Raw genomic sequence first — 86,360 nt, 5'->3', positions numbered from 1 at the left:
TTGGCAAACTTGGGTAGAGACAAAAGGACTGGCTAAAGAAAAGCAGCTAGAGAATTTATTTTACTCATCAGACAGTCATTGTGTTAGAACGAATGCCGATGAGTAGGTAGTATCTGTCAGATTAAGTTGGAGCTAGTACATTTAATCAGCTAATTTGCTATTTATGATAACCGGCTTATCAGGCTGTTCTATCATTAGATTTAAATATTAATTTGTTTTCTTGCAGGTATACTGTGCTTTGGGTTTATGAGCACGGATTTGCTATGGTGTGTATTGATTGTACGACGGTCTCTTAGCTGATGATATGATTTGGGTTGCAATGATATATTCAATATTATATTGTTTATCTCACTGAAATAAGTATTGGTTAATTGATATGGCATCCAATCAATTTGTAATTTAAATTTACTTTTATTTCAGTGTGTTAATATTATTACATTGACGTAAACTAGAAAAATAGCTATAATTTAAATCAGTTAATAGGTATGCTTCACCTTAAACAGCTGATTAAAAAAGTTCCCTAAACGGGAGCTTTTTTGCGTTCTGGGGTGGGTGGAATTGTTTATGATGTTTTTATTGCTGTGTCTATGCAGATAAAAAGGCGGAATACAGTAGTTAATGAATTTAGATATCGCGTCTAAAACAGACAGGATAAGTGGTGGAGGCGGGGGGAATCGAACCCCCGTCCGAAAGTCCTCTACAGAGCGATCTACATACTTAGTCTTGCCAACTTGGAATCTTATTCACAAACCGCCGACAGACAGGCTGTTTGTAAACCAGTTGCCATAAATCTTGTTCAATGCCAGACAACACGACATTGAACCAGCCAATGTAAATGTCGTTGCGGTGAGTTACCTCACACGGCCCATTGGCCAACCGTTGCAACGTTTAGCCTTAAGCGGCTAAAGCGTAAGATTCGTCGTTTGCGACTATATAAATTCAGTGTTTTACGGGAATCTGAGACCCCGGTATGCACGCATCTGCTTTGCAACCCCCGTCGAAACCAAGGTCGCCCCCAGATGGTTTACCAATTATACTTTATTTTTGGTGTATATGCCTAGGTATGTAGTAATGGCTTCATACTATGTTGTTTTTGCTGTTAATCTGTTATTGCATGAGTTGTCCTTATGGCTGGGCTAGCTTTGTGCTGATTGATAGATTGGCTGGAAATTATCGGTATTGGCGGCATTGATTTATAATTTACATTATTTTGTTTGAAATGAATGCTGTTATGTATGATGTCAATACCAATGATGTGCGCCTTTTTTTTGCAGATGTATGGCGTAAGCGTCAGCAGCCACAGTTGCTGGATGCGTTGCAGCAGAAAGCTTTGCGGATTATTGCTGCGCATACTGAATATGCGCCTTATCTGGAGAATGTAGAACAGTTTCTCACCCGAACATGGCGGCCAGAAGAGGGAGAAACGAATCCTTTTTTGCATTTGTCGCTGCATTTATCAGTACAGGAACAGGTAGCGATTGATCAGCCGTTTGGGATTGCAGCTATTCATCAGCGCTTGTGTGAGCGGTATGCGGGTGACTGGGTGAAAGCGGAACACGATATGATTGAGGCTCTGGCAGAAACGCTCTGGCAAGTGCAACGCTATGGACGGGGGCTGGATGTGAATGCTTATATGACGCGTTTGCGCAGTCTGGTGGGTTTGGGGCAGGAAGATGAGGCGCGTTTAAATCCTCATGAAGTGGGACAGGCTTCAAGCAAAGAGGTTTGAGTTTGCTCATGCTTTGATTATGGTTTATTGTTTGACACCTTTGTGTCGGTCAGTTGCGATGTTGGCTGGATACGCATGTGAAAACTGTTTTCAATAATCTTTAAGCAGGGGATAGATATGTCTTTCTGGGCAAGTAATGCAAATGCTTTGTTGCTGTTGCTGTTTGTGGCTTTGGGTATTGTGGGAAATAATCCTTCAGTAACCATTTCGGCGTTGATTATTTTGCTGGTACAGCAAACGCCGTTACTTAAATATGCGCCGGTACTGGAAAAGTATGGGCTGCAACTGGGTATTATGCTGCTGATGATAGGTGTGCTGGCGCCGTTGATTACGGGTAAGGTGCAGCCGGCACAGATTGCTGCGCTGGTAACTAGCTGGAAAACTATTGCTGCTGTGGTGGTGGGTACAGTTGTTGCCTGGCTTGGCGGGCGAGGTGTGCAATTGATGCAGATTAATCCGACAATTGTGACTGGTTTGATGATTGGTACCATTATCGGGGTGGCTTTTTTACGCGGTGTACCTGTGGGGCCACTGATTGCGGCAGGATTGCTATCGCTGATTTTATAAGCGCTGTGTTGCTGAAGTTCTTGCCAGAAAGTTAAGGTCTCGCTATAATGCGCGCAATTCCATTCTCACGGAGAGGTGGATGAGTGGTTGAAGTCGCACGCCTGGAAAGCGTGTATACGTGAATAGCGTATCGAGGGTTCGAATCCCTTCCTCTCCGCCAGATTGATTATTTAAAGTAAAGCTGCCTGAGCAGCTTTTTTTGTGAATGTTATATTTAATGCTATTGGCATTAAATTTTTGTATTTACTCCGGCCTATTTTTTATTGATATTTTGGCATTTAGGTTGACTGTATTGGTTTTATGTTCGGTTTGTCTGAGTTGATATTCTGATTTGTTTGATTATTTTATTTACTTTTGCTGGCAGGCTTGAGTTGTAGTTGATTTTAGCCGCTAAAAATTATGCCCTCACAATTTTGGTTGTGAGGGTTTTTTTGTGCCTAGCGGTATTGCATGAGGAGTAGAGGATGAATTTAACCCGTTCAGTTCTGGACAGTGTACTGACGCATATTCAGCAGGTTCTGCCGGATTATTCGGTACAACTGATGCCGAATAATTTAAAGAATTATCAGTTTGTTCATCCGTTGGGTGCCGTGCTGATTGGTTATCAGCGCAGTAAATTCAGTAAGCCATGTACTACTGACCTGATTACGCAGGAGCGGCGTTTGCAGTTGCGTTTTACTGTTTTTGCACGTTCTCTGGGCGGTGAACGGGGGGCGCTGGATTTACTTGATTTTTTACGCTTGGCTCTGGTGGGGTTTCAGCCTAACCATTGCCAGCAAATCCGGTTGTTGAGTGAGCGCTTTCTGGGGGAGGCCGATGGAGTTTGGTGTTATCGGTTAAGCGTTCGCACTGAGACGCTTCAGGTGGAACGGCGTCCGGTGGTTAATCAGCAAAATCTGGTCAAATCGATACCAACTCGTGGTGAGATTAAGGCCAAAGCTATTTCACAATCTGTAACTTCGAAGGAGTAAAAATCATCATGGCAGCAGCTTATTTGCATGGTGTTGAAACAATCCGTATTGATGGCGGCAGTAGTCCGGTCTATACCGTAGACGGGGCGATTACGGCGATTGTCGGTACGGGTATGTCTGGTGCAGTAAATGAATTGACGGTGTGTCAGACAGTTAAGGATTTTAGTCAGTTTGGTTTGGTAACGGGAGCCGGTTTTACTCTGCCCGATGCGGCCAGTATCTGGACGCGTTATCAGTCTGGTGTGGCCTATGTGGTCAATGTGCTGGATCCGGCCAAACATAAAACGGTTGTTGATTCGGAAGTACTGCTTATCGACAGTGATACGCTGATGGCAAAAACAGCGCATCCGGCTGTACAGGCTGGTTATACGGTGCAGGCAGGTAATCAGACTTTGTCTGAAGGCGCTGATTACACGCTGAATCAGGAAACAGGTGAGCTGACTTTTGTTCAGCCACATTCGGATGTGTCGATTGCTTATACTTATCTTGACCCGAGTAAGGTAACGGTAGCGGATATTATCGGTGGCTATGAAGCGGCAACTGGTAAGCGCAAGGGCATGGAACTGCTTACTGAAGGTTTTACCCGCCTGGGTGCGGATGCGAAGATTGTGATCGTGCCGCAATATGATGCAGATGCGGCTGTGGCTGCAGCGATGGTAACGCTGGCAGACAAACTGGAAGCAATTGCCTACATTGCTGCGCCGAAAGGTACTACGCTGGCGCAGGCGATTCAGGGACGCGGTTCGCTTGGAAATATTAATTTCCAGACTTCTTCAGACCGCGCGCAGTTATTTTATCCGTATGTTACCGGTTCCAGCGGCGAGCTGGAAAGTCTGGCCACACATGCTGCCGGTTTGCGTATGAAAACTGATGTTAATCAGGGCTACTGGTTCAGTATTTCCAATCGTGAGCTTTTGGGCGTAACTGGTATGGAAGTGTCGCTGACTGCACGGATTGACGACCCGCAGGCGGAAACCAATCGCCTGAATGAAAAGGGGATTACTACGGTATTTAACAGCTATGGTACTGGTTTCCGCTTATGGGGTAACCGTCTGGCCTGTTTCCCGACAGTAACGCATATCAAGAATTTTGAAACCGCTCAGCGTACTGGTGATTTGATTGATGAGTCGATTCGTCGTGCGCAGTTACAGTACATTGATTTGCCTATTGATGATGCGCTGATTGACAGCCTGCTGGGTACGGTACGTACTTATCTGGGTACACTCAAGAGTATTGTTGGTTTTAGTGTAAGCCTGGATTATGACTATGATCTGGCTGATGCTTTCAGTAAAGGGCAGGTACCAATCAAGTATGACTATACCCCTAAACTGCCAGCAGAACGTATCACCAATACCAGTGTGATGACCCGTACTTATCTGGCTAATTTGATTAGTAATCAGTCTGCCGCTTAGGAATTAGTTATGACAGAATTTAATGCAATTTATAATGCCAATGTTTATGTTAATGGTAATAGTCAGTTAGGCCGTGCCAGTCAGTTTAAATTACCGGATATTTCTGTTGGACAAACAGAAACCAAGGGATTAGGGCTGGTAGGTTCGGTGAAACTGCCCAGTGGTATTGAAGCGCTGGAAGGGGAAATTACCTGGAACAGCTTTTATCCGGATGTGTTCACTAAGGTTTATAACCCGTTTAAGGCGTGCCAGTTGATGGTACGTGCCAATGTGCAGGCATTTAATGCTTCCGGTCTGGCAGCAGAAGTACCGATGGTGGTTATGGTGATGGCTACGTTCAGCAAGAATCCGTTAGGTACTTATAAACCAAAAGAAAAGGCAGAGTTTGCCAGTACTTTTCAGGCTACGGAAATTCATCAGACGATTTCCGGCCGTGAGGTTTTGTATTACAACGCGTTTACCAATCAGTATCGGGTAAATGGTGTGGACATGCTGGCGCAGATGCGCGCAAATATCGGTATGTAGTTATTTTCAATTGGTAATGATGTTATTAAATGCTCACTCTGCTTATCAGGGTGAGCGTTTTTTATAATTGAAATGCTTTTTTACGCTGGATGAATTTCGGCGCTTATTGATGATTCAAGGAATAGATATGGCACAAACTGAAGCGCAACAGCTGCAAGAACAATTGGGTACGGGTAAGGTTATTAAGCTGGCGGAACCGCTGCAAACGCCGAATGGTGTGGTAACGGAACTAACGCTGCGCCGGGTACGGGTTAAGGATTTTAAACGTGCCGCTGAGCAGTATCCGGATAATGCGGTATTGCAGGAAGCACAGTGTCTGGCTATGGCTTCAGGCCTGCAAAGTGAAGATTTTGATGAACTGTCGTGGGAGGACTACACGCTGGTGCGTCAGTTTTGTCTGGGTACTCACTGATTGGGATGGTTTTTATCAGGCTGCTGCGGATTTAGCGTGGTGGTTTGGTTTTTCTCCGGCAGATATTGATGAGATGTCTCTGGATGAAATTTTACAATGGCAGCAACAGGCTAACCGACAGATTAAGGCTAAATACAGCAAGCTGTAAGTGGTTGTTGCCCGTTGTGACAGTACCGTTAATTCAGCGCTGGTTTGTAGCAGGAGCTGTGAACTGGGGATGGGTTAACGGTAATGATTTATATGAATAATAAATAATAAGTTGGTGAATTCCAGTATCTCTTGAGTTATTGGATGAAATACATTGGTGCCGATATGGATAGTGGATTTGTTTCTGATTTTGGTGAGGTACAACGTTCTGTTAAAGCCTTTGGTTCTGCTATTGGTATGGCAACCAGAAAAATAGAGGAGATGGGGCGGTCTGTACAGAGTTTGCAGGTGAAAATCCAGTCTATGGATAATTTGTCTGCAGCAACTGCGAAAGCAATCAGTGCTCAGAATAGGCTAACTGAGGCAGTAGACAGACATAACAAAATTCTGGGGCAGCGCAAGAAAATTGGTGAGGAATTAGCTAAAACCAAAAGTACCATTACCACCTGGATGAAGCCGGTTGAGAAGTCGGTGAAAATTCACATGGAACGGGAAACAGCGGAAACCGGGTTGAAACAGGCTATGATGCAGAAAGATGGCAGCATGGGTAGGTTTAATCAGATTAATGCCCACGCTACGCAGCTAAGTCTTGAGCAACAGGGTAACAAAAATGATTATACCCACCTTGCTACCAGTATGAAGCAGGCCAATATGTCTGATGATGCGGTACTGCAAGGAGGGATGAAGGCAATTGCCAGTTTTAATGTGTTATTTGGCAAGAAGATTGAGGATATTTCGGTAGCCAAGGGGTTGATGCAGACTTATAAGCTGAAAGATACGGAATTGTCTGCTGGTCTGGACGCTGTGCAGAAAGTTGCGCATTCTGTGGGTATGAGTCTGGAGGATATTGAAAAATCCCAAGCTGCTATGGCTTCGCCCTTGCAAAGGCTGCATCTGACTGGTTTACAGAATCAGCAGAAAATATATGCCCTAGAGGGAATGGCAATACACGGTGGTGTCAGCAAGTCTGCGGCAGCAGATGGTATGGGGGAATTTCTGGACAGGCTGGCACAGGGGTCGCAAGCGATGCAGCAGGCTACTGCTGCGATGAGTGTGGAAATGCGCCAGATGATGCAAAAATCTGGTGTGACGTTTAGCCTGTTTAATAAAGACGGCTCACTTAAAGATATGCATGTGGTTGTTGGTGAGCTGGAAGCGAATTTTAATAAAGTTAAAGCCAAATATGGTGACCGTGCTGCGTTGAATATGATGGATGCGGTATTCGGGGAGCGTGGTGGACAGATTGCTTCAGCCGCAGCTCAGGAAGGTGGTGCAGGTTTTGCCACTATGCAAACCCGAATGGGTAATCAGCCTTCTCTGGATCAGCGTGCTCAGCTTCAGACTAATACGCTTGCTGTGAGTATGGGTAATTTACACGATGCAGTGATTGAGGTAGGCAATGCTTTTGGTGCCACGCTGGCACCTGATATTAATACTTTTGCTCAGGTAGCCAAAGATGTGCTGCTTAATACGGTATTGCCTTTTATTCAGAAGCATCCAGCGCTGATTAAATCTGTGGTGGCTTTTGGTGTAGGTTTGACTGGGCTGCGGATGACGCTGCTGTTGGTTCGTTATGCTATTACCATGGTTACTGGTCCGCTGGCGCTATTGCGTACTATTTTTGCCCGTTTTCAGCTTGCGCGTGACCTGAAGCAGGGTGGTTCGGTATTTCAGCGTTTACGTTCCGCTATTACCTCTGTGGGAAAATCTGCCAGCTCATTGCGTCAGAAGCTGTTGTCTTTTGGCCGCGGGCTGGCTGGTGTGGGCAAGAATTTTAAGGTGTTCAATAAGGGGCGCTCAGCAGTGGGTTTACTGCAAAAGGCATTTTCCACTATTGGGCGTACTGCCATTGCGCCAATTAAGAAAATTGTGCAGTCATTCGGTCTGATTACCAAAGTAGCAAAACCTTTGTTTACGGTTTTTTCCAGTCTGGGCAGGGGTTTCAGTGCATTGGGTAAAGGCCGTATTGTGCTGAATCTGCTACGTCAGGGAATTATAGCCGTAGGGCGGGCTTTTTTAATGACGCCTATAGGTTTAGTCGCACTGGCAATTGGTGGTGCTGCATTGCTGATTTATAAGTATTGGAAACCAATTAAGAGCTTTTTTATTGGTTTATGGGATACCGTTAAAACTAAATTTGAAGCAGGAATGAAATTTTTTAAGGATTTACCTGCAAAATTCAGTGAGTTTGGACGCAATATTATTGATAGTCTGGTTAAAAGTTTTACTGAGGGTATCAGTAAGGCTATTAATGCAGTAGGTGAGTTTGCTAGTAAGATTATTAATAAGGCTAAATCTGTATTAGGGATTAATTCACCTAGCCGTGTATTTAAAAGCATAGGCGGTTCGCTGATGGAAGGTATGCATCTGGGGCTTGATCTTGGCGCAGACAAACCAGTTACAGCGATCGGTCTGGTTGCTGAGCGCTTACAGCAGAAATTCAAAAGTCGTTCTGGTACGTTGACTGCTCAGCTTAATGAAAAAATGCAGCTTAATGCAGCAGAATTTGCCCAGAATCGCTATCCGGCAGGACATGATTCCGGTGCAGTAACCATTAATTTTAATCCGACTATTCAGGTTAACGGCAATGCTGACCGTTCGGTGATTCAGCAGGCTTTGGCGCTGAGTCAGCGCGAATTTGAACAGATGTACCGGCGCATGATGCAGGCAAAAGAGTTAAGGAGTTACTGATGTATGCAATGCTAGGAGATATTCGCTTTGAAGTGTTGGATAGTTTCAGCAGTTATGAAGAAACGCATGGTGCTGTTTTTGCCAAACATGATGTGTTAGCCGGTCGTCCGCGCCTACAGGCTACCGGCAATGATTTGACCACCATCCGTTTTGGTATGTTGCTGCACTGGAAGCTGAGTAATCCGGATAGTGCCTATACTGCATTGATTCAGGCCAAGGAAGCACAGCAGGCTCTGGCGCTGGTGTTTGGTTCGGGGCGTTTTGTTGGCTGGTTTGTGATTCAGCAGTTGAGTAGTACTACTCTGATTCAAGATGCACAAGGGCGTACCGCCGCACGTGAAATCAGTGTTGAGCTACTTGAGTTTGTTGGTGATCCGAACAATCCATTACCAACACCGGGCATCATGACGGGTCAGAATCCGTTGCTTTCTTTTATGCCGGATTCGATTAAAGGGGCAGTTAACAAGGTTTCAGCGGCGGTACAGACTGGGGTGCGTATTTATCATGCTGTTGAGCAGAATGTCACTGAAATTCAGAATCTGATTACGTGTGCGCGTACCGTGCAACATAATACTTCTGGCTGGCTGGGTATGATTGCCGATGCGCTGGCTGTTGGCGGCCAGACGCTAAGCAAGCTGAATACCTTGCCTGAGGTAGGTACATGGTTTGGTAATCTTTCCGGTGCGGCAGATTTTTTGTCATATACCGGCCAGGCTGCGCATCAGCTGAAAGAATGTGTGAATTTAATACAAAGTGGTTATGACAGTGGTGAGTGGGGAGATTGGCTGGATAACAGTGAAAAACTGTTATCCATGGTAGAGGACAGTATTAGCAATGCAACTACCGGCGCTCAGTCGTTAACGGCATGGCTGGCTGCCAGAAAGGATGAGGCCTGATTATGGTTGATTCAGTTTTGCAATACCAGACCTGTGAAGGGGATCGCTGGGATTTGATTGCACATAAATACTATGGTGACGCCACGATGCTTGACCGGCTGATTGCTGCTAATCCACATTTACCACTGGCTGAACAGTTTGCTGCCAATCTGACGGTACTGATCCCTGTCATACAGTCGGATACGCATACAGCGCAGGAGGATATGCCACCATGGATGCGTTGAGCCTGCTGACGGGAGTATCCGCTTTGGAACGAACCCATCCGGTTACGATGCCGGATTTCACTATAGGCTACGAAAAAAAAGACATTACTCTGGCAATCAAGCCTTATCTGCTCAGTATCAATTATACGGATTATCTGGGTGAGCAGTCGGATGAGCTGTCGGTATCGTTTGAGGATACGGATGGCAGATGGTTGCGTAGCTGGTATCCGAATCAGGGCGATATGCTGTCGTTCACGCTGGGAGACCAGTTTACCGGTATGGTGAATCTGGGCAATTTTGAGATTGCTGATATTGATTATGCGTTCAAGCCCAATGTGATTACCCTGAAGGCTTTATCCACGGGGATTAGCCGTGCCAGTCGCACTTTGCAGCCCAGAGCATATGAGAAAACGACTCTGGAAAAAATTGTGCAGCTGGTAGCTGCGCGATTACAGTTGGTGCTCAAAAATCCGATTGCCAATCTGGAGATTGAACGTATTACTCAGTATCAGGAAAGTGATGTGGAATTTCTGGCACGGTTGGCAAAGCAGTTTGGCTATACTTTTAAAATTGTCGACCAGACTTTAGCTTTTATTGCCAATACGGAATTAACGGCACAGGAACCGGTGTTGGTATTGCTGCCGGAAGATGTTGAGTCTGCAAGTTTTCGTGATCAGCTTAAAGGTGTTCCAGACGAGGTGGTGGCTTGTGGTTATGATACCAAAGCCAAACAGGTGCGTACGGTCAAGCGAAAGGGGCAGCCGTTGCGACCGCAAAGTAAGCTGGGCGCAAGTGGTGATATGTTGAAAATTGTGGCCAACAAAGGGGAATCGCAACAACAGCTCACTGCACGTGCAGATGCTGCACTTACTGATGCGCGTCAGTGTCAGGTAACCAGTAGTCTGGAGCTGTTAGGCAATGTGAAGCTGGTGGCCGGCCAGATTATCCGCTTGAGCGGTTATGGCAAAATGTCGGGAAATTATCAGATTAAGCAGGCAAGCCACAATTTAAGCCGCAGTGCTGGTTATACCACGTCTCTGGAAATTAACATGATTGAATACATTGCTGATGATGCAGATACGGGGGAAAAACATGCAGAAACTGTATGAATTTGGGGCAACCTTGCAGTTTGGCCTTGTGGAAGCCCTTGATGCCGGCAAGCATATGCTTAAAGTGAATATTCCGGCACTGGAGAATATGCATACAGACTGGCTGCCCATGCTTACTGCTGCCGCTGGTGGAAACTGTTTTTATTCTTTGCCCGATGTGGGTGAACTGGTGGCGTGTATTCTGGATGCCCGGGGTGAGAGTGGGGTGGTACTGGGTGCTTTGTATAATCAGAGTGATACCGCACCGGCACAGAGCAATGATATGTGGATGAAACAGTTTAGCAATGGTACGGTAATCAGCCATGATCGTAAAAGTGGCGAGGTTTGTGTTCAGACCAGCGGTACAGTGGTGGTGCAAGCAGATACGGTATTGGTTAAAGCCAGTGATATTACGCTTGATGCACCATCCACTACAGCCACTGGTAGCTTACTGGTGCAGGGAAAGTTAACCTATCAGGGTGGTATGGCTGGTTCTGGCGGCGGTATTGCTGCCGCATCGATTGCTGGCACGATTAAGGTTAAAGACGGTGATGTGGTGGCAGATGGTAAAAGTCTTAAGAGTCATACTCATCCTGACCTGACTTCGGGTGGTAATACTGGTACACCAAACTGATGTTCTGCTAACAGCTTATTCAAACCCAATTTTCGTCCCTGTCATTGATGGCAGGGATTTTTTATTACTGGAAAAGCACTATGACAATTACACCGCGCACTCGCCACTGGCAGTTAGCACCACTGGAATGTGGCTGCGATATTGTCACGGGCATTGATGATATTAATCAATGTATTTTGAATATTTTGATGACGCGCAAGGGTACCGACGTGACCCGCCCGACTTTTGGTTCCAGCCATCTGGATTATCTGGATACGCCCGAGGATGTATTTATTCCCGGTGTGACGCGAGAGGTGATTCTGGCTATCCAGACTTGGGAAAAGCGCGTGGAGGTAGAGCGTGTTAGCTTTGCTGGTCAGACACCTGAGTTAACCATAACAGTTCACTGGCGTATAGCCGAGGAAGTGGCAGGTGAAATTTATCAAACAAATATTGGATTGGTACGTAAATGACAGATTTAACTAAGCTCGCGCGGGCGGATATAAAGATAGTTGAAGATGATCTGGCAACCATTCTGGCCGATACGATAACTGATTACCAGAATCGTACTGGCAAGGTATTACAGCCGGCACATATTGAGCGCTTACTGATTAATACCTATGCCTATCGCGAGGCACTAACTCGGCAACAGGTCAATGAAGCTTACCGGCAGCAGCATGTGCGCTTCGCTACTGGCATGATGCTGGATTTGTGCGGAGATGATGTTCATACCCCGCGCTTGCAGGCACAGCCGGCACAAACAACGCTGCGTTTTCAGGCCAAACTGGCCGGTAACGAACAGGTGGTGATTCCAAAAGGAACCAGAGTCACTGTCGATGCGCTGATATTTGCCACTATTGAAGCAGGCTTGCTTACAGCTACCAATAGCAACATTGAGCTGGTTGCTGTCTGTCAGTCAACCGGAGTGGTGGGTAATGGCTGGTCAGCCGGGCAGATTAATACTTTAACAGACCATTTGTCTGATATTGCAGAGGTTAAAGTTAGCAATATTACCACTTCAAGTGGTGGTGTGGATATTGAAAGTGATGATGCCTATCGGGTACGCATTCTGCTGGCACCAGAATCATTTTCAGTGGCCGGTCCGGTTGGCGCCTATGAGTATTTTACCCGTCAAGTCAGTCAGGACATTATTGATGTTTATGTGACTAACGATACTGATAAAGAGGGTATGCCCTTAGGTGGCGTGGTGGCAGTAACCATACTCACTAAAACCGGTCTGCCATCAATGGAGCTGATTCATCAAGTACAGACAGCCCTGTCTGATGAGCGTGTACGCCCGTTATGTGATCAGGTAGTGGTGCGTGCACCGAAAATTTTCAATTATCAGGTTGCAGCAACATTAACTCTGTTTGTTGGTGCTGATGCTCAGGCAGTGTTGGCTGCGGCCAAAGCTGCATGGCAGCAATATCAAAGCAGTCAGGAACAGCGGCTGGGGGTGGATGTGGTACCGCTGGTGATTCAGTCTTTATTAAAGGTTGACGGTGTCTATAACGTGGCCACGCCAGAGCTTAAACTGACTACAGTTGCAGCCGATACTTGGGCGCATTGCAACAATTTAATCCTCACCATTGCTGAGGAGGCTGTGGATGGCTAAGCTGACTTATGCCGCAGTAATTGAGCGCGATCAGCGCCTGCGGGCACTGGCTACGCTGGGCTTGCGTCTGGAGCTGATCAGCACACCACAGCTTATGCCACGGCTGGTAAATTTAGTACTGGCTGATCATCTTGAGCTACTGGCTGAAAGCCATTGTATTCTCGGCGTAAATGGTTACTGGCTGGCAGAAAGCGATCAGGCCAAGCGCCAACTGATAAAAGGAGCATACGAACTTCACCGCAGTAAGGGCACACCGTGGTCGTTAAGAGAAATCGTTCGCCGTCTTGGTTTTGGTGAAATCACCATTATTGAAGGGCTCAATCATCAACAGCACAACGGCAATATTCAGCGCTCCGGTTTATATGTGCATGGACATAATACTTACTGGGCACATTACCGTATTTTGCTGAATAGACCGATTACCAATCAACAGGCCGCTTTATTACGGCATACGCTGGCTGCTTTTGCGCCGGCGCGTTGCGTGCTGGCCAGTCTGGACTATACCGCAGTACCGCTGCAACACAATGGACAGGCACAGCGCGATGGCTCGTTTAATAAAGGAACTGCTTAATGGCAAGTTTAAAAGAAACTTTGTTCTGGGACAAAGGCGTTTATCAATGGGAAAGCAGTACAGCCATGATCGGCGTTCATGCTGTTTTTGAGATTTTTTATAGTAAAAACTATAGTTCATGGGCTGAGCTTATAAAAGTCGCATTAGATACGGCTGGTGCACATGCCTCAGACTAGATTAGTGTTTTGCGTGGCAACGGCAGTACCGTGTTGTGGTTAACAGTGCAGCCTTAGGTTATAAGTCTCCTGTACAAAATGCGCTTTATGAAGCAGCAGGATTTATGATGTAACAAATTTAAGCACTCAATACAGATTGTATTGAGTGCTTTTAAATTTATTCATATTTACGGTTATACATTATTTCCATTTTTTTAATATGCTCGTTAAGACCATCAGGACCCGAAGCTAATGCCTGCAATTTTTCATCAACAGCACGTCGGGCAAACTCGCAAATTCCTGCTTGTTTTTGGGTTTCAATTTTTCGAGCTAACTTCAGCATACGTGAGCGTTCATCTTTTTCCTGCTGCACATAGTGAAGAGGGAATATTACTGTTAGCTTCAAGCTTAACAGTTAATTCATCCCAGCGTTTAAATGCATCCTAACAGTTTTGTGGAAGACCACTTATACTGGTTCCACAAGCAGATAAAGACATACAGCAACATAAAATAAATAAGGCTTGTTTCATATTTTACTATTCTTCTTTGTTGATAGTGAAAGCATATGTACTGTACTGTGGTTAACAGTGTAGCCGCAGGTTATAACTTCCAGTACAAATTGCGTTTTATAAAGAGGCAGGATTGATGTAATTAATTTTAGTACTCTGTGTAGATTACGATTTATTCTTTTTAATTTATTGATATTTATGGTTATTTCGTATTTCCACTTGTTTGATGTGCTCATTAAGGCCATCAGGTCCTGACGCTAATGCCTGCAATTTTTCATCAACAGCACGTCTGGCAAACTCGCAAATTCCTGCTTGTTTTTGAGACTCAGCTTTTCGAGCCGCATTCAGTATAAGCGAGCGATCATATTTTTCATCCTGCACATAGGAAGAGGGGATATTACTGTTAGCTTCAAGCTTAACAATTAATTCATCCCAGCGCTTAAAAACATCCTGACAGTTTTGTGGAAGACCGCTTGTACTGGTTCCACAAGCAGAGAAAGATATACAGCAACATAAAATAAATAAGATTTGTTTCATATTTTACTACCCTTCTTTGTTGATAGTGAAAGCATATCATCAAATCCAGCTAGGCACTACTGTATCACAATGGACAGGTGCAGCGTGATGGCTCGTTTAACAAAGGAATTGCTTAATTAGCAAATTTAAAAGAAACTTCATTTAACAAAGGAACTGCTTAATGGCAAATTTAAAAGAAACTTCGTTCTGGGAAGAAGGCATTTATCAATGGGAAACATCCGATCCGGTATTGGGCGGAGAGAATGGTATTGATAATGTGCCCACTCGCCAGCTGGCCAACCGGACTAAATGGTTAAAAGACAATAAACTGGACAAATCGGCTACGGCAGCAAATGCGGAACTGGCCAAAAAAGCACGTACTGCTGACAGGCTAACCGATGCCAGAAAAGTGGGCGGTGTAGCATTTGATGGTTCAGCAGATATTGATTTACCCGGAGTGAACAAGCCCGGTAATCAGAATACATCAGGCAATGCAGGATCAGCTTTTAAATTATATAACCCTCGGAAAATTAATGGTGTGCCATTTGATGGGACGCAAGATATTAATGCAACGCCCGCAGGTGCAGTCATGTATTTTGCCATGGATGCAGCACCCGTTGGCTGGTTAAAAGCCAATGGTGCAGCCGTATCCCGTACACTATACGCCAATCTGTTTGCAGCCATTGGCATTAGATTTGGTGCAGGGGACGGGAAAACCACATTTAATTTGCCGGATTTGCGTGGAGAATTTTTACGCGGTTGGGATGATGGGCGTGGATTAGATGCAAAACGAATTTTCTCAAGCCCTCAGTCCGATGCAGTCCAAGACTGGACAGCAGGATTCACATACCAACGTGCAGAACTAAGGCGTAAATATGAACTAATAGAAGGGGGATTCAAAATAAAGGCGATGAATGAGATTGGCTTGGGAAATCCTTTAGATCATGCAGAAGGATGGTCCGTGGGCTTTGGTGTGCTAGGCCCTGGAATTAATAATGTTGCACGAACTGCCAATGAAACACGCCCTCACAATATTGCCTTTTTAGCCTGTATCAAAATTTAAGGAATAAAAAATGAAAATATATGCTCCCACAATTCCTGTATGCCAGCTTGACGAAAACAATTACTTTGTTGGCATGACCACAGCAGACTTGGATCCTCTGGAAAATAATGGCCATTATCTGATTCCCAGACTGTGTATTCAGGCTGAAGAACCGACTATTAAAAAAGGCTTTATTGCACAATGGACAGGCGATAACTGGCAGTATATCGAAGACCATCGAGGTGAAACGGTATACAGCAAGGAAACCGGAGAAGTCGTAGCAATAGATGAACCGGGGATATTACCTGCCACTGTTACCACCATGCCGTGCCCTGATATTTACCATCAATGGTCAGAGAAAGCCCATAGCTGGGTAGAAAAAGCTGATGCAGCACAGTTACGCTTACAGAATAAACGCAGTACTGCCGGTACTTTGTCTCGCATGCAAATGCTTTCCCAGTTGGAAATTAGCTTGGGTAAAAATAAGCAAGCTCTGGTTGAAGCTGCTGAAAATGCAATGTCAGGTATAGAATTAATCAAGATTCGCAATTATATTCTTGAAACGCAAAGCTTTGCATTGACAAACGAGTTATGGTGGGATTTTCTGACCAACATTTTACAAATTCAGCAGGACAATGTATTTGTAATGTGGGAAAAAGCCAGAACAATTTAAAATCTAAAAATGATAAACATATATCATCGTTTGCGGGCAAGTATCTGTTGCTTGCCTAGATTTGTCTGAGCATCAGGATAATAGGGACACCCTGTTTTATAACTGTTGCAGCATTATATGCTACAGCCAGATTTAATTATTTGTATGAAATTTCTGGGGAAGCAGGGGAAAATTATTATTTTATAAAGATAAATTTGTATAAATACGTAATTATTATAAGCCATTATCTTGATTAATCTGTTTTAAACAGTATGAATCAGAGTAAGAAACAGATAAGCCATATTTAGATATTTTATGATAATTGAATATATTGAATTTATAGAAAGGAGTAAATTAATTAGCTGTGCTAAACAAAATCCAAAGTGAAATCATCACACGCCTGAAACAAGGGCTGGGGTCGATGGTTAATGAGGTTAGTTTGTATTTCGGCGGGCTGGAAAATAAAGAGGTCTTAACCAAAATAAGAGAAAAACCGGCTATTTTATTAACCTTTAATCAGGCACAGGTAAAAGCAAAAGGTTCAGAACGGCTACGTTTTGAACTGAGTGCCGGGTTTTATGTGGTGTGTATATGTAATCGTATTACAGATGCACTGCCTCATCCAAGTGCAAATATAAATGATCTGGTTTATGCGATTTTACGCCTGCTTGCGGGGCAGAGATTAAATGAAGAATTAAACAGCCTTGGTTTACAACCAAAAACGGTTCATCCACTATTTATCTCTCCACTTGATAGCAATACAGAAAATCTGGACATAGTCGCGATTGAATTTGAAGCGGTGTGTGATATGTATGGGATTGAAAGTGATCATTATCCAGAATATACCACTGATATAAATAATCCGGATTATGTATTTAGTCTGTTTACCGGCAAGCATTCTGAAGCGCCAGCACAATTTGGTTCTTTAGTATTGAGTATAGAAAATAAAAGTATACAGAACTGATTTATAACCAGCGTATATGAAAGAGAAGATGATCGTTCAAGCAGCAGATGGTTTGCGCGTGCCAAAGAAAAATCGCGTTAATACTTATATAACAACTAACCCAGTTAAGGTTCCAGCGAGTCTGTATTACCGTCGATTGGTAGCGGATGGTGACCTGATAATGATAACGGAAAATTTAAAAAATGAAACGGGAGTAAAGGAATGATTGATAATATTCAGTTTGATACTGTGCGCAGTGATATTCGTGTACCAGGCCGGTATATAGAATTTAATACGCGTACTGCAGTAAGAGGTTTGCCAGCCAATCCACAAAAAATGTTGCTGATTGCACCTAGATTGCCAGAAGGAAAACTGCCGGCACTAACACCAGTACAATTATTTAGTGATGCTGACGCTGCTAACCTGTTTGGTCAGGGTTCCTGGGCACATTATTGTGTAAAACAGGCGTTTATTAATAACCCCTATCTGGATTTAACGGTAATTGGTGTTGATGATGCTGCACAAAGTACTCCTGCTGAGGCAAGTGTTACCATTGCAAATTTACCAAATAACTCTAGAGTCCTGACAGTAACCATTGGTGGAATTGATTGCCAGACTCGAGTAAGTAATGATGAGGCCATTGCTGATGTTGTGGAGAGAATGGTTAACATTATTAATGAAGCGAACACACTGGCAGCAGCAGAAGCTGATGACAATGCAATCAGACTAACAGCCAGAAATGCAGGTTCGATTGGTAATGAAATTGCCTTAATGGCATCTTTTAGTGAAAACAGTGCCAATGCGGATCAAGCTTTCCTGGAGATAGTACCATTTCAGGATGGTCATGGGAATCCAGATATCGGTTCTGCCCTTGAGCAGGTAGCCGGCAAACATTATCATATTATCTGTAGTGCTTTTTCTGATGATTTGAATGCCAGAAAATTATCCAATCATATTGATCTGGTATCCAATGCGATTGAAAAGCGTGGCTGTATCGGGGTGATGGGCTGGCGCGGTACACTTAGTACGGGTACCACTTTTGCCAATGATATCAATAGCGGCCGTATTACCATAGCCTGGTATAAAAATGCCATGGAAGGCAATGCCATTATTGCTGCAGGTTATGCAGCTGTAATTGCCGGTGAAAATGATCCGGCTCGCCCCCTTAATACACTTGAAATAAAAGGACTGAGGAAAACGGCTGATGCCAACTGGCCTCTGTTTGCTGAGTTTAATAGTGCTCTGTATAACGGGCTGACGCCTTTGCAGATCGTGAATAATCGGGTGCAGATTATGCGCGCCGTATCTACTTATGTGAAAAATGCCACTGGTACAGATGACCCTGCATTGCTGGATATCACCACGATTCGCACACTTGACTATGTACGTGATGCTGTTAACCAGCGTATCGCCTTACGTTTTCCGCGTGAGAAGCTTTCAGAACGTACTCCGTTGAGAGTGCGCTCAGAAATTCTGGATGTATTGTATCAGTGTGAAAATGCAGAAATTCTGGAGGCAGTTCTGGAAAATAAAGATAAGTTGATTGTACAGCGTAATCCAAATGATCCAAACCGCCTGGATGCAGTTATCCCTGCCGATGTAGTCAATGGCTTGCATGTACTGGCCGCACGTGTGGATCTGTACTTATAAATTAATCATGTAAAGTGTTAGTTTCAAGGTTAACACCTTGTCTATATAAAGGAAAAAATATGGCAAATAAAACAGGCGCTAAATATGCCGGTGCAGTAATTATGGAAGTAAATGGCCGTGAAGTGGAAATTATCAGCTTCAAGCCGGAAGTGACTACCGGACGTAAAGTAGTTAAGACCATGAACAAGTCCGGCAAAGTGCGTGGTTATGCAGATGGTGTAACAGAATACACAATGAGTGTCAGTGCAGCTATTCCGCTGGATGAAAGTGGTATTGACTGGGACAACATTACCAATGCAAAAATTACTATTTATCCCCGTAATGCAGATGAAGCACGTATCAGCTATATAGGTTGTACCAGCACTAAATGTTCGGAAGAATACAGTGTAGAAAATGAAGCGCGTCGTGATATTGAAATGTTTGCATTGGATAAAGTGGTAGAATAATGTTAAAAGAGACTGGAAAGCTGGTTTATGGTCTGGCGTACAATGGCCAGATGTATTTTGATTATACTGTTAAGCCGCTGACTTTGGCAGATGAACTCAAAGCACTGGAAATACTGGAAGAAACCGGTTTGATTGAAGATGTATCAGGGGCAAAAAAAGCCATTTTGACCACACTGGCTTATTGGGCTCAACAATTGGAAGTTTCTGGTATTGATGCAGAGAATCTGAGCGTTGAATTTCTATTGCACAATCTTGCCTCAGAAGATTATCAGTCAATTTTAACCAGTATGGAATCTTTACGTTCAAAATCGATGGCCGCTGGCCAGTCAGACCCAGCGGCATCAGAGGAAGCGGACAGCAACGTAGTTATGCAATAGCTCATAAAAATTATCGACAGGCATGTATTCTGCTGGCTAAATCAATGATTACGCCGGCTATGGTTAGCACGATGTGCCATGCTGAAGTATCTGTCTGGATTGAGACTGTTCTGGAGAGTATGGGCATAAAAAATGATGATGATAATGTTATTATTTCTTTACGCCAAAGAAAGCCAAAACCATTCCAGCCAGTTAAAGATAGTTTGTTAGCTAATCAGCCTGATTGATTAAAGCCCTGCTGTATGGCAGGGCTTTTTGCATGGGGGCTGCTCCGGCATATTCACTTCTTTCAATTATTTTTAATCAGTCAGAATAAATATAATCAACAATTAGGCGAGAGTATTGACATGTCTTCAAATCAGGAGTCGCTAGCAAAACAGGAGGCCTCCATTAGCAGAATGACTGAGGAGGTAAAAAAATTAGAACAGCAAATCAAGCGCACAGCTGCTGTTGCAGTCAGAGAAAGTGAGAAAGCCGGTAAATCACAAATCCGAATTATTCAGCAGGTTCAGCGAGAGCAACAACGTGCTGCGGATATGCGCTTACGGAAGGAAATACGGTCTGAACAGGAAATACAGCGGGAAATTGGCAAGAGCAAAAATGCATATAAGAATTTTACCGCTACTGCTACTGCGGCTCAAAAGCAGATTCAGCATGCAACCAGAGCTTCTCGTAACAGTATTCGCGAGTTAAATAAGGAATTAGAAAAAAGTTCTAAAATACAAAAAACTATTGCAGAACAACAAAAAAAATCATCTAAATGGGGAGCAGCCAAAACAGTCGGCAGCGAAATTATCAAGGGAGGAAAGGCTGTCTACGGCGCAGTTAAGCCAGCAATAGATGATGAGAAAAAATTACGTTCAGCTGTCATTCAGGCTGCTGTAAAAGCATATGGTACAGATAAAAGTAAATCAGCAGACTGGATTAAAACTCAGGGTGTAAAAGAAATTCAGGGTTTGGTTCAGGGGCTGGTTGCCAGAAATGGCGGTACATCACAGGCTGCGCTGAATCTGTTTACTGATATGTTACAGCAGGATATGACTCTGGATCAGGTTAAGGCAACTATTCCTTATGCCCATCGTACCATGGTCGGATCAGCTACCAACGCCGGTGAGTATGATCATGAGAATACAGCCAGATTGTACAAATCATTGGCAGTCTATGGTTTGCAGGCTAAGGATTATAACTCGGTTTCTGATCATATTATTGCATCAAGCAGTCAGGGTAAATTTACTATTGCCCAATTGCAGGGTGAATTACCAGATTTATTGTCTTCTGCTAAAAAGGCGGGGCTAACGGATACCGGAGGTATCGATTATTTAATTTCAACCTTACAGGCTACATCAAAAGAGTCAGAATCTAATGACGATGCAAGTAAAAGCGTTAAAGCTTTTCTGGAAGCATTGGCTAATCCGGACTTGGCCAGTACTCTGAGTAAAATTAAAGACCCTGATGCATCAGGCAAGCATCTTGACTGGAATAAAATCAGGGAACAGGGCAGTAAGCAGGGCTTAAATGATGCTCAATCCCTGATTAAAGTTTGCAGTGATATTCTTGCTAAAGACAGGAATTACCAGAATTTAAAGCAAAAAGCCGATACTGGCGATGTACATGCCCAGCAACAGATGCAAGCTCGTCAGGATAAGCTGTTATCTTTTATTCCTGTAGATGCCAAAGATGCTGTGAATGCCAATTTGAATAATAATCTGCTGCTGCCACAAATAAACGCGTTGCAGAAAGAAGCTGATGGTTTAGCTGCCAAACAGTTAGCCGTGTTATCTGCGGACCCTGAGCGGCTGCAGGAAAAAAATCATGCTCTGGCTACTTTGGGCAGAAGTGATGTAGTAGAACCATTAGTTAATTTTCAAACCAGGTTAACTGAGTTATCAGCTGAATTTCCTACTCTTACTTTTGCTGTAACCGCTTTGGCCGCTGCCGCCGGTAGTGCAGCAACTGCACTGAAAGTATTGGGTACTTTGTCCGGGCAAAGAGGCGATATCGATATTGATTCAGCGGGTGATTTTGACAGAGGAAGAAGAAAACCGAACAGAAACAAAGGTACCAAAACGCCAGCCGGCCGAAAGACAGGTGTGAAAGGCAGAAAGATTCCAGCTAGAGTTTCTGGCAAATTATTAGGCCGGGGTAATTCTGCAGTAGCTGTCCTTGGTGGCGCTTATAATGTATATGCGATTCAGAATGATGATAGTTTAAGCCATCAAGAAAAGAAGACGGCTCAGATAAAAAATGCAACCAGTACTGCTGGTGGTCTGGCTGGAGCCTGGGCTGGAGGTCAAGTTGGTGCAGCAATTGGAACACTAATATTACCTGGTGTAGGTACTGCGCTGGGAGGGTTGATTGGTGGTCTACTTGGCGGAATTGGCGGCAGCTTCATGGGAGATAAGGTAGGCGATGCTGTTACGCAAAATAAGGATACTGAAGAAATAAAAGCCACAACAGGTGTAGGGAGCAGCCAGCCATACACACCAGATTTTCGTCATGCCTATGGACTCAATCCTGCATTATATGGGCAATCAGTGTTTGCCTGTGAAAAGGATCAGCTGATAGCAAGTACTAATATGACGCCATCTGCGGCGATGATGCTATCGTACAGAAATATTCCGGCTAATCTACCCGCAATAGAAAGCCAGTCTGGTGCTGGGCAGCCTATGCTTGTGCAGCAAAGTGCTGAATTTCAAAATGCTTTTCAGGCTGTTGTACAGGAGTTGGGGATACGTTTAGACAAAATAGCTACTATTCTCTCGAACCAGCAACAGGTTATTCAGAATAATCTTACGGTGACGCTTGATGGCAGAGTGATTAGCAATCTGGTTTCACGCAATCAGATGGAAATGTATAACCGTGGAGGTGCACAATAATGACTATGTGGAAGAATAATCTGCAAAAGGCCAGTTACAAAAATGTTGCCTTTGATGTCATTTCTATCAGTGATAAAAATGAGAAAGCACTGGTACGGCATGGCCGTCCGTTTGCAAATGGAACCGATATTGAGGATTTGGGTACACAGGGACGACAATGTCAGGTTGCTGCTGTCTATTTTGGTGCAGGCTTTGATACACAGTTATCACAGTTACTGGCTGTGCTAGAGGAACCAGGTGCAGGCACATTAGTTCATCCGGTTTTAGGCCTGTTACAAAATATGATTGCCGCAAGCTGGTCATTTCGTACTGAAGCGGATTCAGTTAATTATGTTGCACTGGATATCACTTTTTTTGAAGCAAAAGAGTCTGCTCCGATATTTTTATTTGAGAATCAGTGGTTAGCCAAGTTAGAACAGATACAGAATACTCTGGAAAAGTATACACAGCAGTTACTGGGTTATTCTGAAACGCTGTTAAGCGTTCGGGAGGGAATTTCGTCTTTATGGGGCAGTACAAATGGTGTATTTGCCGCATTGTGTGGCGTAGCTGGCAGTGTTCGCCGCTTTTTCGATCTTGATCCTATAAAGTATTTGACCAGTAAAGCTTTTTCTTCTGCATCTTACAGTCAGGACGTCAGCAGACTGATTCATTCTGTAGCCACAATGGTGACAACAGGTCTAGCGAGTGATACACAGTTTGCTACTGGCAGTTTAACTACCAGACAGACTTTTGATTCTGTCAGTAACCGTGTAGATGGCCTGAATAAATTGCCTGATAATATTCTGTATAGTCAGGATAGACAGGAAACTGAGGAAGAGGCGATCAATCATGTACAAAAGATTGCTGATATTCAGATGCAACCGATTGCCCAGATTCTGCAATTCTTGAGTATTGGTGCTTTGATACAGAATACCGTCACGATGATTGAAGCGAATAGTGACATAGTGACAGCAAATGAGTTGCTGTATATAAATAATAATCTTCGTCTGCGTATTCAAAAATTAATAGATATTTTACGTGAAACTTATGATTATGCTGATAATGTCAAAAGCATTAATGCTGCCAATATTTATACGCAAACGAAGATAATGATTCAGTTGCTGGCCAATATGGCCGCACAATTTAATGACTATGCTTTGGCCGTCATTAATCAGAAACCGCCAATGCGTACCAGAAAAGCAGATATTAACGGCACCATTCATCAGTTGGCATATTTACTTTATCGGGATATTGAGCGGGCAAATGAATTAATGCGCCTTAATCCTCATTTGTGCCATCCATCATTTATTCAGCGTAATGAGTGGATTAATTATTATGTTAAATGAAACTGAAATGTTGCCTTATCCATATGGCAATGAAGTGGTAGTAAGAATAGGGGGGAAAGAACATAAAGACTGGCTTAGCTATGATATTGACAGTGATTTTCTGATTCCTGCTGATGCCTTCAGTTTTGAAACCAATGTTTCTCAAAATCAGGGTGTTCTGGCCGACTATAGCTCCTTGCAATGTGAAGTTTTAATTAATAACCAGTTGGTTATGACCGGAATTATTGGCCATCAGAGTGAAATGGTTGATAAAAACAACCATAGTATCGGTTTTAATGGCCGTGACCTTGCCGGTTTGCTGGTGGATTGCAGTGTTAAACAAATTAATGTTAAAGGAATGAATGTTTTAGCTGCAGCACAGAAGATAGTTGAACCCTGGCCACAAATCAAAAAAGTGATATTAAAAGCTGAAAAAAATCCAGTTCTGGACAAAGTAGATATCGAACCCGGGGAAACTGCATGGCAGGCATTGAGCAAAATTGCCTATAAAGCTGGCCTGCATGTGTGGCTGGAACCAGATGGTACGCTGGTTGTTGGTGGTGCTGATTATGCCAGCCCACCAGTGGCAACCCTGTGCCACAGTAAAAATGATCGCCGACGTAATATTCAAAATATTCATATTGAGTATAGTACTGAAAATCGTTACTCGGAAGTGACCTTTCTTGGCCAAAGTCACACCCGTTATGCCAATTCGTCAAAACATGATTTGAAATGGGTATACAAAGACGAAACAATGGTTTTATACAAGCCGAAAACAGTAGTAATCGGTGATGCAGAAAATCTGGAACAGTTGAAGGTGCAGGCAAAAAAAATGCTTTCTGACTGGCATCTGGAAGGTTTCACTTTAACCATTACGGTTGCAGATCATAAAACTCAGGATGGCCTGTTGTGGCAACCCGGACAACGTGTGCATGTGATTGATGAAGAACAGCAGATAGATGCCATTTTTTTTCTGATGGGACGCCGTTTTTTACTGAATCGAAGTGGCGGCACGCTGACTGAACTGCGCTTAAAAGAGGATGGAATATGGACGCCAGATGCTTATGTTAAAAAATCTGCAGCAGCACGATCACGTAAAGGGAAACGTAAAGGTGTGACTAACCGGCAGATAAAACAGGTCAAGATATAACAGCGTATATATTTAATTGGAATAAATTTTAATTGGAGAGTCAGATGAGTTATGTTGCGAAGCTGGTAAATAAAACCAGAACGACAATTAATAATACCACCAGCTCAGTCCGGCAGGCTTTTCGAGGCAGGCTGACACGGGTAAATGCCTCGCAGCCGATTCAATCTGCTCAGGTAGCAGCTCTGGCCGATGAGGTTTTACAGGATGTGGAGCAGATACAGCAATTTGGTTTTACCAGTAATCCGCCCGTGGGCTCGGAAGTTATTGTTTTGCCTTTAAGTGGTCAGACCAGTCATGGCATTATCATTGCCACTGAGCATGGTGAATACCGGATTAAAGCACTGGCTGCAGGAGAAGTAGCTGTTTATAACCAGTCTGGTGCCTCTATTACCTTAAAAAATGGCAAACTGATTGAGATTGATTGTGAAACTTTAAATATTAAAGCACCGGCAGGAGTAAAAATTGAGGCTGCGGCTGGCATTAATATCGATGCTCAGGCGGGAGTGAATATCAGTGCCCAAAATGTTAATTGCTCGCAGGAAATCACTGCCGCAGGCCAGATCAATGGTAATGGCGGAATGGATATCAAAGGAGGACAAGGGGCAACATTTTCAGGCAATATTGTACAAACTAATGGTAGCTATACCACTGTCGGCGATGTTAAAGCCAGTGGAATCAGTCTGGCAAGCCATGATCATGCAGTCAGAGTGGGCAAGCCTGTCTGATAGCAGCTGAAGCTCTTCAGATTCAGATAAAAATAGTTATTTTAGTAAACTATAAAAATAACATAACCGGAGTAGTTTATGGATAGAGAAATAGACACCAGAACAGGTGATTACACCGGACAGATTATAAACCACTTACAAAATGCAGTTTATCTGCGTCTGATGACACCGCTGGGTAGTTATTGGGCGGATAAAAAATTAGGCTCACTGTTGTATACGCTTGAACGGGAAAAAGATTTGCAATCAGTTAGCTTACTAGCCAAACAGTATGCGCAACAGGCTTTACAGCCAATTATTGATGATGGGCGTGCAGCAGATATTTCTGTCGCCACCATGCAACCACATAATGGCATGCTGAATTTGAGTATACAGATAACGCAATTAACTGGAGAAAAATTTATATTTGAGTGTCCGGTTAAAGTAATTTAAAAAAATAATTAAATGGATTTTGAAAATGCACAATATTCCAACATTTGAGGAAATACGCCACGCTATTTTGCGTGATATGGTTTCATTAAACCCTAAAGCTGATGTTTCTTCAGATAGTGATAATTATATTCGCGCCAGCAATCTGGCCAGTTGTGCCACGGGACAATATGCTCATCAGGCATGGATCTTAAGACAGTTTTTTCCGGATACTGCGGACACAGAATTTCTAGAGAGACATTGTAATCTGCGTGGTATACGCCGTAAACATGCTACTTCCGCCAGCGGAACCGCTATTGCTCATGGTATTGAAGGATCATTAATTGAAGCAAAATTACAAATTATATGTGGTGAACATTTATATACTGTGCAGCAACAGGCAGTGATTGGTAATGAGGGTACTGCTGTTTTATCCATACAGGCGCATGAGGCTGGTTCTGCATCAAATCAGCATAATAAAGCAGCACAATTTATGGCTGCACCGATAGGTATATCCAGCGATGTGGAAATCATACAAGCTACCGGTGGTACTGATGTTGAAAGCGATACTTCATTATTGAACCGTTTATTGGATTTGTTGCGTCGGCCACCTGCCGGAGGCAATAAATATGATTATCGGGCCTGGGCATTGAGCGTGGATGGCGTTACCAGTGCATATGTATACCCATTACGCCGCGGGCTTGGTACGGTAGATATTGTCATTACCAGCAATAATTATTTACCCAGTGATGAGATAGTCAGCAAAGTACAGGCTTATATTGATTCAGTGCGACCGGTAACGGCTAAAAACAGCTTTGTTATCAAGCCAGATGTCACCAGAGTTGATATTAAAGTTAAAGTGCGTTTGTCCGATGTAAACCTTGACAGGACGACAGCAGATATCCGACAGGCCTTGCAGGAGCATTTCAGCGCTTTAAAGCCTGGTGATAGCGTGATTGCATCCCAGCTGGAAGCGGTAATCAGTGATGTGTCTGGTGTGACCGATCGCAAGATGACTCAGCCAGCAGCCAATCTAATCGCAGAGACAAGCAAAAAGATTGAATGGTTTAGGCTGGGTAAGGTTGATGTGAGTTTACTATGAGTTACGTCAATACTTTATTGGGATTATTACCTCCGGTTGCATACAACCGTACTGCACCGGCAGTAAGAAATGCCGCCACAATTGATGGCAACTGTCTGGATGAAATACAAAATGCTGCTCGTCGTAAACTGGGCGTTATTGACCCACGCACATCGGAAAATTACATCATGCGCTGGGAGGAATTGCTCAATCTGGACAGCACCGGCATAAACGGCCAGCAAAGAATATTGGCAGTTATCACCAAAATCAATGAAATCGGTGGTTTGAGTATTCCCTATTTTATGCAGATGGCCGCTTCAATTGGCTACGACACCACCATAACCGAGCCGCAGCCATTCCGAGTGGGTATCAGTCGTGCCGGTGACAGACTGGCGCGTGAAGACATTATGTGGGTATGGTGGGTAAACGTTAAAAATGCTGATAGTCGCGCAACCCGCTTTCGTGCTGGGATGTCAACGGCTGGCGACAGATTGACAGCATATGGTGATGTAATAATTGAAACTGTATTAAAAGAGCTGAAACCAGCATTTACCGACATACGATTTACATATAAGGACAAATAAGAAATGTATCCAATTGATACGCAAGACGGACTGTTTCATGATGGTAACGGAATAAACGAACTGGGCACTGTATTGCCAGCAAGCTGGCTGAATCAGGTGCAGACTGAATTAATTGCCATTCTGGCCGCAGCTGGTATCAAGCCGGAAAAGGCCACACAGAATCAGGTAATAACAGCAATAAAAATGTTAATAGCATCAAATACGCCAGCAGCCGCAACTGCTGATATTGCCGGTGTAACCAAGATAATTGACACGCTGAATTCTAATGACAAACTTTCAGCATTATCTGCACGACAGGGTAAAGCACTGAATGACAGCAAGCTGGATAAGGATGGTACCGCTAAAACTGCTGATACCGCATCCAGATTGAAAACAGTACGAAAAATTAATGGTGTGCCGTTTGATGGTAGTATGGATATAAATGTTACACCTGTTGGTGCAGTTCATTATTTTGCCATTGACTGGGCACCTACAGGCTGGTTAAAGGCTAATGGTGCAGCCATATCACGTACAACATATGCAAATCTATTTGCAGCTCTCGGTACACGATTTGGTGCAGGAGATGGTAAAACTACATTTAATTTGCCGGATTTACGTGGAGAATTCCTGCGAGGTTGGGATGATGGTCGTGGAATTGATGCGGGTCGAATTTTTGGTACTTACCAAAAAGATATATTCGAGTCACACAGTCATATACTTCCACAGTTTAAGAATGTTAATGCTGGAATAGTAAAACCTATTACTACTGGCGCAGAACTGTCAACAGTTGGAATTGGCAGAGATATTTGGGTTAGTAGTAGTGGCGGATCGGAAACTCGACCAAAAAATATGGCGTTACTAGCTTGTATCAAAATTTAAGGAATAAAAAATGAAAATCTATGCATAAATTATTCCTGTTTGTCAACTAGATGAGGGAAATTATTTTGTTGATATGACTGTTGTGGACTTGGATCCTCTGGGAAATAATGGCCATTATCTGACTCCTAGACTATATATGCAGATTGAAGAACCAAAGCCTAAAAAAGGGCATGTTGCACAATGGGCAGGCGATTACTGGCAATATATCGAAGATCATCGTGGAGAAACGGTATACAGCAAGGAAATCGGAGAAATAATATCGACTGAAGAAGCCGGTGTATTACCACCCACTGTTACCATAATTACATCGAATACTGGCGGTTATCACTAAGATTCAAGAATACCGATAGTCGCGCAACCCACTTTCGTGCTGGGATGTCAACGGCTGGCGACAGATTGACAGCATATGGTGATGTAATAATTGAAACTGTATTAAAAGAGCTGAAACCAGCATTTACCGACATACGATTTACATATAAGGACAAATAAGAAATGTATCCAATTGATACGCAAGACGGACTGTTTCATGATGGTAACGGAATAAACGAACTGGGCACTGTATTGCCAGCAAGCTGGCTGAATCAGGTGCAGACTGAATTAATTGCCATTCTGGCCGCAGCTGGTATCAAGCCGGAAAAGGCCACACAGAATCAGGTAATAACAGCAATAAAAATGTTAATAGCATCAAATACGCCAGCAGCCGCAACTGCTGATATTGCCGGTGTAACCAAGATAATTGACACGCTGAATTCTAATGACAAACTTTCAGCATTATCTGCACGACAGGGTAAAGCCCTGAATGACAGCAAGTTGGATAAGGATGGTAATGCGGTTACTGCATCTAAGTTATACAAACCATGCAAGATTAATGGTTTGCCATTCGACGGTTCTCAGGATATTAATGCCACCCCATCAGGTACAGTACAGTATTTTGCCATGGATTCTGTGCCAGTAGGCTGGTTAAAAGCCAACGGCGCGACAATATCCCGTACACTATATACTAATTTGTTTGCAGCTATTGGCACTAGATTTGGTGCGGGAGATGGTAAAACTACATTTAATTTACCGGATTTGCGTGGAGAGTTTTTACGTGGCTGGGATGATGGGCGTGGGGTTGATACAGGTCGGATATTTGGTGACACGCAGGTAGATGCAATACGTAATATTACAGGAGAATCTGAGCCTTTACATGTTCAGACATTAGGTAACATTTATAATAGAAATAAAGGCGCATTTAAATCTATTGAGTGTTATTTGCAACGAGGAGCAGTTAATGTAGGTTCTTCAAATTATCTGACAGTTATCGGTTTTGATGCATCTTTATGTGTGCCTACTGCAAATGAAAACCGACCGCGCAACGTGTCACTTTTAGCTTGTATCAAAATTTAAGGAATAAAAAATGGAAATCTATGCACAAACTATTCCTGTATGCCAATTAGACGAAAACAACTACTTTGTTGGCATGACTACAGCAGATTTGGATCCTCTGGAAAATAATGGCCATTATCTGATTCCCAGACTGTGTATTCAGGCTGAAGAACCGGTGTCTAAAAAAGGCTTTATTGCACAATGGACAGGCGATAACTGGCAATATATCGAAGACCATCGAGGTGAAACGGTGTACAGCAAGGAAACCGGAGAAGTCGTAGCAATAGATGAACCGGGCGTATTACCGGCTACTGTTACCACCATGCCTTGCCCTGATATTTATCATCAGTGGTCAGAGAAAGCGAATAGCTGGGTAGAAAAAGCTGATGCTGCACAGTTACGTTTACAGAATAAACGCAGCACTGCCGGTACTTTGTCTCGCATGCAAATGCTTTCTCAGTTGGAAATTAGCTTAGGTAAAAATAAGCAAGCTCTGGTTGAAGCTGCAGAAAATGCAATGTCAGGTATAGAATTAATTAAGATTCGCAATTACATTGTGGAAACGCAAAGTTTTTCGTTGGATAATCATAATTGGTGGAAATTTTTAACTGATGTTCTGCTTCTGAATGAAAAGCAAATATTTGATTTATGGAATGATGCTATTCATATTTGATGGTTGCGAAGTAATATTTAAGTAATTTTATGCAATATTTTGCTGCTAAATAATAATCGATTTGTCTCGCAGCTTTTTCGTTAGCCTTTATTTCTGAGCAACAATTAATCATTATATTTTTATCTGCGAATTACCGATTGCAGGCTGAAATACATTCTGCAATCGGTATTCGATATTCTTGTCTTGAGTTCAATGTTAGATTATTTTCAATCTAATTCAATCATTAAGCTGTAATTTTTGTTGCAGCTTAAATCAATAATATTTAATTTCTCCAAGCACCCAGCGCGATAAATTAAATTGTCATTTAATAAAAACGCTATTTTGTACTGTAATAAAAATACTAACAGACTGTCAGTCAAGCCAGTAATTAAACGTCGAAAAGAGAAGTTTAATTGCTGTCGCAAAACAGATATTCAGGCTGTAAAAGTGTCATTTCATTGGCCATTTATACCAGAATTGCAGTATTGATTAATATATAAGAAGTAAATGATTCATTGCTATCAACGACGTGCCAAGACTGCTGTAGATAAGTAATCTTTAATACCGCTGGCAATGGAATTGGCCATTTTCTGACGGAAATTGCTGCTTGATAGTAATCGTTCTTCAATCGGATTGGAAATAAAAGCGGTTTCAACCAGTATAGATGGGACATCTGGCGCTTTCAGAACGGCAAAATTAGCCTGATCGACACTGCCCTTATGCAGGTTATTGATTTTGCCAAGCTGATTTAAAACATCCTTGCCCAGTTTCAGGCTGTCGTTGATGGTTGCTGTTTGGGTAAGGTCAAACAGGGTGTTGTTGACATTTTTATCGGTGGAGTAACTTACGCCACCAATTGAATCGGCTGCATTCTGGGTTTGTGCCAGATATTTGGCTGCTGCACTGGTGGCACCTTTGGGATTAAGGGCGTATACACCGGTACCTTTGGCGGATGGATTGGTAAATGCATCGGCATGGATGGAAACAAATACATCGGCTCTGAGTTTACGCGCTTTGGCTACGCGCACACCTAGCGGAATGAATATGTCTTCGTTTCGGGTCATGTAGGTTTTGTAGCCATTGGAGTCCAGTATTTTTTTTACTTCGCGTCCAATAGCCAGTACCACATCTTTTTCATGCAAGCCGGATGGGCCTGTGGCACCGGGGTCTTCACCACCATGTCCCGGATCAATCATGATAACCGGCTGGCGGTTGAATTTATTCGGCTTGCCTGATGTTGGGGGTTGGTTGATAACTGGCGGCTTGCTTTCACGCGGTTTTTGTACAGGAGGCGTAGAAGCGGTGGCCTGTGGGCGTGTGGTGCCGTCACTGTTGACCTTGCCGTGGCTATAGTCCTGTAAAAGTGCCATTAATGGATCGTTTTTTTCCTGTTCCATGGCTACTGTGGCGGTGGGGTATAAGTCCACTACCAGCCGGTTTTTGAAATTGGCTACTGGCGTCAACGAAAATATCTGTGGATTAACGGTCGTTTTCAAGTCCATTACGATACGTATGGTTTCGGGATTGAATTGCCCGATGCGAACACTGGCAATATACGGATCCATGGGAATGACTTTGTTGCTCAGTTCACGCAAGACCTGATTGGTGGCTGAGCCCTGAATATCGATAACCAGTCTGTCAGGGTTTTTGAGTTGAAAGTATTTAAATTGGATAGGTGTTGTGGATTCCAGCGTCATTCTGGTATAGGCTGTGGCTGGCCAGATACGCGAAGCCACGATGTCTGCGCCAGCTTTGGCGGCACGCGCAAACGGGGTAAGGCTGATTAATAGCGTGCCGGTAGAAGCAAGTAACAATTTTCGGCGGCTGATATGGTTAGGCATGGTTTATTCTGTAATCTTGTCTAGGATGTGTGTGCCATTGGCTGTGGCAGCACTCATCTGCACTGTGCGGCCACTGCTATTAGCAGTAATGTTCAGGATGATATCAGCCGACGGAGCCAGATCGCCACCGAGTTGCGGCCATTCAATCAGAACAATGCTATCTGCGGTGATGAGTTCATCCAGTCCTGCATCCAGCCATTCTTCCGGGCTTTGAAAACGGTATAGATCAAAATGATGCAGGTGAAATCCGCTAAATGGATAGGTTTCAACTATATTGTATGTGGGGCTTTTAACTGCGCCATGATGACCCAGTGCGTTGAGCAGACCGCGGGTAAAGGTGGTTTTGCCCGCACCTAAGTCTCCTACTAGCCAGATGATTAAAGGCGGGCTGATATGCTGGGCAAAACGGGCGCCCAGATTCAGGGTATCGTTTTCGCCGGCCAGAACGATTTCACGGATTTGAGATGCAGACATGGTATGTTTAATTAACAAAACGGGTTTATTATGCGATAAAGTTTGTAAGAGTGAAAGTAGTAAAGTTCTGCCGATTTGTCAGGTTGCAGGCTAAAAGCCGGTTTTAAGCCTATTTGGCTGGATTTGTACTATGAGTATATTTTCGGGTCAATGCTATAATCGCAATGATAACTGGCTTGTGACGGATTCAGTACGTGGTGTATTGAGTGTCATGGCTACAGATAAAGAGACAAATGATTGCACTACAACAACGCCCGATAGGTGTATTTGATTCCGGAGTAGGCGGCCTGACTGTGGTTCGGGCTTTGATGGAACGGCTGCCTAATGAAAATATTATTTATTTTGGTGATACGGCACGGGTTCCGTATGGGGTGAAATCCAGACACACAATTGAAGTTTATACCGAACAGATTGTGTCGTTTCTGCTGGAACATGATGTTAAGGCTCTGGTTGTGGCCTGTAATACCATAGCTGCTGTGGCACGGGAAAAGATAAGACAACTGGCCGGTGGTATGCCAGTACTGGATGTGATTGATGCCGGTGCCAAGGCTGCACTGGAAACAACACGGAATAATCACATCGGTGTGATTGCTACCAGTACCACTGTCAATAGTAATGCTTATGCCCGGGCGATTCATAAGCAGAATGCACAAACACGTGTATTTTCACAGGCATGTCCTTTATTGGTGCCACTGGTGGAAGAAGGCTGGCTGGATCATGAAGTAACACGCTTGACTGCCAGAGAATATTTAAAGCCGATTTTGGCGGAAGATGTGGATACGCTGGTTTTGGGTTGTACTCATTATCCATTACTTAAATCATTAATCCGGCAGGAAGCACCTGAACTGAAACTGGTTGATTCAGCAATTACGACGGCAGAGGCAACGGCACAGGCACTGCAACAGCAGCAGTTGCTTAATCCGGATCACACGGGGGCGCAATACCGTTTCTATGTAAGTGATATTCCTCTGCGATTCCAGACAATCGGGGAACGGTTTCTTGGGCGTAGCCTCGAACAGTTGGAAATGGTATCTTTGGGCTAGGTTTTCTGTTGGCAGGAGAAAAATAAGCGGTATGAAAAGAATTGTGATTCTGATTTCTGGGCGTGGCAGTAATATGCAGGCTGTGGTGGAGGCGGATATTGCGCAGGCAGAAGTGGTGGCAGTAATCAGTAATCGAGCTGATGCAGCTGGTTTGCAGTGGGCTGCACAGCGCGGTCTGGCCACTGAGGCAGTCTGCCATCAGGATTATGCCGGCCGTGAAGCGTTTGATACCGCTCTTATGGCGCGAATTGATGCTTATCAGCCGGATCTGGTGGTGCTGGCTGGCTTTATGCGTATTTTGACGCCTGAATTCTGTGAACATTATGCCGGCAGGCTGATTAATATTCACCCATCTTTATTGCCTGCTTTCCCCGGACTGCATACGCATCAGCGGGCGCTGGACAGTGGCTGCCGGGTGGCGGGATGTACCATTCATTTTGTCACTGCACAACTGGATTGTGGCCCGATTATTGTTCAGGGCGTTGTACCTGTTCTAGGTGGCGATACTGCTGATACTCTAGCGCAGCGGGTATTGCGGGTTGAGCATGAGTTATTACCACAGGCAGTGGCTGATTTTGTTGCTGGCAAGCTGGTTGTAGAGGGTAATCGAGTTAGTAATTTGTCTATGGTTGATATAGATGATTCGATTTTCCTGAAAAATTAGTATGCTATGAGAGAAGTATGAAAGTAAAATTCTGGCTGGGTATATTGCTTGCTTGGGTAAGTTTACTATTGCTACCAGTAGTGCGGGCTGCCGATTTGCCGCAACGGGCACAATTGCAGTTTGTAGACAGTTATGGTTTGCCGGTAAGTATGGACTTTGTACAGCAAGGTGAGCAGTACTGGATTAATACCCAAATTAATCTGATTTTTTACCAAATGCAATTTGTTTCTACTGGTACGGTAAATGGTTCTACCCTGAATCCGCTTTCCTATACGGATAGTCGCTTTGGTAAACCTTATGCACAGGCGCGCTTTACTGAACAGGGTATTGATTATGGTAAGGTTTCTGAAGCCAGTAAGCATATGGCGGTAAACGGACCGGTATACGATATGTTTGCACTTGGCTGGCAACTGGGCTTTAATCACGGTAAATTGCCCGCAAATACCTATCTGACTAATGGCAAAAAAGTTTACCTGTTGGATGCAGTTCGTAGTCGTGGCAATGCACAACTGCTGGTTAATGGCCGGCAAATTGATATTAGCCAGTACAGTATCAGTCGTGGTGATGATGTGGTGGAATATGCTTTTGCGCCACAGTTTGAGAATATTCCGGTACAGATTAGCTATATGGATAATGGTAAGGTTTATACCTTGCAACTGAAAGGTGGCCAAATTGACGGGAAGGCTATTTAAGAAATTATGATAAATGCGCAACAACTTGATTTGACAGCTGCTGCTCTGGCTCAGGTGTTAACGTTCAGACAGCCGGCAGATGTTGTGTTGTCGACCTTTTTCCGGCGCCAGCGCAAGCTGGGTGTACGTGACCGGCATGAAATAGCCGAAACTGTATTTGCTACTATTCGTCACTTGCAGAAAATCCAGAAAATGCTGCCCAGACCTCATAACAAGCCACGCCGTGCTGCTCTGGCGGCACTGGTTTTAGGGCGCGGTTTAAGTATTCATGCAGTGGAAAGCTTATGTGATGCTGAAGAAAAGCAGTGGCTGGTTGAATTAAAGCAGCACAAGTCTGATTTTGCTGCTACGCTGACAACTGCTGCCGAACTGCCTCAATGGCTGATTGACTGTTTGCAGCAGCAGGACTGGAATGAGAATCAGATTATTGCTTATGGCCGCAGTGTGATGCAGGCAGCGCCGCTGGATGTGCGGGTTAATACCCTGAAAGGTAAACGTGATAAGGTTTTGGTTGCGCTACAGGCAGAAGGCTTACGCGCAGAAGCTACTCCTTATTCACCTTGGGGAATCCGATTGTATGATAAACCAGCATTAAACCGTCACCCGTTGTTTCTGGATGGTGTGCTGGAAGTACAGGATGAAGGCAGCCAGTTACTGGCTCTGTTAACTGGCGTAAAACGTGGGCAGATTGCAGTAGATTTTTGTGCTGGTGCTGGCGGTAAAACTCTGGCAATGGGCGCGATGATGGCAGGCAGCGGACGCTTATATGCGCTGGATGTGGCAGAAAAACGTTTGGCTAATCTAAAACCACGTATGGTGCGTGCCGGTTTGACCAATATTCATCCGCAACGCATTGATAATGAACATGATGCGCGTATTGCCCGCTTGAAAGGTAAGGCGGATTGTGTTTTGGTGGATGCTCCCTGTTCCGGGCTGGGTACTTTGCGGCGCAATCCTGATTTAAAATATCGTCAGAGTGGTGACAATGTACAGGCATTGCAGCAACAGCAACGGTCGATTTTGCAGGCTGCTTCTGCTCTGGTACGCTCAGGTGGCAGACTGGTATATGCTACTTGCAGTATTCTGGAGGCTGAAAATCAGCAGCCGTTAAATGATTTTCTGGCCGCTAATACAGGCTGGCATATTGAACCGGTACATACATTGCTCAAGGGTATTGCTTTGCCATCCATGCAGAGTGATTATTTGCAGTTGAATACCAGTGAACATCATACAGACGGCTTTTTTGCCGCTGTACTAACACGCATTAAGTAAATGAAATAAGGAATGTACATGAGTACTCAGGAAAAAATTAAAACACTTGTTACCGAACATCCGGTTGTGTTGTTCATGAAAGGGACAAAACAGTTTCCACAGTGTGGTTTTTCATCCCGTGCTGTGCAGATTTTGCAGGCAGCTGGTTTGAAGGATTTCTATACTGTTAATGTGCTCGAAGATGATGATATCCGTCAGGGTATCAAGGAATATGCTGACTGGCCAACGATTCCGCAATTGTATGTAAAAGGTGAATTTGTTGGTGGTTCTGACATTATGCTGGAAATGTATGAAGCAGGTGAATTGCAGACTTTACTGGCTTCTGTCTGACTGAATTCTGTTCGGGGAATTTCCCGGTAACTATTTTGATTTAAGTGTTAAAGGAATTATTTTTGGAACAGGCTATGAATATCAATGTGATTGACCATCCGCTGGTGAAGCACAAACTGTCATTGATGCGTGAAGAGGATTGCAGTACCTATCGTTTTCGCACGCTGACAAAAGAGCTGGCACGGTTAATGGCTTATGAGGCCAGTCGCGATTTTGATGTAGAGATTGTCAAAATGCAGGGCTGGTGTGGTGAGATTGATGCTTACCAGATTAAAGGCAAGACTGTTACTGTGGTGCCTATTCTGCGCGCTGGACTGGGTATGCTGGATGGGGTACTGGATTTAATTCCTACGGCTAAAATCAGCGTAGTCGGTTTGCAGCGTGATGAAGAGACGCTGGAACCGGTACCTTATTTTGAAAAATTTGTTAGCCAGATGGATAAACGTCCGGCACTGATTATTGACCCCATGCTGGCTACTGGTGGTTCAATGAATGCAACCATTGACTTGCTCAAGAAAAAGGGGTGCAAGGATATTAAGGCACTGGTATTGGTAGCAGCGCCGGAAGGCGTTAAAGCGGTTAATGAGGCACATCCGGATGTGACAATCTATACCGCCGCTCTGGATGACCATCTGGACGATAATGGCTATATTATCCCCGGGCTGGGCGATGCTGGTGACAAAATTTTTGGTACCAAACACTGGTAAGCTACTGGCCGGTTTTTAAATCAGTCTGTTGGTGGACAGGGAAAAATTTGCCAATTTTAAAAGACAGAATGCTCAATGTGGGCATTCTGTCTTTTTAATTTATGTTCAATGAAATCAGGTTTGGCGCACGGTATGATGTGCAGTAATCTAATCAGCCATCTGATTGCAATTAGCCTTGCAGATAAATATTTTGAGTATTGTTTGGGTCAATGAGCATTTAAGTTTTTGTTCTGTATTCGTTTAGGGGAAAGCAAAGGTTGTTATTGATGCTATCTGGTTTTAATGAACATTAACTGGTGTAAATAGCAGGGTTTTGTCTGAATTTATTGATTGTAGATGTTAAATATCAGTCCAACAGCCAGCCCCGGCTTATGTTGGCTATTTGTCAGGTTTGAGTCTGCCAGCTGAATGGTTATATGCCATTGGTCACACAGGGTTTTGACGATGGCCAGTCCTAAGCCGCTGCCGTTTTCATTATTGCCCAGAATGCGGTAAAACGGTTCGAATATCAGCTTTCGTTCAGTTTCAGAAATACCATAGCCACTGTCTTCTATCCATAAAGCCAGCCGGTTGTCTGTGGTTGGTTTGGTTTGAATACATATCTGGCCGTGAGCAGGTGTGTATTTGATGGCATTAACCAGAATATTCTTCAGAATGGTTTGTAAATCATTGCTGCTGATGGGCAGGTTGATGTCTTCGCCAATGTCGACACTCAGGTTCTGCTGCTTCTGTTCAGCCAGGGGAAGTAATTCTGCAATCAGGTCGCGCAGTAAGGGCATCAAGGCAGTGTAAGCATTATTCGGCATAAGGTGCTGTTGTTGCTGATGTTGTGCTCTGGCCATGGATAATAGCTGGGTAAGCAGTTGTTCGGTGCGTGCTATACCGGCTTTGATTTGACCAATCAGTTTGTGCTGTTCCTGAATGGTTAAATTTGGTTCGTCAAAACGGGCTATCTGTATGGTAAGTGCAGTGATGGGGGTACGCAACTCATGTGCTGCATGACTGATAAATTTTTTATCAAGTTCAATTGCAGCCTGTAGCTGGCTGAAAAGGCGGTTTAGTGCGGTGATGAAAGGACGAATTTCAGTGGGTACGTGCTTGGTATCCAGTGGTGATAAATCATTGGCGTTGCGTGCAGTTAATTCGGTACTCATTTCTTGTGTTGCCCGGAACAGGCGGCGAATCCAGATGGCGGTAAACAGCCATAAGAGGGGCATAAGAATAAGAAATGGCCACACTACACTCAGGGCGCTGTCTTTGGCAATATGATTACGGTATGCTGTGCGCTGGGCAACAATAATGCGTTCGTGTTCGCGACTAAGGATGTAGACCCGCCAGTGCCGGGCTACGGTGGTAAAGTTGTGAAAGCCATCTTGTAGTTGCTGTAAGTTCTGTACAGCATTGTCATCACCCATCAGGATATTGAGATAGGGTGAATCGAGGGTCTGTGCCAGAATACGGGGTTTGGGCAGTGTTCTGGTGCTTTCGGGAAAGTTGAGATCTTCCGGTGTATCTCTGCGCAATATGGCACTGCGCGGGTCAAGTAAGTGCGCAATCTGTTCCAGTTGTGCATCCTGCAAATCCTGAGTTTCCCGAAATGCAGTCTGATAGGCAAGAATGTCGCCAATAATGGCGATAAAGGTGACCACGATGGTTAAAACCAGTAATAAACGCCATTGCAGTGATGATACTATCCGCGTCGATCCACTAGCCATCCCAGTCCCCGCACATTTTTAATGACATTGCTGCCGAGCTTTTTGCGAATTCCATGAATGACCACTTCCACAGCATTGCTCTCCACTTCTTCATTCCAGCCATAAATTTTTTCTTCCAGTTCTTGCCGAGACAGTATGGTACCCGGCTGCAGCAATAAACTGTAAAGCAGGGCGTATTCGCGTGCTGACAGGCGGGTAACCAGACCATTGGCGCTAACTTCTCTGGTGGCTGGGTTTAATGTGATGATGCCATTGCTGAGTACGGGGTTGACATGTCCACTGCGCCGGCGCAATAAAGCCCGGATACGAGCCAGTAATTCAGCAGGCGCAAATGGTTTGATTACATAGTCATCGGCACCACTGTCCAGACCATTAATGCGTTCTTCTACGCTATCACGGGCAGTAATCAGGATGACGGGTAAATCGCTGTTTTTGGCGCGCAGGTGGCGCAATACACTTAAGCCGTCCTGTTTGGGTACACCGATATCCAATAAGGCGATATCGTAGATATCTGGTTGTAATGCACTTTCTGCTGCTAGGCCGTCTGTAACACAATCGACAGCAAAACCGGCAACATGAAGCATGTCGCTTAGCGCTTCTGCAATCATTTTATCGTCTTCAAGAAGTAGAATTCGCATGGGTTAACATTTTTCCACATAGACTGATAAGCAGCCTGTATGAAATCAGGCTTATAGAAGATGTCTATGATAACAAAAACCGCTTCAGTGTTCCTGAAACGGTTTTTATTCAAACGTTAACCAGCTAGCTGATTAATTGGTTTCAGTAGTGGTAGTGGTTTGCTTGGTAGTAGTCATGCTGGCATCTGCTTTTCTGGTATGGGCTTTTTTAGCATGTATTTTTCTTACATGAGTTTTTTTTGCAGCTGGTTTAACAGCTTTAGGGGCAGGTTTAACAGAAGTAGTAGCTGGTTTAACGGATGTGGTAGCAGCAGAGGTGTTAGTGGTGGTAGTGGTAGTTGCAGCAACAGGAGCGGCAAAAGATGCAGCAGCAGTTAAACCGAAAATAGCACTTACAACAGCAGCAGTAATTTTTTTCATGACAGATCTCCATTAAAAAGTAATTTGGGACAATAACCATCTCGGTTCTTGTTAACGCACAGTATGGCTCTAAATACTTAGGCGAGACTTAGTTAATTGTTTTTTGTTGTTATTTTTTTGTAATTGTTAGTTAATTTATGCTGTATATTTTAGATTTTGCTAATTTTGTTTTTTAAATTTAAATCATTACCAGTCACTGGTTATACACAAAATATGTCAGAAAAATCATGGATATCAGTTGGGCTGGAACAAATGTAAGGGTGGTAAAAAAGCAAATATGCTGTGAATCATTTTTTATGAGGCTGGCAAGGCAATACGGCAATAAATTTAATATGATATGGTTGTTAAGTGTGGTGTAAGTTTTATTTGTTGTACTGTGGCCAACAATTGATTACCTGAGCACGGATGAACAAAAATTTCTGTAGGTTGCTGATACGTTTTTTATAGAGGCTAGAAAAATAGATAATTTATAGTTATGGCAACTAACTGTAAGTAAAATGGGCTTATGGTTTGCAGCAAATAACGAGAGCGTCGATAGCTAACAATGACACAGGTTTTATGTGTACGCACTTGATCAAGCAGCTAGCTCAGGTGATATTTTAATCAGGAACTCTATCTGTGTGATTGACCGATAAAGTTCTGTGTTTAATAACCAGTGAGCTATTGATTCAATAGTATGGAAAAGCGGGTGTGTTATGCTTGAACGGAAAAGTGATACTGGAGATGCATGGCTATCAGCTAAGGCTGGTTTGCTTAGCTGGTAAAAAATACCGGCGCATGCCCCCATATGGGATATGCGCCGATAATATTTTTTATGTTAGACAGTGCGTGCAATTTCGGTAAATGCTTCTGTGGCCAGACCGAGGGTGTCGGCAACGATTTCACTGCTATGAGCAGCGGATACAAAACAGGCTTCATATGCGGATGGCGCAAATGCCACACCGTGTGAGAGCATGGTATGGAAAAACGCTTTAAACAATACTTGATTGCAGTGCTGCATGTCTGCAAAACAATTTGGCAGTTTGGCGGTAAAGTAAAAACCAAACATACCACCGATACTGCGAGTACTGAATGGAATATTGGCTTCATGGGCTATTGCAGCCAGTCCATTACTGAGTTCTTGAGTGCGTGCGCTTAGCGTGGTGTAAAAATCGGGGCGCTGTATGATTTCCAGTGTTTTCAGCCCGGCAGCCACGCATACCGGATTGCCGGATAATGTACCTGCCTGATAAACCGCACCTAACGGTGAAACACAGGCCATGATGTCTGCGCGACCGCCAAAAGCAGCAACGGGCATACCACCGCCAATGATTTTGCCAATTGTGGTTAAATCGGGTTTGATGCCATGAATTGACTGTGCACCGCCCAGAGCAACACGAAAACCGGTCATCACTTCATCGTAAATCAGTACGCTACCATGTTGTTCAGTAAGGGTGCGCAGCGCCTGAACAAACTCTGGTGAGGCCGGAATCATGTTCATATTGCCAGCAATCGGTTCAACAATCACACAGGCTATACTGTCGCCCTGACTGGCAAATATCTGTTGCAGTGCCTCTACATCATTATAAGGCAGAACCAGAGTGTGACGGCTAAAGTCTTCAGGTACACCGGCTGAGCTGGGATGGCCGAAAGTTAGCAGACCGGAACCGGCTTTAACCAGCAGGCTGTCGGAATGACCATGATAACAGCCTTCGAATTTGATGATGTTGTCGCGTCCGGTAAAGCCTCTGGCCACACGAATGGCACTCATGGTGGCTTCCGTACCAGAGCTGACCAGACGGATTTGCTCCATACTGGGCATAATATGGCGAATTTCTTCGGCCATCCGGATTTCATTTTCAGTGGGCGCTCCGAAAGACAGGCCTTTTTCGGCAGCTTGACATACTGCTGCAACTACTTCTGGATGCGCATGTCCGACAATAGCCGGCCCCCATGAACCAACGTAATCGATATAACGGTTCTGGTTTTCATCCCATACATATGCTCCCTGTGCTTTATTAATAAAGCGTGGAATGCCGCCTACGCTGCCAAAAGCGCGTACCGGAGAATTCACTCCGCCCGGAATAATGGCTTTTGCCTGTTCGAAGAGTTGCTGGTTTCGATCCATGATTTGAGCCTTTGCTAATAGTAAATATGTCGAATGATTCGCTGTCAGGGATTAATCATACTATCGATTGCCCGACAGGGTTAATGGCCTTTGGCGGTTTTTTAGCCAGTATTGTCGGGTATGGAAAAAATGACTGTCTATGCTTACCGGTAGTTCTATGATATACAGGGAGAAATAGTTGTGAAGTTATTCAGTCTTGCGAAAGTTGCTGTAACAGATTTTAGTTTATAAATACCCGTTATGAAAGGGTGGAGTGCTGATTCTGTGAAAGTTCTGATTTCTGAATAAGTCTATACAAGAGGAATTGTAATTCGAAATAGTTACAAAAATCTGGTGTGTAATTGATGGATAAACTGCGGGAAATGCGCCAGAAGTTTTACCCATTGATACATCATAAGGGTATAGCTTTCCTGTGCCAGAAAGCGCAATTTAGACTGGGTAGCGGTATAACGGGTAGTCGGGGTAGGCGAAACCTGAACATTTAAACCCAAATCACGTGCCATAAAATCGGCACGTGCCAGATGATAGGGGTCGCTGACGATGATAAAACTGTCTAAGTCATTATCTTCGGCAATAGCTTGGGCATTAACCAGATTCTGCCAGGTATCACGCGAATGGTTTTCGTAGATAATATCACTGGCATCTACGCCGTTGCGGATTGCGTAGCGTCGGCCAACTGCGGCTTCAGTCATAAAACCGCTCTTGGGGCTGCCACCAGTGAATAAAATTTTTTTTACTTTGCCGGTACGATACAGATAGATAGCATGGTTAATGCGTTCGCGAAAAACCGGAGACGGGCGTTTATCCCATGCTGCTGCACCAAGTACGATTGCTGCATCGGCCTCACTAAGTACTTGCGGATGGCTGAATTGGTAAACTGTAGCAACACTGATGGCAAAATTGGTTCCGACAAACAGGCTGCCGGCAACAATAACACTACGCAAACAGTACCAGAAACCAAAATTAGTGCTGGCGTTCATTTACTGTTCAAGTAAAGCTTCGATATTGGTTAACGGGCGACCTATGGCGGCATGTTCACCAATTACTGCTATTGGCCGCTCTATCAATATCGGATGTGCTGCCATGGCTGCTATCAGTGTATCTTCATCGGCTTCGCGCAAATTCAGTTGCTTAAAGAGATCGTCTTTGCTGCGCATCATTTCCCGTGCTGAGTTAATCGCGAGTTTCCGTTTCAGTACGCGAATTTGTGCTTCGGTTAATGGTTCGGTCAGGTAGGGGATAACTTTGGTGTCGACATTGCGTACCTGAAGTAAGGACAAAGCCGCGCGTGATTTGGAACAATTCGGGTTGTGGTACAGTATGACGGTATTTGTCATGATTATCCCTGAACTTCTAAAGAAATGAAAAATCTAAATTGGAAGTGTGGACGAAACTTTCAATTTTGACAAGTATTATTAATTATTCTAATGGTTAAGCTGATTTTTGTGATTGATGTAAATGGATCATCAGATTTTAGTTACATATTTTAGTAGATTGCGGCAGGATAGAAGAATAGAAATGAAAGCCAACTGCTTCTCTGTAATTTATGCTGCTTAATTGTAGATGATGTATTCTATAATTAATGCTATTAAAATGTAATATTGAGGTAAGGATATGTCTCAGTCAGCCGTGCTTTTAAAAAAAATATTTTTATTTAGTGTGTTGTTTTTAGGTTGTATTCGTTTACAGGCGGCAGAATTGCAAAGCTGGCCACAGGGTAAGGCTGCAGTTTTACCAATGGATAAGCCGATACTTGTGGTCAATATCTGGGCAACTTGGTGTACGCCCTGCCGGAAAGAAATGCCCATGTTGTCACGCTGGTACCAGCAGCAACAGCGTTCTGGTAAAGGCACGGTTGCTGTGGCAGGGGTGGCTCTGGATACTGATGCTAATTTACAACGTTTTACTCAGCGGGTGTCCGTACGATATCCATTGTATCGCTATACGGGTACAGATAGCCGTGCCTGGATGAAACAATTAGGCAATGAGATTGGTGGTGTACCATTTACACTGGTACGGGCTCCCAAATGCGGGTTTCAGCAGCCACTGCTGGGCACGCTTACTGAAGCCAGACTCAATCAAGCAGTTGCAGCAGCCAGAAAACAATGTGCGCAACGCAAAGTTCGCTTATAAATTCTTTGCCGGTCAAGAAAAAAATGCATCCCCCAGTTTATTTGCTGATTAAGGTCAGCTTGCTCCAGTAGTAAGGCCGGGTTTCCAGTGCTAGTTTATCCTGATGATTGCTGATGTGCAGATTCCATTGTTGTAATTGGCTATACAAACTGTGTATTTCTCCGTTATGCCGGCAAATGCTAACGTGTTGGGTTCTAATCTGTTACAGCGTGGTGAGATTGAATGCTGTACTGTATGGATTCAAATCGGTGTATATGGGTGGCGCGGGCTTCAGTTTTTGGAAACCGCTTAATTCCTGAATTTCGCCGCCACGTGCGGGGTTAGTGTTGTGATGCTGCCTTAGCAGCAGCCACCTGTTCGGTTACCACACATTCAAGCGGGGAATTACTGGCCAGATGATTGGCGCCATGCAATCTGCGACTGGTGACTGTTTTACTGATGTATGCAGTTTGAAGTACTTCGATGTGGCCAGTCATATCAGTGGTGATGTTGGCGTATACCTAATGTGCTGCCGGTACTGCTGAGATTAACTCATGGGTAATATCCTGATACCCGCAATGATGGCCGGATTTGACTATGTCACTGGCCATGATGTTACGTGGTATGGTGAACAGTAGTTTGACGTTTACTACGTATCCATGTGATGGCGAAGTGATTGTTGCCGGAATTGAGCAGGCATAGGCTTGCGGTAACGTGCGCTATGCTAATGGCGGAAGGTTCTGTATTGAACTTCCTTACCCAACTTTAGTGAAATTGCTGCCATGATTCACGGGCGTCAGACATTGATAGCATGCCCATAGGGGCAAAGCTAGTCTGTACCTGTAAAATCTATCCAATCTGCGCGCAATTGAAAGTTATACTGTAAGAAATAGGCAGCGGCTGAAATAACTGCATGGGTATGAATGCTGTTATTTTAATTAAAGATAATTATATTGCTTAGGCACGGAGGTGCGATTGTGGCCACTGTGCGTCAAGCCCAAGTTGATACAGGCCATCTGATAGTTGTGGAGGTGGATATAAGTATCGACTTGGTGTTGCTAGGTAATATGCCGATAGAAAAACCACACACGGCAGTAAGCAGGTGCAAAGGACTGTGTCAGACTGCGACCTCAGATAATCGCGCGCGGATACAGTATAGGCTATAGCAAAAGCTGGTGTAGATTTTCTGGCGTAGGGTTATCTGACTCACCGTGCCTGTTATGGGGATATTAGTCTGGATTATGTGGATACTCAGATTATTAAGTCAAAGCGCAAGTAATCAAATTTTTTAGAATTAGATAAAATATTTGATTTTTGTTAAATATAGACAATTTGTATCTTTTATTTATTTGTTTGGCACAGATAAAATTGCTAATCGGCTTTGGCTATATCGAATGTATATCACTTAATAATGAAAAAATTAAATTTGTTGTACTGCTGTCTTTGCCTGTTACTGTCGTTTAAAACACATGCCGTGGTTGTAAATGATGTTACTGGGATGACACCCATGCAAGTAGCTGCTGTCGTGCAGCCAGAATCTACCCAACAGGTCGCTGAGCTGGTTAAAAGCACTTCAGGCTCAATCAGCATCGCCGGAGGCAAGTACAGCATGGGCGGACAAACGGCGATGCCAGGTGCGCTCCAGATAGATACACGCAAGCTAAATCATGTGATTGCTTTTAATCCTGAACAGAAGCTATTAACCATTGAGGCCGGTGCAAGCTGGCGTCAGGTACAGGAATTAATTGATCCTTATGGATTATCGGTAAAAATCATGCAAAGCTATGCCAATTTCAGCATTGGCGGTTCATTGGGTGTGAATGTGCATGGTCGTTATATTGGTGAAGGGCCTATTATCCTGTCTGTTGAGCAGTTCAAAATTGTACTGGCTGATGGTTCGGTAGTAATGGCCAGTCCGCAAGAAAATCAGGACATATTTTATGGCGCTATTGGTGGTTATGGTGGCTTGGGCGTTATCACGGAAGTAACTTTACGGCTTGCTGATAATGTTAAAGTAAAACGGATTAGTAGGGTGATGCCAATTGCACAGTATTCCCAGTATTTCTCTCAACATGTTCGTACTGATAAGGCCGCAATATTTCACAATGCTATAATGTACCCACCTGATTTCAAAAAAGTTCGTGCGGTCACTTTTGAACAAACGCAAGAACCACTAACTATTTTCAGCAGGTTAAGACCGCCCTTTAAGCGTTCACGCCAGCAGGAACAAAAACTAAAAATTGTGGCTGCATCTGATTTGGGCAAAGAATTGCGCAAATTACGTGATGAGGTGCATTATGTAAAGCAACCGGTGATGTGGCGTAATTATGAGGCCAGTTATGATGTAGCCAGTTTGCAACCTATTGCTGAAAAAAATAAAAGTTTTGCTCTGGAGGAATATTTTATACCAGTAGAGCGGTTTGACGATTTTTATCCTGAGCTAGTTGCTATCCTGAAAAAACATCGGGCTAATGTTGTCAATATTTCTATTCGTCATGCAAATCCCGATAGTGGTTCGCTGCTGGCATGGGCCAGAACTGAGGTGTTTGCTTTTGTTGTTTATTATCAGCAGGCTACTGATGAAAGCAGTAAAGAGCAGGTAGGTATTTGGACTCGAGGGTTAATAGATGCTGTACTGGCAAACGGTGGTAGTTATTTTTTACCTTATCAGTTGCATGCAACTCCTGAGCAGTTTCAGCGTGCATATCCACAAGCAGAGCAGTTTTTTAAACTTAAAGCGCAACTAGACCCAGAAAATAAATTCAATAATATGCTGTTGGAGCGATACCGTCCTAAAACTATTCAGTAGGGTAAAGCGGAAGCTGCATCTTTTAAGCAAAAGTTAAGTCCAAATTAATGATTTATGGTGCAAAATAATAATTTATTTGGGATAAAATTAAAAACCGGTGTAGCACATTGCTGCTACACCGGTTGAAGAAAAAATCAAAGAAATTAGCCGTATCGGCGCTGAAATTCCTGCATAAAACTTACCAAAGCTTCTACGCCCTGAATGGGCATAGCGTTATAAATGCTGGCGCGCATGCCACCAATTGATTTATAGCCGTGTAGCGCACATAAACCATGGGCATTAGCTTGCTGAACAAATATTTTGTCCAGTTCTTTTTCCGGAGTATGGAAAATGACATTCATATGTGAACGGGCATGTTGTTGCACATTGTTGGTATAAAAGCCATTACTATTATCAATAGCAGAATACAGGGTTTCAGCTTTCATGGTATTGATTGCCTGCATTTGTTCCACTCCACCCTGAGCCTGTAGCCAGCGGAATACCAGACCAGAAATATAAATCGGATAGGTAGCAGGGGTGTTGTACATCCCCTGACGGCTGATATGGCTTTGATAATTCCATACGTCGGGGATTCGTTCGGAACAGCGTTCAAGCAAATCTTCGCGAATAATAACGATGGTGGCTCCTGACGGACCAATATTTTTCTGGGCACCGGCATAAATAACACCAAAATCGGCAACATTAATCGGCCGTGAAAGTATTTCACTCGACATATCACACACAATTGGCGGCAACCCGTCTGGCTTGGGAATATCACGGTATTGCAGACCATGTACGGTTTCATTAATGCAATAGTGGACAAAGGCTGAGTTTGGGTCAACGTCCCAGCTTGTGGGGGCAGGTACGTCAGTATAGTTATACAAATCACCGCCATGTGCTGCCAAGTGTATTTCGGCATTGGAAAGTTTGCCCATTTGGCTGTGGGCAATCCGGCTCCAGTTGCCGGAAACGACTGAATCAACCCGTTTAAAGCCATTGGCCAGATTCATGACTACCATATTGAATTGAGCACTGGCTCCGCCCTGCATAAACAGTATTTTATAGTTGTCTGGAATATGCAGTAGTTGACGCAAGTCTTGCTCGGCATGATACAGAATACTGATAAATGCATCTGAGCGGTGGCTCATGGTCATGACTGAGCTACCGATACCGTTATAATCCAGCATTTCAGCCTGTGCTGTTTGTAATACGGCCTCTGGCAGTATTGCAGGACCGGCAGAAAAATTGTATTTGTTCAGTGTTGTCATGAATAAATTAATACCTGTTGCTAAGGTGTACGGTTGATAGGTTTAGTACACTATCGACTGGTTCTATATGTATCGGTATCCGGATAACCACTAAACCAGATACTGCTGTAAGTTGCTGGAATTCTAGTTGCTTGCCAATTGAAACGCAAATACAAAACCATTTTGCATGTAAAGTGGTAAAAGTATGGTTTTTTCAGCCTGTCAGCACGATGGATATAGTTTTAAACCCTTTTTTTTAGCATTTAGACAGGTAATTTTTCTATAAATTACAGAATTTATCCTGATATTAATCCACTATATCGGATGCAGATTCAGCCTTCACTGCTTTTATCCAGTGGGGTGATCTGGGTGGCACCAAGCTGTTTCAGTTTCTGTACAGCCTCTTCCCAGACTTCTGGCAGAGTGGAGCAGTCTTTACCCCAGGCTTTCAAGCCAAATTCGAGCCGGTATTGATGTATTTGTTCTTTAGCTGGTAAATCATCACGGATGGTGGGCAGGCTGAAAGTTTTCATACCCGGCCAGTTTTGTTCAATCTGCTCCATCAGTGGCGCAATCCGCGATTCGGGTATGCCGTCAACCACTGCGGCTTTAATGGCCAGTTTATGCTGGAAAAAGTTCTGCCGGTAATATTGGTCTAATACCCATTGAGCCATTGGGTGTGCCATTTTGGGGAAGCCGGGTAAAAAGTAATGTTCTTGGATTGAGAAGCCGGCGATGTTGTTGAACGGATTTGGAATCAGTGCCGCTCCCTGAGGAAAAGCGGCCATTTTTGCCCGTTGTAAATGAGCTGGGCTGTTTAATGTGTCGCCATATTGGACTGAAATGGCTTCAATCGCTTTCAGAGCTTCGGGATGAGCGGTTAATGGCAGGTTTAAAGCATTGGCACAGGCCTGACGAGTATGGTCATCTGGTGTGGCTCCTATGCCTCCGGTGACAAAAACAGGTATTTTCTCTTTAAATGACTGCTCTAACTGCCGGCTGATTATTGCCCGATCATCAGGTAAATATTGCGCCCAGGCCATATATAGACCGTGTTGTTGGAATAGCTGTCTGAAAAAAATAAAATGGCTGTCCTGACGTGAACCATTCAGAATTTCATCGCCGATAATGATGATGCCAATTTGCATGCTGACTCTCCTGAATTTGTTGCCGCTGTTGCATAATAGCTAATCTTGCAGTTATATAAAACATGATAGTTGTTTTATGCGTAGATTTATTTTAATGTGCAGGTGTTGTGTTGTTTAAGCAAGGATATACTTATGACTATCAAAAAAATGGTAGTAACTGCCCTGATTGTCGGCAGTCTGACTGCCTGTGCACATACATCTGACCATAAAGTTAATATGCGTGCTGCTAGTGTGCAGCAGTTAGGCGCTTATGATTGGCAGCTAGTAGAAGCAACTGATCGACATGGCCGGCCATTGGCTAATTTCAAGACGAATTCGGCCTTGAAACTGAATTTTGCTGGCCAGCGGCTAAATGTTTCGGGTGGATGTAACTCTATTGGTTCTGCTTACCAGCTAAGCGGACAGGATATGCAAATTCAGGCACCAATGAGTACTATGATGGCCTGTGCCCCTGATGTGATGGCACAGGATGCAGCGATTATTGCTTTTATGAATGGGCAGAAACTGCATGCAGGATTGCTTAACACTGAAAATGCCCAGAATGCTCAGCCGCAGTTATGGATTGAAAATCGGCGTGGCGAACATTTGCTCTGGCGTGGTGTGCCCACAGCCACTGCCCAGTATGGCCAGCCTACAGTGGTGTTCTGGGAAATAAGTCCGCAGACACAAACCTGTCAGACGGACAATGGCGCAGCTCAATGCCTGAAAGTGCGTGAAATTTTCTATAACGATCAGGGGGTGAAAGTCAAAACTGGTGTATGGCGTAATTTTGCCGGCACGATTGACGGCTGGCAGTTTAATCCGGCAGAAAATCAGGTACTACGGTTGAATGTCTATGAGGTAAAACCGGCTGGTGCTGCGGATGATACTACTGCCAGCCAGTATGTTTATAAATTGGATCAAATAATTGAACGCTCTGTAGTGAATTCATCCAAATCCAAGCATAAATAAAATTTACCTGATAAGTAGTTAAATAAAAAGGCAATGATTTATTCATTGCCTTTTTATGTAATCTGCAGCTTTCTAGATAAATGTCATTCTGAAGTTCTGGGAATTTACTGATGCAGATACATATCTGGCTGGCCATCTGCATTATTCAGTATCAGTGTCTGTTTGCTCTTCCGATGGTCAAATTTGCCACTACGGCTAACAGATTTGGTCAGACCATCTCTGCTAACCTGATTCTGATATGTAAAATTTTGATTCGGGTCAAGGCTGAAAGATGAAGTTTCACTGTATTGATGACATTCTGGCTGTTTACAGTTTTTAAATAGCTTAACCTGATTATCATCCTGAAAAAACGAAGCAGATAATTTGTCGATTTCTTTCTCAATCTGTTGTTGCTGGTTGTACATCTGCACGATGATTTTTTCAGCATCATCTAGCCCATCATTAACAGCATCATTTCGATGGCTGGCTGCCAGTGCGGAATTGGCCAGTGTTAAAGTGGTTGATAGGAGTAGGATTGATTTCAGCATTTCCATATATCTGATCTTCTATTTTTGTCAAAAATTTAATCACTTGCTTGAAACTACAAGGTTAAATATTGAATCTTTTCGCGATTTTTCAACTATTATTATACTTGAAAGGTAAAACCAAAGTTATCAAAGTAAATATATTGTTGAAAAATACGGTTTTCAATAGTATGTGTTGTAACATGAAATGCATGAATGAGAGTTTAATAAGGATTACATTCTTGTGGTTGAGTGTTCTCGCACAATAATATACCCTCTAAACTGTCATAGACAACCTCTCTGGTAGCACCGCTATTGGCTGCTGTAGGCGTAGCCACCAGACGATAGCTATTGGGTTGATAGTCGCCTGCAAAAGTAAAAAATGTTGCGCTTTTACCTTGTTCGAGCGTATCCCCATAACCACTGAAAGTATTATTTTTAGCGTAATACCGTTCCAGTTTGTTGGCATTTCGCACTAAATCAGCGCGGGCATTTTGTTCGCGAGCTTTAATCACATAGTTATTATAGGATGGGTAGGCTATAACGGCTAATATGGCGATAATGATGATGGTAATCATCATATCAATGAGTGTAAAGCCCTGATTGTGACGTTGCATAATGTTCTCTTTCTATTATGAATGCTTGTGTTAAGTACTTATGGCTTATTTGCTTCCGACAATAGTATTGTCTAGCTGGATCAGCACATATGGCCTTACCACAACGGCCCACATTGGCTGATTACAATCAAAATACTGCTGTGCCATTATATCGCTGATTTTACTAATTTTACCTTTATGTATCAAAAGTGCAATGGTAGCGCTGTCATCTGCGGCTATCATACGGGCAATATCAACTAAATCCAGCTCCGGTGCAACATAAATACAGCTGCCACGGGCAAAATGAGGTTGGAGCTCATGCCAGCAGATACGTGCAGTTTCTAGATTAATTTTCTGTTCTAATGGTAGTTTATCACCGGCGATAAAATTGTTCGTCTTCATGCTTATCTAAATCTTAGTGGTAAAAGCATTTCGTTATCGACGTTTGTAACGAAATGCTTGGTCAAGGCTACTGCGGGTAATTATTGTGCTGGTGCAGATGTGGGTTGAGTGCCCTGTATGCCCCAGGATTCAGGATACTTGTAACCAGCAAAACGCTTGAACGCATACTGTTTGAATGCAGCAGAATTGTATGCAGCTTTTATGTCTTTTACCCACTGACTATCTTTGTCGGCAGCTCGGATTGCAGCCCAGTTAACATAAGTGAAGCCGGGTTCGAGGAACAATGCCGATGTAAATTTCAGGCCTGAGCTGGTGGCAAAATTGCCATTAATCACTGCAAAATCCACATCGTGGCGGGAGCGGGGTAATTGAGCAGCTTCCAGTGGTACCAGTTTGATGTTTTTGTTATTGCTGGCAATATCGGCTAATGAGGCCTTAAGAGGGTTAATGTTGGCTTTTAGGGTAATCCAGCCCAGTTTGTCCAACATAACCAGTGCACGTGCCAGATTGGATGGATCATTGGGTACAGAGACGCTGGAACCACTTTTTACGGCACTCAGTTCGTGCAGCTTGCCGGTATATATGCCCAGAGGGCCGGTAGGAACCTGAAAAGCCGGTATGATTGCCAAGTGGCGCGACTGGGCAAAATCATCCAGATATGGCTTGTGCTGGAAAATGTTGATGTCAATAGATTTATCTGCCAGCGCCAGATTGGGGCGAACATAATCGGTAAATTCCAATAGTTGTACCTTATAGCCCTGTTTTTCCAGTTCGGGCTTCACCTGATCACGCACCATATCGGCAAAGTCGCCTACGGTAGTACCGACAATAATTTCTTTTTTCGTCTGCTCAGATGAAGCAGCAGATTGTGTGGTTTTTTCACCACCACAGGCCGCCAGAGTGAGCAGGCACAGACTAAAAAACAAAGTTTTCAGGTATATTTTCACTTAACTTCTTCCATTTAATCATTGGTAATTGATGTTGGCGACATTTGTATTTAACTATCTGTATTGCCGTAATTTCAGATATAGGCGTAAACACAGATAAATTGTGCCAGACTGCCCAGCATCACAAATAAGTGCCAGATGCCATGACCATGGCGGATTTTTTCATCATTGATAAACCAGTAAATGCCGATACTGTATGCCAGCCCACCGCTAGTCAGCCAGAATAGACCCGGTGAAGACATACGCTGTGTCAGCGGATAGATGGCAATGATAATCAGCCAGCCCATCAACAGATAAAGAATCAGTGACAAGATGCGGGTTTCACTTTTGCGTCCAATAGTCACTTCCTGAATGATACCAAATATTGCCAGTCCCCACGATACACCGAGTAACGACCAGCCCCAGCCACCGTTTAATGTTGTGAGAGTAAAAGGGGTATAGCTACCGGCAATCAGCAGATAAATGGCACAGTGATCAAATTTTTGTAACACTGCCTTGGCGCGGTGTGAAGGAATGGAATGGTACAGAGTTGATATACCATACAGAAGGATCAGGCTGGCGCCATAAATAATTGAACTGACAATACGGTAAGCATCTCCGTAATGTGCAGATTTGATTAGGAGAAATCCTGTGCCTACGATGGCAAGGATAAAGCCGACAAGGTGAGAATATGCGTTAAAGCGTTCGCCACGATACATTTTGAGAGATGGAGTCAATAAATGAAAAGGCTATCGTTTCACCGCCAGCCAGAAGGTGCAAGTGTTTTTTGAGTTTATTATTTACACGGGTGGTTATTCTGGAACGTGATGATGGCTGTTCAACTGCTGGCAAGCACAGTAAAATAGACAATTTTGCAGACTATCAGAAATTTCCCGTCATGCTGACTTTCCAAGAAATTATTTTTACTTTACAGAATTACTGGGCACGCCATGGCTGTGTGGTGTTGCAGCCTCTGGATATGGAGGTGGGCGCGGGTACCAGCCATCCGGCCACCTGTCTGCGCGCTCTGGGGCCTGAACCTTGGTTTGCAGCCTATGTACAACCGTCGCGCCGTCCCAAGGATGGCCGCTATGGTGAAAATCCGAATCGCCTGCAACATTATTACCAGTTTCAAGTGGCGCTAAAGCCGGCACCGGATAATATTCAGGAGTTATATCTGGCCTCTTTGCAGGAGCTGGGTATTGATCCGCGTCAGCATGATATCCGCTTTGTTGAGGACGATTGGGAAAATCCTACCTTAGGTGCCTGGGGGTTGGGCTGGGAGGTATGGCTCAATGGCATGGAGGTGACACAGTTTACCTATTTTCAGCAGGTAGGCGGTATGGACTGTTCACCGGTTTTGGGGGAAATTACTTATGGTATTGAGCGGCTGGCCATGTATTTGCAAGGCGTTGAAAATGTCTACGATCTGGTTTGGGCCAAAACTCAGGACGGGCAGATTGTGACTTATGGCGATGTATACCATCAGAATGAGGTAGAGCAGTCTACTTATAATTTTGAGTTCAGTAATGCAGAATGGTTACTGGCACAGTTTAACCATTATGAAGCGGAAGCCAAGCGTCTGCTGGCTATAGAGAATGTCAGTCTGGCGCTGCCTGCATATGAGCTGGTACTCAAGGCCGGACATACATTTAATCTGCTGGATGCACGTGGTGCCATTTCTGTGACTGAACGCGCCACTTATATTGGCCGTGTACGTGCTTTAAGCCGTGCAGTTGCGCATAAATATGTGGAAAGCCGCGAAAAACTTGGTTTCCCGTTACTGAAAAAAAATACTAACGGCCAGACAGCCTGAACCGAATGAAAGTAATACTTGCATGAATGCTCCCTTATTAATTGAACTGCGTACCGAAGAATTACCACCAAAAGCCCTGAATAATCTGGGCGAAAGTCTGGCTGCTGGTGTTGTTGATGGATTGGAGAAAGCACAACTCATCAGTGGTGTGGCTGATTATCAGGTATTTGCTGCGCCCAGACGTTTAGGTGTTCTGGTACAGAATGTTAAACCGGTGCAGGCAGACCAACGCATGGTGAAAAAAGGCCCGAGTGTAGCTGCTGGCATGAAAGATGGTGAACCTACCAAAGCCTTGCAGGGATTTGCCCGCAGTAATCAGGTAGAAATTGACCAGCTCAGCCAGATTGATGATGGCAAACAGATGGTGTTTGCTTATGAGTATACTCAGGCCGGCCAGCCATTAAGTGCATTGTTAAGTGATATTCTGAATCTGGCCATTAAGAAATTGCCTATTCCCAAGGTAATGCACTGGGGTAGCAGTACTTATACCTTTGTTCGGCCGGTACATGGGCTGGTTATGCTGCACGGTACTGAAACAGTTGCCGGCAGTGTGCTGGGATTAAGCAGCCAGAACTGGACATTAGGCCACCGTTTCCTGAGTGAGGGCAGGATTACATTTAACCATGCAGCAGATTATGCGCAACAACTACTGGAACAAGGTAAGGTTGTGGCCAGCTTTGCTGAGCGTCGTGCCCGCATTGAACAGGGTTTAAGTGAGGCTGAGAAAGCGATGCATGCACGGGTGGCCTATGCTGAAGGTTTGCTGGATGAGGTAACGGCACTGGTTGAGTGGCCGGTAGTATTGCAGGCAGGTTTTGATGAGCGCTTTTTACAGGTGCCACAGGAATGCCTGATTTTAACTATGCAGCAGAATCAGAAATATTTCCCACTGTTAAACAGTGAAGGCAAACTGATTAACCGCTTTTTACTGGTATCCAATTTACAGACTGAAAATCCGTTTCATATCATTCATGGCAATGAACGCGTACTGCGTGCCCGTCTGGCTGATGCTGAGTTCTTTTACCTTCAGGATCAGAAAACCTCTCTGGCTAGCCGCGTATCTCGACTGCAAAATGTCGTTTACCACAATAAATTGGGCAGTCAGGCAGAAAGAGTGCAGCGCATTAGTCAGCTGGCTACAGCAATTGCACCGCTGTTAGGTGTTGATATTAATAAAGCAGCTCGAACGGCCGAACTGGCTAAGGCGGATTTACTTACCGATATGGTTGGTGAATTTCCTGAATTGCAGGGTACGATGGGTAAATACTATGCACGGCATGATGGTGAAGATGCCGATGTGGCTGTGGCAATTGAGCAACATTACTGGCCGCGTTTTGCTAATGATGCATTGCCGGATAATTTACTCGGTACAGTAGTGGCACTGGCAGATAAGTTGGAAACTTTGCTGGGGATCTGGGGTATTGGGCTGATTCCAACCGGAGACAAAGACCCGTACGCATTGCGCCGCAGTGCGCTGGGTATTCTGCGGATGCTGATGCAGCATAATCTGGCGCTAACACCGCTATTACAGGCTGCATTTGATACTTTTCCTGCTGGCAAACTGGCTGCTAATACTGTGAGCGAGGTAGCCGAATTCATGCAGGCGCGTCTGGCTATTCTGTTGCAAAATACTTATGCGCAGGATGTGGTAGCCGCCGTGCTGGCTGGTAATGTGGAGAATCTGGGTGAATTGGAAGCGAGACTGGCCGCTGTGACTCAGTTTAAACGGCTGGATGAAGCTACTGCATTAATAGCCGCGAACAAGCGTGTGCACAATTTGTTGAAAAGAGTCGATATTTCTGCTTTACCTGCTATGGAAACTACGCTTTTACAGCTACAGGATGAGCAGAACCTGCATCAGGCAACTGAACAGGTAGCCGTAAAAATTCAGGCTGCCCTGAAGCAACAGAATTTTGTTCAGGCACTGGCGGAGTTGACTGGTATCAAGGAAAAGGTGGATACATTCTTTACTAATGTAATGGTAATGGATGAAAATGAAGCGATTAGAAATAATCGCTTGGCTTTGTTACTGTCTTTGTCACACCAGATGAATGCAGTGGCCGACATTGCTTTACTGAATGAGTAATATCTGTTTGTACAGTCCGTTCTGATAGTGGATGAGAGTCAAATCATGATATTTGATAATGTAGTATTTCATACAGAAGAAGATTATCCGCCAGCGCTGGCCATGGCCAATGCTGCCACGCATATGGGTTATTACTGGTCATGGATTGTGCGCCGTGGATTATATAACCCGCAATGGGATGAGGCGGCAGAAGAAGACATAGCTGCGCTAAAAGCACAAGTGATGAGCGGAGCTGAATTTGTTCTGAATAATATGGCTGGTTGTCTGGAAGACAGTGATTTCAATGATGAAGGACGCCGTTTTTCCCTTTATTATTATGAGGATGAAGAGGAAGGCTATGGCCGTTTTATGGAAGACTACGTGCAAACTCTAAATACACCGGCTCTGGAAAGTTTTTATCATGTAGAAATAAATGATAAAAATCAGGTTTTGCTTGACGGTGTATTTGATAGTGCCCTGATTCAGTGGCGTCAAAGTTTGAAGCCAACCCAATAAGGATCATTATGGCATTGAGTGGAAAAGGTAAATTAATTATTCTTGATCGTGATGGTGTGCTGAATGCAATGCGGCCACAGCCAATCAGCGACCCTGATCAATGGCTTCCTTTACCCGGTAGCATGGATGCTGTTGCCTTTTTAACTCAAAGTGGGTACACCGTAGTTGTGGCTGAGAATATGTCTGGAATCGGACGCGATCAGGTGAGTATGCAGCAGCTTAATGAAGTACATGGCAAAATGCATACCCATATTCAGAAAGCCGGTGGTCGCTTGAGCGGAGTCTGGTTTTGCCCGCATACCAATAGTGCCAAATGTAACTGCCGCAAGCCTCAGCCGGGTTTGTTGCTGGACATTCTCGACCGTTTGCATATGAAAGCTGAAAATACCTGGCTGGTAGGGGATGGCATTCGTGATATGCAGGCAATCGCAGCAATTGGCGGACATCCGGTGCTTGTGTTAACAGGGAAAGGCAAGGAAACGCTGAAAATGGAGACTTTGCCGGATGATACACAGGTGTATGACGATTTGCTGGATTTTGCCAAATTTTGTCGCGCACAGGCTGAAAAGGCAGCCGAGGAATAATATAACATGTTGTTGTTACGTAATTTGATTTACTGGTTTTGTTTATGTGTGTTTTCGCTGATATGGCTGGTGGTGGTTATTATTTCCATGCTCATTCCCAAAGGTATTACATGGACAACTACCGCTTGGGCAAAAGTGCTGTTCTGGATGCTGGAGCACGTTATTGGCTTGAAATATGAAGTAATTGGCCGGGAGAATATTCCGCATGAGCCGAGTATCGTGTGCTGTAAACATCAATCTGGCTGGGAAACACTGGCCATGCTTTGCTTTTTTCCTGATTTGGCCTTTGTTGCCAAACGTGAGCTTTTCCGTATTCCAATATTTGGCTGGGCACTGAAATGGCGCGGCACAATAGGTATTGACCGCAATAATCCTAAAGCTGCGAATGCTCAGATTATCAGTCAGGGTAAAATATGTCGTCAAAAAGGTATGTGGATTTGTATTTTTCCGGAAGGTACGCGGATTAAGCCCGGATACCGGGGACATTATAAAAAAGGGGCAGCGCGTATGGCTCAGATGCTGCATATGAATCTGGTGCCAGTGGCCTTAAATAGCGGCGAATTCTGGCCTAAGGATTCTTTTTTTAAATATCCGGGCAAAGTAACCGTAGTGATTGGTGCACCGATTTCTTATGAAATTGCACACACGCCAGAAGAGTTAATCAAACTGTGTGAACAGTGGATAGAAAATCAGCAGATTAAAATTCAGGGTGCTGGCCCATTTGCACCGCAAAACCCGCAAACGCCCACTCCGGTATTACACCATTAATGGCTGGTCTGATTGCCTGCCACCATCTACACATCGAAGCAGCCAGTCTGGATATCGATATTATTGATGTCAGCAGTGAAATCATTAAGTTTACCTTTGGCAAGCATCTCCGTATCAGTCTGGTTACGATTGTAGCTACTATGCAAAGTGGTAAAAACTACCATCGCATCGGTGCTGATAAATTCAGGTTAATATTGCTATTCTTGTAGATGATTATGAATTTATTGGTAATGGCAGTAATGTATAACTGTTAAGCTTGAATCCCTATAATCGAATTACCAAAAATAATATGCATTTAATCTTAAAAAATTAGTCTGATGGCCTAAGATTAAATTACTGTTAGTAATTGATGCAGTTGTACCCAAAACAGAATCAACGGGTTTGGGTATTGGTATGCAAAAATAATAGTCTGTATTGTGGTTATTTTTTATGGGGTTTTGATAGATTAGTTGTTATGTCGGTGTTTATTTATACAACTGCGGATGGCTGTGCCATCAGACTGAAACTGCGGCGCACTGCGCGGAAAAATATTATTGTACGTACAGCTTCACGCGATTTGCTGGATATCAATGTACCACCATTTGTATCGATGAAGTCTTTGTATCAATGGTTAAGTGCTCATGAACCTTCTATTAAGAAGTTGTGGCAACAGGCGGTACAAATCTCAACGGCTTTACCCGCATATATCTGGTTTCGTGGCCAGACTTATTCTTATACGCTGGTGGCTGTGCTTACTCGTGTGCAATGGCATGCACAGCAGGGATTTTTGTTGCCACTGGCGGCTGCACAATTACCGCATGAGGCTTTGAGTGCATGGCTAAAGCAGTATGCTCAAATCGAATTATTATCGCGCTTGCAATACTGGGCACAGATAATGCAATTGCAGCCGGCAGCAATTGCTTTAAGTCAGGCGCGTACTTTTTGGGGGGTGTGCCGCAGACGTACTGGTATTCGTTTAAACTGGCGCTTGATTGGTGCACCTGCTTTTGTGGTGGATTATGTCTGTATTCATGAGCTGTGCCATTTGCGTCACGCCAATCATGGTAAGGCATTCTGGGCGATGGTGGCTGAATATACAGCCGATACAGTTAATGCGCGTTTATGGCTAAAACAGCATGGTACGGAGCTGTTTGCTCTGGATAAGGTGAGCTGAAATATATTTGTGGCTAATACTTGTTACACAGCCAGTCTGCTTAGACAATAGTAGTCAGCGGTAATACAGCTTAGGCGGTATTACCGCTAATTTTATGGTGAAATTATAGAAGGTTTTATAAATTAGTCTGATTTAGCCATATCAACAGCAAGCTGCTTCATGATGTTTTTAATTATCTGTACGCGTTGCATGACATCTTCAATGGCAATATTAACCCTGAGTTTGTCTGCACCAACGAGACGGTAGTTTTTGTCACTTTGCATAATAGCCACAATGGTGGCCGGATTGATACGGTGATGTTTGCCAAAGGTAAACGTAATGGCTTCACTGCTGGCATCAATGGTATCGATGCCCAGACTGGCTGCCTCAATACGCAGATGGTGGCTGGCAATCAGACTAGATACAGCCGGTTCGGGCAGGCCGAAGCGGTCGATGAGTTCCTCGTGTATCTGGTCTATCTCAGCTTCAGTTTCACAACTGGCCAGACGTTTATAAAGCACCAGACGGGCATGAATATCGGGGCAGTAACTTTCTGGTAGTAAAGCAGGACTATGCAGCTTGATGTCACTGGTGATGCCCAATGGCGTATCCAGATCAGGTTCGCGGCCTTTTTTCAGGTTACGTACAGCCTGTTTCAGCATTTCAGTATACAGCGTGAAGCCTACCTGAATCATTTCACCTGACTGTCCTTCACCTAGAATTTCACCTGCACCACGGATTTCCAGGTCCTGCATGGCAAGGGTAAAGCCTGCACCCAAATCATCGGCCATTTCAATGGCTTCCAGACGCTTCTGTGCATCTTTAGTCATCGCTTCCGGTACCAGTAAATAAGCATAGGCCTGATGGTGGGAGCGGCCTACGCGACCGCGTAGCTGGTGTAGCTGAGCAAGACCAAATTTATCTGCCCGTTCGATGATAATGGTATTGGCATTAGGAATATCAATTCCGGTTTCGATAATGGTTGAGCACAGTAAAATGTTATAACGCTGCTGGAGAAAATCGCGCATCACCTGTTCAAGTTCACGTTCACGTAACTGACCGTGAGCAATACCAATGCGTGCTTCGGGCAGTAGGGTGCTCAGTCTTTCATAGGTGTTGGCTATGGTATCTACTTCATTATGCAGAAAAAATACCTGACCACCACGTTTCAGTTCACGTATTACAGCCTCGCGTATCAAACCATCACTAAAAGGACGGACAAAAGTTTTCACCGCCAGACGGCGGCTGGGCGCTGTGGTAATGAGTGAAAAATCACGCAAACCTTCCAATGCCATGCTTAAGGTACGTGGAATCGGTGTGGCGGTGAGGGTAAGTACGTCGACATTAGCGCGCAAACGTTTCAACTGTTCTTTCTGACGTACTCCGAAACGGTGTTCTTCATCAATGATAACCAGCCCCAGATTTTTAAAATGTACATCTGGTTGTACCAGTTTGTGTGTACCAATTACGATGTCTACTGTGCCATCAGCCAAACCGGCCAGCGTAGCCTGTGTCTGCTTGCTTGTATTAAAACGGGATAGCTGTGCCACTTTGATGGGAAAATCGGCAAAGCGGTCAGCAAAATTCTGTGCATGTTGCTCTACCAGCAATGTTGTCGGCGCAAGAACCACTACCTGTTTACCAGCCATGGCGGCAACAAAGGCTGCACGTAAGGCTACTTCGGTTTTACCAAAGCCTACATCGCCGCAAATAAGCCGATCCATGGGTTTTTCAGCACATAAATCCTTAATGGTGGCAGCAATTGCAGCCGCCTGATCTTCTGTTTCTTCATAGCCAAAGCCATTGGCAAAGGCCTGATAATCCATTTCATTCAAACTGAAACGGTGCCCTTGCTGGGCTTCTCGCTGGGCATACAGATTTAGCAGCTCCGCGGCAGTATCGCGGGCTTTTTCAGCCGCTTTATGGCGCGCTTTATCCCAGGCGCCATGGCCGAGTTTGTGCAAGCTGACGTTTTCATGGGCACTGCCTGCATAACGTGAAATCAATTGTAGCTGGCCAACAGGCACGTATAGCTGTGAACCCTCCGCATACTCCAGTAGCATCATTTCACTGGCGCCTTCGCCCAAATCCAGTGTAACCAGTCCCTGATAGCGACCGATACCATGTTGTTCATGAACGACTGGATCGCCAATTTTGATTTCAGCTAAATCACGCAGCATACCGTCGGAAACAGCACTGTGTTTGCGTCGTGTACGGCGACCGCGCACAATATACTGATATAAATCAGCTTCAGTAATAATGGCCAGTTGTTGTTCTGGTAACAGACAGCCATAACTTAATGGCGCAATTGTCAGGCACAGGCTGGTGCTGCTATTGAAGAAATCCTGCCAGCCATTTACGACGTTAGGTTGTAAATTATACTCACGCATAAAATTCAACATGGTTTCACGTCGTCCGAGGCTTTCTGCGCAAATCAGCACCCGGTAAGAATGTTGTTGCAGGAAAATTTTCAGTGCATGCAATGGGTCATCTGCCTGACGGTCTACAGCGACATGGGGCAGGGTGTAAATATTGTTTTCGCTTAATTGAGGTATTAGGCGTGGGTAAGGTTTAATACGTGCGCCAAGCTGATCCTCACTCAAATACAGGTAACTGGGCGCCAGAGGCGGATAGGCCGGATCGCCCTGTGCCAAGGCATAACGCTGCTTGACGTCTTGCCAGATACGCGCGGCTTCATTATGTATATCACCCAGACAAACCAGAATAGCGTCTGCATTGATATAATCAAAAATGCTGACACATTCTTCTTCAAAGAATAAAGGCAGGTAGTATTCAACACCTGCTCCGAAATGGCCTTCTGATACCGCGGTATAAACAGTGGCTTTGCGGGCATCATCGCTGATTTCTTCACGAAAGCGGCTACGAAAGATTTTTTGTGCATCGCTGTCAGTAGGAAATTCGTGAGCAGGTAGCAGGCGGATTTCATCTACACTGGTTAATGTGCGCTGACTGTCAGCATCGAAAGTTTTAATAGTATCAATTTCGTTATCGAATAAATCCAGTCGAAACGGTATATCGCTACCCATAGGAAAAATATCCAGAATACCGCCACGAGTAGCAAATTCGCCTGTTGCCACAACATGTGTAACATGATTGTAGCCAGCTTCAATCAGGCTATGCTTGAGTACATCTATGTCCAATTGCTGACCAGCTTTCAGCCAGAAAGTGCGGCCAAGCAGAAATGAAGGCGGCGCAATTTTTTGCATTGCTGTGGCCAGAGGCAGGAGTAAGACATCAACCAGCCCATTTTTTAATTGCCATAAGGTACTAAGGCGCTCGGATACTAGTTCCTGATGAGGGGAGAAATGTTCATAGGGTAAGGTTTCCCAGTCGGGAAAGAATACTACCCGTGCTGCCGGGTCGAAAAACTGCCAGGCTGACTGAATGCGAATTGCCTGCTCAGCATCGGCAGTCAAAATGATTTTCAGTTTTTTTTCGGGTAAATGTTCGCTGAGCAGCAATGGCAAGCTACCAGCGTTTAAATCTGGCCAGGATACAGTCTGACTGGCTTGGGGCAATGCAAAATGGGCAACAGCGGGCATAATTTCAGTTTTACAGGTAATAATTAATTTGATTGTCAATACTTATGGGCAAGCTATGATAAGACAAGCCTGTATTGACAGGCAATTGCATCCAGATGGTTCTGAATAGGTACAGGAAAGCGGATAAATGGCTACAGTACTCATTCAGATACTGTAGCCACATTCTTTGCGGGAAAACTGACGGCATCAATATAATGAATACAAGTACATCACAGCGATGGTTATTAGCATGGCGAATGCGCAGCCGATTTTGGCTACTACGCCAAAAATCAGGCCGATAACTGTAGCTAACCCTACTTTGCCAGCGGCCACCAGATTACGTCTGGCTATAAATTCGCCAGCGGCTGCACCCAGCAAGGGGCCAAGTATCATGCCGGGCAGAGCAAAAAACATGCCAATAATGGCACCAATAAACGATCCCCAAATGGCTTTTCTGCTTGCGCCACTATGTTTGGCTCCCAGCATGCCAGCTATATAATCCAGGGCACAGCCAAGTATGGTTAAAATACCCAGACTAATCAATGTTCCTGCACCCATTATCTGGTAATTGCTGCTTAGTGCCAGTAACCAGACACCGCCGAACATTAAGGGTAATCCGGGCAAGGCGGGCATGAATGTGCCCAACAGGCCGATAAGCAATAAAACAATAGCCAGTATCACCAATACTGCGGTCATGGCAAATTAGTCCTCACGAAAAACGAAATAATGAATGTTGAGATGGGGGATGCTGTTTTCACAAACAAGAGAAAGTTTTGTTGTAAAAATAAAAAATATGTAATCTGAGAGTTAGCAATTGGTAATTTTAGCAGTTTGAAATGGTATTTGTATATTGGTGCTGGATTTATGCGCTAAGAGATTGTCTGAAATAATTAATAACACCAGCGACTATATTATTCTCTCATGCTGTATTGTTTGGCAAATGTGTATTGGCCAGAAAGCAAGATTTTGCCGGTTATAGAGTGATTTATTTTAAAGACAGAAGCTTTGTTTATCCGCATATTTACACTAATCCAAAAAACAGGCAGCCCGTAAAAGCTGCCTGTTTTTAGATCAATAATCAGAATTAATCCAGTTTTTTGAAGTGCTTGCGTCGTTCCTGCTCGCTCAGGTAACGTTTACGCAGGCGAATGGTTTGCGGGGTGATTTCTACCAGTTCATCATCATCAATGAACTCGACCGCAGCTTCCAGAGACATCAGTACCGGTGGCGTCAGGCGTACTGCTTCGTCTGTACCAGAGGCACGGACATTGGTCAGTTTTTTGCCTTTCAGCGGGTTGACTACCAGATCGTTGTCACGGCTGTGAATGCCGATAATCATGCCTTCGTAGATTTTTTCGCCCGGATTGATAAACATACGGCCACGGTCTTCCAGATTCCATAAGGCATAGGCCACGGCATCACCCTGTTCCTGCGATACCAGTACACCGTTGCGGCGGCCGGGTATTTCAGCTTTTACCGGTGCGTAATTGTCAAATACGTGGCTCATCAGGCCTTGGCCGCGGGTCATGGTCATAAATTCACCCTGAAAACCAATCAGACCACGTGCAGGAATGCGGTATTCCAGACGAGTGCGTCCTTTGCCATCACTTTCCATATTGGTTAGTTCACCACGACGGCGACCCAGTTCTTCCATTACCGCGCCCTGAGTGTTGTCTTCCACATCTACGGTGAGATTTTCGTATGGTTCGCATTTTACACCGTCAATTTCGCGGAAAACCACACGTGGCTTACCAACCGCCAGCTCATAGCCCTCGCGACGCATATTTTCAATCAGAATGGTCAGATGCAGTTCACCACGGCCAGAAACGCGGAAAACATCTGCATCAGCAGTGTCTTCAACTTTCAAAGCCACGTTGGTAAGTAATTCTTTTTGCAAACGCTCGCGAATCTGGCGGCTGGTGACAAATTTGCCTTCGGTGCCCGCCAGCGGGCTGGTGTTAACCATGAAATCCATGGTTAGTGTAGGCTCGTCCACGCTGAGCATGGGTAAACCCTGAGGCTGTTCACGGTCGGCAATGGTGACACCGATACCAATATCTTCCAAACCGGAAATGGTAACAATATCGCCCGCCTCAGCTTCCTGTAGGGGAATGCGCTCCAAACCCTTGAAACCAAGTAACTGGTTAATCCGTCCCTGACCAATCTGTTGGTCTTCATTCATGATGGCCACTACCTGGCCGGGTTTAATGCGCCCGTTCAGAATACGGCCAATACCCAAGCGGCCAGTGTAGTTATCATAATCAAGCTGGGAAATCTGCAATTGCAGTGGTTTATCCGCATCACCTGATGGTTCGGGAGTGTATTTCAGTATGGTATCAAACAGCGGGCGCATGTCGCTGGATTCGTCTTCTTCATTCAACTTGGCAAAGCCGGAAAGGCCGGAAGCGTATACAATGGGGAAGTCGAGCTGTTCGTCGGTAGCACCCAGTTTGTCAAACAATTCAAAAGTCTGATCGATAACCCAGCTTGGGCGGGCACTTGGTTTATCAATTTTGTTGATAACCACGATAGGTTTCAGCCCCAGTGCCAGTGCTTTTTTGGTTACAAAGCGGGTTTGTGGCATCGGGCCTTCCTGTGCGTCTACCAGCAGTAATACGCAGTCTACCATGCCCAGTACGCGTTCTACTTCACCACCGAAGTCAGCGTGTCCCGGGGTATCAACGATATTGATGTGAAAGCCTTCATATTCGATGGCGGTATTTTTGGCCAGAATGGTAATGCCACGTTCTTTTTCCAGATCGTTGCTATCCATCACCCGTTCGTCTACCTGCTGATTGGCACGGAAAGTACCGGACTGGCGCAATAACTGGTCTACCAGTGTGGTTTTGCCGTGGTCGACGTGTGCGATAATGGCAATATTACGAATTTTTTTACTCATGGGAGTGCGTAACCTAGTTGTATTTGCTATTTGGATGGTAAATTAACCTTGAATTATAACATTTACTCTGCTTTTCGTGGGATATTTAGCAAAATCAGACTGTCTGTCTGTGCTAAAGTGGCTGATTTATGCCGAAGTGTCCACTACAGTTATTGTTTGCCTTATCTACCTATAGCTGACAGGTGCAGGGATTGGTTACTATTGCTGCCCTGCCGTGGCTTACAGGAATCTGAGCGATGGAACAGTTGGAATTTTTTGTTATTCCAAGCCCTTGCCGTGGTGTGTGCGAAAGTAATCACAAGGGCTATTGCAAGGGCTGTCTGCGCAGCCGGAATGAGCGTCTACACTGGTTGCGTTTATCTGATACACAGAAGCAGCATGTGCTGCGTTTATGTGCCTTGCGCCGGCGCAAGCTGGAACAGCTAATGTGGCAGGCTCAGCAGACGGGAGAGGGCGGAGACAGGCTGATGGCGCAATTATGGATACAGGCGGATTTTGATTTTTAAATTCTTGAATAACTGGCTAAGCAGGCCTAAATCTGTTTAAGGGGGGGAAATGCACTTTCTGATTATTAGTATTTTGTGTAGTGTTTCGGTTTCAGTATTATTAAAACTGGCGCGCAGGAATGGGGTGAATATTGCACAGGCCGTAGCGGTTAATTATCCAGTAGCTGCATTGTGTAACTGGTTTTTTCTGCGCCCGGATTTTGCCAACTGGCATATGTACACCAGTCACTGGATTATTTTTCTGGCACTGGGGATTGGTTTGCCGCTAGGCTTTATTGTGCTGGGGCGGGCTATTGAGCAGGCAGGAATGGTTAAAACCGATGCAGCACAGCGCCTGTCGCTGTTTTTGCCCATTGTGGCTGCATTCGTGTTTTTTGGTGAAAGCCTGAGTAGCAACAAAATTATTGGTATTGCGCTGGCACTGATGGCTTTGCTAACACTACTGTATCGGCAGAATCCTGCTAAAGGTAAGGGGCAGGGTGGTTTTTTCAGTACTGCTGGCTGTTTGTTCGGCGTATGGTTATGTTACGGTACAACAGATATTCTATTTAAACAGATGGCCAAAAGTGGGACGGCCTTTGCACCAACTTTACAGGTGACATTTATTCTGGCAGCTATTCTGATTACAGGCTATCTGTGTTTGCGCAGAACGGTCTGGAATGCGGCTAGTATTCTGGCCGGTTTATTATTAGGCGGTCTGAATTTTGCCAATATTCTTTTTTATATCCGTGCCCATCAACAGTTTCAGCAAGACCCTTCGCTGGTATTTGCCGGCATGAATCTGGGGGTGATTACGCTGGCTACTATTATTGGTGCTTTTGTGTTTAAAGAAAAAATTAATGGTTTGAATGCTGCTGGGATTGTACTGGCTATTGCTGCAATCTGGTTTTTATTCTATGGCAGCAGCCTCAATTCATGGCTGCCGGGGATGTAAACTAAAAAGCTGTTCTGGATACCAGAACAGCTTTTTAGTAGCTACTTTAGCTGGCATTACTCAGTAGTGCCAGCTGTTGAGCCTGATGTTCGGCAATCAGTGCCTGTGTCAGTTCACTTAAATCGCCGTCCATAATAAAGTCCAGTTTGTGCAGGGTAAGGTTAATACGATGGTCGGTTACCCGGCCTTGCGGATAATTGTAGGTACGGATACGTTCACTGCGGTCGCCACTGCCAATCAGGCTTTTGCGTTCCGCCGCTTCTTTGGCGTGGGCTGCATGTTTCTGCTGCTCATACAAGCGGGAAGCAAGTACGCGCATCGCCTGTGCCTTATTGGCATGCTGTGAGCGGCCATCCTGACATTCCACTACCATTCCGGTAGGCAGATGAGTAATCCGTACTGCTGAGTCCGTTTTATTAATATGCTGGCCACCGGCACCGGAAGCACGGAAGGTATCAATACGTAAATCATTGGGATTTAATTGTACTTCGGCTACTTCATCAGCTTCGGGCATAATGGCAACCGTGCAGGCAGAAGTATGGATTCTGCCCTGACTTTCGGTGGTAGGTACGCGTTGAACCCGATGCCCGCCGGATTCAAACTTGAGCTGGCTGTAAACATTCATACCGGCAATACGTGCAATGACTTCCTTATAGCCACCCAGATCGCTTTCACTGGCAGAGACAATTTCTATCTGCCAGCCCATGCGTTCGGCAAAGCGGGTGTACATGCGCAGCAAATCGCCGGCAAACAGAGCTGCTTCATTGCCACCGGCGCCAGCACGGATTTCAATAAAAATATTTTTATCGTCATCTTCATCTTTTGGTAGCAGCAGTTTTTGCAGTTCACTATCCAGTTGTGCAATCTGGTTTCGTGCGTTGCTGATTTCCTCGGCCGCAAATTCTTTTAATTCAGGGTCTGCAAGCATTTCTTCTGCTGCGGCCAGATCGGTTTCTGCCTGCGTATACTGGCCGTAGGTTTCTACCACAGGAGTGAGTTCGGCATGTTCACGGGTCAGGCGACGATACTCGTCGATATTATTGGTGACGTCAGGAGAAGCCAGCAAAGCGGTTACTTCTTCCAGACGCTCAGTCAGGTGCTGTAACTTGTTTATCAATGAAGGTTTCATCTGGTGTTCCGTATTAAAATAAGTTATTAGTCAATTGAAGTTAAGTTGAACAGGTGTAATGGAGGCTGAATGTTGAATAACGTGCTAACGCTGCCGATTCTGGCCGTGCAAGTGATAAATCAGGCTGATGGCTTCAGCCAGTTCAGGGTGCTGCTGGCTATCTTTATTTAATGCTCTGGTTGGTGCATGCAAGAGACTGTTGGTCAGCTCGTGGCTTAAACGTTGCAACACCTCCTCAATGGATGTGCCTTTGCGTAACCGGCGCAGCGCTTTGGCTACAGCCTTGCACCGAAGTTCTTCTCCCTGAGTGCGCAATGCGCAGATTAAAGGCACACTGCTACGGGTTTGTTGCCAGGCAATAAATTCGGCTACCTTGCTGGCAACCATCTTTTCGGCAGAAGCCGCAGCCTGCTGCCGTGCAGCCTGACCGTGCTGTACAATATTGACCATATCGTCGACACTATACAAATAGGCATCGTTCAGATCACCAGCTTCGGCTTCAATATCGCGTGGTACGGCCAGATCGAGTAAAAACATGGGCATGCCGCGCCGCTGTTTGAGCGCACGTTCTACCAGTCCTTTGCCGATAACCGGAAATGGACTGGCCGTAGAAGAAACAATTACATCATATTCAGCCAAAATTTCAGGTAAAGCAGTTAAAATGCGAGCATCCGCTCCTGCATTCAGCTTGCTGCATAATTCCTGTGCTCGCGCCAGCGTACGGTTGAGTACCGTCAGGCGCTGCGGATGTTCAGCGGCAAAATAAGTGGCTACTAGCTCAATCATTTCACCGGCGCCCACCATCAAGACATTCAGTGCAGAAATATCAGGAAAAATCTGGGCGGCCATTTTTACTGCGGCAGCAGCCATGGACACTGAGTTTTCACCAACTGCACTTTCGTTGCGAATTTCTTTTGCAGCGGCAAAAGTTTTCTCAAATAACGCGTTCAGATGCTGGTGTAGCGTATGCTGGCTACGCGCTGTACGCACGGCTTCTTTCAATTGCCCCAGAATCTGCGGTTCACCCAGAACCATTGAATCCAGACCACATGCTACCCGAAAGGCGTGTTGCACAGCATCTTTGTCATGGAACTGGTATAAATAGGGCGCAAATTCAGCCAGTGGTAATTGATGGTAGCTGGAGAGCCAGTGTACTGCTGTGGCTGCGTCACCAATACAGTAGATTTCTGTACGGTTACAGGTAGACAAAATCATCGCCTCCGCAATTTCCGTCTCACTGCCAAGCGCAGTTAAGGCTTCTGCCAGCATGATAGCCGGAAAGGCCAAACGTTCACGTACAGAAACAGGGGCAGTTTGGTGATTGAGTCCGATAACGGTTAAAGACATGTTACCTGAAGTAATTTGCGTTTGCCCGCTACCGCGGGTAGGATGATTACTAACCAGACTTTACATTCTGATTAAATAAAAGCTGTTAAAGTGGTCAATTATACGCTATTGGTGTCGAAAAAGCAGCTAATCAGGTCTGGTGGCAGTATAAATATATTTTTCGCATGCATGAATAAATACTATGAATAATCTGGATTTGCACGATATTCGTCAAGACTACAGCAAACAGTCACTCAATGAGGCCGATTGCTGTGCCAACCCGCTAGAACAATTCCAAAAGTGGCTAACGGCAGCCATGCATGCCAAAGTAAATGAACCCACTGCCATGAATATCGCCACTATTGACCAGCATGGCCGCCCCAATGCGCGCATTGTGCTGTTAAAAGAAGTAACAGCACACGGTTTTGTCTTCTTTACCAATTACCATAGCCGCAAAGGCCGCGCTTTAAGCCAGCATCCTTATGCGGCACTCACATTTTTCTGGCCGGAATTGGAGCGGCAGGTACGAGTGGAGGGAGTGGTGCAGCCATTACCCGCCGCCGATTCCGATGCATATTTTCATTCTCGGCCATATAGCAGCCGGATTGGTGCATGGGCAAGTGAACAGAGTACCGTTATCAGTAGCAAAACCGAGCTGATGACACGAGCGGCGAAACTGAGCGCAAAATATTTGCTGAATGTGCCGAGGCCACCTCATTGGGGCGGTTATATCGTACAGCCTGAACTGATTGAATTCTGGCAGGGGCGACCAAGCCGCTTACACGACCGTATCCAGTATGAACTACAAAATAACTTATGGATTAAACAGCGTTTATCACCATAGGTAAGATAATTTATTTCTGAATTAAATATTAGTCTATTGTTATTGAGAGGATGCACTTTCTGCCGATGCAGTGGATGTTATCGGGCTGTCGCTGAGTACTTTGGCCTGAATAAAATCTTCGGCCTGAGTTTTCAGGCTGAAACGGTCAGCAATTTTATTATCAGCAGTGTTCAGTAAAGCAGCAAAATCAACTTTCACCATGATTTCCGGCAGTGAAACAATATTCCACAGACTACGCAGTAGGGTGGTTCTGCCGGCAAAAGCTACTTTGGGCGTGCGCTGTCCCTGAGAATCATAATAACGTATTGCTACAGCCATTACTGGCCTGTTGGCATCAATGGCTGCCTGAAACAAAGCAGCTTTAAACGGTAGCATAGTTAAACCTTCGGATGTATAGGCTTCTGGAAAAAACAGCACATTTTTTCCTTCTTGCAATGCCTGTACTATAGCTTTAATTACTGGATTAATGTCCTGCCGCGACAGCCTGTTAATGTAAACCGTGCCCCCATTGGTGACCAATTTACCCAATACCGGCCAGGACTTGATACTTTCTTTGGCAATAAAGCCACCGGGGATATAAGCCATCAATACGAAAATATCCAGCCACGTAACATGGTTGGCAACAGTTAGCCATGGCATGCTGGCTGTATCTGGCATAGCCTGTTCAGGTTTTACTTTTATGTGCAGTACGTGCAGTAAATTGTGCGCAATTGAAATTAATTCATTATTACACTCAGTGGCGCTTAAATTCTTGAAGCGCTTTACACGCTTGATGGTTTGTCTCAACCATAGAGCCAGTTTGAAAATACGCGCACAGCGGGTAAACAAAGAAGTATGTTCTGATTTTGTCATTGTTATTTATCATTATCGTTGGCATTGGGGACAGTAAAAACTGCTGCGTTGACCCAAAACCACTTTCTCAATCGGATGCCCACATTGCCGGCACGGCTCTCCTGCTCGCCCATATACATCGTGCTGTAGCTGAAAATAGCCACTATGACCAGCACTATTCACAAAATCGCGCAGTGTGCTGCCCCCCGCACCAATCGCCTCCTGCAATATCTGTTTGATTGCTTCAGTCAGCGCGCTAACCTGCATTTTGTCCAAATACATGGCGGTGGTGGTCGGATGAATGCCAGTGCGAAATAGTGCCTCATTGGCATAAATATTGCCTACTCCAACAACTGTTTTATTATCCATGATTGCTAACTTAATCGCACGTTTCTGTTTAGCCAGTTTTTGCTGTAGATAGTCAGCATCAAAATCCGTACTGAGTGGTTCCGGTCCCAGATTAACCAGCAATGGATGCTGCTCAATCAGGCCAGCAAACCATAACACTGCCCCAAAGCGCCTGGGGTCATGAAAACGCAGCAAAGTACCATTAGTAAAAACAATATCCACATGATCATGTTTTTGCACAGGCGGCGCGCTGAAATCAGTAAAAACCCGCAAACTGCCAGACATGCCCAGATGAATGATTAATGTGCCAGAAACCAGCTCGATTAACAGATATTTAGCCCGACGTTTAACTGATAAAACCTTTTCACCCTCAAGCTGTGAACCAAGATTATCCATCACCGGCCAGCGTAAACGTGGTTGACGCACTTCTACTTGTGAAATAGTCTGATCCACAATAAAAGGAGCAATTCCACGCCGAGTGGTTTCTACTTCAGGAAGTTCAGGCATGATTTAATGATAAAATCCAGAATAAAGTCGTTACAATAGCATCGTAAAAATAAATTTGAAAGCATAAGTTGTGCAGGCTATAACCAGATAAAATTGGCATAAGTCATGCGCAGTTAAAAATGTCTGTGTTAAAGTAGCAAACTATTTTACCCCAACAATATTGTCTTTAAATGGGTGGCAGACATTCCTAAGACAGTTGTTTGAATAGAATAACTGTCCGCTACCAAACAGATTTTGTAATAAACAGAAATTAGCAAAAAATTTGCCTGTACCGGTACAGAATTGTTATTTGTTTATATGAGTCAGTGTATACGACAACTGATCAGCATATATGGAGAAGTTTAATGCCTCGTTGGATTCATCGCATTACCCCGATTGTTTTGAGTTTAATGGCTGCAAGTATGGCCAATGCAAATAGTACGCAGGAACGGCAGACATCGGTACCTTTGATACAAACCAAAATTGAGCGCGTAAACCAGATTGCCGCTCCAGATGATGCCGCATCCCAGCAACAGCGTTTGGCCATTGCCGGACGTGCCAATGATATTTTTACTCTGTTTGCCAGTGAACTTACCTATTCGCAGGGTAAAACCGATAAGGCTCTGGCAGCAGACATGCGCATGCTCGAACATACACAGGAACCAGAGGTAGCTGAGCGGGCTATGGAAATGGCACTGGGTGCCAATAAAATTACAGAGGCGCAAACCATTGCTGAGCGCTGGCAGCAAATCGAACCAACAGAGACGCCAGCCAGACAGCGCCTGATGTGGGAGCTGGCCATAGCAAAAAAAGATGTGCCACAGGTACTGAAAAATACAGATGCAGTTCTGTCTCATGTCAATGATTATCAGTTGCGCCGGCTGTTTTTAAAACTAGCACAATTGCGCTTAAATAACCTGGATGCCACTGATGAACTGAATGCCCCAATTCACAAAAAGGCAGTCTTGCATCCCGAAATGGCGGAAGCATTGATTGCAGATGCCATTTATGGTGTAACTGGTGCTCATGAAGAGCAAACCATCAAAGCATTACAATCGCTGCTTCGTCTGGATACCGATATCTTTCCGGCCACCCAGCTCACCCTGAACCTGATTAATCTCAAACAGCCACAATACCTGCTGGATTTTTATCAGCAAACTGGCGTGGATACCATGCCAGCTAAATGGCAAAGCCTTTATATAGAACTGCTGATTAAAAATAACAAATTGCAGCAAGCATATCAAACCTTGCAGCCGTTACTGGCCAAAAGTAAAAGTGCAGACCTATATTTACAGGCCGCTTATCTGGCCGTCAGCCAGAAAGCAGATACCGCTACCATTGCTTCGTATGCAGAAAAAATTGCCGAACTGGGTAATCGCAATCAGCGCAGTAAAGCAGCTATGATGGTAGCCATGCGCTATTATGATGAACATAATTTATCCACTTCCCGTTCATGGGCAGCAAAAGCAGATGATCCGAAGTTTGCCTTTGATCAGGCGCTCATGATGTGCTCATTGGATGCCGAAGAAGAACACTGGGCAGCAGCGCAAAAATGGCTGAATAAAGCTCAGTCTACCAGCAAGCAGGGTACATTTTTCAATTCCAGAGATTTGCTGCGTCTGCAAACCTTTATAAATGGCTCCTCCCTTACGAACCGTCAGTATGAGCAATACCTGAACAGAATGCTGGCCAAAGCCGAGCAGGGCGATGCCAAAGCACAGGAACTGGATGTTCCGCCATTATTATTGCTGCGCGGGCTATTATATGCAGATAAACTTAATGAACCGGCAAAGGCCGTGGCAGACATGCGCCGCTTTGTCAGGATGCGGCCTAATCAAGTGGACGGCCTCAATGCGCTGGGTTATACCCTGCTGAGCATGCCTAAAGCCAACTGGCCAGAAGCTCAGAAATTACTGGAACAGGCTTATTCCCTAAGTAGCCAGTCTCCGGCTGTCAATGATAGTTTGGGTTGGGCCTATTTTCTCAATGGTGATGCAGAAAAAGCCCTGCCTCTACTTGAGTACGCCTATCAGCATCAGCCTGAAAGCGAAGTAGCAGCCCATCTGGGTGAAGTTTACTGGCAACTGGGACGTGAAAACGAGGCTCGCCAAATATGGGCTCAGGGCTGGCTTAACAAAAAAAGCGACCATAAAGTACTGAACCAGATTCTGAGCAAACATGGAATCAAGCCAACCAGCTTGCCCCTGACAGCAGCAAAAACAGAAATAGCTCAAGCGGATGCGGATTCTTATCTGCGACAGGCCAGTGCATTAGATGCCAATAAAGCAAATACACCAGCTATTATTGATAACATCAATAAGGCAATTCAAGTAGGTAATGTTAGCCAGCGCAGTGAAGCAGCACTTCAGGCCGCATCTTATTTTTACAAAAATAAAAATAATGCTGAAGCACGAGAATGGTTAAATAAAGTGACAGATAACAAATATGCCACCGATAAAGCCTATCTGATGGGCTTAATTGAAGTAGAACAAAACAACATATCAGCAGCGCAGCAATGGTTGCAGCGCATAAATCAGAGCAAACAAGCACCAGAATTTTTTGATAACATTGATGTACTTGTGCTTTCAATTAGCATCGACCGTAAAATACTTCAGCCAAAAGCTTATGTACGTAAACTGACACAGTATCTGAAAGAAGCGCAGCAACTTGTCGATACCACTCATGACAGCAAATCTGTGGAATTGATCACGTATATGCGTGGTGTAGCTTATGCTGAAAATCTGGATCAGCCGAAAAAGGCAGTAGAAGATTTTCGTGTCTTTACCAAATTGAAACCTGATAGTGCCTATGGCTGGAATAACCTGGGTTATGCCATGCTCAATATGCCAAAACGTTACTGGACTGAAGCGCTAACCATTCTGCAACATGCAAACCAGTTAGACGGAGAATCTGAGGTGATTCAGGATAGTCTGGGTTGGGCCTATTACCTTAATGGTGAGCCAAAAAAAGCCTTACCGCTCCTGCGCTCTGCTTATCAGACATCACCGGAAAGTACCGTCGCAGCACATCTGGGTGAAGTATTGTGGCAAATGGGTGAACAAGAGCAGGCACGGCAAATCTGGGCTCAAGGGCTGGCCAATAAAAATTCAGACCAGAAAATTTTACAACAGACTTTAAAAAAATTTGCTGTCGATCCGGCCAGCTTGTCTGCTCCCGCAGCCACAGACCAGTAAATAGCCTTGGGTAACCCTAATGGTTTAATTTAATCTGTCAGCCAGATTATCTGGTGATATCGCAAACAAGCTGCCGTACACATATCGTGTGAACGGCAGCTACTGATTTATATGCTGATTATAAGCAGAAATTTAATAGCTCAGAGTACATACAGTTGCTGTTAATACCGTTACAATAAACGCATCACAGTTACCACAACAGAAAATAATGTATTCATTTTTTCATAGGCAACGCCTCTATGTGTCCACAGCTATCCTTAGCTTAGCCTTAAGTGCCTGTAGCAGTCTGGTATCGAAAAAAACAACCGCAGCCACAGACTGGCAGGCAGGTCATGAACATACTGTTTCCGCTTTTGACAGCTCCGGCAGACTGGCTATCAAAGATCAAGGCAAAGGTACATATGCCAACTTTAGCTGGCAGAATTTAGGTACAGTACAAACCATTGAGGTCAAAACACCATTGGGTAACAGCGTAGGTGTTTTGTGTCGTGACAACATAGGGGTAATTGCGGAAGATAGCAAAGGGCATATTACCACTGCTACCAGCATAGAAGAATTAAGCCAGCGTATGCTTGGTTTTGCGCTGCCATTTGATCATCTGAACCAGTGGGTGCAGGGCTACTGGATTGCAGATGAACCTTATCAGTTACTGCCAGACGGCAAGCTCAAACAGTCTGGCTGGATTATCCAGCGCCAACCGCAAAATGGCAGCCGTAATCCACGTATCGTTCAGTTAAATAACGCACGCTTTGACATCAAACTGGTTTTTGATGAATACACAGATACGACCAGCCAGACATCATCGCAATGTGAATTGCGTCAAAGACATCCTGATTTGAGTAATTAGCAAAACATGAATAATTTATATCCAGCAGCCGATGCTCACCACTTTCTGGCACCTGCCAAGCTGAATCTTGATTTGCGCATCGTCGGCCGGCGTGCTGATGGCTATCATTTACTCGAAAGCATCTTTACCCTGATAGAACTGTATGACCAAATTTGGCTTAGAGCAAACAGTAATGGCGCTATAACATTGAATACACCAGTTGCCGGCATCATGGCGGAGCAGAATTTGTGTGTACGTGCAGCACAGTTACTACGTAGTCATACAGGGACACAGCAGGGTGTGGACATCTGGCTGGACAAACAGATTCCCATCGGTGGCGGATTAGGAGGGGGCAGTGCAGATGCCGCAGTAGTATTAATGGCACTCAATCGTTTGTGGCAGCTTAACCTAAATAAGACACAACTATTACAGCTCGGTGTTCAACTAGGCGCAGATGTGCCATTTTTTATTTTTGGCCAAAGTGCATTCGCTCGTGGTATTGGTGAGGATTTAAGTCCGATATCCCTGCCAAAACAATGGTATGTGATTATAAAGCCGCCCGTTCACGTTAGTACGCCGAAAATATTTGCACATAAAGACTTGACACGAGATTCCAAGCCACGCATAATGCCAGACTTTCAAGCAGGACAGCACTGGCGTAATGATATGCAGAGCGTTGTTTTTGCTGAGTATCCAGCGGTAAAAGTAGCATTTGATGTTTTGGCTGAATACGGTTCACCAATGATGAGCGGTTCTGGTGCATGCGTGTTCTTGTCATTTGATTCTGAGGGTGCTGCACAAGCTGTTTACAATAAAGTTTCTCACGCGCATCAGGCGTATTGTGTTGCTTCTTTATCGAGGCATCCGTTTTATCAATGATGTGTGTTGTTGGGGAGTCGTCAAGTGGTTAAGACACTGGGTTTTGATCCCAGTATGCGTAGGTTCGAATCCTACCTCCCCAGCCAATTGCTTAATACAGAAGCATTGGGGAGTCGTCAAGTGGTTAAGACACTGGGTTTTGATCCCAGTATGCGTAGGTTCGAATCCTACCTCCCCAGCCACATTTTAAGCATTTAAGCAGTAAACCCTTTTGGGGAGTCGTCAAGTGGTTAAGACCCCGGATTCTGATTCCGGTATGCGTAGGTTCGAATCCTACCTCCCCAGCCAAATCAGATAAGCGTGTAAGTTTACTTACACGCTTATTTAATGTTTAAATGACAAATTGTTACGTAAGAGCACGTGTAGATTGGTAGAAGTGATATAATTTACCAGTTCAGCCTGATGGGTTGAAAACCGGTATACCGGATTTCATACAGGCATAATGATGTTACAGTATGTATAAACAGCTTTCACTTTTGTGCTAAGCAAACCAGTTGAAGGGTTGAAAACACAATACAGATTCAATTGTAGTAATAAAATAGTGTTACTATTTTGCCATGCTGCTATCAAGTATCAGCAAAATCCATTGATTAAATTGGTTTCAGCCCTGATACTTGTAGCTAACCAGTGCACACTGGAAAATCTTTTTCAAAGAGGTGGTCATTGCTTTTGAATTTAAAAGCAGCGTAAATGAATAAAGACCGAGAGAAAGAAGAGTAAAACTACTTTGTCCGGTTAATATTCACCACTTGTTTAAATAACAGATACACCGGCGTCAGTGGTGATATGAAAGCCTTGGATTAAATGTTTAATCTACCTCATACAAACCAAACCAAACCTAAACAGGACTCAGGTATAACAGAAATGGCAGCATACGACAGTTTGATGGTGTTTACCGGCAATGCAAACCCAGAGCTGGCTAATAACGTAGCCAGACATTTAGATATTTCTCTGGGACGAGCCTCAGTAGGAAAATTCTCAGATGGCGAAATCGCAATTGAATTACTGGAAAATGTACGTGGTCGTGATGTATTTATCGTACAGCCAACCTGCGCACCAACCAATGATAATTTAATGGAAATCCTCACCATGGCTGACGCGCTCAAACGTGCTTCTGCCGGCCGGATTACCGCTGCCATACCTTATTTCGGCTATGCACGCCAAGATCGTCGTCCGCGCTCAGTTCGTGTACCGATTTCGGCTAAGCTGGTAGCCAATATGCTCTATTCTGCCGGTATCGACCGTGTGCTCACAGTTGACTTGCATGCCGACCAGATTCAGGGCTTTTTTGATATTCCGGTTGACAATATCTACGCCACTCCCATTCTGGTGCACGACATTGAAAAACAGCGCATTGACAACCTGACCGTAGTCAGCCCTGATATCGGCGGTGTAGTACGTGCCCGTGCCGTAGCCAAAACACTGGGTACTGATTTAGCCATTATTGATAAACGCCGGCCAAAAGCCAATGTAGCCGAAGTGATGAATATTATTGGCGAAATCCAGAATCGTACCTGTCTGATTATTGACGACATGATTGATACCGCCAATACCCTGTGTAAAGCTGCATCAGCACTAAAAGAGCGTGGTGCAGAACGCGTACTGGCCTATGCCACGCATCCAGTATTCTCCGGCGCAGCAATCGAGCGTATTGCCTCATCAGAAATCGATCAGGTAGTGGTAACTGATACCATTCCATTATCAGAAGCTGCACAGAAATGTGAACGTATCCGTCAAGTAAGCATTTCCGGCTTATTGGCAGAAACGGTACGTCGTATCAGCAACGAAGAATCTGTGTCATATCTCTTTAACGAGGATGTGGCCGTACCGGGAGCAATGTTTCTCCCTTAATACCCCCCCCAAGCCATCTTAAGCTGGTCGCGGCCGATGATGGCATTTAACCTTGGAGTAGTTATGTCTTACGAAATTAAAGCAGAAATCCGTGAAGCTCAGGGCACTGGTGCGAGCCGCCGCCTGCGTCGCGAAGGTAAAGTACCGGCTGTATTGTACGGCGAAGGTACCGAACCAGTAGCTATTACTGTAGATCACCGTACCTTATGGTATGCACTGGAAAAAGAATCTTTCCATACCGCTATCATCAAACTGGATGTTAATGGTAAAGCCTACGACGTTATCGTACGTGATTTCCAGATGCACCCGTTTAAACAGCAGGTACAGCATATTGATTTTCAGGCTGTTGATGCAAATAAAGCCATCAACATTCGTGTTCCATTGCACTTATTGAATGCAGCTATTTCTCCAGCAGAAAAATTGCAGAGTGGTCGAGTGTCCCTGTTGGCTACCAGCGTAGAAGTGAATGCATTGCCGAAAAACATTCCGGCTGTACTGGAGCTGGATGTTGCTACCATCCGTGCCGGTGAAATCCGTCACCTGTCTGATCTGGTATTCCCAGAAGGCGTTACCAGCGTTGCCTTGAATCGCAACGAAAATCTGGCTATCGCTTCTGCTACCGGTAAAAACAAATAAGCCGTAAAGCTTAAATATAGCCTATATTTGAAAAGTATTTAATCTATTACAGATAAATACCCAATCAAAGCTGAAGCCTATTATTACAGGCTTCAGCTTTTTCATTTCATGATATCCGTGGCAATAACAAATCAATAAAACCATGACGACTTAGTAAATATGGCACAGTATGAAAATAGAAAAATAAATAATTAAAACCAATACAAATATGCATTTTAAGATACAGTGTTAATACGAAATAATGTAATGCAAGAACACAATACACATACCTGCTTAAATTCTAAAAAAACATTCATAACTCAATAGAAACACAAACGACTCCCAATTCCTTTAACATTATTTTTCCAGAAAAATAAGCAAACCTGAATATTTATAAAAGCCTACCACACAATTGTTGTAACATTGAGCATGAATTGCAGAACAGGTTAAAGCTGTCACTGAGAAAGTAGCCAATAAAAGCCTTTATAGGCCAAATAATAAAGACACTATTATTTACTGCATACCAACTTGCTAGAAAGCAGACAAATATTTTGTCTTAAGCTAACCAACTTAATTAGTAGCAATCAGACAAAAAATCAGAATTTTTTTCGGCCTAACGGCTTACTGCGAGTACTGGCTGAGCGGGAATTCTGGCCTGTTGCTTTAGTTCGAGCATCTTTTTGCTTGGTATTAGCTACCTTGCGCGGTTTTCTGACAGTAGCCTTAAGCTGTTTCTGAATTTTCTGTGCATTGTTTTTCTGACGCCGCTTGCCACTGGTGGTGCTAATCAGTACCAAATCAATCCGGCTAGTATCCAGATCAGCACGGGCTACTTTCACCATTACCTTGTCACCAAGCATAAAGCGAATGCCACTACGTTCGCCAATAATTGCCATCAGTTCAGGATGGAAATTGAAATAATCTTCGCCCAGATCACTGATATGAATCATACCATCAATGTAAACATTATCTAAAGTAACAAACAGGCCGAAGTTTGCCATGCCCGAAATCGTACCTGAAAACACCTCACCAATTTTGTCTTGCATATAATAGGTTTTCAGCCAGTTTTCAACATCACGGCTGGCATTATCAGCTTTACGCTCCGCCAACGAGCAATGTACACCTAACTCAGTCCACGATTTTGGCTGATATTGCCCATGCTGTAAAATTGCCTTAATGGCACGATGTACCGTCAAGTCGGGATAACGCCGAATCGGAGAAGTAAAATGAGTATAGGCCGGATAGGCCAAACCAAAATGACCTATATTCTGTGGTTCGTATACAGCCTGCTGCATCGAGCGCAGCAACATCACACCAATTACATTGCTGTCTGGGCGGTCTTTAATTTTTTCGCTTAGCTCCGCATAATCCTTTGGCGTAGGATTATTACCACCATTCAATTGCAAGCCAAGCAAAGCTAGCTGCTCACGCAAAGTGCCTAAACGTTCACTGGTAGGGCCAGCATGATTGCGGTATAGAGCAGGGTGCTTGTGGTGCTTAAGAAACTCAGCAGCGCAAACATTGGCCGCCAGCATACATTCCTCAATCAGGCGATGAGCCTCATTCCGTTCAACTGGCACAATACGCTCAATTTTGCCCTGCTGATTAAATATCATCCGTGTTTCTATGCTTTCAAATTCTACAGCACCACGTTGCAGGCGTTTTTTCAGTAAAATCTGATACAGGCGGTACAGACTCAGCACATGCGTTTTCATCGGGTCATCAAACTGGTCATTACTAATCCAGTCCCATGCCTGCGTATAAGTAAGCCGTGCATGGGAACGCATCACAGCCGGATAAAACTCATAGCTTTTAATATTACCGGCATAAGTAATCACCATATCGCATACCAGACACAAGCGCTCTACATTTGGATTAAGCGAGCAGATCCCATTAGAAAGATTTTCTGGCAGCATCGGAATTACCCGACGCGGAAAATACACACTCGTAGCACGTTCCTGTGCATCCTTATCAATAGCATCATCGGGATAAACGTAATGGCTGACATCAGCAATGGCTACCACCAGACGATAATTACGGCCAATTTTTTCCGCATATACCGCATCATCAAAATCGCGTGCCGTTTCACCATCAATAGTAATCAGCGGTAGTTCACGCAAATCCACCCGGTTCTTGCGCTCAGCAGCCTTAACGTGATCAGGTATTTTAGCGGCCTGAGCCAAACAATCACGGCTAAACTGATAAGATAAATGATGCTTGCGTACAGCGATTTCAATTTCCATACCACTGTCAGCATAATCACCCAAAATTTCAGTAACACGCGCAACGGCTGCCTGTGTTGCATTCGGGTATGACTCAATTCTGGCTACCAGAACCTGTCCGGCTTTAGCTTTGCCAAGCGAATCCGGCTGTAGCACAATACTTGCACCCAGACGCTTGTCCTCAGGAACCAACATCGCCACACCATGTTCAATAGTCAGCCGACCAACCACATCCCGATTGGCGCGTTCAATCACATCCAGTACCTGACCTTCACGCCGGCCGCGCCGGTCAGTACCCGCTGGTCGTACTGTGACAATATCTCCGTTCATCAACCCGCGCATCTGACGGGTATAAAGCACAAAATCGCTGCCATCCGCCGCATTTAACGGTACGGCAAAGCCAAAATCATCCTTATGTACTTCAACACGGCACTTAACCAGTGCCAGCTTATTGGCTATGCAAACAGCACCACGGCGATTAATCAAAATCTGCCCGTCACGTGCCATAGCGTTTAAACGACGTTCAAAAAAAGCTGTTTCTTCAGTAGTAATATTGAGTTTATGTGCCAGCTCAGTCATTTTGACTGGAATACCAATTTTTTCCAAAATGGCAATAATCCATTCGCGGCTAGGTAGGGGATTAAGATAACGTTGTAATTCTCGTTCTAAATAAGGGTCTTGATGGCGTAAATCAGATTTTTTTTTCATAGGGTATTGACAATCTCTTTAGAGAATATATAATGCATTTCCTCAGTTAAAGACGTACTTTAACTGAAAGTTGCAATATATGCAAAAGCCCAGGTGGCGGAATTGGTAGACGCGCATGGTTCAGGTCCATGTGCCAGCAATGGTGTGGAAGTTCGAGTCTTCTCCTGGGCACCAGAATTCCGAAAAAAGATATCTAAGTGATTAGATATCTTTTTTTATTTCCGATATGAGTAAAATCCTTAAATCTGGAATTTTTCCAATAATTAATATTATATCAGCTACTTATGTAGTCCTACATTAAAAATGAAAATTACATTTTTATCCACTATATGCACGCTTTGTTAGCTAGAATAAACTAATTGAGCAATATTTAAATAGCAAGTCTTCATGGCCATCTAGAATAATAAAAATAAAACATCACATCATAAATATTGGTCTTCGAAAACAATCGTAAAACCATAATCAGGTACAAATCAAACAAACAAATAAGAATATCTATAAAAAGATTCATATATAGCGATTAAATTATTCCCATATAATTTGTACAGTATAAAATATACCAATACCTGATAAAACACGATCTGTATCGCCAGTTTAATTGATAGTATCAAAATCATCCTGATGAACCATCACAACTAAAATTGCGATAATTTTTTACTTACCCAGAAAAATATTTGATATATTCAATAACCAAATTGCATGCCGTACACAGTCAATTGAACAGCTTAGATACTGTACGCAGCATATTTTTGTAAAAACAAAAAATTCCCTTGTTAATCAATAGCTATTATTACTGATCCCAGCGTAGCTATTGACAATCTATACCAAGAATATATAATGCACAACTTCGCTGAACGCAGCAATATAATAGTTGCAGTAGCGAATAAGCCCAGGTGGCGGAATTGGTAGACGCGCATGGTTCAGGTCCATGTGCCAGCAATGGTGTGGAAGTTCGAGTCTTCTCCTGGGCACCAGAATTCCGAAAAAAAAGATATCTAAGTAATTAGATATCTTTTTTATTTCCAGATATATAAGCAACTTTCTATTAAACTTATCATTATTTATTTTTAACTATCTGCGTAAGTGATTAACTGCACAAGCACAAAGCAGCGAGAAAAAAACATATTACTTCTGTTCATCAGCAGGTAACTGGTTAAATGCCCATTCTTTATCAGTACATACTCGTGCCAGTACCAGACCTAATGGCAGAGCAAGAACAATAAGCATAGCCTGTGCTCCCCAGTTAATGGCACTAATAATATCGTTTTGCTGTACAAAATACATCGAGCGGAACATATAGATACCGGGGACCATAATACATACCGCAGGTACCGACAGAGCAATGCGCGGGCATTTATTATACCGACTAAAATAAAATGCACTGATGCCAACAATAAAAGCTGCGATCAGAGAAGCAGCCTGAATAGGAATATGGGTAAAGTCTATTAATTCCAGACGCAGAGTATTAGCATACATACCAATAAACGCGGTCGTAAATGCAGTTTTAATCGGGCTGTTAAAGAGCAGGGAAAAGCCGAGTACCCCAAAAAAGCTGGCAATCAGGCGGAAACATGCACTCCAGACAGGATAAAGATTAGGGGAGAGCATTGCCTCCGGTGCCATATGAATGCCGGCAGCAACCACCCAGGCGGCAAAAGTAGCACAAAAAATTACGGCCACCGCATAGGCTACCCGCTGAATACCCGAGGAAAAATCCAGTTTGGCCAAATCCAGTACACCGGTTATCAATGGAAAGCCGGGAATCAAAAACAGCATCGAAGCTATATAACCAGCAGTATGCTGAATATTTACTTTTAACAGTAAATAACTGGCACCAATAATCATAAAATACAGACTCGAAGCCACAGCTGCAGCCAACATAGTTACCACAAATTGATTCAAGTGTTTATGTAACAGTATGCGCCGCAATGCCTGGCCAAAACCAGAACCAATCAGCACGCCCAGCATTTCTATCAGGCCACCGCCAATTAGAAAAGTAAAAGAAGAACAAGCAATAGCAGCAAACAAAGCTGACTGGCGCGGACTATATAGAACTGGTTGATTTTCAATATTTGCCAAAGCACGGTCGAGATAGCGGATAAGTTCGCTTTCACTCATGTGCTGATAACGTGCTTGTATTTCTATTAACAGCGTTTCGAGTAATTGGATATTATAGATATTAATGCCCACCCCTTGAATATTAGAGACTTCAGTTTTGAACTGCTTGCCGCTGCGGCAGGTAGAATTGATTTCTGTCAACGTAATATGCGCCTGATTTTCTACCCCAAGCATATAAGCGACATGGCGCATTGACTGCTTAATGCGGTAGCTACCAGTACCTGCTGCCAGACAAATTTTGCCTACACGTAAAACCAAATCTGATTTGATACTTAGCTGAAGTTCATCGGAAGAAAGAGGCAGACTCATAGATTTAATTATAACAACAATAACTTAATTATTATAATCCTCGTGTTTATTAACAGACAAAATATATATCTTAATGAATTATTTGGCCAGCAAAATCAAAAATTCTGGCAGATTGTCATGCAGGGATTACGCGCCATCGTTCCAGCCGACAAATTTGCCCCCACCGAAGCCAAAATCAATAGCTTTGCGGCCGGCATCGGTACAATAGTGTTTAACGAAGATCAGCAAACCATTGCCAGCCTGCAACAGCAATTTCCCAGCTATACCGAGCAGTTTTCCATCTGGTCGGAATAGGAAAGTGGTATCGCACAGTTTGCTGTCTAGTCGGCACTAGCTAATGCAGGCATCGGCGCCAGTTTACAACATTACAACCCGCTGCCAGATGCCGCTGCTGCCAAAAGTGGCAGATAATTCTATTAGTAACATCACTGAATTGACTAAAAATTTAATTACACTAGCCGGTTTTGTATCCTTTTTACAGCGTTCAGATGTAAATGTTACTTCCTTACATATAATAAACAATAATATTGCTAATTTAAAATTATATAAATAAAAAATACCAAAACATTGTATAAATAAACAATATATTTATATATTTCT

Annotated in this window: 86 protein-coding genes, 6 tRNA genes and 1 other RNA gene; 65 read left to right on the top strand and 28 right to left on the bottom strand. The window is 44.2% G+C overall.

Features of this window, described 5'->3' with window-relative positions:
• Positions 1-656: 656 nt before the first annotated feature.
• Positions 657-1,017, bottom strand: a transfer-messenger RNA (tmRNA) gene (gene ssrA, locus MJ764_RS08850).
• Positions 1,018-1,231: 214 nt separating this feature from the next.
• On the opposite strand from ssrA, the gene MJ764_RS08845 reads away from it, so the two are divergent.
• From MJ764_RS08845 to MJ764_RS08765, 17 genes are all read left to right on the top strand, one after another.
• Entirely contained in the window at positions 1,232-1,729 is a 498-nt protein-coding gene (locus MJ764_RS08845; RefSeq protein WP_239326207.1) for a DUF1841 family protein, read from the top strand.
• A gap of 117 nt (positions 1,730-1,846) precedes the next feature.
• Positions 1,847-2,296 (top strand): DUF441 domain-containing protein, encoded by a 450-nt coding sequence (locus tag MJ764_RS08840; protein WP_239326205.1) that lies wholly within the window; start codon positions 1,847-1,849, stop codon positions 2,294-2,296.
• 69 nt (positions 2,297-2,365) lie between these two features.
• Positions 2,366-2,456, top strand: a tRNA-Ser gene (locus tag MJ764_RS08835).
• Positions 2,457-2,760: 304 nt separating this feature from the next.
• Positions 2,761-3,267, top strand: a complete 507-nt coding sequence (locus tag MJ764_RS08830; protein WP_239326203.1) for a Gp37 family protein — start codon at positions 2,761-2,763, stop codon at positions 3,265-3,267.
• 8 nt (positions 3,268-3,275) lie between these two features.
• Positions 3,276-4,679, top strand: coding sequence for a phage tail sheath family protein (locus MJ764_RS08825; protein ID WP_239326201.1), 1,404 nt, complete (start codon positions 3,276-3,278; stop codon positions 4,677-4,679).
• Positions 4,680-4,688: 9 nt separating this feature from the next.
• Complete coding sequence (locus MJ764_RS08820) at positions 4,689-5,204, top strand: phage major tail tube protein (RefSeq protein ID WP_239326199.1); 516 nt, start codon at positions 4,689-4,691, stop codon at positions 5,202-5,204.
• Between the two features lie 127 nt (positions 5,205-5,331).
• Positions 5,332-5,616, top strand: a complete 285-nt coding sequence (locus MJ764_RS08815) for a phage tail assembly protein (RefSeq protein WP_174828463.1) — start codon at positions 5,332-5,334, stop codon at positions 5,614-5,616.
• The gene (locus MJ764_RS08810) at positions 5,558-5,764 is read left to right on the top strand and encodes a GpE family phage tail protein (RefSeq protein ID WP_100090311.1); all 207 of its coding nucleotides are present in this window, start codon (positions 5,558-5,560) and stop codon (positions 5,762-5,764) included. The genes MJ764_RS08815 and MJ764_RS08810 overlap by 59 nt, the downstream gene beginning before the upstream one ends.
• A 143-nt stretch (positions 5,765-5,907) precedes the next feature.
• The gene (locus tag MJ764_RS08805; RefSeq protein WP_239326198.1) at positions 5,908-8,454 is read left to right on the top strand and encodes a phage tail tape measure protein; all 2,547 of its coding nucleotides are present in this window, start codon (positions 5,908-5,910) and stop codon (positions 8,452-8,454) included.
• A complete protein-coding gene (locus tag MJ764_RS08800) occupies positions 8,454-9,350 on the top strand; it encodes a phage tail protein (RefSeq protein ID WP_239326196.1) in 897 nt (298 codons plus the stop codon). The genes MJ764_RS08805 and MJ764_RS08800 overlap by 1 nt, the downstream gene beginning before the upstream one ends.
• A 2-nt stretch (positions 9,351-9,352) precedes the next feature.
• Positions 9,353-9,574, top strand: coding sequence for a tail protein X (locus tag MJ764_RS08795; protein WP_100090308.1), 222 nt, complete (start codon positions 9,353-9,355; stop codon positions 9,572-9,574).
• Complete coding sequence (locus MJ764_RS08790; protein ID WP_239326194.1) at positions 9,562-10,662, top strand: phage late control D family protein; 1,101 nt, start codon at positions 9,562-9,564, stop codon at positions 10,660-10,662. Before MJ764_RS08795 ends, MJ764_RS08790 begins: the two co-directional genes overlap by 13 nt.
• A complete protein-coding gene (locus tag MJ764_RS08785) occupies positions 10,646-11,275 on the top strand; it encodes a phage baseplate assembly protein V (protein WP_239326192.1) in 630 nt (209 codons plus the stop codon). The genes MJ764_RS08790 and MJ764_RS08785 overlap by 17 nt, the downstream gene beginning before the upstream one ends.
• 80 nt (positions 11,276-11,355) lie before the next feature.
• Entirely contained in the window at positions 11,356-11,727 is a 372-nt protein-coding gene (locus MJ764_RS08780; RefSeq protein ID WP_239326190.1) for a GPW/gp25 family protein, read from the top strand.
• Positions 11,724-12,869: a baseplate assembly protein gene (locus MJ764_RS08775; RefSeq protein ID WP_239326188.1), complete on the top strand. Its 1,146-nt coding sequence runs from the start codon at positions 11,724-11,726 to the stop codon at positions 12,867-12,869. Before MJ764_RS08780 ends, MJ764_RS08775 begins: the two co-directional genes overlap by 4 nt.
• On the top strand, positions 12,862-13,440 hold the full coding sequence (locus MJ764_RS08770; RefSeq protein ID WP_174828457.1) for a phage tail protein: 579 nt from the start codon (positions 12,862-12,864) through the stop codon (positions 13,438-13,440). The genes MJ764_RS08775 and MJ764_RS08770 overlap by 8 nt, the downstream gene beginning before the upstream one ends.
• Positions 13,440-13,616, top strand: coding sequence for a hypothetical protein (locus tag MJ764_RS08765; protein ID WP_239326186.1), 177 nt, complete (start codon positions 13,440-13,442; stop codon positions 13,614-13,616). The genes MJ764_RS08770 and MJ764_RS08765 overlap by 1 nt, the downstream gene beginning before the upstream one ends.
• A gap of 157 nt (positions 13,617-13,773) precedes the next feature.
• Here the strand turns inward: MJ764_RS08765 and MJ764_RS08760 are convergent, their stop codons facing one another.
• Both MJ764_RS08760 and MJ764_RS08755 read right to left on the bottom strand, forming a co-directional pair.
• Positions 13,774-14,001: a hypothetical protein gene (locus MJ764_RS08760; RefSeq protein WP_239326184.1), complete on the bottom strand. Its 228-nt coding sequence runs from the start codon at positions 13,999-14,001 to the stop codon at positions 13,774-13,776.
• A gap of 289 nt (positions 14,002-14,290) precedes the next feature.
• Positions 14,291-14,641 carry a hypothetical protein gene (locus MJ764_RS08755; RefSeq protein WP_239326182.1) on the bottom strand — a complete coding sequence of 117 codons (351 nt, stop codon included), beginning with the start codon at positions 14,639-14,641 and terminating at the stop codon, positions 14,291-14,293.
• A gap of 160 nt (positions 14,642-14,801) precedes the next feature.
• Between MJ764_RS08755 and MJ764_RS08750 the strand changes: the two genes are divergently transcribed.
• From MJ764_RS08750 to MJ764_RS08665, 18 genes are all read left to right on the top strand, one after another.
• Positions 14,802-15,683, top strand: coding sequence for a phage tail protein (locus MJ764_RS08750; RefSeq protein ID WP_239326180.1), 882 nt, complete (start codon positions 14,802-14,804; stop codon positions 15,681-15,683).
• 10 nt (positions 15,684-15,693) lie between these two features.
• Positions 15,694-16,335: a tail fiber assembly protein gene (locus MJ764_RS08745; protein WP_239326178.1), complete on the top strand. Its 642-nt coding sequence runs from the start codon at positions 15,694-15,696 to the stop codon at positions 16,333-16,335.
• A 343-nt stretch (positions 16,336-16,678) separates the two neighbouring features.
• On the top strand, positions 16,679-17,278 hold the full coding sequence (locus MJ764_RS08740; RefSeq protein WP_275415296.1) for a phage protein Gp37: 600 nt from the start codon (positions 16,679-16,681) through the stop codon (positions 17,276-17,278).
• A 204-nt stretch (positions 17,279-17,482) separates the two neighbouring features.
• Positions 17,483-18,907 carry a phage tail sheath subtilisin-like domain-containing protein gene (locus tag MJ764_RS08735; protein ID WP_338053841.1) on the top strand — a complete coding sequence of 475 codons (1,425 nt, stop codon included), beginning with the start codon at positions 17,483-17,485 and terminating at the stop codon, positions 18,905-18,907.
• Positions 18,908-18,966: 59 nt separating this feature from the next.
• The gene (locus MJ764_RS08730; protein WP_093090215.1) at positions 18,967-19,353 is read left to right on the top strand and encodes a phage tail protein; all 387 of its coding nucleotides are present in this window, start codon (positions 18,967-18,969) and stop codon (positions 19,351-19,353) included.
• A complete protein-coding gene (locus MJ764_RS08725) occupies positions 19,353-19,730 on the top strand; it encodes a hypothetical protein (RefSeq protein WP_239326172.1) in 378 nt (125 codons plus the stop codon). Before MJ764_RS08730 ends, MJ764_RS08725 begins: the two co-directional genes overlap by 1 nt.
• Before the next feature lie 44 nt (positions 19,731-19,774).
• The gene (locus tag MJ764_RS08720) at positions 19,775-19,957 is read left to right on the top strand and encodes a TetR family transcriptional regulator (RefSeq protein WP_100136624.1); all 183 of its coding nucleotides are present in this window, start codon (positions 19,775-19,777) and stop codon (positions 19,955-19,957) included.
• 120 nt (positions 19,958-20,077) lie between these two features.
• Positions 20,078-22,606 carry a phage tail tape measure protein gene (locus MJ764_RS08715; protein ID WP_239326170.1) on the top strand — a complete coding sequence of 843 codons (2,529 nt, stop codon included), beginning with the start codon at positions 20,078-20,080 and terminating at the stop codon, positions 22,604-22,606.
• Positions 22,606-23,934, top strand: a complete 1,329-nt coding sequence (locus tag MJ764_RS08710; protein WP_239326168.1) for a DNA circularization protein — start codon at positions 22,606-22,608, stop codon at positions 23,932-23,934. Before MJ764_RS08715 ends, MJ764_RS08710 begins: the two co-directional genes overlap by 1 nt.
• The gene (locus tag MJ764_RS08705) at positions 23,924-25,063 is read left to right on the top strand and encodes a phage baseplate assembly protein (protein ID WP_239326166.1); all 1,140 of its coding nucleotides are present in this window, start codon (positions 23,924-23,926) and stop codon (positions 25,061-25,063) included. Before MJ764_RS08710 ends, MJ764_RS08705 begins: the two co-directional genes overlap by 11 nt.
• A 44-nt stretch (positions 25,064-25,107) precedes the next feature.
• Entirely contained in the window at positions 25,108-25,788 is a 681-nt protein-coding gene (locus MJ764_RS08700) for a phage baseplate assembly protein V (RefSeq protein ID WP_239326165.1), read from the top strand.
• A 78-nt stretch (positions 25,789-25,866) separates the two neighbouring features.
• On the top strand, positions 25,867-26,217 hold the full coding sequence (locus MJ764_RS08695) for a phage GP46 family protein (RefSeq protein ID WP_239326164.1): 351 nt from the start codon (positions 25,867-25,869) through the stop codon (positions 26,215-26,217).
• Between the two features lie 25 nt (positions 26,218-26,242).
• Positions 26,243-27,295: a baseplate J/gp47 family protein gene (locus MJ764_RS08690; RefSeq protein ID WP_239326163.1), complete on the top strand. Its 1,053-nt coding sequence runs from the start codon at positions 26,243-26,245 to the stop codon at positions 27,293-27,295.
• Positions 27,292-27,858, top strand: a complete 567-nt coding sequence (locus tag MJ764_RS08685) for a YmfQ family protein (RefSeq protein WP_239326162.1) — start codon at positions 27,292-27,294, stop codon at positions 27,856-27,858. Before MJ764_RS08690 ends, MJ764_RS08685 begins: the two co-directional genes overlap by 4 nt.
• A 3-nt stretch (positions 27,859-27,861) precedes the next feature.
• Positions 27,862-28,716: a phage tail protein gene (locus MJ764_RS08680; protein ID WP_239326161.1), complete on the top strand. Its 855-nt coding sequence runs from the start codon at positions 27,862-27,864 to the stop codon at positions 28,714-28,716.
• A gap of 73 nt (positions 28,717-28,789) precedes the next feature.
• Positions 28,790-29,047, top strand: coding sequence for a hypothetical protein (locus tag MJ764_RS08675; protein WP_239326160.1), 258 nt, complete (start codon positions 28,790-28,792; stop codon positions 29,045-29,047).
• A 161-nt stretch (positions 29,048-29,208) separates the two neighbouring features.
• Entirely contained in the window at positions 29,209-30,105 is an 897-nt protein-coding gene (locus MJ764_RS08670; RefSeq protein WP_239326159.1) for a phage tail protein, read from the top strand.
• 10 nt (positions 30,106-30,115) lie between these two features.
• A complete protein-coding gene (locus MJ764_RS08665; RefSeq protein WP_239326158.1) occupies positions 30,116-30,757 on the top strand; it encodes a hypothetical protein in 642 nt (213 codons plus the stop codon).
• A gap of 500 nt (positions 30,758-31,257) precedes the next feature.
• Here MJ764_RS08665 and MJ764_RS08660 read toward each other — a convergent pair whose 3' ends face one another.
• A complete protein-coding gene (locus MJ764_RS08660) occupies positions 31,258-32,577 on the bottom strand; it encodes an N-acetylmuramoyl-L-alanine amidase (RefSeq protein ID WP_239326157.1) in 1,320 nt (439 codons plus the stop codon).
• Between the two features lie 3 nt (positions 32,578-32,580).
• Positions 32,581-33,051, bottom strand: a complete 471-nt coding sequence (tsaE, locus tag MJ764_RS08655) for a tRNA (adenosine(37)-N6)-threonylcarbamoyltransferase complex ATPase subunit type 1 TsaE (protein WP_239326156.1) — start codon at positions 33,049-33,051, stop codon at positions 32,581-32,583.
• Positions 33,052-33,284: 233 nt separating this feature from the next.
• On the opposite strand from tsaE, the gene murI reads away from it, so the two are divergent.
• The 6 genes from murI (at position 33,285) to upp (ending at position 37,759) form a co-directional block, all read left to right on the top strand.
• Complete coding sequence (murI, locus tag MJ764_RS08650) at positions 33,285-34,094, top strand: glutamate racemase (RefSeq protein ID WP_239326155.1); 810 nt, start codon at positions 33,285-33,287, stop codon at positions 34,092-34,094.
• A gap of 31 nt (positions 34,095-34,125) precedes the next feature.
• Positions 34,126-34,758: a phosphoribosylglycinamide formyltransferase gene (gene purN / locus MJ764_RS08645; protein WP_239326154.1), complete on the top strand. Its 633-nt coding sequence runs from the start codon at positions 34,126-34,128 to the stop codon at positions 34,756-34,758.
• A gap of 17 nt (positions 34,759-34,775) precedes the next feature.
• Positions 34,776-35,450 (top strand): DUF3108 domain-containing protein, encoded by a 675-nt coding sequence (locus tag MJ764_RS08640; protein ID WP_239326153.1) that lies wholly within the window; start codon positions 34,776-34,778, stop codon positions 35,448-35,450.
• Between the two features lie 9 nt (positions 35,451-35,459).
• On the top strand, positions 35,460-36,722 hold the full coding sequence (locus tag MJ764_RS08635; protein ID WP_239326215.1) for an RsmB/NOP family class I SAM-dependent RNA methyltransferase: 1,263 nt from the start codon (positions 35,460-35,462) through the stop codon (positions 36,720-36,722).
• A gap of 18 nt (positions 36,723-36,740) precedes the next feature.
• A complete protein-coding gene (gene grxD / locus MJ764_RS08630; RefSeq protein ID WP_239326152.1) occupies positions 36,741-37,052 on the top strand; it encodes a Grx4 family monothiol glutaredoxin in 312 nt (103 codons plus the stop codon).
• Between the two features lie 74 nt (positions 37,053-37,126).
• Complete coding sequence (upp, locus tag MJ764_RS08625) at positions 37,127-37,759, top strand: uracil phosphoribosyltransferase (protein WP_100090322.1); 633 nt, start codon at positions 37,127-37,129, stop codon at positions 37,757-37,759.
• A 323-nt stretch (positions 37,760-38,082) separates the two neighbouring features.
• Here the strand turns inward: upp and MJ764_RS08620 are convergent, their stop codons facing one another.
• From MJ764_RS08620 to arsC, 6 genes are all read right to left on the bottom strand, one after another.
• The gene (locus MJ764_RS08620) at positions 38,083-39,474 is read right to left on the bottom strand and encodes an ATP-binding protein (RefSeq protein WP_239326151.1); all 1,392 of its coding nucleotides are present in this window, start codon (positions 39,472-39,474) and stop codon (positions 38,083-38,085) included.
• Positions 39,450-40,112 (bottom strand): response regulator, encoded by a 663-nt coding sequence (locus MJ764_RS08615; protein WP_239326150.1) that lies wholly within the window; start codon positions 40,110-40,112, stop codon positions 39,450-39,452. Before MJ764_RS08615 ends, MJ764_RS08620 begins: the two co-directional genes overlap by 25 nt.
• Positions 40,113-40,244: 132 nt before the next feature.
• On the bottom strand, positions 40,245-40,532 hold the full coding sequence (locus MJ764_RS08610) for a hypothetical protein (RefSeq protein ID WP_239326149.1): 288 nt from the start codon (positions 40,530-40,532) through the stop codon (positions 40,245-40,247).
• Positions 40,533-41,349: 817 nt separating this feature from the next.
• Positions 41,350-42,639: a glutamate-1-semialdehyde 2,1-aminomutase gene (hemL, locus tag MJ764_RS08605; RefSeq protein WP_239326148.1), complete on the bottom strand. Its 1,290-nt coding sequence runs from the start codon at positions 42,637-42,639 to the stop codon at positions 41,350-41,352.
• A 320-nt stretch (positions 42,640-42,959) separates the two neighbouring features.
• Entirely contained in the window at positions 42,960-43,619 is a 660-nt protein-coding gene (locus tag MJ764_RS08600; protein ID WP_239326147.1) for a YdcF family protein, read from the bottom strand.
• Complete coding sequence (gene arsC, locus MJ764_RS08595) at positions 43,620-43,976, bottom strand: arsenate reductase (glutaredoxin) (RefSeq protein ID WP_100090279.1); 357 nt, start codon at positions 43,974-43,976, stop codon at positions 43,620-43,622.
• Between the two features lie 277 nt (positions 43,977-44,253).
• Here arsC and MJ764_RS08590 point away from each other — a divergent pair, with 277 nt between their 5' ends.
• Positions 44,254-44,772 (top strand): TlpA disulfide reductase family protein, encoded by a 519-nt coding sequence (locus MJ764_RS08590; protein ID WP_239326146.1) that lies wholly within the window; start codon positions 44,254-44,256, stop codon positions 44,770-44,772.
• Positions 44,773-45,092: 320 nt separating this feature from the next.
• Here MJ764_RS08590 and MJ764_RS08585 read toward each other — a convergent pair whose 3' ends face one another.
• Positions 45,093-45,248, bottom strand: a complete 156-nt coding sequence (locus tag MJ764_RS08585) for a hypothetical protein (protein WP_239326145.1) — start codon at positions 45,246-45,248, stop codon at positions 45,093-45,095.
• Positions 45,249-46,258: 1,010 nt separating this feature from the next.
• On the opposite strand from MJ764_RS08585, the gene MJ764_RS08580 reads away from it, so the two are divergent.
• Positions 46,259-47,560 (top strand): FAD-binding oxidoreductase, encoded by a 1,302-nt coding sequence (locus tag MJ764_RS08580; RefSeq protein WP_239326144.1) that lies wholly within the window; start codon positions 46,259-46,261, stop codon positions 47,558-47,560.
• Between the two features lie 143 nt (positions 47,561-47,703).
• On the opposite strand, the gene serC is transcribed toward MJ764_RS08580, so the two are convergent.
• Entirely contained in the window at positions 47,704-48,807 is a 1,104-nt protein-coding gene (gene serC, locus MJ764_RS08575) for a 3-phosphoserine/phosphohydroxythreonine transaminase (protein ID WP_239326143.1), read from the bottom strand.
• A gap of 311 nt (positions 48,808-49,118) precedes the next feature.
• A complete protein-coding gene (locus MJ764_RS08570) occupies positions 49,119-49,934 on the bottom strand; it encodes a competence/damage-inducible protein A (protein WP_239326142.1) in 816 nt (271 codons plus the stop codon).
• Positions 49,935-50,066: 132 nt separating this feature from the next.
• Between MJ764_RS08570 and MJ764_RS08565 the strand changes: the two genes are divergently transcribed.
• Positions 50,067-50,885: an META and DUF4377 domain-containing protein gene (locus tag MJ764_RS08565; RefSeq protein ID WP_239326141.1), complete on the top strand. Its 819-nt coding sequence runs from the start codon at positions 50,067-50,069 to the stop codon at positions 50,883-50,885.
• Positions 50,886-50,989: 104 nt separating this feature from the next.
• On the opposite strand, the gene MJ764_RS08560 is transcribed toward MJ764_RS08565, so the two are convergent.
• The 5 genes from MJ764_RS08560 to trhA form a co-directional block, all read right to left on the bottom strand.
• Positions 50,990-51,418, bottom strand: a complete 429-nt coding sequence (locus MJ764_RS08560) for a hypothetical protein (protein WP_239326140.1) — start codon at positions 51,416-51,418, stop codon at positions 50,990-50,992.
• A 194-nt stretch (positions 51,419-51,612) separates the two neighbouring features.
• A complete protein-coding gene (locus MJ764_RS11480; RefSeq protein ID WP_275415294.1) occupies positions 51,613-52,005 on the bottom strand; it encodes a type IV pilin protein in 393 nt (130 codons plus the stop codon).
• Positions 52,006-52,050: 45 nt separating this feature from the next.
• Positions 52,051-52,386, bottom strand: coding sequence for a DUF2288 domain-containing protein (locus MJ764_RS08545; RefSeq protein WP_239326139.1), 336 nt, complete (start codon positions 52,384-52,386; stop codon positions 52,051-52,053).
• An 80-nt stretch (positions 52,387-52,466) separates the two neighbouring features.
• Positions 52,467-53,333 carry a MetQ/NlpA family ABC transporter substrate-binding protein gene (locus MJ764_RS08540; RefSeq protein ID WP_239326138.1) on the bottom strand — a complete coding sequence of 289 codons (867 nt, stop codon included), beginning with the start codon at positions 53,331-53,333 and terminating at the stop codon, positions 52,467-52,469.
• 74 nt (positions 53,334-53,407) lie between these two features.
• Positions 53,408-54,031, bottom strand: a complete 624-nt coding sequence (trhA, locus tag MJ764_RS08535) for a PAQR family membrane homeostasis protein TrhA (RefSeq protein WP_239326137.1) — start codon at positions 54,029-54,031, stop codon at positions 53,408-53,410.
• A gap of 179 nt (positions 54,032-54,210) precedes the next feature.
• Here trhA and glyQ point away from each other — a divergent pair, with 179 nt between their 5' ends.
• From glyQ to MJ764_RS08500, 7 genes are all read left to right on the top strand, one after another.
• Positions 54,211-55,128: a glycine--tRNA ligase subunit alpha gene (gene glyQ / locus MJ764_RS08530; protein ID WP_239326211.1), complete on the top strand. Its 918-nt coding sequence runs from the start codon at positions 54,211-54,213 to the stop codon at positions 55,126-55,128.
• Between the two features lie 22 nt (positions 55,129-55,150).
• The gene (gene glyS / locus MJ764_RS08525; protein ID WP_239326136.1) at positions 55,151-57,214 is read left to right on the top strand and encodes a glycine--tRNA ligase subunit beta; all 2,064 of its coding nucleotides are present in this window, start codon (positions 55,151-55,153) and stop codon (positions 57,212-57,214) included.
• Between the two features lie 45 nt (positions 57,215-57,259).
• Complete coding sequence (locus tag MJ764_RS08520; RefSeq protein WP_239326135.1) at positions 57,260-57,709, top strand: DUF7832 domain-containing protein; 450 nt, start codon at positions 57,260-57,262, stop codon at positions 57,707-57,709.
• Between the two features lie 8 nt (positions 57,710-57,717).
• Positions 57,718-58,293, top strand: coding sequence for a D-glycero-beta-D-manno-heptose 1,7-bisphosphate 7-phosphatase (gmhB, locus tag MJ764_RS08515; protein WP_239326134.1), 576 nt, complete (start codon positions 57,718-57,720; stop codon positions 58,291-58,293).
• Between the two features lie 6 nt (positions 58,294-58,299).
• On the top strand, positions 58,300-59,061 hold the full coding sequence (locus MJ764_RS08510) for a lysophospholipid acyltransferase family protein (protein WP_239326133.1): 762 nt from the start codon (positions 58,300-58,302) through the stop codon (positions 59,059-59,061).
• Positions 59,061-59,270: a hypothetical protein gene (locus tag MJ764_RS08505; RefSeq protein ID WP_239326132.1), complete on the top strand. Its 210-nt coding sequence runs from the start codon at positions 59,061-59,063 to the stop codon at positions 59,268-59,270. Before MJ764_RS08510 ends, MJ764_RS08505 begins: the two co-directional genes overlap by 1 nt.
• Before the next feature lie 245 nt (positions 59,271-59,515).
• On the top strand, positions 59,516-60,214 hold the full coding sequence (locus tag MJ764_RS08500) for a M48 family metallopeptidase (RefSeq protein WP_239326131.1): 699 nt from the start codon (positions 59,516-59,518) through the stop codon (positions 60,212-60,214).
• Between the two features lie 122 nt (positions 60,215-60,336).
• On the opposite strand, the gene mfd is transcribed toward MJ764_RS08500, so the two are convergent.
• From mfd to typA, 3 genes are all read right to left on the bottom strand, one after another.
• Positions 60,337-63,756, bottom strand: a complete 3,420-nt coding sequence (mfd, locus tag MJ764_RS08495) for a transcription-repair coupling factor (RefSeq protein ID WP_239326130.1) — start codon at positions 63,754-63,756, stop codon at positions 60,337-60,339.
• A 186-nt stretch (positions 63,757-63,942) separates the two neighbouring features.
• Positions 63,943-64,431, bottom strand: coding sequence for a DUF456 domain-containing protein (locus MJ764_RS08490; protein ID WP_239326129.1), 489 nt, complete (start codon positions 64,429-64,431; stop codon positions 63,943-63,945).
• Between the two features lie 388 nt (positions 64,432-64,819).
• Complete coding sequence (gene typA / locus MJ764_RS08485) at positions 64,820-66,634, bottom strand: translational GTPase TypA (RefSeq protein ID WP_100090263.1); 1,815 nt, start codon at positions 66,632-66,634, stop codon at positions 64,820-64,822.
• 236 nt (positions 66,635-66,870) lie between these two features.
• Here typA and MJ764_RS08480 point away from each other — a divergent pair, with 236 nt between their 5' ends.
• Positions 66,871-67,140: a DUF1289 domain-containing protein gene (locus tag MJ764_RS08480; protein WP_239326128.1), complete on the top strand. Its 270-nt coding sequence runs from the start codon at positions 66,871-66,873 to the stop codon at positions 67,138-67,140.
• Positions 67,141-67,189: 49 nt separating this feature from the next.
• A complete protein-coding gene (locus tag MJ764_RS08475) occupies positions 67,190-68,074 on the top strand; it encodes an EamA/RhaT family transporter (RefSeq protein ID WP_239326126.1) in 885 nt (294 codons plus the stop codon).
• A gap of 46 nt (positions 68,075-68,120) precedes the next feature.
• Here the strand turns inward: MJ764_RS08475 and prfA are convergent, their stop codons facing one another.
• A complete protein-coding gene (gene prfA, locus MJ764_RS08470) occupies positions 68,121-69,203 on the bottom strand; it encodes a peptide chain release factor 1 (RefSeq protein WP_239326124.1) in 1,083 nt (360 codons plus the stop codon).
• An 84-nt stretch (positions 69,204-69,287) separates the two neighbouring features.
• Complete coding sequence (gene hemA, locus MJ764_RS08465) at positions 69,288-70,550, bottom strand: glutamyl-tRNA reductase (RefSeq protein WP_239326123.1); 1,263 nt, start codon at positions 70,548-70,550, stop codon at positions 69,288-69,290.
• A 190-nt stretch (positions 70,551-70,740) separates the two neighbouring features.
• On the opposite strand from hemA, the gene pdxH reads away from it, so the two are divergent.
• Positions 70,741-71,373 (top strand): pyridoxamine 5'-phosphate oxidase, encoded by a 633-nt coding sequence (gene pdxH / locus MJ764_RS08460; protein WP_239326209.1) that lies wholly within the window; start codon positions 70,741-70,743, stop codon positions 71,371-71,373.
• A gap of 39 nt (positions 71,374-71,412) precedes the next feature.
• On the opposite strand, the gene MJ764_RS08455 is transcribed toward pdxH, so the two are convergent.
• Positions 71,413-72,225, bottom strand: a complete 813-nt coding sequence (locus MJ764_RS08455; protein WP_239326122.1) for a lysophospholipid acyltransferase family protein — start codon at positions 72,223-72,225, stop codon at positions 71,413-71,415.
• Positions 72,226-72,237: 12 nt separating this feature from the next.
• Positions 72,238-73,059 (bottom strand): bifunctional DNA-formamidopyrimidine glycosylase/DNA-(apurinic or apyrimidinic site) lyase, encoded by an 822-nt coding sequence (gene mutM, locus MJ764_RS08450; protein WP_239326121.1) that lies wholly within the window; start codon positions 73,057-73,059, stop codon positions 72,238-72,240.
• A gap of 344 nt (positions 73,060-73,403) precedes the next feature.
• On the opposite strand from mutM, the gene MJ764_RS08445 reads away from it, so the two are divergent.
• The 8 genes from MJ764_RS08445 to MJ764_RS08410 all read left to right on the top strand — a co-directional run bounded on the left by MJ764_RS08445 (position 73,404) and on the right by MJ764_RS08410 (position 80,424).
• Positions 73,404-76,232, top strand: a complete 2,829-nt coding sequence (locus tag MJ764_RS08445; RefSeq protein ID WP_239326120.1) for a tetratricopeptide repeat protein — start codon at positions 73,404-73,406, stop codon at positions 76,230-76,232.
• Positions 76,233-76,473: 241 nt separating this feature from the next.
• Complete coding sequence (gene lolB, locus MJ764_RS08440) at positions 76,474-77,079, top strand: lipoprotein insertase outer membrane protein LolB (protein ID WP_239326119.1); 606 nt, start codon at positions 76,474-76,476, stop codon at positions 77,077-77,079.
• 6 nt (positions 77,080-77,085) lie between these two features.
• Positions 77,086-77,937, top strand: coding sequence for a 4-(cytidine 5'-diphospho)-2-C-methyl-D-erythritol kinase (gene ispE, locus MJ764_RS08435; RefSeq protein WP_239326118.1), 852 nt, complete (start codon positions 77,086-77,088; stop codon positions 77,935-77,937).
• A gap of 10 nt (positions 77,938-77,947) precedes the next feature.
• Positions 77,948-78,023 (top strand) — tRNA-Gln (locus MJ764_RS08430).
• Positions 78,024-78,043: 20 nt separating this feature from the next.
• Positions 78,044-78,119, top strand: a tRNA-Gln gene (locus MJ764_RS08425).
• Between the two features lie 30 nt (positions 78,120-78,149).
• A tRNA-Gln gene (locus MJ764_RS08420) sits at positions 78,150-78,225 on the top strand.
• Between the two features lie 576 nt (positions 78,226-78,801).
• Positions 78,802-79,788, top strand: coding sequence for a ribose-phosphate pyrophosphokinase (locus MJ764_RS08415; RefSeq protein ID WP_239326117.1), 987 nt, complete (start codon positions 78,802-78,804; stop codon positions 79,786-79,788).
• 63 nt (positions 79,789-79,851) lie between these two features.
• Positions 79,852-80,424: a 50S ribosomal protein L25/general stress protein Ctc gene (locus MJ764_RS08410; protein ID WP_100113434.1), complete on the top strand. Its 573-nt coding sequence runs from the start codon at positions 79,852-79,854 to the stop codon at positions 80,422-80,424.
• 575 nt (positions 80,425-80,999) lie between these two features.
• Here MJ764_RS08410 and rnr read toward each other — a convergent pair.
• Positions 81,000-83,333, bottom strand: a complete 2,334-nt coding sequence (gene rnr, locus MJ764_RS08405) for a ribonuclease R (protein WP_239326116.1) — start codon at positions 83,331-83,333, stop codon at positions 81,000-81,002.
• Positions 83,334-83,420: 87 nt separating this feature from the next.
• On the opposite strand from rnr, the gene MJ764_RS08400 reads away from it, so the two are divergent.
• Together MJ764_RS08400 and MJ764_RS08395 are read left to right on the top strand one after the other, a co-directional pair.
• Positions 83,421-83,507, top strand: a tRNA-Leu gene (locus tag MJ764_RS08400).
• A 713-nt stretch (positions 83,508-84,220) separates the two neighbouring features.
• A tRNA-Leu gene (locus MJ764_RS08395) sits at positions 84,221-84,307 on the top strand.
• A gap of 151 nt (positions 84,308-84,458) precedes the next feature.
• Here the strand turns inward: MJ764_RS08395 and MJ764_RS08390 are convergent.
• A complete protein-coding gene (locus MJ764_RS08390; protein ID WP_239326115.1) occupies positions 84,459-85,760 on the bottom strand; it encodes a threonine/serine exporter family protein in 1,302 nt (433 codons plus the stop codon).
• 117 nt (positions 85,761-85,877) lie between these two features.
• Here MJ764_RS08390 and MJ764_RS08385 point away from each other — a divergent pair, with 117 nt between their 5' ends.
• Positions 85,878-86,054 (top strand): nitroreductase family protein, encoded by a 177-nt coding sequence (locus tag MJ764_RS08385; protein ID WP_239326114.1) that lies wholly within the window; start codon positions 85,878-85,880, stop codon positions 86,052-86,054.
• Positions 86,055-86,360 lie beyond the last annotated feature (306 nt).

The organism is Snodgrassella gandavensis, from assembly GCF_914768025.1.
GTDB lineage: Bacteria > Pseudomonadota > Gammaproteobacteria > Burkholderiales > Neisseriaceae > Snodgrassella > Snodgrassella gandavensis.
Note: the sequence above shows the minus strand (reverse complement) of the source record. Positions and strands in the feature narration are given on the sequence as shown.

Bases quoted from the DNA above. Each gene is read 5' to 3' on its own strand.
- MJ764_RS08720 (WP_100136624.1), top strand. From the start codon at position 19,775: ATGATTACGCCGGCTATGGTTAGCACGATGTGCCATGCTGAAGTATCT.
- MJ764_RS08560 (WP_239326140.1), bottom strand. From the start codon at position 51,418: ATGGAAATGCTGAAATCAATCCTACTCCTATCAACCACTTTAACACTG.
- MJ764_RS08670 (WP_239326159.1), top strand. From the start codon at position 29,209: ATGTATCCAATTGATACGCAAGACGGACTGTTTCATGATGGTAACGGA.
- MJ764_RS08565 (WP_239326141.1), top strand. From the start codon at position 50,067: ATGACTATCAAAAAAATGGTAGTAACTGCCCTGATTGTCGGCAGTCTG.
- upp (WP_100090322.1), top strand. From the start codon at position 37,127: ATGAATATCAATGTGATTGACCATCCGCTGGTGAAGCACAAACTGTCA.
- MJ764_RS08445 (WP_239326120.1), top strand. From the start codon at position 73,404: ATGCCTCGTTGGATTCATCGCATTACCCCGATTGTTTTGAGTTTAATG.
- MJ764_RS11480 (WP_275415294.1), bottom strand. From the start codon at position 52,005: ATGCAACGTCACAATCAGGGCTTTACACTCATTGATATGATGATTACC.
- MJ764_RS08455 (WP_239326122.1), bottom strand. From the start codon at position 72,225: ATGACAAAATCAGAACATACTTCTTTGTTTACCCGCTGTGCGCGTATT.
- MJ764_RS08780 (WP_239326190.1), top strand. From the start codon at position 11,356: ATGACAATTACACCGCGCACTCGCCACTGGCAGTTAGCACCACTGGAA.
- MJ764_RS08705 (WP_239326166.1), top strand. From the start codon at position 23,924: ATGTTAAATGAAACTGAAATGTTGCCTTATCCATATGGCAATGAAGTG.
- MJ764_RS08680 (WP_239326161.1), top strand. From the start codon at position 27,862: ATGTATCCAATTGATACGCAAGACGGACTGTTTCATGATGGTAACGGA.
- MJ764_RS08765 (WP_239326186.1), top strand. From the start codon at position 13,440: ATGGCAAGTTTAAAAGAAACTTTGTTCTGGGACAAAGGCGTTTATCAA.
- MJ764_RS08545 (WP_239326139.1), bottom strand. From the start codon at position 52,386: ATGAAGACGAACAATTTTATCGCCGGTGATAAACTACCATTAGAACAG.
- hemA (WP_239326123.1), bottom strand. From the start codon at position 70,550: ATGTCTTTAACCGTTATCGGACTCAATCACCAAACTGCCCCTGTTTCT.
- MJ764_RS08685 (WP_239326162.1), top strand. From the start codon at position 27,292: ATGAGTTACGTCAATACTTTATTGGGATTATTACCTCCGGTTGCATAC.
- MJ764_RS08520 (WP_239326135.1), top strand. From the start codon at position 57,260: ATGATATTTGATAATGTAGTATTTCATACAGAAGAAGATTATCCGCCA.
- prfA (WP_239326124.1), bottom strand. From the start codon at position 69,203: ATGAAACCTTCATTGATAAACAAGTTACAGCACCTGACTGAGCGTCTG.
- glyS (WP_239326136.1), top strand. From the start codon at position 55,151: ATGAATGCTCCCTTATTAATTGAACTGCGTACCGAAGAATTACCACCA.
- mfd (WP_239326130.1), bottom strand. From the start codon at position 63,756: ATGCCCGCTGTTGCCCATTTTGCATTGCCCCAAGCCAGTCAGACTGTA.
- trhA (WP_239326137.1), bottom strand. From the start codon at position 54,031: ATGTATCGTGGCGAACGCTTTAACGCATATTCTCACCTTGTCGGCTTT.
- MJ764_RS08690 (WP_239326163.1), top strand. From the start codon at position 26,243: ATGCACAATATTCCAACATTTGAGGAAATACGCCACGCTATTTTGCGT.
- MJ764_RS08415 (WP_239326117.1), top strand. From the start codon at position 78,802: ATGGCAGCATACGACAGTTTGATGGTGTTTACCGGCAATGCAAACCCA.
- MJ764_RS08490 (WP_239326129.1), bottom strand. From the start codon at position 64,431: ATGACCGCAGTATTGGTGATACTGGCTATTGTTTTATTGCTTATCGGC.
- MJ764_RS08475 (WP_239326126.1), top strand. From the start codon at position 67,190: ATGCACTTTCTGATTATTAGTATTTTGTGTAGTGTTTCGGTTTCAGTA.
- hemL (WP_239326148.1), bottom strand. From the start codon at position 42,639: ATGGATCGAAACCAGCAACTCTTCGAACAGGCAAAAGCCATTATTCCG.
- MJ764_RS08615 (WP_239326150.1), bottom strand. From the start codon at position 40,112: ATGCGAATTCTACTTCTTGAAGACGATAAAATGATTGCAGAAGCGCTA.
- MJ764_RS08795 (WP_100090308.1), top strand. From the start codon at position 9,353: ATGGTTGATTCAGTTTTGCAATACCAGACCTGTGAAGGGGATCGCTGG.
- MJ764_RS08710 (WP_239326168.1), top strand. From the start codon at position 22,606: ATGACTATGTGGAAGAATAATCTGCAAAAGGCCAGTTACAAAAATGTT.
- MJ764_RS08640 (WP_239326153.1), top strand. From the start codon at position 34,776: ATGAAAGTAAAATTCTGGCTGGGTATATTGCTTGCTTGGGTAAGTTTA.
- MJ764_RS08805 (WP_239326198.1), top strand. From the start codon at position 5,908: ATGAAATACATTGGTGCCGATATGGATAGTGGATTTGTTTCTGATTTT.
- MJ764_RS08775 (WP_239326188.1), top strand. From the start codon at position 11,724: ATGACAGATTTAACTAAGCTCGCGCGGGCGGATATAAAGATAGTTGAA.
- mutM (WP_239326121.1), bottom strand. From the start codon at position 73,059: ATGCCTGAACTTCCTGAAGTAGAAACCACTCGGCGTGGAATTGCTCCT.
- MJ764_RS08750 (WP_239326180.1), top strand. From the start codon at position 14,802: ATGGCAAATTTAAAAGAAACTTCGTTCTGGGAAGAAGGCATTTATCAA.
- rnr (WP_239326116.1), bottom strand. From the start codon at position 83,333: ATGAAAAAAAAATCTGATTTACGCCATCAAGACCCTTATTTAGAACGA.
- MJ764_RS08665 (WP_239326158.1), top strand. From the start codon at position 30,116: ATGGAAATCTATGCACAAACTATTCCTGTATGCCAATTAGACGAAAAC.
- typA (WP_100090263.1), bottom strand. From the start codon at position 66,634: ATGAGTAAAAAAATTCGTAATATTGCCATTATCGCACACGTCGACCAC.
- MJ764_RS08770 (WP_174828457.1), top strand. From the start codon at position 12,862: ATGGCTAAGCTGACTTATGCCGCAGTAATTGAGCGCGATCAGCGCCTG.
- tsaE (WP_239326156.1), bottom strand. From the start codon at position 33,051: ATGTCTGCATCTCAAATCCGTGAAATCGTTCTGGCCGGCGAAAACGAT.
- MJ764_RS08510 (WP_239326133.1), top strand. From the start codon at position 58,300: ATGTTGTTGTTACGTAATTTGATTTACTGGTTTTGTTTATGTGTGTTT.
- MJ764_RS08840 (WP_239326205.1), top strand. From the start codon at position 1,847: ATGTCTTTCTGGGCAAGTAATGCAAATGCTTTGTTGCTGTTGCTGTTT.
- MJ764_RS08810 (WP_100090311.1), top strand. From the start codon at position 5,558: ATGAACTGTCGTGGGAGGACTACACGCTGGTGCGTCAGTTTTGTCTGG.
- MJ764_RS08790 (WP_239326194.1), top strand. From the start codon at position 9,562: ATGGATGCGTTGAGCCTGCTGACGGGAGTATCCGCTTTGGAACGAACC.
- MJ764_RS08620 (WP_239326151.1), bottom strand. From the start codon at position 39,474: ATGGCTAGTGGATCGACGCGGATAGTATCATCACTGCAATGGCGTTTA.
- MJ764_RS08675 (WP_239326160.1), top strand. From the start codon at position 28,790: ATGACTGTTGTGGACTTGGATCCTCTGGGAAATAATGGCCATTATCTG.
- MJ764_RS08700 (WP_239326165.1), top strand. From the start codon at position 25,108: ATGAGTTATGTTGCGAAGCTGGTAAATAAAACCAGAACGACAATTAAT.
- MJ764_RS08585 (WP_239326145.1), bottom strand. From the start codon at position 45,248: ATGACTGGCCACATCGAAGTACTTCAAACTGCATACATCAGTAAAACA.
- MJ764_RS08505 (WP_239326132.1), top strand. From the start codon at position 59,061: ATGGCTGGTCTGATTGCCTGCCACCATCTACACATCGAAGCAGCCAGT.
- MJ764_RS08660 (WP_239326157.1), bottom strand. From the start codon at position 32,577: ATGCCTAACCATATCAGCCGCCGAAAATTGTTACTTGCTTCTACCGGC.
- MJ764_RS08830 (WP_239326203.1), top strand. From the start codon at position 2,761: ATGAATTTAACCCGTTCAGTTCTGGACAGTGTACTGACGCATATTCAG.
- MJ764_RS08845 (WP_239326207.1), top strand. From the start codon at position 1,232: ATGTATGATGTCAATACCAATGATGTGCGCCTTTTTTTTGCAGATGTA.
- MJ764_RS08715 (WP_239326170.1), top strand. From the start codon at position 20,078: ATGTCTTCAAATCAGGAGTCGCTAGCAAAACAGGAGGCCTCCATTAGC.
- purN (WP_239326154.1), top strand. From the start codon at position 34,126: ATGAAAAGAATTGTGATTCTGATTTCTGGGCGTGGCAGTAATATGCAG.
- MJ764_RS08570 (WP_239326142.1), bottom strand. From the start codon at position 49,934: ATGCAAATTGGCATCATCATTATCGGCGATGAAATTCTGAATGGTTCA.
- grxD (WP_239326152.1), top strand. From the start codon at position 36,741: ATGAGTACTCAGGAAAAAATTAAAACACTTGTTACCGAACATCCGGTT.
- MJ764_RS08410 (WP_100113434.1), top strand. From the start codon at position 79,852: ATGTCTTACGAAATTAAAGCAGAAATCCGTGAAGCTCAGGGCACTGGT.
- MJ764_RS08695 (WP_239326164.1), top strand. From the start codon at position 25,867: ATGGATAGAGAAATAGACACCAGAACAGGTGATTACACCGGACAGATT.
- MJ764_RS08730 (WP_093090215.1), top strand. From the start codon at position 18,967: ATGGCAAATAAAACAGGCGCTAAATATGCCGGTGCAGTAATTATGGAA.
- serC (WP_239326143.1), bottom strand. From the start codon at position 48,807: ATGACAACACTGAACAAATACAATTTTTCTGCCGGTCCTGCAATACTG.
- MJ764_RS08820 (WP_239326199.1), top strand. From the start codon at position 4,689: ATGACAGAATTTAATGCAATTTATAATGCCAATGTTTATGTTAATGGT.
- MJ764_RS08725 (WP_239326172.1), top strand. From the start codon at position 19,353: ATGTTAAAAGAGACTGGAAAGCTGGTTTATGGTCTGGCGTACAATGGC.
- murI (WP_239326155.1), top strand. From the start codon at position 33,285: ATGATTGCACTACAACAACGCCCGATAGGTGTATTTGATTCCGGAGTA.
- MJ764_RS08610 (WP_239326149.1), bottom strand. From the start codon at position 40,532: ATGAAAAAAATTACTGCTGCTGTTGTAAGTGCTATTTTCGGTTTAACT.
- MJ764_RS08580 (WP_239326144.1), top strand. From the start codon at position 46,259: ATGCAAGTAGCTGCTGTCGTGCAGCCAGAATCTACCCAACAGGTCGCT.
- MJ764_RS08600 (WP_239326147.1), bottom strand. From the start codon at position 43,619: ATGAACGCCAGCACTAATTTTGGTTTCTGGTACTGTTTGCGTAGTGTT.
- gmhB (WP_239326134.1), top strand. From the start codon at position 57,718: ATGGCATTGAGTGGAAAAGGTAAATTAATTATTCTTGATCGTGATGGT.
- MJ764_RS08745 (WP_239326178.1), top strand. From the start codon at position 15,694: ATGAAAATATATGCTCCCACAATTCCTGTATGCCAGCTTGACGAAAAC.
- MJ764_RS08480 (WP_239326128.1), top strand. From the start codon at position 66,871: ATGGAACAGTTGGAATTTTTTGTTATTCCAAGCCCTTGCCGTGGTGTG.
- MJ764_RS08825 (WP_239326201.1), top strand. From the start codon at position 3,276: ATGGCAGCAGCTTATTTGCATGGTGTTGAAACAATCCGTATTGATGGC.
- glyQ (WP_239326211.1), top strand. From the start codon at position 54,211: ATGCTGACTTTCCAAGAAATTATTTTTACTTTACAGAATTACTGGGCA.
- ispE (WP_239326118.1), top strand. From the start codon at position 77,086: ATGAATAATTTATATCCAGCAGCCGATGCTCACCACTTTCTGGCACCT.
- MJ764_RS08390 (WP_239326115.1), bottom strand. From the start codon at position 85,760: ATGAGTCTGCCTCTTTCTTCCGATGAACTTCAGCTAAGTATCAAATCA.
- MJ764_RS08800 (WP_239326196.1), top strand. From the start codon at position 8,454: ATGTATGCAATGCTAGGAGATATTCGCTTTGAAGTGTTGGATAGTTTC.
- MJ764_RS08385 (WP_239326114.1), top strand. From the start codon at position 85,878: ATGCAGGGATTACGCGCCATCGTTCCAGCCGACAAATTTGCCCCCACC.
- MJ764_RS08755 (WP_239326182.1), bottom strand. From the start codon at position 14,641: ATGAAACAAATCTTATTTATTTTATGTTGCTGTATATCTTTCTCTGCT.
- MJ764_RS08590 (WP_239326146.1), top strand. From the start codon at position 44,254: ATGTCTCAGTCAGCCGTGCTTTTAAAAAAAATATTTTTATTTAGTGTG.
- arsC (WP_100090279.1), bottom strand. From the start codon at position 43,976: ATGACAAATACCGTCATACTGTACCACAACCCGAATTGTTCCAAATCA.
- MJ764_RS08815 (WP_174828463.1), top strand. From the start codon at position 5,332: ATGGCACAAACTGAAGCGCAACAGCTGCAAGAACAATTGGGTACGGGT.
- MJ764_RS08500 (WP_239326131.1), top strand. From the start codon at position 59,516: ATGTCGGTGTTTATTTATACAACTGCGGATGGCTGTGCCATCAGACTG.
- MJ764_RS08785 (WP_239326192.1), top strand. From the start codon at position 10,646: ATGCAGAAACTGTATGAATTTGGGGCAACCTTGCAGTTTGGCCTTGTG.